This is a genomic window from Bordetella genomosp. 8 (genome assembly GCF_002119685.1).
Taxonomy (GTDB): Bacteria; Pseudomonadota; Gammaproteobacteria; order Burkholderiales; family Burkholderiaceae_B; genus Bordetella_C.
In genome coordinates, this window is sequence record NZ_CP021108.1 from 4613444 (window position 1) to 4727380 (window position 113937).

Sequence of the window (113937 nt, forward strand, 5' to 3'; positions counted from 1 at the left end):
TGCGCTGCTGCTTTTCGCGGATCTGGTAGGCCGCGACCAGGCCATCCTTGGCGGCGTCGGTGACGGCGGAGATCAGCGTTTCATTCTTCGGCTCGGGCTTCCAGTCCCAATCCGGCTTGCCGGCATCGCGCACCAGTTCATGGATGGCGTTGATCACGGCCTGCATCTGCTCATGGCCGAACACCACCGAACCCAGCATGACTTCTTCCGACAGCTGGTCGGCTTCGGATTCGACCATCAGCACGGCGGTTTCGGTACCGGCCACGACCAGGTCCAGCTTGGATTGCTTGAGCTGCGACGCGGTGGGGTTCAGCACGTACTGGCCGTCGACGTAGCCCACGCGGGCCGCGCCGATCGGGCCATTGAACGGGATACCCGAAATGGCCAGTGCGGCCGACGCGCCGATCATGGCGGCGATGTCGGGGTCGATTTCAGGATTGACCGACAGCGTGTGCAGGACAACCTGGACTTCGTTGTAGAAGCCTTCGGGGAACAGCGGACGCAGCGGACGATCGATCAGGCGCGACGTCAGCGTTTCCTTTTCCGAGGGCTTGCCTTCGCGCTTGAAGAAGCCGCCCGGGATACGGCCCGCGGCGTAGGCTTTCTCGATGTAGTCGACGGTCAGCGGGAAAAAGTCCTGGCCGGGCTTGGCCTTCTTGGCCGCGACGACAGTGGCCAGCACCACGGTGTCCTCGATGGACACCACGACGGCGCCGGACGCCTGGCGGGCGATTTCTCCGGTTTCCAGTACGACCGTGTGCTGGCCGTATTGGAACGTTTTTGTCACTTTATTGAACATGACGGTTATTCCTTACAAATGAAAAACCGTGGCCGCTGCGACAAAGTCGCACCGGCCACGGTTGCGTCATGGGGAACCGACCCCGTCGATCACTTGCGCAGACCGAGTTTTTCGATCAGAGCGCGATAAGCATCGGGGTTGCGACCCTTGAGGTAGTCGAGCAGTTTGCGGCGGCGGCTGACCATGCGCAGCAGGCCGCGGCGCGAATGGTGGTCCTTGCTATGTTCCTTGAAGTGACCAGTCAGCTCGTTGATACGAGCGGTAAGCAGCGCCACTTGAACTTCGGGGGAGCCGGTATCGCCTTGAGCGCGCTGGAATTGCGCGACGATATCGGACTTCTTGATGTCAGCTACGGACATTGTTATTGACCTCTTCGGACATGCGCCAGGGCCGAGGTGCCGTGGCGTGGGTTGAACAACGGTTGGAGATTACAAACGGTTTGACAGCAGAAACCGACGGATTATAGCTTATCGGGCAGAATTTTCAGGAAGCATTCACCAGGCCCGCCCAGGAGGCCGCATGGCTGAGCAAATGATCCCCTTCCCTGCCTGGCGCCGTGCCGCCCTGCTGCTGGCGCCCTTGCTGGCGGCGCTCGCGGGCTGCGCCGACATGGCCGCCAAGACGCCGCCGAACTCGCCCCTCAACCAGGTCGTCGCCCAGTACGGCAATCCCAACTTCATCTGCCCCCTGCCAAATGGGGGACAGCGTGTCATCTGGACCCAGCAGCCGCTGGGCCAGTTCGCCTGGGGCGGCAACGTCGGTCCCGACGGACGCATCGACCGCGTGGAACGCCTGTTGACGGACCGCCATTTCGCCGCGCTGTCGGAGGGCGACTGGCCCGCCAACCGGGTGCTGTGCGAATTCGGCCCGCCCGCCATCGTCGACGAAGTGGGCCTGCCCAGCGTGCGCCAGGTCGTATGGTCGTATCGCTACCGCGAGAACGACTCCTGGAACTCCCTGATGTACGTGTACATGGGGCGCAACGGCGACCGCGTCACCCGGCATCATCCGGGGCCGGATCCCATGTACGACCAGGAATGGGAGTTCGTGCGGTAATCGCACGGACGGGGGGCAGGCCGTGGAAGGGCCCGCCCGCGCGGCTATTCCGAACCGCCGCGCATCCGGTTGCGCTGCCAGCGGCGCGCGCGGTTCCAGCGCCAGGCCAGGATGAACCAGCCGGATATCCCGTAGACCACGAAAAGGCCGAACAGGACCACGGGTGGATCGCTGGACACGAATACGAAGGCCGCCACCACCAGCAGGATCACCCAGAACGGCACGCTGCGGCCCAGGGCGAAGCTCTTGCCGCTGTAGAACGGCGCGTTGGTGACCATCGCGATGCCGGCGTACATGGTGACGCAGAACGCCGTCCAGGCCATGAAGGAATCATGGATGGGCAGCTTGTTGTCCACCGCCAGCCAGACATAGCCGGCCACCAGGGCGGCCGCCGACGGACTGGGCAGGCCCTGGAAAAAACGCTTGTCGACCACGCCGATATTGGTGTTGAACCGCGCCAGCCGCAACGCGGCGCCGGCCACGTAGACGAAGGCGGCCAGCCAACCCCAGCGGCCCAGTTCATTGAGCATCCATTCGTACATCACCAGCGCGGGCGCCACGCCGAAGGACGTCATGTCGGACAGCGAGTCATACTGCTCGCCGAACGCCGATTGGGTATTGGTCAGACGCGCGACCCGGCCGTCCATGCCATCCAGCACCATGGCCGCGAAGATCGCGATCGCCGCGGCCTCGAACTGGTTGTTCATGGCCTGCACCACGGCGTAGAAGCCGGCGAACAGGGCCGCCGTGGTGAACGCGTTGGGCAACAGGTAAATGCTGCGGTGGCGGTTCTCGGAATCGCGCATCGACAATCTAGGCATGAGTGGTTCCGTCGGTTGCGGGCAAGTCCGCCAGCACGGAGCTGGTCGCGCTGACCTTATCCCCCAGCGCGACCCGCGGCCGGGCGGCCGGCGGCAGGTAAACGTCGACACGCGACCCGAAACGGATGAACCCGTAGCGCTGGCCGCGCACCAGCGTCTCGTTTTTCCTGGCGTAGCAAAGTATGCGCTTGGCCACCAGGCCGGCCACCTGGACGGCGGTGACGACGTGCCCGGCGGGCGTGCGCAGCACCATGGCGTTGCGTTCGTTTTCCAGCGACGCCTTGTCCAGCGCCGCGTTGAAGAATTTGCCGGGGAAGTACTGCACGTCCAGCACCTGGCCGTCGACCGGCACCCGGTTGGAATGGACGTTGAAGACGTTCATGAAGACGCTGATCTTCAGCGCGTCGCGGTCGGCATAGGGATCGCGCACCGTCTCCACGGCGACCACGCGGCCGTCGGCCGGCGACAGCACGGCGGAGGGCGAATCGGGCGCCATCCGCGGCGGATCGCGGAAGAACTGCAGGACGAACAGCGCGATGATCCAGAAAATGATGGATACCGCGGGCGACCATAGGGTGACGAGTATCGCCACGACCACCGATCCGGCGAGGAACGGCCAGCCCTCTCGGGCAATGATGGGATGGGGATAAGGGGGTTTATTCATCGTAGGCGAAGGTTAACCGATATGGCCCCGTTAGTGCCCGCGTGGCGGCGCCGATCGCTGCGAGTATGCGACAAAAAGGGCATTCCACACACCGCTCCCGGCGGCTTCGGCCGGCGCAACCGCGAACCATACGAAAAAGCGGCATGCCTGGGCATGCCGCTTGAGCAATCCGCATACCCGGGCGGGCCGGGCGGCGCGATCAGTTCTTGGACTTGTCCACCAGCTTGTTGGCGGCGATCCAGGGCATCATCGCGCGCAGTTTGCTGCCGACCTGTTCGATCTGCGATTCCGCGTTGATGCGGCGGCGCGAGGTCAGGGTCGGGGCGCCAGCGGCGTTTTCCAGGATGAAGCGCTTGGCGTATTCGCCGTTCTGGATGTCGGCCAGGGCCTGGCGCATGGCTTCGCGGGTCTGCGACGTGACGATCTTCGGCCCGGTCTCGTACTCGCCGAATTCGGCGTTGTTCGAGATCGAGTAGTTCATGTTGGCGATGCCGCCTTCATAGATCAGGTCGACGATCAGCTTGAGCTCGTGCAGGCATTCGAAGTACGCCATTTCGGGCGCGTAGCCGGCTTCCACCAGGGTATCGAAGCCCGCCTTGATCAGCTCGACGGTACCGCCGCACAGCACGGCCTGTTCGCCGAACAGGTCGGTTTCGGTTTCTTCGCGGAAGTTGGTTTCGATGATGCCGGCACGGCCGCCGCCGTTGGCGCTGGCATAGGACAGCGCGACGTCGCGCGCGGCGCCCGACTTGTCCTGGTACACGGCGACCAGGTGCGGCACGCCGCCGCCTTGGGTGTACGTGGAGCGCACGGTGTGGCCGGGGGCCTTGGGCGCCACCATGATGACGTCGATGTCTTCACGCGGCACGACCTGGCCGTAGTGGACGTTGAAGCCGTGGGCGAACGCCAGGGCGGCGCCAGCCTTGATGTTGGCGTGGACTTCGTCGCGGTAGACCTTGGCGATGTTCTCGTCGGGCAGCAACATCATGACGACGTCGGCGCCCTTCACGGCTTCGGCCACTTCCTGGACTTTCAGGCCGGCATTGGCGGCCTTGTTCCACGACGCGCCGCCCTTGCGCAGGCCGACCACGACCTTGACGCCGGATTCATGCAGGTTCAGCGCGTGCGCATGGCCTTGCGAGCCATAGCCGATGATGGCGACCGTACGGCCCTTGATCAGGGAAAGGTCGCAGTCCTTGTCGTAGAAAACTTTCATTTGGGTAGCTCCAGAATTCTTTCTTCAGTAATGAATAAACAGATGATGATCGATCGGCCGAGGCCGGTCATAGCTTCAGCACGCGTTCCCCGCGACCGATCCCCGAAACCCCGGTACGTACGGTTTCCAGGATCGCGCTGCGATCCAGCGCCTCGATAAAGGCCGAGATCTTCTCCTGCACACCGGTCAGTTCGATGGTGTACGACTTGTCGGTTACGTCGATGATGCGCCCGCGGAAGATATCCGCCATGCGCTTCATTTCCTCGCGCTCCTTCCCGACCGCGCGCACCTTCACGAGCATCAGCTCGCGTTCGATATGCGCCCCTTCGGTCAGGTCCACCACCTTGACCACGTCGACCAGACGGTTCAAGTGCTTGGTGATCTGCTCGATGACTTCGTCGGACCCGGTGGTGACGATGGTCATGCGCGACAGCGTGGCGTCTTCCGTAGGCGCCACGGTCAGCGTTTCAATGTTGTAGCCGCGGGCGGAAAACAGGCCCACCACGCGCGACAGCGCGCCCGGCTCGTTCTCCAGCAAAACCGAAATCACGTGTTTCATGTCGCCCCCTTACAGATCCTCGGAACCCAGCAGCATTTCGGTCAGGCCGCGGCCGGCCTTGACCATCGGCCACACGTTTTCCGCACGGTCCGTAATGAAGTCCAGGAACACCAGGCGGTCCTTGTGCTTGCGGAAGGCTTCGCGCAGCGCCGGCTCGACGTCGGCGGGGCTTTCGATGCGCAGGCCCACGTGCCCGTAGGCTTCGGCCACCTTGACGAAATCAGGCAGCGAATCCATGTAGGACTCGGAATAGCGCGAGCCGTAGTCGATCTGCTGCCACTGCCGCACCATGCCCAGGAAACGATTGTTCAGGCAAATGATCTTGGGCGTCAGATGGTATTGATGGCAGGTCGACAGCTCCTGGATATTCATCTGGATGGACGCCTCGCCGGTGATCACGGCCACGTCCTGCCCGGGGTTGGCCATCTGCACGCCCATGGCGTACGGCAAGCCCACGCCCATGGTGCCCAGGCCGCCGGAATTGATCCAGCGGCGCGGCTGGCCGAAGCGGTAGTACTGCGCGGCCCACATCTGGTGCTGGCCCACGTCGGAGGTGACGAAGGCGTTGCCGCCAGTCACTTCCCACAGCTTCTCGACCACGAACTGCGGCTTGATGACGCTGGTGGAATTGGCGAACTTCAGGCATTCCTTGCCGCGCCATTCCTGCACCTGCTGCCACCACTTTTCCAACGAAGGCGGCTTGGCCTCGGCCACGCGCAGCTGCGCCAGCATCTCGATCAGCACGTCCTTGACGTTGCCGACGATGGGCACGTCCACGCGCACGCGCTTGGAGATCGACGACGGATCGATATCGACGTGGATGATCTTGCGGGGATTCTGCGCGAAATGCTTCGGGTTGCCGATGACGCGGTCGTCGAAGCGCGCGCCGATGGCCAGCAGCACGTCGCAGTGCTGCATCGCCATATTGGCTTCGTAGGTGCCGTGCATGCCGGGCATGCCCAGGAAGGCCGGATGATCGGCGGGCAGCGAACCCAGGCCCATCAGGGTGTTGGTGCAGGGCGCGCCCAGCAGGTCCACCACCGCGCGCAGCTCGGCCGCGGCGTCCGACAGGATGACGCCCCCACCGGTGTAGATCATGGGGCGTTCGGCCGCCAGCAGCATCTGCACGGCTTTCTTGATCTGGCCCTGGTGCCCCTTGTTGACGGGGGCGTAGGAGCGCATCGTGATCTCGCCCTTGGGCGGCACGTACTTGCACGGCGCCAGCGTAATATCTTTCGGAATATCCACCAGCACGGGGCCGGGACGGCCGGTGCGCGCGATGTAGAAGGCGCGGCGCATCGTATCGGCCAGGTCCTTGACGTCGCGCACCAGGAAGTTGTGCTTGACGCAGGGCCGGGTGATGCCGACCGTGTCGCATTCCTGGAAGGCGTCCTCGCCGATGGCGGCGGTGGGCACCTGTCCACTGATGATGACCATCGGAATGGAGTCCATGTACGCGGTGGCGATACCGGTCACGGCATTGGTGACGCCGGGGCCGCTGGTGACGATGCACACGCCCACCTTGTTCGACGAACGCGAATAGGCATCGGCGGCATGCACGGCGGCCTGCTCGTGGCGTACCAGGATGTGCTGGAACTTGTCCTGCTTGAAGATTGCGTCGTAGATGTAGAGCACCGCGCCGCCAGGATAGCCAAAGACGTGTTCCACGCCCTCATCGGCCAGGCAGCGCACGACGATGTCGGCGCCATTGAGTTCCATATTGTCGTTCCTTTCAGTGTTCCGGCCCTGCGATCAGGAGTGCGGCGCCGTCATATCCGGGGATATTCGGCTGCTGAACCCGATACCGGCCCCGACAACACGACCCGGCGCTTCGCGATTCACGGAATCGCTCCACCCGGATGCCTTGCCGATCCGGCACGCGTCCATCCAGTACGCAGTGCATAGCGCCCCCATGGGCGCCGGAGATCGAAATGGAAGCCCTTGACTACGCGCTTGTGGCACGGCCAAACGGCAGGGTACTGCTGGCGCATCGAAACCGGTCGGTAGACCGGGAAACTGGCAAACCATTCCCCCCGGCCCTGGATGACGGGACGGCGGGAACCGGTGAATTTACCGTGTTTAAGGGTTTACTAGCAAATCAGACGGAGTTACGGAACGGGGATGTATTCCACGCGTCGGTTTCCCGCCACATCGGAACGGCCCTGGACCTGGCCCAGACCGGATGGGCTCCTGGCCGGCACGGGTGGCGGGCGGCAAATAATCGGGGACTCTCTATACTTGCCACCTAACCCTGTCCCCATTCGTCCCCAAGCCGCCATCCATGGACTTGCGCATCGCGAATCTCCGCCGCTTCATCTACAGCCATTATTTCTTTGGAGGCGTGCGTCAGGGGGTAGGCATGCTGCTGCCCGTCCTGATCCTGGGCGTGGTCTTCGGCGAATACACCCTGGGGCTGGTGGCCACCTTCGGCGCCCAGTGCGTGGCGATCATCGACCAGCCGGGCGGCCCGCAGCAGCACCGGACCAACGAGATGCTGGGCGGCGCCATACTGGCCACGCTGACGGTCTGCATCACCGGCTTCGCTTCCACCAACCGGCTGGCCCTGTGGCTGGTGGTCATCGCCCAGTGCTTCTTCTATTCGCTGTTCACGGTCTTCGGCAAGCGCGGCGGCCTGATCGGCTTCGCCGGCCTGCTCGTCATGGCCTTGACCATGCACTCCCCGCTGCCGCCGGACCAGGTGCTGCTGCACGCGGCCGGCACCCTGGGCGGCGCCCTCTTCTACCTGGCCTTCAGCCTGGGCTTCAGCCGCCTGTTCTGGCTGCGCGAAGAGCAGCAGGCCATGTCCGTGGCGCTATTCGCGACGGCGGACTACGTGGCCGCGCGCGCCTCGTTCTACGACGAAGCCGATGACCTGGAGGACTCCTACCGCACGCTGATCCAGCGCCAGTCCACCATGACGGAGAAACACCAGGCGGCGCGCGACGTGGTGCTGCGCGCCCTGCCGCGCGGCAAGGGCTGGGGCGACGCGCGGCGCGTGATGATCTTCAATATGTTCGTCGACATGCTGCAGCTGGTCGACACGCTGTTCGCCACCCATACCGACTATGCCACGCTGCGCCGCGCCCTGACGGGCAACGACGTGCTGCTGTTCATGCGCGATTCGCTGCTGAAGATGTCGCTGAACCTGGACCGCATCGCCCTGGGCATTTCGCAGGGACGCCCGGTGCGGCGGCGCACCAGCATCAAGGCCGAACTGCGCGCGATCGAGTACGAAATCGACCAGCTCAAGCAGCAGGGCCTGGCCGAGCGCGAGCCTGAAATCTACGCCCTGGTCATCCAGATCCAGCGCCGCCTGCGCAATGCCTCGCGCATCGTCGAACGCCTGGCCGACCATACGCTGGGCGGGCCGGACGCCAAGCCCACCAGCGCCCTGCGCATCGACAAATCCCTGACGCGCTTCATGACGCGGCAGGAATTCCGCTTCGGCATGATCACCAGCAATCTGCGCATGGATTCGCCGAATTTCCGCTATGCCCTGCGGGTCACGCTGGCCGCCGCCCTGGCGATGACGGTCAGCGAACTATGGGTATCGGAGACATTCTCCGCGCATAACTATTGGATCATGCTGACCATCGTGATCATCATGAAGCCGGGGTTCGCACTGACGCGCCAGCGCAATGGCTGGCGGCTGGGCGGCACGCTGATCGGCTGCGTGATGGCCCTGATCCTGCTCAATGTGACCAGCAGCCCGGAAATATTGTTCGCCGCCCTGCTGGCCGCCTGCATCATGGGCAACAGCCTGGTGCAGCTGAACTACATGGCCAGCGCGATTTTCAATACCCTGTTCGTGGTGCTGGTGTTCCACTTCGTGTCGCCGGGCACCGTATCCATGAACGTGATCGGCGAACGGGCGCTGGACACCTTGATCGGCTGCGCCCTGTCGCTGGCCTGCAGCTACGCCTTTCCCTGGTGGGAAGCGCGCTTCCTGCCGCCGCTGGCGCGCGCGGCGATCAAGGCCAACCGCGAATACCTGCGCACTGGGCTGCAGTACGCCGGCGTGATGCGGCAGAAGCAGGCCCGCCGCGAAACTCCCGACCAGGCCCAGGGCCCGGTGCCCGAGCCGCCCGCCACGCAGACCGAGATCGATGCCGATCTGAACTGGCGCCTGGCCCGCAAGAACGTGCACGTGGCCTTCAGCAACTTCGCCGAGGCCTTCTACCGCATGATGAGCGAGCCGCAATCGCGGCAGCAGTTCGTGCCGGAGATGAACAACCTGCTTATCCAGAACCACATCCTGGCCTCGCAAACCACGGCCGCCGTGCCGACGCTGGCCACGCTGAGCCAGGAACCGCCGCCTTCGGTGAATGACACGCTGGAAGCGGTCATCGTCATGCTGGATCCCGCCCACCCGCCCGTGCCGCCGCTGCCAGAGCAGGTGGACACCCAGGGCGAGCTGGCATCGCTGGCCTACCCGTTGAAGCTGATGGTGCGCGCCGGGCAGATGATCCGCCAGGAAAGCACGGCGTTGGATGGCTGAGGCCTATATCCTTCAGGCCAGCTTGCGGCGGAACACCAGCTTGTCCGGCGTCGATACCGAAGCGTCGTAGGCATAGCCTTCGGCATCGAAGCCCTGCAGGCGTTCCGGCGTGGCAGCCTTGTGCTGGATGGCATAGCGCGCCATCAGCCCGCGCGCGCGCTTGGCGTTGAAGCTGATGATCTTGTAGGCGCCGTTCTTCCAATCCTGGAACACGCACTGGACCACGCGGGCCTTCAAGGCTTTCAGGTCGACCGCCTTGAAATATTCCTCGGACGCCAGGTTGATGACGATGGGCTTCCTGCCGCCTTCCAGGCGTTCGTTCAGGTACTCGGCGATCTCGGAACCCCAGAACTCATACAGGTTCCTGCCGCGCGGCGTTTCCAGGCGCGTGCCCATTTCCAGCCGGTAGGGCTGCATCAGGTCCAGCGGCCGCAGCACGCCGTACAGGCCGCTGAGTATCGCGATATGTTCCTGGGCCCATTCAAGCTGCGTCGGACTGAGCGTGGGGGCCTGCAGGCCTTCATAGACATCGCCGTTGAAGGCCAGGATCGCCGGACGGGCGTTCTGCTGCGTGAAGGTCGGCTTCCACGCCGCGTAGCGCTTCGCGTTCAGCTCGGACAGCGCCGGGCTCAGATCCATCAGCTCGGCGATGTCTTCGGCGCTTTTTTTCTTCAGCACCTTGATGAGGGCGGCCGCCTGGTCGACGAAAAGCGGCTGGGTATGCAGATCCACGCCCAGGGGCGAGTCGTAGTCCAGCTTCTTGGCGGGAGACAGCAGAAACAGCATGTTCGAAGGTGTCCTTGATGTATGGGAAGTGTTCTTCAGCGCGCCGTCCAACCGCCATCGACCGAAATCGACGCGCCGGTGACCTGTTCGGCTGCCGGCGAGCACAGGTACACCGCCGTGCCGCCCAGTTGCTCCGGCGTCACGAACTGCAGCGACGGCTGCTTTTCGCCCAGCAGTTCGCGCGCGGCGGCTTCCTGGTCCACGCCGTCCTTGGCCGCGATGGCGGTGATCTGCTTTTCCACCAGGGCCGTGCGCACCCACCCCGGGCAGATCGCATTGGCGGTAACGCCCAGGCCGGCGGTCTCCAGCGCGGTGACCTTGGTCAGGCCGATCACCCCGTGCTTGGCGGCGACGTAGGCCGACTTGCTGGCCGAGCCGACCAGGCCATGCGCCGACGCGATATTGATGATGCGGCCCCATTTCTGCTTCTTCATATGGGGCAGCGCGGCCGCCGTGCCATGGAACACGGCCGACAGATTGAGGGCGATGATGGCATCCCACTTTTCCGGCGGGAAGTTTTCGATCAGGTCGGTATGCTGGATGCCGGCGTTGTTCACCAGGATGTCGATGCGGCCGTAGGCCGATACGGCGTTTTCCACCAGTTGGCGGACCGCGGCGCCCTTGCTCAGGTCGGCGCCGTCGTAGGTCGCCTTGACGCCATGCGCCAGCGCCAGGCCAGCCCGGGTCTTCTCGATTTCCGCCGGATCGCCGAAGCCATTCAGCACGATGTCCGCCCCCTGCGCCGCGAGCGCCGTGGCGATACCCAGGCCGATGCCGCTGGTGGATCCAGTGACGACGGCGACTTTACCTTTCAGCATGACGATGCTCCTTTGCGGCAGGAATCGAGGATGGACGGATGATGGCGCCCGGTCAGGGACGCCCCGGTCAGGGACGCCCGGTCAGGAAGGCCTGGTCAGGGCGCCCCGGAAGTGTAGCCTTCCACGCGCTTGGGCTGCATGCGTTCGAACAGCTTGATCAGGACCGGCACCACCGCCATGGAAACGGCCACCACCACGGAAATCAGGTCCCGGTGGGGCGCGGACAGCAGGCCGTTGTCCCAGGCTTCGTTGAACAAGGCGAAACCGAACTCGCCGCCCTGCGCCAGGGCGATGGCAAAGGGCATGCGGTGATAGGTCGGCAAGCCGGACATGCGGGCGATGCCGTACAGGATAGCCCCCTTGACCACCAGCAAGGCCGCCACGCTGAACAGGATGAAGCGCCAATGTTCACGCACGACGTCCAGGTTCACGGACATGCCGATACCCAGGAAGAACAGGCCCAGCAGCAGCCCCTTGAACGGCTCGATGGAGGCCTCCATCGACTCCCGGTACTTGGATTTCGCCAGCAACACCCCTACCAGGAAACCGCCCAGGCCGGCGGACAGGCCCGCATAATCGAATAGCTGCGCCGAACCGATCACCACCAGCAAGGTCGCGGCGGTGAACAGTTCCCGCAGTTGCGCCCGTTCGGCCCAGCTGATCACACGCAGGCGGTAGCCGGCCAGCACGACCGCCACCGCCACCAGCGCGGACAGGAAGGACGGCGCGCGGGTCCCCCCGCCCCCTATGATGCCCAGCGCGATCAGCATGGGAATGGCCGCCATGTCCTGCAACAGCAATACGCCCAGCGCAGTCCGGCCCATGGGGGTCCGGCTCAGTTGCCGTTCGTCCAGCAGCCGCATCGCGACCGCCGTGGACGACAGCGCCACCGCGCAGCCGCAGATGATGGCGCCGGTCCAGGACATATCGATCAGGTGGCGCAGGATCAGGCCCATCAGCAGGGAAAGGACGCCGGCGCAGGACACCATCTGGAAAATGCCCACGCCGAAGACTTCCCGCCGCATGCCCCAGAGGCGCGACGGCTCCAGCTCCAGGCCGATGACGAACAGCATCATCACCACGCCCCACTGGGAAATATCGACGATGGCGGGAACGTCGGTGACCAGCTTCAGCGCCGATGGGCCGATGATGATGCCGGCCAGCAGATACCCCGGAATGGTCCCCAGTCCCAGCACCTGGGTAAGCGGCACGCAGATGACCGCGGACAACAGCAGGACAACGATAAGTTCCATGGCCACCTTGCCGGACAGAACACATATTCTGACAAGAAATTACGATAGCTGGAGTATCGCCGCCGGAGGTGAACACGGGGAGGAAATTTGCTGGTAGAATAGTGGGCTTTGCTGCTCGCTGGACCTGTTTTCTTGCAGGATCAGGTTCCTAGAGCACTCACGGCGTCTGTTGACCACCCCGTGTCCTCGCCCCGGTCGTTGTCGATGCTTCCGCATCGGAACGCCCGCCAGGCAAGACCAGGGAGCCGCCGAGAGGAACGCACCAGGAGAGGTGGCAGAGTGGTCGAATGTACCTGACTCGAAATCAGGCGTACGGTTTCCCCGTACCGTGGGTTCGAATCCCACCCTCTCCGCCAATTTTTCGCCATATGGCGCCAAGCTCGGCCCGCAACCTCAAGAGCGCCGCAAGGCTTTTCCAGGTTTCGGTTGCCGGCGCCTGGCGGGCGCCGCTCAGCGCGCAATGGCGCCAACTGCCTAGCCTCGTTTAGTCCGTCAGTTCGCCCCCCAGATACGATCAACAACCTGACGCCCTCGCCTCCCTCGATGCGCGGCAGGACGGCGGACGCGCTTCATCCACTGACGCATCCACAACAGCGCAGCGCTGTCACTGCGACGACTTCGATACCAGATCCTGGAGCCCGGCGGTCCGTAGCTCACGGCTCCAAGCAGACCCGATGCCGCTCGCAGCGAGTCGGCAATACAGACGGCGGTTTCCCCGGTCGAGAGACCATCCCGGCCCCGGAATGATTGATAAAAAAAACTGGGAGCTCGATCGAAAACAACCGTTTGTGCTGCTGAATCAGCGTTCATACCATGACAACCTGATCAACGCATGAGCGGGGGAAGACTTGCAAACCTCGAACGCAGGCCCGGGTGTTTTGCGCGTGGCCGTAGACATCGGCGGTACATTCACCGACGGCATCGCCGCATTGATGCCGTCGGGCCGCATGTGGGCCGGCAAGACGCCGACAACCCCAGACGACCCCGGCAAGGCAGTTTCCGAGGTGATCGAAGATTTACTGTGCCAGGTGCACGCCAGCCTCGGGGTCCAGGCACCGCCCCTGTTCGACGTCGTCCATGGCACGACGCTGGTGACCAACACACTGATCGAGCGCAAGGGCGTGCCGACCGCCTTGGTCACGACAAGGGGGATGCGTGACGTCTTGACGCTCGCCCGCGAACAACGCTACGACATCTATGACCTGGATATCGTGCTGCCTGCACCGCTGGTGCCGAATCGGCATCGGATAGAAGTCGATGAACGGCTGGACGCCGATGGCAATGTACTGGCGCCCTTGAACGAGAACGCAAAGCAGGCCCTCCTGCAAGCGCTTCGATCCATGGACGTGCAATCCGTGGCGGTCTCCTTCCTGCATTCGTACGTGAACGATGCGCACGAACAGGAGGTCGCCAGATACCTGGAAAGCAGGCTGCCGGGCATGGCCGTTTCCATTTCCTCCGAACTCGCACGCGAGATCAATGAATTCGAACGCACCTCCACCGTGGCCGCGAATGCCTACGTGAAGCCGATCGTCGCACGATATCTGGAGGAACTCGAATCACGGATCGCAGCCATCAAGCCCAAGACCCCGCTGCGTATCATGGTGTCCAGCGGAGGATTCACGTCCGCGCAGGCCGGCGCGCGCGCCCCTATCCAGTTGCTCGAATCCGGCCCTGCCGCCGGCGTGTTGTCGGCCGTGAACCTGGCACGCCAGCACGGCATGTCAGAAGTGCTTGCCTTCGACATGGGAGGTACCACGGCCAAGGCATGCGTCGTGCTGGACAGCACCGCGCCGATCGCCCACAGCTTCGAATGCGCGCGCGTCGAACGCTTCAAGCGCGGATCTGGCCTCCCCATCCGCATTCCCAGCATCGAATTGATCGAGATCGGTGCCGGTGGCGGTTCCATCGCGCACGCCAACTCGATGGGCCTGCTGAACGTTGGTCCGGAATCGTCGGGCTCGGTGCCCGGACCTGCCTGCTACGACCGCGGCGGCCTTGAACCCACGGTAACCGATGCAGATCTGCTGCTGGGCTACCTGGACGCGGAACATTTCCTGGGCGGAACCATGAGACTCAGGCCCGAATTGGCTGCGGCTGCCATGACGAGTCTGAGTGAACGGCTGGGCGTCGACGCTGACGCCGTTGCACGCGGCATCTACGACATGGTCAACGAAAACATGGCCAGCGCGGCGCGCATCCATATCGCGGAACAGGGCCATGACCCCCGCGAGTTCGCAATGGTCGCAACCGGCGGCGCCGGCCCTGTCCATGCCGTGGAAGTGGCCCGCCGATTGCGCATTCCGCAAGTGCTGATTCCCGTGGGCGCCGGCGCCGGCTCCTGCCTTGGGATGCTAGCCGCGCCGGCTCGCGCGGATCGGTCCTGGTCGCATCCTCAGTTGCTTGCGAACGTTGACTGGACCGACGTGGCCCAAAGAGCCCATTCATTGCGCGAGGATGCGAGTCGCGAGCTGGCCGCCGTTGGCGTGTCAACCAGCGAAGTCACCTGGCAGCTTGGTGCCGAAATTCGGTACTACGGCCAGGGTTACGTGGTCTCGGTCCAGTGCCCCTATCGCAATGATGAAGATGTTGCATCCGCCCCCCTGTTAGCGGCTTTCGAGGACCAATACCGCAAGCTTTACGGTGCGCTGGTCGATGAGGCCGTGCCGGAAGTGCTGACGTGGCGTCTGACAGGTAGTGCGCATACTGCGCCTGTCCGGTTCGAATGGGGCGACAAGCGCACCGCACCCGCGGCGAAGAAACAAGCCCCACGCTGCAGCAGGTCCATCTACGCGCCCGGAAAGGGACACAACGTGGATGCGCCCGTGTATGAGCGCTACGCGCTGCCGCCAGGCACCACGCTGGCCGGGCCGCTGATTCTCGAGGAACGCGAGTCCACCATTGTCGTCGCGGTTCACGCCGACGTACTGATACTTGATGACCGTACGGTCAGCGTTTCGATCAAGGAGTTCCAATGAACGCGCCCGCCATTGCCAGAGCCACCAAGACGGAGTTCGACGCCATCGAACTCGAGATTCTCTGGAAGCGCCTGGTTGGTATCGTCGACGAGGCCGCCGCCGCGTTTGTGCGCACCTGCTTTTCCACCCTGGTGCGTGATGCGAACGACTTCGCCGTAGTCCTGACCGACGCCAAGGGACGTGCCCTGGCACAGTCCAGCATCAGCCTGCCGGGTTTCATCGCTTGCGCGCCGGCCGCCGTGCGCCATTTCCTGGAGAAGTTCCCGCCCGAAACGATGCATCCAGGCGACGTCTACATCACCAACGACCCCTGGAAGGCAACGGGTCACATCCATGACGTGACGACTGCCACCCCGATCTTTCACCGGAACAAACTGGTGGCGTTTGCCGCGGCGGTGTCGCATCTGCCCGATATCGGCGGGCGCCTGCGCAGCAACAGCTGCCGGGAGATCTACGAAGAGGGCCTGCAGATACCACTGATGAAACTGGTCAGTGCCGGACAGGTGAACCAGGGTCTGGTCGAAATCATTCGACAGAACATCCGCGTCCCTGAACAAGGGCTAGGGGACATCTGGGCACAGGTCGCCGCCGGCCGGATGATGGTGGCTCGCCTTCAGGGGCTGCTGGATGCGGTCGACCTGGAAAGCCTGGGCACTGCGATCCGAGCCCGTTCAGAGACCGCCATGCGGGAGGCGATAGCGCGGATTCCTGATGGCGTCTATCGATCCGTGGTAGAGCACGACGGGGTGGAGGACACCATACGGATCGCACTGACGCTGACCGTCGATGGCGATCGCATCGACGCAAACTATGAAGGTACCAGCCCGCAAATTGCCCGATCGCTGAATACACCGCAGATCTTCGTGCGTTCATATACCGCATTCGGTTTGAAAGCGCTGTTGTGCCCCGACGTACCCAATAATGACGGAAGCCTGGCACCGCTGACCACGCGCGCGCCCCTGGGCTGTCTGCTGAACCCTGTGTTTCCGGCCGCCACCGGAGGCCGTGCAGCCATAGGGCATCTGCTGCCCGGCGCAGTGTTCCAGGCGTTGGCAGAAGTACTTCCCGAGCGCGTCTGGGCGCCGGGCTCGCCAAACTCATCGATCACCATGGCTGGCGAGTATCGGGGCAAGCGTTACGCCGGGGTCAGCTTCATTACTGCCGGGCAAGGTGCGAATGCTCGACGCAACGGCTACTCGGCGCTTGCGTTCCCCGCCAACCCGGGCAACACCCCCGTCGAAGTGCTGGAATCGCAAATGCCGATACGCGTATTGCGGCGCGGCTTGCGAGCAGGAAGCGGCGGCACCGGGCGGCACGTCGGAGGGGATGGCATCACTTTCGAGTATGAGATCCTGCCCGATGCTCCCGATGTAATCGCATCATTCCTGATGACAAAAATGAAGTCCGCACCGCAGGGCGTAAAGGGCGGCGGGTCGGGCAAGCCGTGCCGATTGTTGGTCAATGACGAACCGATTGATCCCACAGAGCCACGCATTCTCAAGGCGGGAGACCGCGTACTCGTAGAAACCGCAGGGGGCGGAGCATATGGAAAAGCATAGATGGCACTTGCGCATCACCCGGATCGCGGTCGCAGCGTGGACGACAATGACGGCGGTGGCGTATGCCGCGGATGTTCCGTCGTCCAAAGACGCAAGCGACGATGGGGCACAGATAACGACGTATCCCAACCAGCCGATCCGCATTATCGTGCCATATGCCGCTGGCGGCCTGCCCGATATGATTGCCAGGCTTCTCGGGAGCGACCTGACCTCGCGGCTGGGGCAGCCCTTCATCATCGAGAACCGGCCCGGTGCGAACGGCACAATCGGCACAGGCCTGCTGGCCCGCTCCAAGCCTGACGGCTACACGCTGGGTGTCGTCGCCAGCTCGCATGTGTTCGGGCGCGCCTTGATGCCTCATTTGCCCTACGACCCGATCAAGGACTTCGCGCCCATTACCATGGCGGTCACCACGCCGATCGTATTGACAGCGTCCGGCACGCTTCCGGTGACGACGCTGGCTGACTTCATCCAATATGCGAAAGAACGACCTGGACAGCTGACTTTTGCCTCAGCGGGAACCGGCAGCAATACCCATGTGTACGGCCGCTGGTTCACCGACATGGCAAATATCCAGATGGTGCACATCCCTTACAAGGGAGCCGCGCCAGCGCATGTCGACCTGATTGCGGGCAGGGTCGCGCTCTCCTTCGACACACTCGCCGCCGCACAACCCTACATCGACAGCGGAAAGCTCAAGCTGCTGGCAGTCGGCGGTGATGCACGGCTACCGGAATATCCTCAGGTACCAACCGTCAAGGAGTCCGGTTACCCCAAGTTTGAGGCACAGTCATGGAGCGCCGTGCTTGCTCCGGCGGGCACGCCCCCCGCGATAGTGGAAAAACTCAATCGCGCCATCGTTGCCGCCCTGCAGACGCCCGAAATCAAAGAGAAGTTGACGTTGGCAGGCGCCCAGGTTGTCGCAGATTCGCCGGAACAGGCCAAGGAAACGTTGGTTCGGGACGAACAGCGCCTCGGAGCCTTGATAAAGTCGATGAACATCACGCTCGAGTGAATTTTTTCCGGGGCGGGGGCGGGTGGGGGTCACGTGTAGAATTTCGGTCATCATCGACACGTACTCATTGTGAGGTGCTGTCTTGAAGAACCTGTCCCTGCGCCATCTGCGGTGTTTCGTCGCGGTGGCGGAAACCGGCTCATTTACGCAGGCAGCGGCGCGGCTCTTCCAGACGCAGTCGGCCCTTACCGCGACCATCTCGCAGTTCGAGGAAGCGGTGGGCATGAAATTGTTCACGCGCAATACACGGCGGGTAGAGATGACTCCAGACGCCACTCGATTCAAGCCCATCGCCGAACGCTTATTGCGCGATTTCGAATCTGCCGTCGGTGACTTGCACGCAATTGCCACCGGGCAGAAAGGGCATATCTCGGTTGCCGCGGTGCCCTCCGTGATGGTGTTGTTCCTGATGCCGGCCCTTGCGGAGTTCCGTCGAGAGCATCCCGACATTACCGTCAGCGTGCGCGACGGCGGCTCGCGTCAGATCGAGCAGAACGTGCTCGGCGGCGAGGTCGACTTCGGGCTGTGCCGGCGAACGCACTCCTATCCCGAACTGGACTATGTGCCGATACTGCGCGACCGGTTTGGCGTCATCTACCTGGACGATCATCCGCTTGCCCGGATCAAACGCCCCTTGAAATGGACCGACCTTGCCGGCCAGGATTACGTCGCGTTGGAAAATGAAGTCACGGAAGACGTGGGCCCCGCGACCTATCCTGAGCTCGAACTGACCAACACGCTGAATCTGCGCGACCGGGCATCCAGTGTTACGTCACTGTATGCAATGCTGGGACTTGGCGGCCGCTTGTCGGTGCTTCCCTTGCTGACCGCCCGCGCAGGCCCGCTGGCTGATTACAACTTCCGCATCCTGAATGGCCCGTCCATCAGTCGCGAGCTCTGTCTCGTCACTCGGCACGTTCGATCATTTTCGCCCAACACGCGCCGCATCCTGGACGCCGTGATGCGTTCCATCCGCATCAAAGGCTGCATCGACGGGCTGGAAGTCATGGCCGCCGACCGAGCCGACGGTCCTTAGGACATCGCCATTGCTTGATCGGTGCATCCTTGGTCCCGTACTTCGGAAGGCTTCCTGCTGGGCTGCAGGCTACTCATTTTTTTGATCAATGCATCGAAATTAGTCACTGGCAGGAATTGCAAGGCGCGCTTAGCATCTGCCGCTCGATACCCGGAGCAGATCATTGGAACACCGTTCAAACCAAGCAACCGCGGTGCGGTTCATCCAGGCTATTCAAACCACTTTCCCGCCGCATCGGTTGCAAAGTGAATGTTGCGAACTCGATGGATGGTCATGGACGGAAGGCTTCCAGCGCAGGGTCAAGGCCGTCGCGTGCAGCACACTTGCCGGAATCTGCATCACGCTGACGCAACCCGCCTGGAGCGCGGGGAAGAACATTATCGAAATGCCCAAACTGTCTTGGCGCATGGCCTTGAGCATGGCGTCTGAGGCCGTAGCCGTCTGCCAGGACCGCGGCATCTCCGTGACCGCCACCGTCATCGACTCCGCAGGACTACGGCAAGCGGTCGTGAAAGGAGACAGTGTGGGTCCGCATTCGTTGTCGCTGTCTTATCGCAAGGCCTTCACCGCATTCGCCGTAGCGGACGCCCTTGAAGTTAACACTACCAGCGAGATATTGAAGACCGGCAAGATGAACGCCGGCAGTCCCGCGCTCAACACGGATCCCGACCTTATCTTCCTGGCGGGCGGCGTTGCCATCCACGGCCACGGAAAGACGCTGCTTGGGGCTATAGGGGTCTCTGGCGCGCCAAGCGGTTTGACCGACGAAGGCTGCGCCGCGGCCGCGTTGGCGAAGTACCAGTCGGAGATCGACTGAGCCGCTACGGCACCGCCCCGCACCGCGAGCGATCATCCTCTCAAGCCTGGATCAAGTTTGGTGGAAACCGCTCATGACGCCTGGTTTGCATGAACAAAGGTAGCCACCGACGGATGATATGCTTTGATATAGATGGGCAGTAAACATTGGCTGCCCACAAGGCGCAGCCCCCAAAAGGCCCTGCCCTTCTTTTCGAGGAACCGCCTGATGAAATTTATCGCCTTCGGGTTTTGGATTTTGCTTGCCGCTCCCTTTACGGTTCATGCGCAGTGCGCGCCCGGCATCCCGGGTGCCGGCAATCCGGGATGTATCCCGCCCACGATGCAGAACTCGCCCTACAACCAGGGCATGGATGCCCCGTCGCCTCCGCCGCCTGTCTGGCGCGAAACCTGGGGGGCCATCGCCATAGACATGAACGTCGGCCGGGCGGGCATGTCGGATACGGAAATGAGCAAGGACTCCGCTATCTCGGTCGCGCTGGCCCGATGCAAAAGCGCGGGCGGTAGCCAATGCGAGATCAAGACCACGTACCACAACCAGTGCGTCGCCCTCGCCCAGCAAAAAGGCGGCGGGGATGTCGTGACCTTTACCGGGCCGGACAAAAGCCGGGCCGAGTTGCAGTCCGTGGAGAGATGTGGGGGCAAGGCGCGCTGCGCCGTCGTCTACAGCGCCTGCAGCGATGCCGTCCGAGTGCAATGACTTCATCATGACCATGCGAAAGAAAATCCCATCCATCGCCTTCGGGCTTTGGCTGTTGCTCGCCGCTCCCTTGATGGCTCATGCACAGTGCGCACCGGGTATTCCTGGCGCGGGAAATCCTGGTTGTATTCCTCCCTCGGCCCCCAATTCTCCCTATAACCAGGGTGGCGGCGCCTCCGCTTCGTCGCCAACCCCGCCGCCCGTGTGGCGAGACAGTTGGGGAGCCATTGCCATGGACCCTAACACCGCGCAGTCTGGTACGGTGACTGGCCTGCCGGACAAGCAGGCGGCGACACGCGCAGCGCTCGATCAATGCCGTCGAAACGGAGGACGGGCGTGTCAGATCCTCGTGTCGTACTACAACCAATGCGCCGCCGTGGCCCAACGCCCGGGTGGAGGGCCGGTTTCCGTCGCCCACGCCGCCGAAGAAAAAGATGCCGGCGATTTGGCGGTGAACGCATGTGGCGGAAAGTCCGCATGCGTGGTCGTTTATAGTGCCTGCAGCGACGCCGTCCGAGTGCAATGACTTTCATCATGACCATACGAAAGAAAGCTCCATTTATCGTCTTCGCGTTTTGGATTTTGATTGCCGCTCCGTTGATGGTTCATGCGCAGTGCGCAGCCGGAATCCCAGGTGCCGGCAATGCGGGCTGCATTCCACCTTCGGCGCCGAATTCGCCGTACAACAATCACGCGGGGGATTACCCGATTCCGGGCAACGCGCCGGCACCCAAATGGAGGGATAGCTGGGGTGCCGTCGCGATGGACGACGGGACTGGCGCGGCCGGCGTAGCCGTCAATGAGGAAAGCAAGTCGTCGGCCAGTAAGATTGCCATGAACCAATGCAGCATGAATGGCAGCCCGCATTGCAAGGTCATCATTTCCTACTACAACCAGTGCGTGGCCGTGGCGCAGCAAGATGGCGGCGGCTTCATCATTGCAGCAGGCCGCGCGGAGCAGGCTGATGCCGACCAATACACCATGTCCCAATGTGCCAAACACGGCAAGTGCGCAATCGTGTACCACGCGTGCAGCTACGCCGTTCGAGTGCAATGATGTCCACCAACAAGTTTGAACGGATGCGGGCCCGGCTCACGTGGCGCATTCATCGCCTGAGCGCGCACCTTGGCACGAGCGCGGCGATCGTGCTGGCCGCGCTGTTGCCACCGGGCGTGGCTCACGCCGCGGGTTTCGACTGCAAGTTTGCCAAAACCCAGGTCGAGCACCTGATCTGCTCAGTTCCCAAGCTGTCCAAGCTCGACGATCAGATGAAAGTGCTGTTCGAGAAGATCGAAGACGAGACCGCCGGCCACGATGGCGAAACCGGCAAGCTGATCGATCCGGCTGGCGAAGAACAGGCCCGCTGGCGCACCACGGTACGGGACCGCTGTAAAGACGCGGCGTGCCTGGAGTCCGTCTACGTCGCACGTCTGGCGGCGATGCGAAAGAATTGGGCTCAGGCGCTGGACCCGGCGGATCGATAACGCCCGATTACACCCGCGCTCGCTGTCTTACTGCTCGCCTTCGCAGCGATTGTCGGTTGGCGTTCGCTTGCCCGCGATTCTCCGGTGCAGCGTCAGGTACTTCACGTTTTCCTTTCCTGACTGCCGATACCAATCCAACTGGTCGCCCCGCAGCACAAAATAATCGGCCTGCGTCGTATCGAAATTGGCGCAACGAGCGTCCGAGGCCATATCTTCGGTGCTGTCCGTGCAGAAATGCGCATACAGCTTGCCGTCGCGAATATCGCCCTGCAAGGATCCTTGCTCGCCGATACCGCGGCCGGAGCCGTCGCTCCAGTTGCCAGTCGCCTTCCCATCGCGGACCTTCAGGCTGACGCCGGCCGCATGCCGCCAACCGCATGTCTGCTGGTATACCCAATCCCCCTGAAAGCCTGCCGCCCCCATGGAAGGAGATGCATTGGAAGCAGCACGCTCAGCCTGCATGCTGATCGAAAAGGTCGCGTAGGGATTGTCGAATGCATTGGCGTTCATCGCGCCGATATCGATGCGCGCGCTTTCGGCATGGCCGTAGGATCTTAATGAAAAAAATCGCGTGACCTTCTTCCCGGCAAGCAAGTCATCGTTATAAAGCGCCGGGCTGAACATCACCTTGGAATGATGAAGTTCAACCGTGATGCCCACGATCGACCAATGGCATACCCCTTGTCCGAAATAGTCCTCGTCGAGGAAACGGTCAAGCACGACGTCAGCCTTATACGTGTTGTCGCCCACAGCGACGAAAGCCACCGGTACTCGTTTTTCAGGAACCACCGTTGCGCCGGACACGGGTGTCAATGGCACGCAGGCCGGCGTGTCGACGCGATAGTTCACGTGACCTTCGACCCGTTCGAACGGCCCCGGCGCCGCATGAACGACGGCGCTGACGCTGTAGCGGAGTTGGGGTGAGGGATTGAGGCGAGCTTCCCGACTCGCGACCGCACGTGCCTGGCTCTGGGCGTGGGCTGGTGCCTGGCATAAACACAGGCACGCGGCCAGCGTGATGCAGAAGAGTCTGCAAACTGTTGCGAACGGAGTCATTCTCATCGCCCTTGGCGCGGTGATTATCAGAAACCGTAGCCGCTGATGTATCGACCGCAGGAGTTGTAGTTGATCTTGCCGTTGGTGATCATCTTGTAGCGAAGGATGGTGCCTTCGTTATTCGTATAAAAGATGACCCAGCAGTCGGTCGATTCCGGAACGTATTCATCGTATCGCCCGTTCTGGATGATGCCCGGCGCGGTCATCACCTGATAACCCTTGTTCTCGTAGTGCGCTGCCTCGTAGCCGTAAATGTAGGTGTACGACTTCGTCTGGGCGTCGACTTGCTTGACGAACGGCGTTGCGCCATTCGGCTCCGGCCATTTGGGCAGCAGTTCCTTGATGTTCTTACCCACCTGAGCGTCGAGCTTGTTTCGGGTGGGCGACCACGGTGATAGTCCCATGCAAGCTGAGAGCATTACAGAAAGAACGATCGCGGGAGCGATCCGAAACATGCTTCCGAAGCGTTTCATGATTTCTCGACAGTGCAGAAGTAGTGGAGATCACGGTGGGGCCGCAATATATCACCTGGGTTCACCACTGGTAACTGTCGTTGAAACGATTCGTAAGATCAAAAATTCAAGACGAGGGTGGCTTGTCGTTCCATGCCGAGGCGGGAGGCGCCGCTGGCGACCGGGCCAGTAGCCCCGTGCCCGAAGGCAATGTTCCGCAACGATGTATCCGGATAATCGAGGGGACACCCATGACATCAGGCGCGCCCTCATATACCTGTGCGCTTGGTTACATCCCTAGGGCCGTCTTTAACCGATGTGCGATCGCGCTTTGATATGGTGACGCCAACGTCGTTACGGGAACGCAGTAACCGTATCGGACGTAGCGCACTTAGCCACGGCCCAGGCCGTGGCTTTTTTTTGGAGGGTGATACTGATACCAATGCGCATCCGCTCCGAACCGGATCAGGGTCGATGCGTTGCTGCGTAGCTGGTTCGCCAGTCTTCCAGCTCCTGGGCACGGATGGCCGTCCTTTCCATTCGGCAGGCCGATAAGGTACTCGGCCCGGATGTCGATCCAAATCGATCGGCTCTCACGGCGCAGTCCTTTTCATAAAAGGCAAGCCAAGCACGCTGTGCAGCCTGTATCTGCTGGATAGCCTCCTTGCCTGCCACGCTGGTGATGGTGGAAACCAGCGCTTTATAATCCTTGTTCAGACGCGCATCCTGATAGGTATATTCAGCGTCCGCACAATCTCCCTGGAGCCCCACCTGCCCTTGCGTAGCCTTGATGCACGCGTCATAGCTTGGCCTGATGCCGTAATAGCGTGGCGATACGTAGGAGAGGCGCTCCACCCCTGGCATGATGGCGACGCCGTTGATAACGTTACCGTCGTCGTCAGACTTGGTTTGGTGGTCTTGCGCGCCACCCGCTGTAGCTGCCGCCAATGGCGGAGATGCCAGCGCGCTGTCGAAAAGAGATAGGAACAACAGCCACACTGCCACGGCAGTCCTTGCCCGCTTCATCACTTCTTCCTCCAGAGAATAAAAGGATGATGACATCAGCGGTGACTGTATCAAACAAATCGCCGGCTATAGCCAGGGGCTTTCCTACGTGGGCATGACCGCGCTGCCCCACGAGCTTGCATATGGAAGCAATCCGGTCTCGGCGTGGCAATTGACGTACTCGAGGATCGGGGAACTTCCCAGGACGAAGACCTCGTGCCAGGTCACGACTGATCGGCGATCCCCGTACTTGCGGCGCATTGCCAAGGCATGCTTGAAGATATCGAGATGCTTTGCATGTCCAGCCGACCATTCCTCCAACTTGGCCAGGGAGAGAAAATAGCCATATTTCGATGTCTCGCGACGCTCGTTGCCGTCCGCGTCCAGGTTCACCAGGTCTCGCAAGACCAGGCAACCTGTTTCGTCCGGCGCGTCCTTCAGCGACTGCATGCCGGCTTCCAGCTTCGGTTGTAGATTCGTTTCGTAATCGGATAGTTGCTCGGCTTCAGCCATCGCCCAATATTGTCCCGAACGGATCGCCACTACGTTGATCGGCAGCGTCACCCTTATCCTTTTTTTCGGACCGCCGCGGTAATCACGCGCCGGCGCATGCGCACACGGCGAACGCAAAGGGTCGATGGCTGCCAGCGGGATGCGATCCCGCATTGCGCCGAAGTAGCCCGCTACATACATGGGCTGCAAACTCCCGCGGTCCGTACGGGCGATCCCCGCCGTATAGAAGCGCTCGGAGAATATCGTCTCGTGCCTGTCGTAAGGCACGACGAAGGTTTCTCGCCAATACCCCGAGTCCCCCCGCTCCCGCTCGGGCTCGGACAACCAGTGATTGAACCGATCTTCGCGCCGCCAGGCTTCATACTTCGTCGCATCGGTCCAGTAGGCGACCACGATGGAATTGACCCATCCGGCCTGATCCCGATGGCGCAGTTCCTCGAAGCTGTCCGGCCCGTTCGCGCGGCCCATGGCATCGCGAACACGCTGGAAAAACGCGACCGGCGTATCCCGGTCGTCGGCCGCATGCTGGACGGCGATGTAGTCGGAGACGATGCTGGCCACCGGCTTATCCCAGCGCACCGAGAATTTCGGCGCGCCCGGGCTGTGGGAATCGGGTCGCCGCAGGGGTTCGGTGCGCGGGTATTCGACGTGAAAGTTGATCGATGTAGCGGACATGACCTTGTGCTCCGGAAGCTCGGGCATTACGTGCGGCTCAATCGGGTCTCGGACACCGGCAAGGACGGCTCTTCATGAACTTTCTCGTGCAGCCATATGCCTCCCACGACCACCGATACGGCGGCGAAGACGATCGGATACCACACGCCGAAATAGATGTCTCCGGTCATCGTGACCATGGCAAAGGCCGCTGCAGGGAAAAAGCCGCCGAAAATCCCATTCCCGACGTGGTAGGGAAACGAAAGAGCGGTGTAGCGCACACGGGCGGGAAACATTTCAACCAATGCGGCCGCAAGTGGGGCGTACACCATGGCAAAGAAGCAGCACATGATGAACACCAGCAGGATCAGCATGGGAATATCCACCCGGGCGGGGTCGGCCTTCTGGGAATACCCCGCCTCCCGCAGCGCCGCCTGCATGGCGACGGGGTCGAATCCGATGATGGTTTTCGAACCCACGGAAATAACGGGGCGGTCCGCGCTATCGTCATGCTGATTTGTATACGGCACGCCAAGCTTGGCCAGGGATTCCTTGACCTTATCGCATTCCGTAATCGGAGGATTCGTTCCGAGCAGGTCGAACTGCACCCCGCACTGGGCGGGCGCGGCACGCAGCATGACCGGCGCCGTCGCGGCGGCCTGCTCCAAGCCGGGGTTGGCGTAATGGGTCACACCGTGGAACAGCGGCATGAACGTCACCGCGGCCAGGAAGCAGCCCGTCAGAATGACTTTTTTACGGCCGATATGGTCGGATACCGCACCTGCGATCCAGATCATCGGCAACGTCAGGACCAGTGCGGCACTGACGATGATGCTGGTCGTGCCTATGTCGACGTGCAGGGTTCGATTCAGGAAAAAGAACACATAAGTCTGGCCTGTGTAGAGGACCGTAGTCGTACCCATGACCAGGCCGAACAACGCGATCAGCATTGCCTTGATGTTGGTCCAGCTTCCGAAGGCCTCGCGCACCGGTGCTTTCGACGTTTTTCCTTCCGCTTTCATCGCCGCGAAGACAGGCGACTCGTGCAGCTTGGTCCGAATGTAGATCGAAATCGCAAGCATCAACCCGGACAACAGGAAAGGTATGCGCCAGGCCCAGTCGTCGAAGGCGGTCCCGAAGATTTCCCGGCACAGGAAGACGACTCCCAACGACAGGATCGCGCCACCCGCGCCCGTCATCTGGATCCAGCTTGTGTCTCGGCCACGTTTTCCGGCAGGAGCGTGCTCGGCCACGTAAATGGCCGCGCCACCGTATTCGCCGCCCAAGCCCAATCCCTGGAGTACGCGCATGGCCAGCAGCAGAATCGGCGCCCAGATCCCGATCTGGCTGTAGTTGGGCAGCAAGCCGACGCAGAACGTGGATGCACCCATCAATATGATCGTGATCAGGAAGGTGTATTTGCGTCCGATCCGATCTCCAAGCCGTCCGAAGATCAATGCCCCGATCGGACGGACGGCGAAGCCCACGCCAAACGCGATCAGCGCGAACAGGTACGCGCTTGCGCCCGACAATGCTCCGAAGAACTGGGCCGAGAACACTGAAGCAAGCGCCCCGTAGAGAAAAAAGTCGTACCACTCGAACAGGGTGCCTAGCGTCGATCCCACGATTACCCTGCGCGATTGCCTGGCGGCGTCGCCACTCTGTTGTCCCATGGCTGGGTTCATGATTTTCCCCTTGTAAACGGCTACATTGAGTTCCGTTGATGCGACGGACCATCACAGTGCAAGGACGGTGCGAGCGCTTTCGACTTCCGGTCAGGCGTATGCATCCACCACATCGTTGACCGTGACGACCGAACTTCGCGGCTGTTCGTTCACGATGAGCTTGAATAGATCGGGCCGCGAATAGTGGCCGTTGACGTCGTGATCGAACTGGGCGCGACGGATGTCGTCCATGTCGATTTCGGCCGTGAGTATCGTTTCACCGCTGAAATCCGGGCCAGCGATGACGTTGCCTAGCGGGCCGATGATGACGCTGCCGCCCCGCATCAGGACCTCATCCGGCGCATCGGTGATCGTGTTGCGGATATCTTCCGGATACTGGGAGCGGGTCAGGTACTGGCAGGCCGACAGGACGAAGCACCGCCCTTCCAGGGCCACATGCTGCATCGATGGCACCCAGGTGTCGCGGTCATCGGCGGTCGGCGTGCAGTAGAGCGTCAGCCCCTTGTTGTACATGGCCATGCGCAGGAGCGGGACGTAGTTTTCCCAGCATATGACCGCGCCCATGGGTCCCCAGGGCGTGTCGACGGCAGTCAACGTGGAGCCGTCGCCATGGCCCCAGACGAGGCGCTCCGCCGCCGTCGGGAGCGTCTTTCGATGCTTGCCCAGCAGCGTGCCGTCAGGCCCGAAGAACAGGACGCAGCAGTACAGCGTGCCCCCGGCCCGCTCGATGACGCCGATGGTCAGGTGCAGTCCGGCTTCCCTGGCCGCGGCGCCCAGCCGATCCGTTTCGGGACCGGGCACCACGATTGCGCGAGACGCATACGCAAGATATTCCTCGCGAGTGCCGGGCCGGCGCATGCCGACGCAAATATGGAAGTCGGCACCCTTCGGGTATCCCCCGATGAATGCTTCGGGAAAGACCGCGACCTGCACGCCTTTCCGCCCGCACTCCGCGATCAGCCTTTCCGCCTTTTGCAAGGTCGCTTCCGAGTCCGTACCTTCAGTACCGGCCTGCACGACCGCGACGGTCACTTTTGCCATGACTACACTCTCCAGAATTGAAATGGGCTGCGCCTTATCCCTGCGCGATGTTTCGATCTTTCGTCTCAGGCAACATGCGCCAGAGCACCAGGAAGCAGATGAAGGAAATGCCGGCCAGATACGAGGCGGGGATGTTCGGATCACCGGTGAACCGGATGAGCGCCGCCGCGATGAATGGCCCCGGCCCTGCCAGGACCGCCAGCGCAACGTTGTGTCCGATCGCGGCCCCGGTCGATCTGATGGACGCGGGAAACACCTCGACCAGCAGCACGACGTCCATCACCGCGGTGATCGCCACGAGCACGGCCAGTACCGCCAACGCGATCGAGATGGCGATGAAGTTTCCCGTGTTCATCAGCAGGAAGATGGGATACGCCAGCACGGTCAACGCGGCGGCGGAGAGCAGGACGAATCGGCGGCGTCCCAGGCGGTCGCTCAACAACCCGATGATGGGATGCGCAATGGAATAGACGACGAGGGCGGCGCTACATAGCCATAGCGAATCCGTCTTGCTCAATCCCACGGTCTGCGTCAGATGGTTGTTGGCGTAGGTAATGAAATAGTAGAGAGACACGCCAAACAGGGCCGAGAAAGCGAAACTGATGATGAAGGCCTTGCGCTTCTCCTGGCTCGAAACCGGCGGGATGCCTTGCTTGGCGCGACGTTCCTCCAGTTCCGCATACACAGGGGTGTCGCTCAACTTCCGTCGGATGTACATCGCGACGCCGGCCATGACGATGGAAGACAGGAATGGCAGCCTCCAGCCCCAGGCAGTCATTGCTTCGGCGGAAATGCTGGAGGTCAGTGCCGCGGCGATTGCCGTGCCGGCCAGGAATGCAATGCCCGCTGTTCCGGTGATGACGCTCGCGGCTGTCGCCCTGCGGTTGTGCGGGGCGCTCTCGATAATGTAGATACCCGAACTGGACCACTCGCCGCCCACCATCATGCCCTGGAGGAATCGCAGGATGACCAGCAATATCGGTGCGGCTATCCCGATCGTCGCATAGCCCGGCAGCAAGCCGATCAAGGTGGTGACCAGGCCCATGCCGAAGACCGTGACGATCAAGACCGCGCGCCTGCCCAGGCGGTCACCCAGCGGACCGAGGACGAAGGCGCCGATCGGCCGGGAAAGAAATCCCACTGCAAAGACCGCCAGCGAGGAAAGCAGGGATACCCCTGGCGCCGTGGATGGAAAGAAGATCTGCCCGATGGTGGCGGCGAAATAGCCATAAATGGCGAAGTCGAACCATTCCATGAAATTGCCGATGCCCACGGCGATCGCACGCTTGCGCAAATCAACGTCCCCATTTTTTCCGGAGACTTCCCCTTGTGTTGCCCTTGCGAGGCTGGCGCTTGTCATCGCCTTCTCCCTTCGACTTGATTAATGGCCGTGTTCGACCTGTGGAAGAAGGCTAAAGGTGGCGGCAAAATCAATCAAACGATTAATATAGATTGCCATGATTAACGTCGCTAATATTGGTCGTCTCGACCTGAACCTTCTCCTGGTCTTTCATTGCCTGATGACGGAACGCAGCGTGACGCGCGCGGCGGCCATGCTGCACATCACGCAAGGAGCGGTAAGCGCATCGCTGAAGCGATTGAGAGAGCACTTCGGCGACGAACTGTTCGTGAGGACGGGATCCGGCATGGTGCCGACGCGACGCGCATTGGACTTGGCGCCGAGAGTCGCGGAAGCCCTCACTGCGGTGTCCGCCATGACGGGCGATCAGATTCGCCCGCCGGTCAAGGTGTCCAACCGAATCTTCAACATCGCCCTGTCCGACGACCTGGAAACGTATCTCGCACCGGCCCTCGTCGGCGAGGCGGCCAGGTCGCTGGCAATTTCCTTTGCCTTCCATCAGACCAATAGCAGCCTTTGGAAGACCGCCCTCGCGGACCCCGACATGGACCTGGCGCTATGCGCCGAACCGAAGGAACTGACGTCCCAATTCTCCTCGCAGGTGTTGTTCTCTTCATCGTATTCCTGCCTTTACGATGGACGGCGACTCAATCTGAGCAATCCGATTTCCCGCGAGGAATACCTGTCGCGTACGCACGTACGCGTTTCCTACGACGGCAGGCGAGGCTTCGTCGACGACCTGTTCCAAACCGCGGGGGCTGTACGGCGGGTATCCGCCTCGTTCACCCACTTCGGCGGCGTTCTCTCGGTCCTTGCGCTGGGCGATGGGATCGCCACATTGCCGACCTTTGCGGCGTACGCCTATGCGCGGATCGCGCACCTGACGGTAAGCCCCGTGCCTATGCACGTGCCGGCGTTTCGGGTCTTCATGATCTGGAAGGTGCAAAGCACCGCCGACGATCAGAACCAGTGGCTGCGCGATTTCGTCGTTGAGAGGACGCGCGGTATCAATGTGGAGCAATGAGCTCGGACGTACCGATAACTTATTTCCGCAGCCCCGGGGCTGGGAGCGTTGGACCCGGTGCGCTTCCGACCGTACAATCGCTTCGTGGGCGGAAACCGTGGCCCATGTTTGTCCGCACTACCTATTCCATTACCGGGACGGACCGGCTTCATTCATGAGCCTAGCGCTCACTGGAGCTTCCGATGGTCGTCCTGGCACCTCGCGCGCGGCGCATTGTCTATGTCGCGCTCTTTGAAATCCTTGCGATCCTGTTGTCCGCGCCCATCCTGATGTTCCTGGGTGGCGGAAGTGCGGCCAACGCCATGGCCGTGGCCGCGGCGGTCACCGCGCTGGCTGTCGCATGGAACTACATCTTCAATACCCTGTTCGAAGCCTGGGAACGGCGCCACCGCGGGGGAGCGCGTACCGTGCGGCTTCGAGTCGTTCATGCGACCCTGTTCGAGGGGGGCCTCGCAGCGGCGGTATTGCCGTTGTATATGGTTTGGTACGACGTGAGCATATGGCAGGCGATCAGGATGGAGGCCGCGGTGCTCGCCTTCTTCCTGGTTTTCACCTTCTGCTTCACCTGGTGTTTCGATACGCTCTTTGCCGCCCCTTAGAACCTGTAGCTGGCCTGCAACTGGAATACCTGCGCGGACACGTTCCCCGTATCGAAGAGGCGATCGTAGCTGGCGGAGACGTCCACGGACTTTCCGACCGGCAGCGTCACGCCCAGCCCGGCCGACAGCATGCCGCGCGACGGCGCGACGCCCGGCAGCGAAAACCGCGTGCCGTCGCTGGCGGACGCGTTGACGTTGCGCCCGGCATCCAGCGTTTCGTAGGCATAGCCCACGCGCGCTTCCACCAGTGCGGGCTTATCCGCACTGGTGTGGAAAGGCAGTCCCACGGACAACTGCGCATAGGGTTGCAAGCTGCTGATGTCCTGTCCGCGCACATCCAGGTTCTGGCTGCCGGCGCCGGTCTCATCGAAGCTGTCGGCGTGGAAGTACTGATAGCGCAGGCCCATACGCGGCGTGACGATCACCGGCCCCGTGGCCATAGGCAGGCTGGCCTGCAGGCCAGCGGTGATTTCCTGCCCGTCGGTATTGCCGCGCGCGCTGTTCAGGCCGGGGAACGAGCGACGCGAGTTCAGGAAATCATAGGCCACGCCCACCGTGGCCGCGACGTCGACAGGACCGACTCGGCGGCTGCCGTAGCCCGCCAGCCGCACAGTGTCGATCTTGCCGGAAGCCTCGTCCTCGGAGACGTCGACGTGGCTGTAGCCGCCCGCCACGCCCACGGTCCATGCGCCGGCCTGGCGATCGACGCCCGCCAGGAAGCCGTAGTGGCTGTCCTTGTAGCTGGGCGCCTCGTCGTTGCCGCGCACGTGCGCGGTATTGGAGACGACCTGCGCCCAGGCTTGCTGTCCCGGACGCGCGCAATCCGCGGCAGCTGCCGCATCGGCGCAGGCCTGTCCCAGGCGCGAAAGCAGCGCCTCGTTCACGCGCTGGCCCTCGCGTATGGCGGCCGAGCCGATGGCGCCGAAGATGGTGGCATTGGTGGGCGCGACGACGACAGTGCCGCCCGTGACCTGCGGGGACAAGGCCAACGTGGCGCCGGCGGCCTGGGTCTGTACGTCCTGGACAAAGCCGGCCGGCGTATTGCCCGTGATGCTGGAGAACTGGCCGGATACGCTACCCGCGTCCAGGATGCGGTAGGACGCGGCGCTGTAGGTGCCAGGACCGTACAGGACGTTCAGCGTGCCGGCCAGCGACGCGTTACCGCCCACCTTCAATTGCGATGCGCTGCTGGGGCTCACGTCGATGAACAAGGTGCCCGACGGCGATTGGGTGTAGTTGCCGGTGACGGTCAGTGTCCCGATCGATCCGCCCGGACGCACGGTGCCGTTGCTGACGACATTGCCGGCGATGGTGCCGTGGCCGCGCAGCGTGCCCGCGCCGCCGATGGAAACGTCTCCCAGGATGCTGGCGCCAGGATGATCGGCATCGCCGACCTCGAACGTGCCGCCCATGACCGACGTGCCGCCGCCATAGGTGTTCACGGCATTCACGATCAGTGTCCCGGCACCGTCCTTGATCAGGCCGCCGGTACCGGAGATGACGCCGTCGAACACGGTGTCGTCGGCGCCGTTGACGGTCAAGGTATTGCCGCCCAGCGCGACGGTGCTGCCCGCCACGCCGGCCAAGGCGCCTATCGTCTGGTTGCCCCCCGCGGAGATGTCGAACGCGGCGGGACCGGCAAGATTCACCGCGCCGGTGGACGCCAGGCTGCCGCCCGCGGCTATCGCCAGGGTACCGGCATTGATGACGGTTCCGCCGGTATACGTATTGGCGCCACCCAGCGTCTGGGTGCCGTTGCCGTTCTTGACCAGGCCGCCCGTGCCGGCGATCACACCGTTGAAGCCACCGTTATTGGCGCTGGCTAGCGTCAGCGTATTGCCGCCGAGCGTAACGATGCTGCCAGTCGCGCCGTTCAGCGCGCCTATCGATTGGTTGCCGCCGCCCGAGATATCGAAACCGGTACCGCTCGCCATGAGGGAGACCGTTCCGCTGGGCGCAAGGCTGCCGCCCACGCCGATGGCGAGCGTACCCGCGTTGATGACCGTGCCGCCGGTATAGGTGTTGTTGCCCGTCAGCGTTTCCGTGCCGCTGCCGTTCTTGGTGAGTCCGCCGACGCCGCCGATCGAACCGCTGTAGATACCGTTGCTGGAGTCCCCCAACGTCACGTCATTGGCGCCCAGGACGATCGTACCGTCGCCGATCAGCGTGCCGAAGGTCTGCGTGCCGTTGCCCGCCGACAGGTCGAAGGTAGCGCCCGTGGCAAGGTTCACGAGGCCGGTAATGGACAGGCTCGCACCCGCGCCCAGCGCCAGTGTGCCCGCGTTGATGCTGGTATCGCCGGCGTAGGTATTGGTGCCGTTCAGCGTCAGCTTCGCATTGCCGTCCTTCGTCAACCCGCCCGCGCCGGAGAGGTTGCCGCTCAGCGTCATGTCATTCGAGCCGAGCACGGTCAGGTCGGCATTGAGCAAAACATCGTTCGTCAACACCACGGCGCTGCTGGCATCCAGCGTGGACGCGCCGCCCACGGTGAAGGTGCCCGTGCCCAGCGCGGTGTTGCTGCCGACGACCAACCCGCCGGCGTTCAGCTTCACGCCACCGCCGAAGGTGTTCGCGCCACTCAGCGTTTGAATACCGGCACCGTTCTTGACCAGCGCGCCGTTCGCGCCGCCACTGATGCTGCCGTTGAAGGTGGTATTGGCTACACCGTTCAGCGTCAATGTGTTGCCGCCCGTCGCGACCGTGCTGCCCGCCACGCCGCTGAGCGAGCCGATCGATTGATTGCCGCCGCCCGAAATGTCGAATGTCCCCGTACCCGCGAGATTCACATTGCCGGTGGAGGCCAGGCTGCCGCCGGTGTTGAGCGCCAGCGTACCGTTATTGATGGTGGTGCCGCCGGTATACGTATTGGCATTTGTGAGTGTCACCGTCGCCGCACCGTTCTTGACCAGGCCGCCATCGCCGGAAATCGCCCCGCCGAGCACCAGGTCGTTGCTGCCCATCAGGTCAAGGTTAACGCCCGCTGCCAGAACGACATCGTTGCTCACACTGATCGACACCTCCGCATCCAGCGAGGCGCTGCCGGCGACCGTCAGGTCGCCCGTGCCCAGCGCGCCGTTATCGCCCAGCACCAGACTGCCCGCGTTGAGCGTGGTCCCACCGGCAAAGGTATTGGGGCCGCCCAATATCTGCATGCCGCTTCCACTCTTGACCAGCGCGCCGGTGCCGATGATGCTTCCGTTGTATGACCCAGGGCCTGTGCCGCCCAGGGTGAGCGTATTGCCCCCGAGTTGGACCGTGCCAGCGGTACCATCCAGTGCGCCGATGGATTGGTTTCCACCATTCGAAATATCGAAACCGGCGCCGGCCTGCATGAGCGTGACCGTGCCGGTGGACGCGAGGCTGCCGCCCGGGCCGATGGCGAGTACGCCCGCGTCGATGGTCGTGCCGCCCGTATAGGTGTTGGTGCCGGTCAGCGTTTCCCTGCCGGTTCCTTGCTTGAACAGCATGCCGCCCGCGCCGACGATCGAAAGTGTGAAGATGTCGTCGAGGGGGCCTCCGACGGCCAGGGAGTTGGCGCCCACATTGACCGTGCCGCCGCCGGCCAGGGGACCAAAGACCGGCGGGACGGTGCCCGCGGAAATATCCAGCGTGGCGCCAGTGGCGACGAACACGGGGGCGGTGGCGGACAGGCTTGCGCCCGCGCCCAGCGCCAGCGTGCCGGCACTGATCAGCGTGCCGCCGGTGTAGCTGTTGATGCCATTCAACGTCAGCGTGGCGGCGCCGTCCTTGCTCAACTGGCCTACGCCCGATAGATTGCCGTTCAGCGTCAAGTCATGCGTGCCCGACACGATCAGGCCGGCATTCAGGACGACGTTGTTCGGCAGCGTGACGGCGGCGGTGGAATCGAGCGAGGCCGTGCCGCCCACGGTCAGCGTGCCCGCGCCCAGCGCGGCGCTGTTGCCGACGATCAGTCCGCCGGCGTTCAAGGTCACGCCGCCGGTAAAGGTATTCGCCCCGCTCAGCGTCTGGGCGCCGGCACCGTTCTTCACCAGGCCACCGAAGCCGGTGATGGTGCCTGCGAATGCGGCGTCGCCCACGCCGTTCAGGGTCAGGTTGCTGCCGCCCAACGAGACCGTGCTGCCCGCGACGCCGGCCAGCGAACCGATCGTCTGGTTGCCTGCCGCGGAGATGTCGAAAGCGCCCGTGCCAGTCAGGTTCACCGCGCCCGTGGACAAAAGGCTTCCGCCCGCGCCGATCGCCAGCGTGCCGGAATTGATGGTGGTGCCGCCGGCATAAGTATTGGCGTTGGTGAGCGTCACCGTGGCCGCGCCGTTCTTGACCAGGCCGCCATTGCCGGCGATGACGCCGCCGAGCGTCAGCGTGTTGCTTCCCAGCAGATTCAGGTCTGCGCCCGACGCCACATTGATATCGTTGGCCAGGTTGATCGCGGCGCTCGTTTCAAGCGTGGCCGCGCCGCCTATCGTGAGCGCACCCGTGCCCATTGCCGTGTCACTTCCCAACACGAGGCCGCCCGCGTTCAGCACGGTGCCGCCGGCATACGTATTGTCGCCATCCAGCATCTGCACGCCAGCGCCATTCTTGATCAGGCCGCCCGTGCCAGCCATGATGCCGCTGAAGATGGCATTGCCGACGCCATTGACCGTCAAGGTGCTGCCGCCCAGCGTGACGGTGCTGCCGGCTACGCCAGCCAACACACCAATGGATTGGTCGCCGGCGGAGATATCGAAGCCCGTGCCCGCACCCGTCAGGGTGACGGCCCCGGTAGAGGCCAGGCTGCCGCCCGCGCCGATGGCCAGCGTGCCGGCGTTGATCGTTGTGCCGCCGGTGTAGGTGTTGGTGCCGGTCATCGTTTCGGTACCGGAGCCTTCCTTGATAACCCCGCCCGTACCGCCGACCGATCCACTGAAGGTACCGTCGGTGGGGCCGCCGATCACGATGTGTTGTGCATATACCGCCGTGGGCAACATGCCGATCAATGTGACGGACGCCGACATATTGATCGCCCGTACGAGTATGGTGAGCCGGCTCCCGTGACCCCGTTTCCGGATCGAAACGCGGTCGACCAACGCTCTATCGAGAACCATGCCCCTTCCCTTACATTTTTTTGGAAATGCAGCGATTCTTATACAGAAACGTCAGGATGAGAAGGTTTTTTCGATGTCGGATTCATCGGTCTGCGGCGGGAACCGTGATGGGTCAGCAAGCGTTACAGAACCATACAACCCCAGCCCCCTTTCATGCTCCGGTTGAACTGAACTCCAACTTTTAGTCCGTTCCAGCTGGGGGGTTTCATTACACCCCGGCAGCCTTGCCATTAAAGCGCTCGGATGTGGCCTCTACTACGACAACCGAATCTTGAAGTTTGAAATGAGCAATCGTATAAAGCTGCGCACGCTGAGCGGAACGTTTTTTCGAGCTATATCAGCTGATAGGGTTGATGATGTGTTGTCACCGCCAGGAACGACCAGTGCAGGCCGCTATCATCGACCCGGTCAGACAACGCTCTATATAAGCCCGTTGCTCGAATGGGCAATCATTGCAGTGTCGGGGTATATGCGCGAAGACGGTTACCCCCGCGTTGTCGTTCCGCTAGAGGTCGGCCCATCGTGCGTCCTTGATCAGCATGACGAGGAAGCGTGCCGCCTCCTCGGCATCGATCCGAATCTATCAAATGCATCTTGGCGCTCGGCCTTATCGCAAGGTCGGGAACCTACTTCCTGGCTTAATGCCGATGCCGCACGCAACGCTGGGGCGGACGGCATAATCGACTGCTCCCGGATGATCCCTGGAGGTTGGCACGTTGGCCTATTCCGCTGGAACAAGCTGGGGGGACCCGCAGTGACAGTCGCCGGCGCCCCCATCCCGATCAGGTTATCGAAGAGCGGACCAAAATGGGGTCTTTAGGCTTTCAGCTTTGCCTTGATGGAGTAGCGACGCGAAGGTAGGGCCACTTCTCCAGCCAGCCCTTGTCGACGTACCGCTGATTGAAGATATGGGCCTTTCGGTTTTCAAAACTAGGAGTAGGCCTAATGATCCCTTGGAACAAGTCCCGCAGGCCGAATGGTGCCAGCACCTCGATTCGCCCGTTGTCTTTTAGACGGACTGCAACGGCGGTGGCAGTCTCGGGCCATCTTCTGACTGAGTCAAAACTGCTCGTGTAGGGCTTATCGCCGTTGCGCTCGTGCATGTAGCTTTGATTTTTTACTGACCAGTCCAGCCGAGGGAGATGTTTCGCAAGCCGTTTCTGTAACACTTGGTCACGAAGCGGACTCGCCCTTCGTCTGTCAAACCAGATGACGTCGACGTCCCCATCCCAAGCCACCGGACTATCAAGCAGGCAATTCCAGACTGCCGCACGTATAAAACCGGCCCCGATCCAGCAGTCAGGCAGCCGCAAATCTCTGACAGCTTCCAGTGCGAACCGGCGACAAGCGTCTGCATCGATGATAGCCCTCAGCCTGCTTTCATAAGTATCTGGCTCTTCGACCATATGTTGCTTCGCCTCAGATTGGCAATCGATGTACCGTCGTTACCCGTTGCGCAAAGCCCGCACGTTCGTAAACACCCCGCGCGGCCTTGGACATTAGTCCCTCAGCAATGCCATCGTGTAGCAGTCGCTGTGGATGCCATCAATCAGGAATGCGCGGCGCATGAATCCCTCCTCTTCGAAACCCAGGCGCTCATAGAGGGCCTTGGCGTTCTTGTTGTCTTCACGCACCGTAAGTTCGATGCGGGTGAACCCCAAGGACCAGGCCGCATCGATCGTTGCACGCATCAATCTCGCACCTATGCCGAGATGTCGTGCCGATGGAATCAAACCGATGCCGAGCGTCCCGACATGCGCTCTGGCCTGGCCGTGGGTCGGCAGCACATCGCACCAGCCAACGACCTGCCCATCGAGTACGGCAACGGACATGTATCCCATCCCGTCGACGATGGATTGATAGAAGATGAACGCCTCGTTTTCCGGAGGCGCCTGGGTGAAGGCCAGGAAGCGCTTTTCGCGTGCTACCGTATCCAGCGCGGAACGAACGCCTGCGAAGTGTGCGACACGGAGTGGTTCGATTACCAAGCTCATAAGCCTTTTCAAGCAAGGAAGTGGAGTCTCTGCGGAATAAGGTCGAAATATGCACGACTTAGCGAACCGTATCATCGATCATTACGAGCGTCACGCCAGCGCGTGGGATGCCGATCGCCGCGTCGCTGACTGGAACGAGAAACCGTGGCACGACCGTTTCATAGCCGCGCTGCCGAATGATGCAAGGATTCTCGATGTGGGCTGCGGCGCTGGCTCGCCTGTCGCCGGATATATGGTCGCGAACGGCTTGCGCGTCGTCGGCATCGACTCGTCGCCGACACTCATCTCGCTATGTCGCGACCGCATGCCTGACCAGGAATGGATGGTGCGGGATATGCGCTCGCTCCAGCTCGGTCGTCGATTTGACGGAGTCCTGGCGTGGGATAGCTTCTTTCACCTCACACCGGATGATCAGCGGCGAATGTTCACCGTCTTCGATCAACATGCCGCATCGTCGGCTGTACTGATGTTCAACAGCGGGCCGGCGGAAGGCGAAGCGGTAGGAGAGTATCGGGGTGACCCGCTCTATCATGCGAGCCTGAGCGCCGATGAATATAGAGCGCTGCTCCACGACATCGGATTTACGGTCGTGGCTCATGTGGCTGACGATTGGAGTACGGGCGGCGGCCGCACGGTTTGGCTCGCAAGGCGCGGTTAAGGACGGTCAAGGCTTCAAGGTGATCGAGCGCGTGCAGGACAGTGGCAGCGCCGAGAAGAGCAAATGAACACATTCCTGTTGTATGTCGCCACGGCGATAGCGGAGATCGTCGGCTGCTATCTGCCGTATCTTTGGCTCAGAGACGGCCGCAGTCCCCTGCTCCTGATCCCGGCCGGAATATCGCTGGCCCTGTTCGCCTGGTTGCTGACTTTGCACCCCACCGCCGCCGGGCGCGTCTACGCAGCGTACGGCGGCGTCTACATAGGTGTGGCGCTGGTCTGGCTGTGGCTGGTCGACGGCATACGCCCCAATGGATGGGACTGCGCGGGGGTCGCCTTGGCGCTTGCGGGGATGGCGATCATCGCCTTTCAGCCCCGCTGAACGGTCGCGCCGTTCACGGCCGCCCGGTCATAGCCGGGCACGGAAGAAGTCCACGACATCCCGGTCGATCTGCTGGTGAATTTCCGCCCGATCCACGCCCGGCGCATCCTTACAGATCATCGGCGCCTCGGCCGCCACCGACGTGGGGCAGGGATCGACGAAGACGAAGTGATTGCCGGGTACGACACGGACGACCGGAGGCGTGGCCAGGCCTGACACGACAGCGAGCGCATTTCCCGTCGAACCGAGATAGCTGTCATCCCGCGGGCGAAAAAGCATCGTCGGCACGCGCACAGCGGAAAGACCCTGCGCGTCGAACATCATGGCCAGCGGGTCCATCAGCACCAATGCTTTCAGGCGGGGATCGACAGGCGGTTGCCAGGTCGCCAATTCGGCGGGCACGGCCGCTTTACCTTGCCCACGAGGCGCACCATCATCGGCTGCCGGGCGAGGGCACGACCCGGGATCGGCATGCTCCGCGCAGTATCTGCCGGCATACGCAAAATCCGGCTTCGCTCCCGCCAGGATCAGGGCTGTGTAGCCGCCGGCCGAGTATCCGATCATGCCGATCCGGCCGGAATCGGCGCTCGCCGAAAAACGGGGATCCGCCAGAACGGCATTGAGCGCGGCCTCGGCCTGCCGGGGGCGCTCGATCAGGATCTGCGCCTGGGACGCAGCTCGGGGGTGGCCGGAAGCATCCCCCACGTGCGTCGGCAGGATCGCGATGAATCCCGCGCGAGCCAGCGCAGCAGCCAATTCACGGTGACTGAAGGGGCCGCCTCCCCTGCCGTGCGAAACCAGGACGACCGGAAAGCGAACATCGGGGGGAACAGGCGCATTGCGCGTCGCGTCGATGGTGAATGGACCGGCTTGCCATGAAACCTCGGGTGCGCGTGTCGGATAAAAGACGACCGTGTCGAACGAAGCGGCGTCATCCTTTACCGTCAGTCGGATCATGCCTGCGTTGAATCCGGGCGAAGATGCCGCCAGCGCGGGACACGTCCATATGAGTGTCACCGCCATCACCGCTATCCAACGCATATTCCTGCTCCTGACCGGCCAGAATGAGCGCGAGTTTACCAACGGTAATGTGGCATGGGCTGCTCATTGGGGGCGCGGGAGCGGGATCCGAGGCCGGCCCTACCCATAACAAAATCGCATGCTGAATCCGGAATTTCGATTGGAAATTATCAGCGCATGCGCTCACACTTCGCCTCCTGCATTCCCGCAGTAACACTATCCAGGAGGGCGAAATGCCGGACGTTATTGGAGACAACGTAGACCGCCTCGTCAGCGTTGAGATGCGCAATCGTGGCTTGAACTACAACATCGTGTCCGGCATTTATGGCGAGGCGCGCCGCGAAGGGGGCGGGCGTCCGCTGTCGACCCGGATCGCCGAGGCGCTCATTGAAAAAGTGAAGCCCGGCGATTCCGTGTTCATCGTGACCGGCGCGGGCTACGCGCCCGAATCGCCGAACGGCGAGATCGATGGGCCGCCCGGCGCCGCGGCGCTGGCCCGGGCCTTGTTCTGGGGATTGCAGGCGGTACCGGTATACGTCACGGAACGTTGCCACGCGCCGCCCGTAGTGGCATCCAGCCAGGCTTTGGGCATCATGGTTCGGGACTTCGAGCTGGCGAAGCAGCGCCGCATGGGTGCCTGCATGGAAAACGCCCCGGTCGAGCAATCGGCGGTGGCGTCCTGGGCCGCGGAGATATTCGACAAGCACAAACCCGCCGCGATTATCGCCATCGAGCGCCTGGGCCCCAATGAGCAAGGCTTGCTGCACTATTCGACCGGCGTGGTGCCGAAGAACTGGGTCGACGTGTCACCCCTGTTCGACGAAGCGCACAAGCGCGGCGTGCTTTCCATCGGCATCGGGGACAACGGCAATGAAATAGGATTCGGCCGTATCCACCCCTTCATGAAGAAATTCCACCCGTACGGCAGCCGTACGCAATATGAAGGAGGCACCGGCGTGCCGTCCGTGACGTCGACCGATATCCTGTTCGCGGCGTCGATCTCCAACTGGGCTGCCTACGGCGTCGTTGCGATGCTCGCCTATTTTCTTCAGAAGCTCGACCTGATACAGACCGCCGAACTCGAGAAACGCATGATCTGGGCGTGCCTGGATGCGGGCGGCTGGGAGATGCGATACCTGACCTCGCGCTTCATCGTCGATGGAACGGAAGGAGAAAGCTCGATGGCGATCATCCAGCTGCTTCGCGACATGGTCAGGATCAATATATCGACGCCGGATCGTGGCCTGGCGCACGGAAAGATAAACGGCTGAAAGCCCGCACCGTCATTTCTCGCGCAACCTGCCCTGCAAGTCGCCCAGCAGGCGATCCACGACTTCGCGCATGATTTCCGTAAGCGCCAGGGCAAACGGGCTGCGCCCTTCCCCTTCGCGATAGACGGCCGAGAATTGCAGCGAGATTTTCGGTGTGAACGGCCGGACCACGATGTCCCGGCTGGCCGGCTCCATCGCCGCGAAGGGGTCGATGATCGCCAGGCCCACACCCTGGCGCACATAGTCGGCGACCGTATGCGAATGCATCGTTTCGAGCCGGAGCTTCGGGCGGACATCCGACTTCTGCAAGGCGGCGTTGATCTGCGCCCGCAGGACACTCCTGGCTCCCAACGAGATGAAATCCTGCCCCTGCAGGTCGCGCACCGCAATGGTTTTCCTGGACGCGAGGGCATGGCCGCGCGGCATCGCGCATACCGCATGGCTGACCGGGAACAGCTCATGGTCGATATCCCCGCGGTCTTCCGGAACCATGGCGTAGGCGACATCCAGCTGCCGATGCGCGATCGCCTCTATGAGCCCGATGGACTGCTCGGGATGGACGGCCACGACCACGCCCGGGTGACGCTCCGCAAAGATGCCGAGAGCGACCGGCACCACGCTTTGCGACAGGTTGCTCATCGCACCCACGTGCAGGTAGCCAGCCCGGGCGTCCTTGATGGCCCTGGCGGCCTCCCGAATACGGTAGGCGCCCGCGAAGTGCCGCTCGACCTCGCGATAGAGCTGTCCGCCTTCCGCCGTAGGCACGATCTGCGCGCCATTGCGCCTGAACAGCTCCAGTCCCAGCTCGTATTCCAGGTCCTTGATCAGGCGCGTGACCGCGGGCTGGGAAACCGCCAGGGCCTGCCCTGCGCGGGTCATGCTCCCGTACTGCATCACCGCGCGGAAGGCTTCCAGCTGACGGAAGTTGATGGGTCGTTCCATAGGATTTTCATCATAACTTTCGCGCATGCTAGTGCCAATATTTTGATTGGACAATATAGCGTCGGCACGCGACGATGGCAGCGGGGTATGCAATGAAGCTGCATCCATCCCAGGGGAACCTCGCTATGCGAGAACAACTAGGTAGATACACCGATATGAAGACCGCCGATAAGAATTTGACGATGCTCGATCGACGCCGCGTGATCCTCGCGGGCGGGGCCGCCCTGGCGCTGATGCGCGTGCCCGGTGCCATGGCGCAGAGCGGCTATCCGAACAAACCTGTTCGAGTGATCGTTCCCTACCCGCCAGGTGGCGCGTCGGACATCACCGCGCGCGTGCTCGCCGAACAACTCGGCCCCCGGCTCGGCCAGCCGGTGATCGTCGAAAACCGGGCAGGTGCCAATGGCGCGATAGGCATCGGATTCGTCGCGAAATCTGCCGCCGACGGCTATACGCTGGCCGCGGTGGCAAGTTCGCACGCGTTCAGCCGCACCCTGTACCCCAAGCTTCCCTATGATCCCGTCGGCGATTTCATTGCCATTACGCAGACGACGCGCACGCCGGTGGTGCTCGTGTCATCGGCGACGCTGCCAGCCCGCAATCTGAACGAACTGGTCGAACTGATCAAGGCGAGTCCGGGTCGATACGCCTTTGCGTCGTCGGGCAACGGCAGCAATACGCACATCTTCGGTCAGTGGTTTTGCGCGATCGCGGGGCTGCGGATGATACACGCTCCATACAAAGGCAGCACGCCTGCCCAACTGGATCTGATCTCCGGACAGGTCGCGATCACCTTCGACACATTGCCGGCTGTCCGTCCGCATATCCTCAGCGACAAAATCCGCCTGATCGCCGCGGCTGGAAAGCAGCGCCTGCGCCAATTCCCCGAAGTCCCGACTATAGCGGAATCGGGTTATCCGTCCTTCGATGCGGAGTCCTGGTCCGCGCTGCTGGCGCCGAAGCACACTCCGCCTGAGATCGTCGCTCGCCTGAACAAGGACGTCGTCGACGCCCTGCATACCGAGGAAGTAAGCGCCCGGCTACGGGAAGCCGGCTCCGAAATCGTCGGGGACCCGTCGTCGCAGGCGCAGAAGATGATGGAAGAGGAAGAAAAGCGCTACAGCGCCTTGATCAAGGAATTGGATATCAAACTGGAGTAGCCGCGACGGCATATTGCTCATCGGACTCACCGGCCCTGATGTGCCCGGCATCGGGGCCAATCGCTTCAGCGCGGCTGCGCCTCGCCGCCGTAGCCCTGGCCTACCTTGCCCAGGCGTGCCACGACCAGATCGTATAGGGCCTCCGCGGCGATCGACAACGGGCTTTCCTGCTTGCGGACGATGTAAATCTGCCGTTCCAGCCCGGGCACGGTAATCGGGCGGATGACCAACCCGGGTTTCCTGAACTGGTACAGCGTAAGCGACGGCACGACACTGACGCCCAGGCCCGCTTCTATCATGCCGGTCACCGTGGCAAGTTGCTCGACCTCCATCAGCGTCTTCAATGTCTGCGGATACAGGACGGCTTCGATGCTCTGGCGCACGCTGCTGTTGCGCACCAGGTGGATGAAGGGCCAGGGCACCAGCTTCTTCAAAGTCAATCGCGGCTCTTTCGCCAACGGATGGTCTTCGCGGCACACCAGGTGGAAGGTGTCGCTGCACAGGGCCTGCGCATGCAGTTCCCCGGGATCGGTCGGGCGTGTGCCGCGCGACGCCAGGGCGAAGTCGGCCTGGCCGCCCCGCACCAGCTCTATGCAGGGGTCGGACAGCACGTCCGACAGCTGCAGCTCGACGTTGGGATGCCGCGCGTGAAACTCGCTCAGGATGGAAGGCAGCCAACCGGCGGCCAGCGAGGGCAGCGCCGCGATGTGGACGCGCCCGCTGCGCAGCTGGACGCGGTCGGACACGTGCGCCATGGCGTTGCCGATGTCCGCCAACAGCTGGCGCGCCAGCGGTTCGAATGCCTGGCCTTCCGGCGTCAACGTCACCCGGCGGGTGCTCCGGTCGAACAGGCGCGCGCCCATGGAGTCTTCCAGGGCACGGATCAGCGCGCTGAAGGCTGGCTGGGACAGGTGGCAAGCCTGCGCCGCCTTGGTGAAATGGCACAGGTCCGCCAGCATCAGGAAGGCCCGCAACTGGCGGGAAGACAGGTCGGGTGTGCGCATATTATTAATACGAATCGCAGATCAATCGATCCATAATTTCAATTTTGCTTATTGTAGACGGGTTCCTATACTGGTCCGGAGACCAGCTTGAGAACGTCGTGATGCCAGATCCTTCGCCCCTATTGGTTGGCTGCGCGGCCGGCTTTTCCGGCGACCGCACGGATGCCGCCGGGCCCGTTGTCGATACCCTTATCGCAAGGCTGGGTGGACGCCCCGCCGAGGGACGTGCGTTCCTGATTTTCGAGACGCTGGCGGAGCGCACGCTGGCGCTGGCCCAGTTGCGCAAGCGCGCGGACCCCGAAGCGGGCTACGAGCCGCTGCTGGATGACATGCTGCGGCCGGTGCTGGCGCGTTGCCTACGGTACGGCATACGCATCGTCAGCAACTTTGGCGCGGCCAATCCGCGCGGGGCGGCACGCCATATCGCGCGCATCGCGGCCGAGCTGGAGCTGCCGACACCACGCATCGCGGTGGTCCTGGGCGACGACGTGTCGGATGCCCGGCATGCCGCGCGGCTGGCCGAACGGCTGGGGCCAAGCTACGACGCTGGCCGGGTGGCAAGCGCGAATGCCTATCTGGGGGCCGAACAGATCCGCGCGGCGCTGGACGCCGGCGCGCAGGTGGTGGTGTGCGGCCGCGTCGCGGACCCATCGCTGACGGTGGGGCCGGCCATGTCGTATTTCGGCTGGCGGCCCGACGAGTGGGACAAGCTTGGCAAGGCGACCATGGCCGGGCATCTGTTGGAATGCGGCTCGCAGGTCAGCGGTGGGTATTACGCCGACCCCGGATACAAAGATGTTCCCGGCCTGGAAAACGTCGGCTTCCCGATCGCGGAGATCGACGCGGACGGCGACTGCATCATCGGCAAGGCGGATGATACGGGCGGCTACGTCGACGAGCATACCGTCAAGGAACAACTGCTGTATGAAGTCCACGATCCCGCGGGCTACCTGACGCCGGACGTGGTCGCCGACATCAGCGGGGCGGAAATCAGCGTGGTCGGCAAGGACCGGGTACGGCTGCGGGGCGTAAAGGGCCATCCCAGGCCGGCCGATTACAAGGTCAATGTCTGCCTGGAAGGCGGCTGGCTGGCTGAGGGAGAAATCTCCTACGCGGGCCCGCGCGCGGAGGCGCGAGCGCGGCTCGCCGCCGACGTACTGCGCAAGCGCCTGCCCGAGCTTCGGATACGCGTGGACCTGATAGGCCGCCTGAGCGTGTTCGGCGACGATGGCGGCGCGCTGCTCGCCGAGACCGGGCCAGGTTCGAGCGAAGACATACGCCTGCGCGTTGCGGCTCATGGGGCGACCTTGGCGGATGCGCAACGGCTGACGCGCGAAGTGACCGCCCTCTATTGTTGCGGGCCGGCTGGCGGCGGTGGCGTGCGAACCGCACTGACGCCCAGATTGAATACGGTGTCCTGCCTGCTGCCACGCGACGTCGTGCCGGCACGCTTCGAAATGGTGAGTGGCGATGAATGATGCGAACATCGTGACCGGCGATCGGCTGGTCGTGCCGCTGTACCGCGTGGCGCATGCACGGACGGGGGACAAGGGCGACCGTTCGAACATCAGCCTGATCGCGTGGGATCCGGCGTTCTACGAGCCGCTGGTCGCACAGGTAACACCGGAACGGGTGCGGACGCATTTCGCGCATCGCAAGCCCACCGCAGTGCAACGCTATCTGCTGCCGCGCCTGCATGCGATGAATTTCGTACTCGACGGCGTGCTCGATGGCGGCGTGAACGACGCGCTGAACCTGGATACGCACGGCAAGACGCTGTCCTACCTGCTGCTGGCGCTGGAAATCGAAATCCCCGCGCGTTACGCGGGGCTGCTGGCGGGACCGCGCTGACCTATCGCGCGAGAAAGCCGTTTTTCAGGGGATCACGCGGGTCCAGCACCCAGTTGGCGAATCCGTGGATGCTGGCGCGTCCCGATATTTCCGGCACCACGGCGTCATAGTCGCCGACCTTGGCGGCGGTCAGCGCACGGCCACGCATGATCGTGCCGATCACGGACTCGTTGACCATGGACACGCCCAGGCCCAGGTCTCCGCGCGCCACCAGCTGCGCAATACGTCCGGCCGTGCCCGAACCGGTGGGCGAGCGATCCACCTGCCGATCGGCGAAGATGCAGCAATTCGCCTGGGTGGACCCGGGGTGGCGCGGCGCGCCACTGATGATGGTGCCGTAGATGTGGTTCAGCTCTGGGATGTGCGGGTGCGCGACCGGGTATGCCTGGTTGGCCGCGATTTTCACCTCGGCGCCGAAACGTATCAGTTGCTCGATGCGCGACTCATTGATGGCGAGCCCGTGGGCAGCGCCGTCGGTATAAAAGTAGAACGCGCCACCGAACGCGATATCGCCGGTGACCCGACCGAAGCTGGCCGTGTCGACCGAGACGTCGCGCATCACCAGGAATGACGGCACGTTGAGGAAGCGGACGTCGCCGGCCTGCTCTCCATCCCATTGGACGTAGGCCTCGATGAAACCGCAGGGCGCGTCGATCCCGACCCGGGTCTCCGGCTCGGTGCGCACGACCCACCCCAGCTCCACGGCGGCGGTCGCCAGGGCGATCACGCCATGGCCGCAATGGTCGCTATAGCCTTCGTTGTGGACGAATATCACGCCGAAGTCCGCCTCGGGTGACACGGGGTCCGTGAGGTAACCAGCGTACATATCGGCATGACCGCGCGGCTCGAATATCAGGGCCGTACGCACGTCGTCCAGGTTTTCCTTGATCCAGGCCCTGCGCTCGACGATCGAGCGGCCTGGAAAGCGCGGCAAGCCGCTGGTGACGATGCGGAACGGCTCGCCGCCGGTATGGGTTTCGACTGTGCTGACCGCCCGTTCATAACGCATCGCTGGTTTCTCGTCTCGGCTAAACGTATATCGTATAATATTTTGACACAATGCAAAGATGGCCCACGCTCTACTGGCGGCCTGACCTACCCCGAAACTGAGGATCAGAATGAGCAAGCCGACCGGCGACAAGCGTCCTGGCAATGAAATCGTCGACCTGTCGGCCATCGAGCTGTCCGCCGCCATACACCGGCGCGCCGTATCCTGCATCGAGGTGATGGCGGCCTACCTGTCGCAGATCGATCGCATCAACCCGCGCGTCAATGCGATCGTGGGAAGGATGGACGCCGAACAGGCGTTGCGAGTCGCGGCGGACGCGGATGCCGAGCTCGCAAAAGGCCGCAGCCGTGGCTGGATGCACGGATTTCCCCAGGCCCCTAAAGACACCGCGTCGGTCGCGGGCATGGTGTCGACGCGTGGCTCGCGCATCTACCGCGATGCCGTGACGCAGGTCGACGGCCTTGCCATCAGCCGCATGCGCGCGGCGGGATCCATCTTCATCGGGCGCACGAACGCGCCGGAATTCGGATTGGGCTCGCATACGTACAACGCGGTTTACGGCGCCACGGGCAATGCCTACGACCCGTCGCGCTGCGCGGGCGGAAGCAGTGGCGGCGCCGCGGTTGCGCTCGCCACGCATATGCTGCCGGTGGCCGACGGTGGCGACATGATGGGATCCCTGCGCAATCCGGCGGGCTACAACAATGTGTTCGGCATGCGGCCGTCCTTCGGGCGTGTTCCCGGCGCGCCCGCCGATGACGTCTTTTTCGACCAGTTGAGCACTAGCGGCCCGATGGCGCGATCGGTTGCGGAGCTGTCCATGCTGCTTTCGATCCAGGCGGGCGCGGACCCCAGGGCGCCGTTCTCCATACGACAGGACCCGAGCGTATTCACCCAACCCCTGCACCGCGACTGCCAAGGACTGCGCATAGGCTGGCTGGGCGATTTCGATGGCTATCTGGCTACCGAGCCCGGCGTCCTGGACCTGTGCGAACGTGCGCTGGGCACCTTGCGCGACATCGGCTGCTCCGTGGAGGCGGCACGCGTCGATTTTGCAATGGACAGGCTGTGGAAGGCATGGACGACGCTGCGCAGCTACCAGATCGCCGGTGAGCGCCGCCAGGATTACGATCACGCCGCGCATCGTGATTTGCTCAAGCCCGAGATGATATGGGAGGTCGAATCCGGCCGGGCATTGTCGGCTGCCGACGTCTACGATGCCACGGTCGCGCGCAGCGCCTGGTTCCAGCAATTCACCCGCCTGTTCGATACCTATGATTTCCTGGTCCTGCCCACGGCGCAGGTCTTTCCGTTCGACATCGCCAGCGATTGGCCGCACAGCATCGATGGCAGGACCATGGACACCTACCACCGCTGGATGGAGGTCGTCATTCCGGTCTCCATGGCCGGCGTGCCTGCCTTGAATGTCCCTGCTGGATTTTCCGCCACCGGCCTGCCGATGGGCCTGCAATTGATCGGCCCGCCCCTGGGCGACATGGCGGTGCTCCAGTTGGGGCATGCGTACGAACAGGCTTGCCCGCACGTGCGCGTCGGGAGCCCGCTGCTGGATCAGTGATCGAGTACGCGATGCAGGAACTGCTGCGTACGGGCGTTTTGCGGATGCGTAAAGATCTGCTCAGGAACGCCCTGCTCCACAATCAATCCGCGGTCCATGAACACAACGCGGTCCGCGGTCTTGCGGGCAAATCCCATTTCGTGAGTGACGACCACCATCGTCATCCCATCCCGGGCTAGCGCTCGCATCACCTCGGTAACCTCGCCCACCAGTTCGGGATCCAGCGCGGATGTCGCTTCATCGAAGAACATGATGCCCGGCTCCATCGCGAGCGCTCGTGCTATCGCCACTCTTTGTTGCTGCCCGCCCGACAGTTGGCTTGGATAATGCAACGCACGGTCCGCCAGGCCCACGCGCGAAAGTACGTCCATGGCTCTCGTGCGCGCCTCATCCGGCCGCATCTTCCGGACCTTTATCAATGCCAGCGTGACGTTTCCCAAGGCGGTTTTGTGCGGGAACAGGTTGAACTGCTGAAACACCATACCTACCTGGCCGCGGATTTCCGCGGCGCGCCGGGACTCATGCATGGGTATCGAGTTGACCCAGACCTGGCCGGCATCCGCCCGTTCCAGGCCGCTCATGATGCGCAACACGGTACTCTTTCCGGAGCCCGACGCGCCTATCAGTACCAGCACCTCACCGGTATGGACATGCAGGTCGATGGATTTCAAGACCTGGGTAGCGCCGAAGGACTTGCTCACACCGCGGAGCTCAATCATCGACTCAGCGGTGCTCATGACAGCACGCTCCTTCTGGAATCGTGGCGGCGCACCCAGCGCGACAGTGGATAGCACACGGCAAAGTAGATCACGGCCACCATGGCGTAAATCCCGGCGGGGCGGCCGATCCGGTCGACAATCGCCTGCCCCTGGTGCATCAATTCACCCATGCCGATCATGCTCACGATGGAGGTATTCTTGATCAGGCCGATGTATTGCCCGACCAGCGGGGGCAAAACAATCTTGCCGGTCTGCGGCAGGATCACGGAGAAGAATGTCTGGAGCCGGCTCAAGCCCAATATCTGCGACGCTTCCCATTGGCCTTTCGGCACGGCTTCTATTCCAGCGCGGAACACCTCCGCTATAGAGGCGCCCTCGTAGATACTCAACCCGATCACCCCCGCGGCGAAAAGGTCGATGGCGTAGCCGAAGTAAGACACGCCAAAATAGATGAGCATCAGGGTGATCAGTGCCGGGCTGCCGCGGAACAGCTCTACATAGATCCTGGCGGCGACAGAAGTGCCCCAGGGCCCGAAAGTACGCAGCAGCGCGGCGAGCAGTCCGAGCAGCGTGCCGCCGACACCGGAAGCAAGCGCCAGAAGCAGCGTAATCATGAAGCCATGCAGCAGGACCGGCAGGCTGGCGGTCAGAATCTGGAGATTCAAGCTATCCTCTCCAGGAGTCGCGATGACCGCGGCGTCACGACCGGCGGTTGAAATACCTTGGTGCCGATATAGGCAGCCGCGAGCGATATCGCGTTGCTCATGATGAGGTATCCGAGCAGTGTCATTGCGAAGGTTTGCACATAGAGCAGTGTTCGGGAGTTGATTACGCTGGCCACTCCAGTCAACTCCGGCAAGGCTATCGCCGATAACAAGGACGTACCCAGCAGCACATGGATCAGGTTGTTGACGATGGCGGGATAGACGGCGCGGGCAGCCTGGGGCAGCACGACATGCAGAAAAACCTGCGCGCGCCCCAGGCCGAGAATCGAAGCAGCCTCCAACTGCCCACGCGGCACGGACGCCATGCCGGCCCGGAATATCTCGGCCAGGAACCCTCCCGCATTCAAGCCCAGGGCAATTACGCCTGCCGTGTATGCGTCGAGCTTTACGCCCAGCGACGGCAAGCCAAAAAACACGATGAAGATCTGCAGCAGCATGGGTGTGTTGCGCATCAGCTCTATATAGCCGGCGGCGATCGACGCGAGCAGCCTGGACCGGGAGCCGGCGGCGGCGGCCGCCAACAGGCCAAAACCCACACCCAGCCCAAAAGCCAGGACGGTGACCTGCAAGGTCAGCAGAATCGCGGCATAGAACTCGCCCGCGTAGCTCGCGAGCGCTATCCACTGGTAACTCATCGTTGGCTTCCCGTATGACGACCCTGGGAAATCAGTACTGCGGATTCAGTGCGAAGCGGGGAGGAACGCCAAACCACTTTTCATACAGTTTCGCGTTCACCTTCGACTGGCTGATTTCGAACAGGAACTCGTTCAGATAGTTGAGCCATACCTGGTCGCCCTGCCGGAGCCCGAAACCGTTGTATTGCAGCGGCACGGGCGCTTCGTCGGTGACGATCAGCTCCGGATTCAACTTCGCCTGATACACCAGGAAATTGGTATCTTCGAGCATCGCATCGGCCTGCCCTTGCTTGACCGCCAGGATCGCGCCCAGCGAATTGTCGTACTCCTGGATCTTCATCCCCATGTTCAGGGAACGCACCTCATCGCCATTGGTTGAACCTTTCACGGTAGCGATGCTGTGGCTGCGCATGTCTTGCAAGGACTTGATGCCGCTATCCTTTCTGACGATCAAGGATTGGCCCGCGACGACATAGGGGTCGGTGAAGGCGACTTCCTTGGCACGCTCCAGATTGCGCGTGAAGTTGCAGATCACCACATCGACTTTCCCGGTCTGGATATTCAGTATGCGGTCCGCGCCCTTGATGTTGATGACTTCCAGCTTCACGCCCATCCGCTTGGCCAACTCCTTCGCGAGGTCGACGTCGTAGCCATCGGCCGCTCCGCTCTGGTCGTAGAAGCCGAATGGCGCCGATGACAGGCACGAACCCACACGCAGAACACCGCGTTGCAACACTGCCTTCAGGGAGGATTCGGCTACCGAGGTTCTTTCGGCCGGGCTGGACGCATTCGGCGCGGTTCCGGGCACATCGACCTTGGTGCAGCCGGCCAGGATAAGAAAACCAAGCCCCGCGCACAGCCGCAGGCCTTTTACGATCATGAGAGTGTTCAAGATTGCTCGATTGTCAGTTGGCAAATTGAGACGATTGTCCGCCGGCGGGCTGTCGCCAACACGTCATTGCTGCGCGAACGAAACGCCTTTCAAATGGATAAGGCCGTCCGGATGGGGAACGAAGCCCTGGACTTTGCGTTGCAGCGCAAACGGCGACGGCGGGTAGTACAGGAATATGTCGACCACGTCCTTGTGCGTGATGGCCTGGATCTGCTCATACATGTCCTTGCGCTTCGCCTCGTCGGTGGTCTGGCGCGCGTCGTGCAGCAGCTTGTCGACTTCCGGGTTGCAGTATTCGCCATCGTTCACCTGCCCCTTGCATGAGATGAACGCAAAGACATTGCCATCCGGATCCGAGCGTCCCGACCAGTTGCGCATGCCCACTTCGAAATTGCCCGCGCGCATCTGATGCAGCATGGCCGCATAGTCTGTGGGGCGCAGGCTCAATTCGATGCCGGCCTCGCGCGCCATGGCCTGGATCATCTCGGCCATGGCGGCCGCCGTCGTATTGTTGCCGAACAGCAGTTCAGCCTTCACGGAGGTCTTGCCGGCTTCTTTCAGCAATGCCTTGGCCTTCGCGACGTCGCGTTTCTCGACGGGAAATTTGGCGCTGTGATACGGGCTGGCAGGCGGGAACGGCTGGCTGGCCGGCTCGAAGATTCCGCCGCCGACAACCTGGTTGATCGCGTCGCGGTCTATCGCCAGATCCAGCGCTTTCCTGACGCGAGGATCGACGAACGGATTCGTCTTGGCGCGGTCGCCGTTATTGATATTGAAGTAGAGCTCCTGGAATCCCAGGCCGGCGATATTGGCGAAGCGCAGATGGCTGTCTTTCTGCACGTCGGCGGCGTCGGATGGGCTGAGGCGCTCCAGCATGTCCAGGCTGCCCGCGCGCAGGTTCTGCAGCCTCACCGTGGTATCTGGAATCGGCAGATACACGACGCGCTTGAAGTGGTAGTCCTTCGCGTCGTAGTACTTGTCGAAGCGCTCCAGCACCACGCGATCGTTCTGCACGCGTTCGACGAACTTGAACGGGCCGGAACATATGGGCTTGCGCCCTACCTTTTCTTCGTCCTGAGGATCGAAGCTGGCGGGCGACATCATCATGCCCGCCCGGTCGCCGAGCTGGGTGAGCAAGGTGGCGTCGGGATACTTCAGCCTGATCACCAGCGTTTGCGGATCGGGGGCTTCGACCTTGTCGATCGATATCACCTCCCCCTTGCGGTAGCTTTCCTTGATGGTGCGCTCGCGGTCCAGGTTGGCCTTGGCGGCCGCGGCATCGAACTTCGTTTCGTCATGGAACAGCACGTCGGTGCGCAGCTTCATGGTCAGCACCGTGTTGTCGGCGCTCCAGCTCCACGACGTGGCCAGCTGCGGGACGATGTGCAATTGCGGGTCGATATCGACGAGCTTGTCGCACAGGGAGGCAAGAACGATCCGGCCGACGAAGGTACGCCCACGGTGGGGGTCCAGCACATCCGGGTCTTCTTGCAGGCCAATACGCATTTCCTGGGCGACCGCGGACGCCGCGGCCAGCGCCAATAGCGCCGCGGCGACGCTCCGAAACAGCTTATTCATGATCCGCCTTGTCGTATTTTTAGATATCGTATACGTATACGATTTATAGACTCTACTCAGCGGGTGGGTGCAGCGTCAAGAAAATCGGGGCTGGGAATTACCCGAGGGGGTGGCCTGGCGTTGCATGCGCTCAGGCGAAATTACGCAGCGGGACTGCGCTTGGGCAGGCTGCCAAGCAGCGACTGCGCGGCCTGCTGGATATGCGCCTTGATCAGTTCGGAGGCCAACTCGGCGTTCCGGTTGCGGCATGCCTGCAAAATTTCGCGATGCTCATGGTCCGCGAGGCCCTTGCCGCCCGACAGCGTGAGTTGCAGGCGTAGATAGCGTTCGATCCTGTCGTTCACCGATCGAATCAGGCTCAACAGGAAGGGAGACGCCGCATCGGTGTACAGGCAGGAATGAAACTCCCAGTTGAGCTCGGCCCACCGCGCAACGTCGAGTTCGTTCGCGAACTGGTCGCACAACTGCTCCGCCCGCTCGAACGTCTGCTCCGTCATGTGCGGGATCGACAGCTTGATGGCGTTGGATTCCAGGATCGCCCGAACCATGAAGATCTCGGCGATCTCGGGTTCGGACATGCTGGTCACCACGGCGCCGCGATGGCGCTGGAATTCCACCAGGCCCTCGGCTTCCAGGCGCTTGAGCGCCTCCCGGACGGGGATCTTGCTGACGTTGAACAGCTTGGCGACGTCGTCCTGTCGTATCGGTTCCCCTTCGTCCAACGTGCCACTGGTGATCGCTTCGCGCAGATGCTTGGCGATGATGTCGGAAGAATTCGGCGGGGCCCCGAGGTTGGGGAGATTGGATAGTTGGAGCGCCAAGAGATATTGTCCGTCGGGCAATGGGGCGGGGTGCGGCCGATTGTAGCCGGGGGTGCCGAAAGACTTGCCACGGGCGGGCAGGCGCCCTTATGATTCAAGAATAATTGAATTATTGAATAGTTATGCCTGAAGTTATGACTGAAGACAAGGCCGTATGCGCCCTCGCCGCCTTGGCCCATGCGCAACGCCTGCAGGTGTTCCGCCTGTTGGTCGTGGCAGGCCCGGAAGGGCTGACGCCCAGCGTCATGGCCGATCGGTTGGGGGTGGCGCGCAATGCCCTGTCATTTCACTTGAAAGAGCTTGCGCACGCCGGGCTGACCAGCGTCGAACAGCAGGGCCGCAACCTGATATACCGCGCCAATTACTTGCATATGAACGACCTGCTGGGCTACCTGACCGAGCATTGCTGCCAAGGCGTGGCGTGCGACGTTGACGCCAGTGGGGCTGCCTGCGCCGCCTGTTGAGGCGCGCCATGCGGCATCCATGCCGCAACGTCATCCACAGTCCACCGAGCCCGCCCCATGACCGCCACCTATAACGCGCTGTTTGTCTGCACTGGAAATTCCGCCCGCTCCATCCTCGCCGAAGGCCTGCTCAATGGATTGGGCGGGGATCGCTTCACCGCCTATTCGGCTGGCAGCCACCCCAGGGGCCAGGTCCATCCCCTGGCGCTGGCGACGCTGGAACGCCTGGGCATGCCCGCCAGCGGCTATCGCAGCAAGAGCTGGGATGAATTCGCTCGCCCGGATGCACCGCGCCTGGATTTCATCTTCACGGTGTGCGACAACGCCGCGGGAGAGGTCTGCCCCTTGTGGCCCGGCAGGCCGATGTCGGCGCATTGGGGCGTGCCCGATCCTGCCGCCGTGGAGGGCGACGACGCGCAACGAAAAGCCTTCCACACCGCGGCATTGACGCTGAAGCGCAGGATCGAGCTTTTTCTGGCGCTGCCGGTCGCGCAGCTGGACGCCATGTCATTGGGGCATGAATTGCGAAGCATAGGCAAGGCATGAAGACGAGAACCGCGACCGAAATGAATGCCCAGGTCGCCAGCGACAGGGAGTGGCGGATCGCAGTCCTTCAACGCCGTGAACCAGTTGCGGGTGCTGGGGCGATGGATGCGCATGCTGACCATCCCCAATCAGTCATCCGTGCCCAAGGCATTCCTGGAATTCGACGACGCGGGACGCATGAAAGCATCGAGCCATTACGACCGGGTGGTCGACGTCATGGAAGAACTGTTCAAGTTCACATTGCTAACGCGCGACGTCAGCGATTACCTTGTGGATCGCTATAGCGAAAGAAAGGAAAGCGCCGAGCAACTATCGCGGCGCGTCAGCCAGCAATCCATTTGGACATCATGCGCCTGACCCATCGCACCAGCGTCGTCGCGGCGCTCGGCACCACGCAAACCCTGGCCTGGGCCTCGTCGTACTACCTGCCGGCCATGCTCAGCGCGCCCATGGCTCGCGACCTGGGCGTCGAAGTGCCGACCATCTTCGCGGCGTTCTCCTTCGCGCTACTGATTTCGGCCCTGCTGGGGCCTTACTCCGGGCGGGCCATCGATCGCTGGGGTGGGCGGCCGGTGCTGATGGCGACCAATGTGATCTTCGCCCTGGGCCTGGCGTGGATGGGAAGCGTCGACAGCGCCGCGGGCCTGTTCGCGGCATGGGCGGTGATGGGCATAGGCATGGGCAGCGGCCTGTATGAAGCCGCGTTCTCTTCACTGGTCCGCCTGTATGGGCACGGGTCGCGGGGCGCGATCTCGGGCATCACGCTGATCGCCGGCTTCGCCAGCACGGTAGGTTGGCCACTGACCAGCTATCTGCAGGTCGAATTCGGTTGGCGCGAAGCCTGCTACGTGTGGGCGGCGCTGCATCTCGCGTTGGCCTTGCCGCTGAACTACCTGCTGCCGTCTCCCGACCCTGCCCCGGCTTCCGAGCCCAGCCACACCCGCGGCGATGACGCGACGGCGGGCAGGACGACCTGGGCGTCCATCGTGCTGGCCGCGGTGTTCGCCATTACCTGGTTCATCAGCACGGCGCTGGCCGCGCACCTGCCGCGCCTGCTCATGGCCGGGGGCGCCACGCTGGCCATCGCGGTCGCGGCCGGATCCTTGATGGGACCCGCCCAGGTCGGCGCCCGACTGTTGGAATTCGGCCTGTTGCGGCGCGTGCATCCCCTGCTATCCGCCCGACTGGCGACGACGGCTCACCCCATCGGTGCCCTGCTGATGCTGGTTTTCGGGGCGCCGCTGGCGTCGGTCTTCGTCGTGCTGCACGGCGCCGGCAACGGCATCCTGACCATCGCCAAGGGCACACTGCCCCTGGTGCTGTTCGGATCCCAGGGCTACGGCGCGCGGCAGGGTATGTTGATGGTGCCCGCGCGGATCACGCAGGCGCTGGCGCCCTGGCTGTTCGGCCTGTGCCTGGACCAGTGGGGCGCCGGCGCGCTATGGGTGTCCACCGCGCTGAGCCTGCTCGCCTTTGGCGCCCTGCTTTCCCTGCGTCCGGCCACCAGCCTCGATCCGGCGGCTGCGCCGGTTGACGCCGCCAGCTCCCGGCGCTAAAGCGTCGAAGGCACAGCCATCACAATCACCGCATCTGCAGCACGATCACATTGCTGCTGGCCGGGTTGGTGCGGTCGCGCAGGTCCTTGACCGCGTCCGGCTTGACCACCCCACCCTTGTTGCCCCAGGACGTACGCACGAAGGTCAGCACGTCGGCGATTTCCTGGTCGTTCAGCTGGTTGCGGAAGGGCGGCATGCGGTAGGCGTCCGGCACGCCGTTGGCGACGATGCGGCCCGACCCGTTCAAGGTGACGTTGATGCTCGAGGCATCTTCCTTGGCCATCGATGACGCCGACCCCGCCAGGGGCGGTATCCACTCTCCCTGGCCGCGCCCGTCCGCGCCATGGCAGGCGCTGCAACGGGCCATGAATGTCTGCGCACCCGGGATGCGCAGGCGTTCGCCCACGGCCAGCGCCTTGTTCGACGACGGATCGTACTGCCAGGGCGGGCCATCCTGTCCCGGCGCGGCGGGCAAGGACTTCAGATAGTGCGCCACCGCCTTCAAGTCGCCGTCGGTCATGAACTGGGTGGAGTTGTTGATCACATCCGTCATCGAACCGAACACGACCGCGTGCGTATTCCGGCCCTGCTTCAGGAAGCGGAAGACGTCGTCTTCGCTCCAGCGGCCCAGGCCGGTGTTGCCGTCGCCGCGCAGGCTGGGGGCATACCAACCATCCAGCAGCGCGCCGGCCAGGTAGGTGGAACCGCTCTCATCCAGGGACTTCTCGTTGAATGCGAAGCCGCGGGCCGTATGGCAGCTTCCGCAATGGCCCGCGCCCTGCACCAGGTAGGCGCCGCGGTTCCAGAGGGTGGCGTCGTCGGATGCGCCCGCCACGGGCTTGGGCTGGTAGGTGCCTGGTTTGGTGAAGACGGCATTCCACAAGGCCAGCGGCCACCGCATGTTCAGGGGGCTGGGAATCCCGCTGGGCTTGTTTTCCTGATGCGCCGGGTGGACGCCATGCATGAAGTAGGCATACAGCGCCCGCACGTCGTCGTCGCCCAGCTTCACGTAAGACGGATACGGCATGGCTGGATAGAGGCGATGTCCGTCCATGGCGACGCCATGGCGCAGCGCCCGGTCGAAATCCGCCAGGCTGTATGCTCCTATGCCCGTGTCCTTGTCGGGCGTGATGTTCGTCGCGAAGATCGAGCCCAGGGGCGTCGCCATTTCCAGCCCGCCGGCGAACGGCGCGCCATTGGCGGTGCTGTGGCAGGCCACGCAATCGCTGAGCCGGGCCACGTATTCGCCCCGCTGTATCAATTGCGGCGACGCGGTGTCCGCATCCGCCACGCCATCGAAGGCGGACGACGGCTTGCGTGTCACGAACCACGCAAGCGCCGCCGCCACGACCACACAGGCCAGCACGATGCCGGCCAGAACGCGCCCTACCCTGCTTCTTTTCATCTGTTGCACGATCCCGTGATCCGCCTGCTCAGGCTCAAACCTTGAAGGTGTACTTCGACAACGGCATGCTGCGCACGCGCTGGCCGGTCAGTGTGGATACCGCGTTGGCGACCGCCGGCGGGATCGCGGGCAACGGCGGCTCGCCGATGCCTCCCATTTTTTCTCCGCTTTCGACGATTCGCACATGCACGCGCGCCATGCGGCCCGGCGGCAGGATGGGATACAGGTCATAGTTGCGGGCGACCGGCTGGCCATGCTCGTACACGGCCTCCTCCAGCAGCACCTCGGACAGGCCCAGCGCCACCGCGCCGCTGACCTGCGCGTTGACGATGGCCGGGTTCACGATGTTGCCGGGGTCGATCGCTTCCCAGATATCGTGCACCACCACCTGGCCGTCCTTGATCGATACCTCGGCGATCGCGGCGGCCTGCGAGCCGAAAGGCGATGCCATCGCGATGCCACGGGCGCGCCGGGTACCGTCTTCGGCCGTGAACGGCCCCCGCTTCCAGCCGCCGGACAATTCGCCGACCGCCTGCAACAGCCTGGTCAGGCGCGCATTTCCCTGCAACAGATGCATGCGCAGCGCGTAGGGATCCTGCCCGCCCTTGTCGGCCAGTTCGTCCAGGAAGGTTTCGTAGAAGAAATCGTTCATGGAATTGCCCACCGAACGCCAATAACCCAGCGTCATGGGCGTCTTGACATACAGCTGCGCGATGCGGCGATTGGGAATGGCATAGGATTTCCCCGCCAGGCCCTCGACCGCGGCGGGATCGTGCTTGTCGGCACGCTTGTTGGCGATGCCCTCCGTGGGGCCTTCGGTGGCGGTGATCGCCTCGATGGCAACGGGCATGCCGTTCGCGTCCAACCCGCCACGGAAGCGTACGGCGGCCATCGGCCGCGCGACGTCGCGCAGGAATTCTTCCTCGCGGCTCCAGATCAGCTTGATAGGCCGTCCGGTTTCCTTCGCCAGCTGGATCGCCTGCGGATAGGGGCTCGCCGAGTTGTACAGGAAGTGGCGGCCGAAGAATCCGCCCAGCAAGGGCGAATGGATCGTGATCCGCTTGGGATCGAGGCCCGTCTGCTTGACCATGTCGGCCAGGAATATATCGGGCGCCTGATTGGGCAGCCAGACTTCCAGGGTGCCGTCGGAATTGAAACGCGCCAGGGCCGAAGGCGGCTCCAGCTGCGCATGGCGGACATACTGGCTGTGGTAGGTTGCGCTGACGACCGTCTTGGCGTTCTTCAAGGCATCGGCCACATTGCCCTGGGTCTCCGCATCGACGCCGTCACCCGGCTCGCTTGCGAGCCGCTGCTGGAAGGCCTGGGTGGAAAAGTCGGCGGGCATGACGCGCAGCGTCGAATCGGCCGCGGCTTCCCGCCAATCCACCTGCAGCGCCTCGGCCGCGCGCTTGGCGTTCCACCAGCGCTCGGCCACCACGGCCACCGCGCCGGGCAGGCGATGCACCGAGTGCACGCCCTTCATCGCCTTGACCTGGTCTTCGTTGCGCAGGGCGCCCACCGTCATGCCCAGCCGCGGCACGTGCTGGACCGCCGCGTGCAGCATGCCGTCCACCTGGGTGTCGATGGTGTAGATGGCCTTGCCAGTCGACTTGTCGCGGACGTCCAGCCGATCGACGGGCTTGCCTATCCAGCGGAAGCTGGCCGGGTCCCTGAGCTTGACGCTGCCCGGATCGGGCACGGGCAGGTCCATGGCATCGGCGGCAAGCTCGCCATAGGAAATCGACTTGCCCGAGGCCGGATGGACGACCCGGCCGGGCTGCGTGTCGAGCTCGCCCGGGGGAATGTCGAAACGATTGGCGGCGGCCTGGACCAGCATGGCGCGCGCCAGCGCGCCCAGGCGCCGCATGTTCGCATAGCCGAAGCGCACCGAAGAACTGCCGCCGGTGATGCGCCGGCCGCTATCCATGGCGATGTAGTCGCTGCCGGGCGGCGCGTTCTCCACGATGAAGGTCGCCGGATCGGCGTCGAGCTCTTCGCCGACGATCTGCGCCATGGCCGTGAATATGCCCTGCCCGCCTTCGATGAAGGGGCTTTGCAGGCGGATGGTATTGTCAGGCCGTATCTCAAGGAAGGCCGGAACCTTGGTCGCCCGTGCCGGTGTCGCGGCGGCCGCCTGCGCGCGCGCCTCGCCCATGGGCAAACCCATGCCCAGGACGAATGCGCCGGCCGCCGTGCCGGCGGAAGCCAGCAGGAAACGGCGACGCGAGATGTTCGCCGGTTGCGAGGTGGGGAAAACATCCCCCTCGGCGGTGGGATTGGACAGGTTATCCATCATGCCCCCTTCACGGCGCCGGCCGAGCCGCTGGCGAGTTCATGGACCGCGTCGTTGATGGCGTTGTAGGTGCCGCAGCGGCACAGATTGATCATCGCCGCGGCGATCTCGTCGTCGGTCGGATGCGGTACCTGCTTCAACAGGGCCGTCGCCGCCATCACCTGCCCCGACTGGCAGTAGCCGCATTGGGGGACCTGGTGCTTGATCCAGGCCGCGACCACGCGCTGGCCCATGCTGTCGTTCTCGATCGCCTCGATGGTGGTGATCTGCTTGCCCGCCATGCCGGCCACGGGCGTGACACAGGATCGCATGGCCACGCCGTCGACCATCACCGTACAGGCGCCGCATTGCGCCAGGCCGCAGCCATACTTGGTGCCCGTCATGCCCAGCTCGTCGCGTATGACCCAGAGCAAAGGGGTATCCGCATCGGACTCGACCTGATGGGTCTTGCCATTGATTTGAAGTTCCATGGTGTTCCTTGTCTTCAAGTCGATACTTATTGCCCGGCTAGGGACGTGCGACTCCATCAACAGTCGAATTTGACTCCCTGAAGCCTTCAAACTGCTGAACGCGCATGCCATGTCCCGCATGCCTTCCGCATGAGCCGCACAGTACCACCAGATTGATCCAGGTCACGACGCCCGTCCAGACCCACGCCTAAGATTCTTCCACCGATTACGCGACGCATACGCGCGCCGCACGCTGTCGAGGGAGATCATGGCTTTTACGCTGTCCGTCCTGAAGGAGTCGCAGCCCGGCGAGAAGCGCGTGGCGCTGACTCCCGCCGTCGCCACGCGCCTGAAGCGCCTGGGCGCCGACATACGCATAGAGGCCGGCGCCGGCCAGGCGGCGGCGTTTCCGGATGCGGCTTATATGGATGCGCGAGCCGAGACGGACCGTCAGCGCCTGCTGAGCGACGCCGACATCGTGCTGTCGGTGCAACCGCCGTCGCTGGCGAGCATCGCCGCGATGAAGCGCGGTGCCGTCCTCATGTCCTTCATCTATGGCGCCGCGTCCCCCGACGTCGTACGCGTCCTGCGAGACGGCCGCATCACAAGCCTTGCCATGGAACGCATTCCGCGCATCAGCCGGGCGCAGGCGATGGACGCCTTGTCCAGCCAGGCGGCGCTGGCCGGCTACTACGCCCCCTTGCTGGGCGCGGTGCATATGCCGCGCATCCTGCCCATGATGACCACCGCAGTGGGATCCCTGCGCGCCGCCAAGGTCCTGGTGATGGGCCTGGGCGTGGCGGGCCTGCAGGCGCTGGCCACCGCGCACCGGCTCGGCGCGATCACGGAAGGCTATGACGTCCGCCCGGAAACCCGGGAACAGGCAATGTCGCTAGGCGCGAAATTCGTCGACACCGGCGTGGATGCGCGCGGCGAGGGCGGCTACGCGCGCGAATTGACCGCCGACGAACAGACCAAGGTGCAAGCGGCGCTGGACAGGCATATCGCGGACGCGGACCTGATCGTCACCACCGCGTCGGTGCCCGGCAAACGCGCGCCCAGGCTCATCTCCGCCGCGCAGATCGCCGCCATGAAGCCCGGGGCGGTCATCGTCGACCTTGGCGCCGAAAGCGGCGGCAATTGCGAAGGCACGCGGCCGGGCGAAACCGTGGTCGTGGGCCCGGCCACGATACTGGCCCCCCTGAACGTGCCGTCGATGCTGGCGCAGCACGCCAGCGAGCTATATGCCAAGAACCTGCTGAACCTGGTCGAACTGATCGTCCAGGACGGCGTGATCCGGCTCGATTTCGATGACGAGATCGTCGCCGGCACCGTGCTGACCCATGACGGACAGGTGCGCGACGCCGCCGTCCAGGCCCTGCTGACCAAGGACGAGCCCAGGGAGATGACCGCATGACTTCCGCCACCACGCCTGGCGTGCTCATCGCGCTATATATCTTCATGCTGGCAGCCTTTACGGGCTACGAGGTGATCAGCCGGGTCCCCGCCATCCTCCACACACCGCTGATGTCGGGATCGAACTTCATACATGGCATCGTCGTGGTGGGCGCGCTGCACGCCCTGCTGACCGCGACGTCGGCCACGGCCCAGGCCGTCGGCTTCATCGGCGTCGTGCTGGGCGCGGCCAACGCCGCCGGCGGCTACGTCGTTACCGACCGGATGCTTGCAATGTTCCGCGCCAGCGGCCCGAAGAAGGACTGACCATGCCGCTTGCCTACCTGGAAGGACTGGGCGGACTGCTGGCCGCGGGCCTGTTCATCTTCGGACTGAAACGCATGTCCTCGCCGGTGACCGCGCTGTCCGGCATCAAGGCCGCCGGCGCCGGCATGTTGATCGCCGTGGCGTCGGCATTCCTGGTGCTGACGCGCCTGCCGCAGGTCGCCGAATCGCGCCTGCCGACGAATCTGGCCCTGGCGGTGATTGCCCTGGCCCTGGGCGGCGGCTGGGCGCTATGGAGCGGCCGCAAGGTCGCCATGACCGGCATGCCTCAGATGGTCGCCCTGTACAACGGCATGGGCGGGGGCGCCGCCGCCGCGATCGCCGCCGCCGAGATCTTCCGCGGCGCCATGCCCGACACGCTGCTGGCCGGCGCCACCCTGGCCGGCGCCTTGATCGGCTCGGTTTCGTTGACCGGTTCCGTGATCGCCTGGGCCAAGCTGGACGGCAAGATCGACAGGCCCTGGCGCTTTGCCGGGCAGCAGTACGTCAATGCGGCGGTGTTTGTCGCGGCCCTGGTGCTGGGCGGCGCCACGGCGCTTGCGTCGGACGGCGTCCAGGCGACCATGCTGGCCGGCGCGTTCTTCATCGTCGCGCTGGCCTTCGGCGTGCTGATGACCCTGCCGATCGGCGGGGCGGACATGCCCGTGGTCATCTCGCTGTACAACGCCTTCACGGGCCTGGCGGTAGCGCTGGAGGGCTATGCGCTCGCCAACCCGGCGCTGATGATCGCCGGCATGGTGGTCGGATCGGCCGGCACGCTGCTGACGGTCCTGATGGCCAAGGCCATGAACCGCTCGCTGACCAACGTGCTTTTCAGCAACTTCGGCGACGTCGCCGTGTCCACGGACAGCCAGATCGCAGGCCGGATCAAGTCCGTCGAGGCCAGCGACGCGGCTACCGCCATGCGCTACGCCGCCAGCGTCATCATCGTCCCCGGCTACGGGCTTGCCGTGGCCCAGGCGCAGCAGAAGCTCTACGAATTCGTCAAGCAGTTGCAGGCCGCCGGCGTGGATGTGAAGTTCGCCATGCACCCCGTTGCGGGCCGCATGCCCGGGCACATGAACGTGCTGCTGGCGGAGGCCGGCGTGCCCTACGACATCATCTTCGATATGGAAGACATCAATGACGCCTTCGCCTCCACCGATGTGGCGCTGGTGATAGGCGCGAACGACGTGGTCAATCCCGCCGCGCGCACGGACAAGTCGTCGCCCATCTACGGCATGCCCATCCTGGACGTCGACCGCGCACACCAGGTGTATGTCATCAAGCGCGGCCAGGGAAAAGGCTACGCGGGCGTCGAGAACCTGCTGTTTTACGCCGACAACTGCAACATGGTCTACGGGGATGCCCAGGCCGTGCTCACGCAGATGGTGCAGTCGGTGAAGGAGCTGGCGCCCGCCTGACCGGCAGCCGCCATTTTTTTTCGGGCAGTCCCCGCCGCGCCGGGACAGCACGCTCGATCACCGGCGCGGCCCGGCCCAGGCCGGTGTCATCGCTTACTGAGGAACACGGACATGACGTACGCCACCACCAATCCCTACACCGGAGAGGTATTGAAGACTTTCCCCTCCGCCACCAATGAACAGGTGGCGACCGCCATCGACAAGGCACATGCGGCCTTCCTGACGTGGCGTGAGACGCCTCACGGCGAACGCGCGGCTATCCTGCAAAAGGCTGCCGACATCCTGCGCAAGGAATGCAATGCCTACGCCAAGCTGCTGACGCTGGAGATGGGCAAGCTGTACGCCGAAGCCAAGGCGGAAGTCGAACTGTCGGCGAGAATCTTCGAATACTACGTCCACAACGCCGAACGGCTGCTGCAACCGGAAAAGCTGCCGGTGGCGGATCCGGCGGAAGGCGTCGCCATCCTGGTGCACGAACCGCTGGGCGTGCTGCTGGCCATCGAACCCTGGAACTTCCCCTACTACCAGATCGCGCGCATCATCGCGCCTCAATTGTCGGCGGGCAACACCATGCTGCTGAAGCACGCCTCCAACGTGCCGCAAAGCGCCGCGGCTTTCGAGACGCTGATGCGCGAGGCAGGCCTGCCCGATGGCGCATTCACCAATCTGTATGCGACGCGTGACCAGGTCGAAATGATCATCAACGACCCGCGCGTGCACGGCGTCGCGCTGACGGGTTCCGAGGACGCCGGCGCAATCGTCGCCGCCCAGGCCGGCAAGGCCTTGAAGAAGTCGACCATGGAACTGGGGGGTGCCGACGCCTTCGTCGTGCTGGCGGACGCCGACATGGAGAAGACCGTCAAGTGGGCGGTGTTCGGCCGGCACTGGAACGGGGGCCAGGTCTGCGTATCGTCCAAGCGCATGATCATCGTGGACCAGGTCTATGACGAATTCCTGCGCCGCTACCGCGAAGGCGTCGCCGCCTTGAAGGCGGGCGATCCTTTCGACGCCGCTACCACGCTGGCGCCGCTGTCCTCCCAGGCCGCCGCCGATGACCTCAAGGAAAAAATCCGCTTGGCCGTGGCGCACGGCGCCAAGGCGGAACAGGTGGGGCCACCCGTACCGGAACAAGGCGCTTTCGTGCAGCCCACCATCCTGACCGGAATCGGCCCGGAAAACCCGGCGCGCCATTGGGAGTTCTTCGGCCCGGTATCCATGCTGTTTCGCGCCAGGGACGAGGCCGACGCGGTGCGCATCGCCAACGACTCGCCTTTCGGCCTGGGCGGTTCGGTATTCACCGCCGACACCGGGCGCGGCGCCGAGGTCGCCCGGCAGATCTCCACCGGCATGGTGTTCGTCAATCATCCGACCAAGGTGGAAGCCGATCTGCCGTTCGGAGGCATCCGCCGCTCCGGCTACGGCCGTGAACTGCTTGGGCTGGGGCTCAAGGAGTTCGTCAACCACAAACTGATCGACGTCGTCGATATCGACGCACGTTTCTGACAGGAGATTTTCCATGACCAAGACCATGAAAGCCGCGGTTGTCCGCGAATTCGGCAAGCCGCTGGTGATCGAGGAAGTCGCGGTGCCCACGCCTGGCCCTGGGCAGATACTGGTCAAGATCGCCGCGACGGGGGTCTGCCATACCGACCTGCACGCCGCCGAGGGCGACTGGCCGGTCAAGCCCAATCCGCCCTTCATCCCCGGCCACGAAGGCGTCGGCCACGTCGTGGGCGTCGGCGCCGGCGTCACGCACATCAAGGAAGGCGATCGCGTCGGCGTACCCTGGCTGTACACCGCCTGCGGCCACTGCAAGCACTGCCTGGGCGGTTGGGAAACGCTGTGCCACGAACAGCAGAACACCGGCTATTCGGTGAACGGCAGCTTCGCCGAGTACGTCGTCGCCGATCCCAACTACGTCGGCCACCTGCCGGACAATGTGTCCTTCGTGGATATCGCGCCCATCCTGTGCGCCGGCGTCACGGTCTACAAGGGCTTGAAAGTCACCGACACCAAACCCGACGACTGGATGGTGATTTCGGGGATCGGCGGCCTGGGACACCTGGCCGTGCAATATGCCAAGGCCATGGGCCTGAACGTGCTGGCCGTCGACATCGACGACGACAAGCTGGAACTGGCGACGAAACTGGGTGCCGCGTTGACGGTGAACGCGCGCACCACGGACCCGGTGACGTTCGTGAAGCGCGAAATCGGCGGTGCGCAAGGCGTGCTGGTGACCGCCGTATCGCCGAAGGCCTTCGAGCAAAGCCTGGGCATGGTCGGCCGAGGCGGTACCGTATCGCTGAATGGCTTGCCCCCCGGCGACTTCCCTTTGTCCATCTTCGATACCGTGCTGAACGGGATCACGGTGCGAGGCTCCATCGTGGGCACCCGGCTGGACCTTCAGGAAGCCTTGAATTTCGCCGGCGAAGGCAAGGTCAAGGCCACCATCGCCACGGAATCGCTGGAAAATATCAACGATATTTTTTCGCGCATGCACCACGGCGATATACAGGGCCGCATCGTGATCGACTTCCAGAAGTAAATACTCGCCGGCGCAACCCTCGTCCGCCAGGAAATTCACGTTTTATTCACGGGGCCCCAGTCTAAGCTTGCGCACCTCGCGCAGGGATGGAACCTGACGGCCGCGGGGTGACGGACGAGAAATGGTAAAGATAGACACGGATGCGCCGGTCGCGCTGATCCTGTCGCCCTATCTGGGCGACGCATTATTCCTGATGGCCATCGCGAACAACCTGCGACGCGCGGGACGGCGCGTGGCCGTGTACGGCGATCATGGCGTCGCGCTGGCGGAATGGTTTCCCGGCTTCGACCTGCGCCCCCTGGCGGCGGCGAACGCACCGGGCGCGCTGGAGGCCTGCGCGGCCGTCGTACAGATGTCGCAGGACGCGCCCATCGCCGGCCTCGCGCAACGCCACGGCAACTTCCTGGCCATCAAGCAAGCCCTGCCCCGCCAACCGGCGGACGACGGTTCGCGCGGCCTGGGCGCACCCTGCAACGGCATCATGGCCACCTTCCGCCGCTTCACCCGCGAATTCTTCGGCGTGACGGACTGGACGCACGACAACGGCCTGCGGGCTCCGGCGCTGTTGCGACACGGGCTGCATCCGCGGCGCGTCATCGTGCACCCCACGTCCAGCGAGCCCGAGCGCTGCTGGCGGCCGGCGCAGTATGCGGCCTTGGCAAACGCGCTGCGCGCACGCGGGTTCGACCCGGTCTTCGTGCTGGCGCGGCACGAACGCCCGTCCTGGCGGGCCTTGCTGGACGCCCATGGACTGACCGTGCTGGAAGCGCCGGACCTGGCCCACGTCGCCGGCGCCATCTTCGAATCGGGCTGGTTCATCGGCACAGACTCGGGCATCGGCCATCTGGCGTCGGCATGCGGCATCCCGACGGTGACCATCGCGGATCGGCCACGGAACATGAACAGCTGGCGGCCTATGTGGGCGCCGGGTTCTATCGTGCGTCCGTGGTGGCTGCCCCTGCGCAGCCTGCGCCGCGCCTGCTGGCGCGAGGCCACCACCGTGGGCAAGGCGCTGCGTACCTTCGACGCGCTGCGCCGGCGTGTCGAAAGCCAGGCGCCCGCCGGCCCGCAAGCCGGGCATGCGGCGCCATCGACGCCGGCGGTCGACAAACCCGCCTGATCATGGCGGCGCGCATCAGTCGTTGTCTTCGTCGGGATCCACCCACATATCGGTGATACGTCCCGTGGCATCCATCAGGATGGTCACCCGTCCCGGTTCGCGGTCGACCGGCACCGGCCCCGCCGCCACCCGCAGCTTGCGGCCGATCAGGTCGCCCAGCAGGAAGGTCACCACCTGGGAATGTATGGATATCGGCAGGCTGCCCAGGTCCGTCCTGGATACCTGGCCGCTTTGGCTCGGCCATGGGAATTCGGCTTCTTCATGGTCGCCGTTGGTGCGGATTGCTGTCGATAGGCTCATTACGCGCTCCCTGGTGAAGGCCCGTCGCGCGGACGAGCCGGACAGGAAGAGTTTCCAGGCGGCCGCCCATCGAAGATAGAGCACCGCATGCCCTAGCCCGTAGGCGCGACGGCAACATGCGTTAGGACATCTGGCGCACGCCAAAGCGGTTAAGATCGATCGCCATGAGCCTATATGAACGTCCCGCCGCCGCCTTCCGCGTCGCCCTTGCCGCCGCCTGCCTGCTGGCCGCGCCGGTCGCCCACGCCGACCCGAGCTACGAGGGCTACCGCGAGGGAACCTACCTGCGCTTCCTGAATGCACCCGAAGCCGGCCAGCCGCGCGCCGTGCCGCCCACGCTGGGCCTGTCGTTCGGCGGCGTATCCGTGCAGGCGGTCATGGACACAGGGTCGACCGGGATCGTGGTGGCCGCGTCCACCATTCCCGATGTGGATAGGCTGCAGTCGCTGGGGCCCGGAACCTTGAGCTATTCCAGCTCGGGCCGCATCATGCGCGGGCGCTGGGTGGTGGCCACCGCCAGCATCCGCGGCGCCAACGGCGCCAGCGTGACGACGCGTCCCCTGCCCGTGCTGGCGATCGACCGGATCGACTGCTTCCGCGACGCGCGGGATTGCCAACCCGAGGACCATCCGCGCCATGTGGCGATGATAGGCATAGGCTACGCGCGCGAAGCCGACCACCAGTCGCAGAGCACGCCGGACAAGAATCCCTTCCTGAACCTGCCCGGCATGGGCGATGGCGCAGGTCCGGGCCGCGAGGAACCGCGCCGCGCGCGGCGCGGTTATGTGGTCACGAGAGAAGGCGTCCACGTCGGCCTGACGCCGGCCAATACACGCGGCGATTACCGCTACATCAAGCTGGCGAAGCGGCCCGATGGCCGCGACTGGATGCCGCTGGACGCCTGCATCGCGCTGGATAAGGGGACGCCGACCTGCGGGACGGCGCTGATCGATACCGGCGTATCGGCGATGTACCTGACCGTGCCGCCCGATCGCCAGGCGGGACACCTGGCCGAAAGCGGCCACGCCCTGTCGCCCGGGACCCGGGTGTCGGTACGATTCGGCACGGATGCCACCGCGCAGTCGCCGGGCTATGGCTTCAACGTCGGCGATGCGCGCGAACCGGCGGCGCCGTCACGCGTCATCCTGGTCGAAGGCGCAAACCGGCCAGTGTTCGTCAATACAAGCGTGCATGCGCTCAACGTATTCGACTACCTGTACGACGCCGATGGCGGCTACGTCGGCTTTCGCCGCGTCGCGCGTTGATCGCACGGCCAGTCGTTCAGGCCTTGTTTTCTTCGACTACGGCGGCGCCCTGCGCCTCGTCATCGGCCTGCTCGGCCGCACTGCCCTGCTCTGGCTTGCCGGGCTTGCCGGCGTGGCGCTTCGCCGCGGCCTGCTTGGCCTCCTGCGAGTCGAAGCGATGGGCCTTGCCCATGGCGTGGGCGGCACGGCCGCCCTGCGCCGCGATGCCCCGCAACATTTCGGGATCCATTGCGGCGAAACCGCGTGGTTTACGTGCTGGCTTGCGTTCTTCAGTCATCATGCGCCCCCTAGGTGAGTAGCACGATCAACGGCAACACGCGTGCCCGGGGCATTTTGGTCGACTCACCCCGCATCGGCGGGCCGTATGCCCTTGATTCTTCTTAAGGATCGGCACCGCTTACCGTCGTTGTAGCGCTTACGGGATGCGCCGGGCCCAAATGGGGCGTCCACACGATCGCGGGGGACAGGGCCAAGGAGCGTTCCTGCGCCAAGCGCGCATTTCTGCGCGGGATGGTTACTTAGTATGTATTTCAGTGCGCCGTCCCAACGCTTGTTTTCATCCATAAACATGCTGATTTCAGGACATAACGCAAAAAGCTGGACCGGAAATCATGGTAAGTACGTTACATATAGTTACGGTGATGAGTGTGCGCTGCAGCAGCTCGATGCTACTTTTTTGGTGGGTCGACGGGCTGTTTTCGAACAGCTGGTACGTCGTGGACCCGCACACGAGCTTTGAGGCCACAGCGAAAGCCGTGGCCTCTTTTTTATGGACGCCCCGCCTGAGCGCCGATCTCAGGCGGGGTGCCTGCTCCGGGCGCCGAGGCGTTGGCGTCAGTGGAGTTTCACGCGCGGATGCGTGCGCCGCGTCAGCAGCCGCGCCAGCGCCAGCGACACCGTGCGGGAGAACCCCAGCACGGTGCGATGGTGCATCAGATGCAGGCTGGCATACATCCATCGGGCGATCAGGCCGCTGACGAAGAAGCCCCGCCCCAGCAGCGCCCCCATCAGGCTGCCCACCCCGCGCTCGCGCCCCAGGGCCACCAGCGAGCCGCGGTCCTTGTAGACGAAGTCGCCGCCCGGTTCGGGCTTGCCGGCGATGCGGGCACTCAGCCGGCGGAGCAGGTAGCTGGCCTCCTGATGGGCTGCCTGCGCGCGCGCTGGCACCACCCTGCCGTCCGCGCGGAGCACGGCCGCGCAGTCCCCGAAGGCGAGTATGGCCGGATCTTCGGTCCGCAGGCGCGCATCGACTTCCAGTTGGCCCACCCGGTTGCGGGGCAGATCCAGGACGCCGAGCACGTCCGGCCCCTTGATCCCCGCGGCCCACATGCACAGATCGGCCGGGAAGGCGCGGCCATCCTTCGTATGGACCGTATCCGCGGTCACCTCGGAAACCAGGCAGGCGCTCTCGATCTCTATGCCCAGGCTCTCCAGGCGCTGCTGGGCGGCACGCGAGAGTTTCTCCGGCAGCGCGGCCAGGATGCGGGGCGCGCCTTCGATGATGCGGATGGCCAGATCCCTGCGCGGATCGAAATTCGACAGGCCGTACGCCGCGACCAGCCGGCTGGCCTCCTGCAGTTCGGCGGCCAGCTCCACGCCGGTAGCGCCGCCGCCCACGATGGCAATGTGCAGCCGGGCCTGGGGATCGCGCGCCTTGGCCTGGTCGACTTTCACCATGGCCTGCAGCATGGTCAGGCGGAATTGCTCGGCGGATTCGGGCGTATCCAGGGTGATCGCGTGTTCGCGGGCGCCTGGCGTACCGAAGAAATTCGAGGTGCTGCCCACCGCGATGACCAGGGTGTCATAGGGGATATCGCGCTGGGGCAGCAGGGTCTCGCCCGCCGGCCCCGGTATCGCCCCGACCTGGACGAGGCGGCGCGCGCGGTCCACGGCCAGCATCGGCCCCAACACGAAGTTGAATTGCGACAGGTTGGCCAACATCAGGTACGACAGCCCTTCCTGCTGCACGTCGATCGTCCCCGCCGCGGCTTCGTGCAGCGTGGGCTTCCAGATGTGCACCATGTGGCTGTCGATCAGGGTGACGTGCTCCCGGCCATGCTTGCGGCCCAGCTCCGTTGCCAGTTCCAGGCCGCCGGCGCCGCCGCCGACGATCACGACACGGTGCGGGGGCCGCGCGTTCTGCTCGCGCACGGGGGCTTCGGTATTGTCCGCTCCGGTTTGCTCGGACTGCGCGTTGCCGCGCAGCAGTATCGGGTTCTGGGGCATGAGGACACCTTGAAGCAACGTCCGCCCGGCCTGGGCGGCACGTATTACATGGCGGCTGGCCAGCCGCCAAACAAGGTCCATACATCAGCAAACCGTGTTCCGGAAACCCCGCCGGAGGGCAACCCCGCCCTACTTCGCCGGGGCCGCCGCGTCCGCCGTCTGCTCTGGCTTCCTGGTGGTTTCTTCCCAGCCGCCGCCGAGCGCCTTGTACAGCGCCACGCGGTTCAACAGCGCCCCCAATCCGGCCTGCACCAGCTGCAGCTGCGCGTTGTAGTAGGTGACCTGGGCGTTCTGCACCTGCAGATAATTGTCGACGCCGCCGTTGTAGCGCATCGTGGAGAGTTCGACCGAGCGCGCGGAGGAAGCTTCCAGCGCCCGCAGCGCCTGCACCTGCGTGCCGTAAGTCGCCACGCCCGCCAGGGCGTCGGAGACCTCCTGGAAAGCCTGCTGGATCGATTTCTCGTACTGCGCCACCGCGATGTTGTCGCGCGCCTTGGCCAGGTCCAGATTGGCCCGGATGGATCCCCCTGCGAAAATCGGCGTCGTAATGGACGGCGAGAAGCTCCAGAACCCGTGGCCGCCCTTGAAGAGGTCGTCCAGCGACGGGCTGGCGGAGCCCAGCAGGCCCGTCAGCGATATCGTCGGAAAGAAAGCCGCGCGGGCGGCGCCGATGTTCGCATTGGCCGAGCGCAGGTTGTTTTCCGCCGACAGGATGTCGGGACGGCGCTCCAGCAGGTCGGACGGCAGGCCCGCCGGAATGCTGGCCAGGACCTGGGCGTTGTCGAACGGGGCCGGTGCGGGCAGATCCGGCGGCAAGGGCGCGCCGGTCAGCAGGACCAGGGCATTCACCGCCTGCGCCTGGGCCCGCGCCAGCTCGGCCAGGTTGGCCGAGGCCGAGTCCAGCAGGGACTTGGACTGGTTCAGGTCCAGTTCCGACGAAACCCCGCCATCGAAGCGGCGCTTGACCAGGTCATACGAGGTCTGGCGCGAATCCAGTGTCTTGCGGGTCAGGTCCAGTTGCACCTCGGCCGCGCGCAGATTCAGGTACGCCTGTGCCACTTCGCCGACCAGCGAGATCTGCACGCTGCGGCGCGCCTGTTCGGTGGACAGGTACTGCTGGTACGCCGCTTCCGACAGGCTGCGCAGGCGCCCGAACAGATCGATTTCGAATGTGGTCAGGCCCAGGCCCGCCTGGTACTGGCTGCTGATCGACGGCGAATCCGGTCCGCCCGGACGCAGGCTGGGCGGCAGGTGCTGGCGCGTGCCCTGGACGCCGGCGCCGATGCTGGGATAGATCTGGCCCCGCTGCACGCCCCATTGGGCGCGCGCTTCCTCGACACGCTGCACGGCCACGCGCAGGTCGCGGTTGTTCTGCAGCGACAGCGCGATCAGCGCCTGCAGGCGCGGATCGCGGAAGAACTCGCGCCAGCCTAGATCGGCGGCCGCCACGTCGCCCGCGGGCGCCAGGGCCGAGGCGGGCTGGGTGCCGGCCGTCGTGGCCTTGTCGTAGCCGCTGTACACCAGCTTGGGCTGGTCGGGCCAATCCGCCTGGACCGGCGCGGCGGGCCGCTCGTACTTGGGCGCCAGCGAGCAGCCGCTGACGGCGGCCACGATCGCCATGGCCAGCGAGGTTCTCTTCAACATGAATGGCGCACGCATCATTCACCCTTTCCTTCGGTGGCGGGAGCGGGGGGCGTGCCGTCCTGCGCCCGCTTGACCGCCTGTTCTTCCTCGAAGCGGCGCGCTTCCGCGCCCAGCAGGCGCGGCTTGGTCTTGAACAGACCCAGCACGACGACGAAGAAGGTCGGCACGAAAATCACCGCGAACGGCGTGGCCGCCAGCATCCCGCCCAGCACGCCCAGGCCGACCGCGCGTTGGCTGGCCGCGCCCGCGCCGGTAGCAATGGCCAGCGGGATGACGCCCAGGATGAAGGCCAGCGACGTCATCAGGATAGGCCGGAACCGCAGCCGCGCGGCCTCGACCGCGGACTCGTACAGCCCGAAGCCGCGCGCGTACTGGTCCTTGGCGAATTCGACGATCAGGATGGCGTTCTTGGCCGCCAGGCCGATCACGGTCACCATCCCGACCTGGAAGTACACGTCGTTGGACATCCCCAGCAATCCCACCAGGCCGACCGCGCCGAGCATGCCCAGCGGCACCACCAGCATCACCGAGATCGGAATGGCCCAGCTTTCATACAGGGCCGCCAGCACCAGGAACACCACCAGCAGGGACAACCCCATCAGGATGGGCGCCTGGTTGCCGGCCTCCCGCTCCTGATAGGACAGGCCGTTCCACTCGTAGCCGAAGCCCTGCGGCAACTGGGTCATCAGGCTTTCCATTTCCTGCATGGCTTCGCCGCTGGTGTAGCCCGGCCCCGCGTCGCCGGAGATACGGATCGACTCGTAGCTGTTGTAGCGCACGATCTGCACCGGGCCCTGGCCCCATTTGGCGGTGACGAAGCTCGACAAGGGCACCATGCCGCCGCTCGCATTGCGGGCGTTCAGGTTCAGGATGTCCTCCACCTGCATGCGATACGGCGCATCGGCCTGCACCCACACGTTCTGCATGCGGCCGAAGTTGGGGAACTTGTTGATCAGCGCGCTGCCCACCGCGGTGGAAACCAGCGTGGCCGCCTCGTCGAAGTTGACCCCCAGCGCGGCCGCTTTCTGGCGGTCGATGGTCAGGCTCAATTGCGCGCTCGGCCCGAGCCCGGATATCCGCACCTGCGACAGCACGGGGCTCTTCATCGCCATCCCCATCAACTGGCCCGTGGCGGCCGCAAGCGCGTCGGTACCCGCGCCGGCGCGGTCCTGCAGGCGGAAATCGAAGCCGGTGGCGTTACCCAGCGTCGAGATGGCCGGCGGCACCACGGTGAAGACCATGGCGTCGTGTATGCCCATCAGCAGGTTGTTCAAGGCCCGGAAAGACACCGCCTGGGCGGAATTCGCGCGCCCCTTGCGCTCGTCGAAATCCTTCAGAGTGGTGAAGGCGATCGCCGCGTTCAGGCCGTTGCCGTTGAAGCTGAACCCCTGCACGGCAATGATGTTCTGCACCTGCGGCTGATCCATGAAGTACTTTTCGACCTGCTGCAGCACGTCCACCGCGCGGTTGGCGCTGGAGCCCGACGGCAGTTCGATGTTGCTGATCACGTAGCCCTGGTCTTCCTCGGGCAGGAAGGACGAGGGCATGCGCCAGTACAGCCAGCCCAGCAGCAGCACCAGCACCAGGTAGATCACCATCATCCGGCCACCCTTGTGCAGGATGCGCGACACCCAGTTCTGGTACGCGTGCGTGCCGCGGTCGAAACGGCGGTTGAACCAGCCGAAGAAACCGCGCTTTTCCTCGTGCCTGTCATGCGGCACGGGCTTGAGGATGGTGGCGCACAAGGCCGGCGTGAAGCTCAGCGCCAGGAAGGCGGAGAAGAAGATCGACACCGCCATGGCGACGGCGAACTGGCGATAGATCACGCCGACCGAACCGCCCATGAAAGCCAGCGGCAGGAACACGCTGACCAGCACCAGCGTGATGCCGGTGATGGCGCCGGTGATCTGCGGCATGGCGCGCGACGTCGCCTCCTTGGGCGACAGGCCTTCGCTGGCCATGATGCGCTCGACGTTTTCCACCACCACGATGGCATCGTCCACCAGGATCCCGATGGCAAGTACCATGGCGAACATGGTCAATACGTTGATCGAGAAGCCCAGCGCCAGCATCACCGCGAAAGCGCCGAGCATCGCGACCGGCACCACCAGGGCCGGGATGATGGTGTAGCGCACGTTCTGCAGGAACAGGAACATCACCAGGAACACCAGCACCATGGCCTCGAGCAGCGTCTTGACCACGTCTGAGATCGAGGTCTGCACGTAGGGCGCGGTGTCGTACGGGATGTCGTACTTGATGTTGGCCGGGAAGTACTTGGACAGCTGCTCCATCTGCTGGCGCACGCCCTTGGCGGTGGCCAGCGCGTTGGCATCGGGCGACAGGATGATGGCGAAGGCGGCCGTCGGCTTGCCGTTCAGGCGCGCGCCGAAGAAGTAGTTGTCGGCACCGATCTCGACGCGCGCGACGTCGCGGATGCGTACCACCGACCCGTCGGTATTGGCGCGCAGCACCAGGTTGCCGAAGCCTTCGACCGTGGACAACTGGCCATTGGCGATCACGGTTGCGGTCGTGCGCTGGTCCGCCGGATTGGGCGGGCCGCCCATATTGCCGCCGGAGATCAGCACGTTCTGCTGCGCGATCACCTGGTTGACGTCCGACATGCTCAGGTTGTAGCCGACCAGCTTCTGCGGATCGACCCAGATACGCATGGCGCGGGGCGCGGCGAACAGCTGGAACTGGCCCACGCCCGGCACGCGCGACACGGGGTTCTTCACATTGCGCGTGACGTAGTCGGCCAACGCGGTCTGGTCCATCGTGCCGTCGGTGGACGACACGGTCACGATCATCAGGAAGCCGGTACTGGTCTGCTGGAACTGCACGCCCTGCTGCGCGACCGCGGCGGGGAGCTGGGCCGTCACGTTGGCCACGCGGTTCTGCACGTCAACCTGGGCCAGGTCCGGATCACGGCCCGGCGCGAACGTGGCGGTAATGGTCGACTGGCCGTTCGAGTCGCTGACGGACTCGTAATACAGCAAGCCCTTGGCGCCGTTGAGCTGATCCTCGATCAGGCTGGTCACCGAGTCGGCCACTTCCTTGGCGGACGCGCCGGGATAGGTGGCGGTGATCTCGATGGCGGGCGGCGCGACGTTGGGATACTGCGAAACCGGCATATTGGGGATCGCCAGTATCCCCGCGAGCAGGATGAACAGCGCGACCACCCAGGCAAAGATAGGTCTATCGATAAAAAATTGCGGCATGAGGGTAGACCCCGAAGACAATGCTCATGGTGCGGGGAGGCGGCGCCCTGGCACGGCGCCGCGCCCGATTACGACTTCTGACCGGCAGGCGCGGCGGGAGCCGCCGGCTGCTGTGCCCCGGGCTGCTTGCCTGGCTGCGCGTTGGGGGCCGGTTGCTGACCGCCGCCCGGAGCCTGCTGCGCCCCAGGCTGCTGGCCCGGCGTCCATTGCGAAACCTTGACCGGCGCGCCAGGGCGGACTTTCTGGAAGCCTTCCACGACGACCACGTCGCCGGCCTTCAGGCCGCTCGTGATGACCCAGCGCCCGTTGAGCGCATTGCCGGTGGTCACGTTGACCTGGTCGATCTTGCCGTCCCGTACCAGCATCAGGCTCTGCAAGCCGTCAGGCGTGCGCTGCAGGGCCTGCTGCGGCACCAGTAGCGCCTTGTCGTCCACGCCCTGCGTCAGCCGCACACGCACGTACATGCCGGGCAGCAGCACGGTTTCCGGATTGGGGAATTCGGCGCGCAGGTTCACCTGCCCGGTGGACGGATCGACGGTGATGCCGGTGAACAGCAGCTTGCCTTTATGCCCGTAGATCGAGCCGTCCTCCAGCACGACCTCGGCCAGGGCGGCGTTCTCGCCCACCTTCTGCAGCTGGCCGGCCGCGAAGGCCTTGCGCAACGCCGCCAGATCGGTGGTGGACTGCGTGAAATCCACGTAGACGGGATCCAACTGCTGGACCAGCGCCATCTGCGTGGCCGAAGAGCCTTCCACCAGCGCGCCTTCGGTCACCAGCGGCTTGCCGATGCGGCCGGTGATCGGCGACGTCACGTTGGTATAGCCAAGGTTGATCGAGGCGTTCTGCAGATTGGCCTTGGCCGCCGCGACCGCCGCGTCGGCCTGCCGGTAGCTGGCCACCGCGTTGTCGTATTCCTGCTTGCTGACGGCATTCGCCTTGACCAGCGGCGCGTAGCGATCGGCCAGCGCCTTGGCGCTGAACAGATCGGCCTGGGACTGCTTCAACTGCGCGGCGGCCTGGTCGTAGGCCGCCTTGTAGGGCGCCGGATCGATCTTGAACAGCAGCTCGTTTTCCTTGACGTCGCCGCCCTGCTGGAAAACGATCTTCTGCACGATGCCGGTGACCCGAGCGCGGATTTGCGCGTCGCGCACGGCGTCGACGCGGCCAGGCAGGTCGGCTACGCTGGGCGCGCGCTCGGGCTGCACCGTGATGACGCTGACCTGGGGTGGACCGGGATTCAGTTGAGGACGTTCGCCGCATCCGGCGAGTAATGTCACCGCGGCGGCAATGGTGACCAGGGGTGCTGCTACGCGCTTTGGAACACGAGGCGCAAAATGCATGGAATCCTCTCGCCATCGGCATGCGAAACCATGCCGTCTTGAATGAAGCGGGCACGGAAGGCCGATTGGCGTCCGGCAGCGCTCATGGCGACGCGCGAACCATGCCCCCACCCCATCCGTCTCCCGCGGGCCGCGCTAATGTAACGCATTCAACGATTCGACACCAATATCATGCAATCTGTGTCGGATGAACGACAAAAGAGCCGGCAAGGCCGGCTCCTGGAATGGGGAAGGTGGCAGGCGCGCCGCTGTCGCACGGCGCGCCGGTCCAGGTTTCGATGCGGCCTCAGTCGCGCTGGAGCTCCAGCGAGCGATTGATGCGCAGGGCCAGCAGCGTGCAGGCCACCCCGGACAGCAGATAGACGCTGACCGCGCCCAGGCCGAAACGGGCCGACAGGCTCAGCGCCACGACAGGCGCGAATGCCGCGCCGAACAACCACGCGAAGTCGGCCGTGAAGGCCGCGCCGGTGTAGCGGAAACGGCGGGCGAAATTGGACGTCACGGTGCCCGACGCCTGCCCGTAGGACAAGCCCAGCAGCACGAAACCGATCAGGATGAAGGCGTCCTGCGCCACGGTGCCGCCGTCCAGCAGCCACGGGGTGCACAGGCTGAACACCCCGATCAGGCAGGCCAGCGTGCCCAGGGTATTGCGGCGGCCGATGTGGTCGGCCAGCCAGCCCGAGGCCATGGTGCCCAGGATGCCCAGCAAGGCCCCGATGACCTGCACGCTCAGGATGGCGTCGATGGACTGCGTGGACTGCAGCGCCAGCCAGGACAGCGGGAAGATGGTCACCAGGTGGAACAGGGCATAGCTGGCCAGGGCGGCGAAGGCGCCCAGGAAGATGTTGTAGCCCTGCTCGCGCATCAGGGTGTGGGCGGGGATGGGCTCCAGCTCGCCTTCCTCCAGCAGCCGCGTGTATTCATGCGTCACCACCAGGCGCAGCCGCGCGAACAGCGCCACCACGTTGATGGCGAAGGCGACGTAGAAGGGATAGCGCCAGCCCCATTCGGTGAAGTCGTCCGCGTTCAGGTTGGTGTGCAGGTACAGGAACAGGCCGCCCGCCAGCAGGAAGCCGATGGGCGCGCCCAGCTGGCCCAGCATCGCGTACCAGCCGCGCCGTTCCGGCGGGGCGTTCAGGGCCAGCAGGGACGGCAGGCCATCCCAGGCGCCCCCGGTGGCCAGGCCTTGCAGGCAGCGGAACACGGCAAGCAATATAATGGCGCGTTCGCCCAGGGTGGCAAAGTTGGGCAGGAACGCGATACCGGCGGTAGCCGTACCGAGCACGAAGAGTGCGATGGTCAGCTTCGTCGCACGGCCCCAACGCCTCTGCACGGCCATGAACAAGGCGGTGCCGAAGGGCCGGGCGATGAAGGCGAAGGAAAATACGACGAAGGCGGCAAGTATGCCTTCCAGCCGCGTCAGGAACGGGAAGAACACCTGCGGGAAGACGAGTACCGAGGCGATCCCGTATACGAAGAAGTCGAAATATTCGGAGGCCCGTCCTATGACGACGCCAATGGCGATTTCTCCGGGCGCGACCTTGGAATGGTCGGCGGTGGTCAATCTTGCGTCACGCTCGAGCGTAGTCGATGACGCGTCTGGGAATGCTGCAGTCGTGGACATCTTATCTCCTCGCGATCATTGCGACCGGTTGCCCGGCCGTAGCAGTCTTCGTACCCGAAGACGGCTCCCTACTGTCGCGCAGGCCTGCTGCTTACCGAAAATTGCCCTTCAACAGGCCCGGCGTGCCTTAGCATGGCACGACTTTCGGCTTGCCGCCATAGGTAGGACAAAATGTCCACTTTCCGCAGTGCGTCAAAAATTGTACATTTCGCGTGATTTTTTCTCGCAAGCTTACGCGGCGCTTACAGCTCCCCGTCAGCATTCCGCCCCAGTTCCTGTTTGAGCTTTCGTCGCCCGGCATGTCATCCTCCACGTTTCCCCGCCGACTTCTCCTGCTTCCGCTGCTCGCCCTGGTCGCCCTCCTGGGTGGCTGTAACGGGGTGGTGATGTCTCCGTCCGGCGATATCGCAGTGCAGCAACGCGATCTGATCGTCATCTCCACGGTGTTGATGCTGATCATCATCATCCCGGTCATCATCCTGACCCTGGTGTTCGCCTGGCGCTACCGCGCTTCCAACACCAACGCCACCTACGACCCCGAGTGGCACCATTCCACCGTGGTGGAACTGGTGGTGTGGTCGGCGCCGCTGCTGATCATCATCGCCCTGGGCGCCATCACCTGGGTGACGACCCACCGCCTGGACCCCTACCGTCCGCTGGACCGCATCGCGGAAGGCCACGAGCTGCCCACCAACGTCAAACCGCTGACGGTGGAAGTGGTGGCCCTGGACTGGAAATGGCTGTTCATCTACCCCGAGGAAGGCGTGGCCACGGTGAACGAGCTGGTGGCCCCGGTAAACCGGCCCATCACGTTCAAGATCACGTCGTCGACGATGATGAACTCCTTCTTCATCCCGGCGCTGGCCGGCCAGGTCTATGCCATGCCCGGCATGGAAACCAAGCTGCACGCCGTGATCAACAAGGCCGGCGTGTATGAAGGCTTCTCGGCCAACTACAGCGGCGCCGGTTTCTCGGACATGCGCTTCAAGTTCTACGGCATGACCAATGCCGACTTCGACAACTGGGTCCAGCAGACGCGCGACGGCGGGGGTGAACTGACCCGCCCGGTCTACCTGAAACTGGAACAGCCCAGCGAAAAGGACCCGGTACGCCGCTACGCCAAGGTGGCGCCCGATCTGTATGACGCCATCGTCAACCGCTGCGTCGAATCCAACCGCATGTGCATCAAGGACATGATGGCGATCGACGAGAAGGGCGGCCTCGGTACGTCCGGCACGTACAACGTCGCGAACAACGGCTCGACCCGCGTCCGTCTCGGCCTGGCCGACACGTCCGCGCGGAACTATGTCGGCGCCGTCTGCACGCCCGCCAACCCCACCGGCGCCGCCGTCCTGGACGATCGCGTACCGCTCTGATCCGAATCTGAGTAAGCCGCCCGCCCCTCTTTCCGCCTTGCGCCTCCCGTCACGGGAATCGAGATGTTTGAGAACCTAGACCTGCATAAGCTATTACTCGGCCGCCTATCCCTGGAGGCGATCCCCTACCATGAACCGATCCTGCTGGTGACGTTCATCTTCGTGGCCATCGGCGGCATCGCGCTGCTCGGCGCGTTGACCTACTTCCGCGTCTGGGGCTACCTGTGGCGCGAGTGGTTCACCAGCATCGACCACAAGAAGATCGGCATCATGTACATCGTGCTGGCGATCATCATGCTGCTGCGGGGCTTCGCCGACGCCATCATGATGCGGCTGCAGCAGGCGATTGCCTTCGGCGACGTCAGCGGCTATCTGCCACCGCACCACTACGACCAGATCTTCACGGCGCACGGCGTGATCATGATCTTCTTCGTGGCGATGCCGCTGGTCACGGGCCTGATGAACTACATCGTGCCGCTGCAGATCGGCGCGCGCGACGTGTCCTTTCCCTTCCTGAACAATTTCAGCTTCTGGATGACGGTGGGCGGCGCGGTGCTGGTGATGACCTCGCTGTTCGTCGGCGAATTCGCGCGCACCGGCTGGCTGGCCTATCCGCCGCTGTCGGGCATCGAGCAGAGTCCGGACGTGGGGGTGGATTACTACATCTGGGGCCTGCAGGTCGCGGGGCTGGGGACCTTGCTGTCAGGGATCAACCTGCTGGTGACCATCATCAAGATGCGCGCCCCGGGCATGACCATGATGAAGATGCCCATCTTCACGTGGACGTCTCTGTGCACCAACGTGCTGATCGTGGCTGCCTTCCCGATCCTGACCGCGGTGCTGGCGCTGCTGGCGCTGGACCGCTACGCCGGTACGAACTTCTTCACGAACGACTTCGGCGGCAATCCGATGATGTACATCAACCTCATCTGGATCTGGGGCCATCCGGAGGTGTACATCCTGATCCTGCCGGCCTTCGGCGTGTTCTCGGAAGTCGTGTCCACCTATAGCGGCAAGCGCCTGTTCGGCTATGCGTCCATGGTGTACGCCACCGTCGTGATCACGGTGCTGTCCTACCTGGTGTGGCTGCACCACTTCTTCACCATGGGATCGGGGGCGAGCGTCAACTCGTTCTTCGGCATCACCACGATGATCATCTCCATCCCGACCGGGGCGAAGATCTTCAACTGGCTGTTCACGATGTACCGCGGCCGCATCCGCCTCGACGTGCCGATGCTGTGGACGGTGGGCTTCATGGTGACCTTCGTCATCGGCGGCATGACCGGCGTCATGCTGGCCGTTCCCCCGGCCGACTTCGTGCTGCACAACAGCCTGTTCCTGATCGCTCACTTCCACAACGTAATCATCGGTGGCGTGCTGTTCGGCATGTTCGCGGCGATCAACTACTGGTTCCCCAAGGCCTTCGGCTTCAAGCTGGACGAATTCTGGGGCAAGTGCTCGTTCTGGTTCTGGCTGGTGGGCTTCTGGGTGGCCTTCACGCCGCTGTACGTGCTGGGCCTGATGGGCGTGACGCGCCGCATGAACCACTTCGACGATCCTTCGCTGCAGATCTGGTTCGTGATCGCCGCCATCGGCGCGGGCCTGATCGCGATCGGCATCGCCAGCTTCCTGATCCAGATCTACGTCAGCTTCCGCCGCCGCGAGCAACTGCGCGACGTGACGGGCGATCCCTGGAACGGCCGTACGCTGGAGTGGTCGACGTCGTCGCCCCCGCCCGCCTACAACTTCGCCTTCACCCCGCAGATCCATGAAGGCGATGCCTGGTGGCAGATGAAGCAGCGCGGCTCCGAGCGCCCCTTGCAAGGATTCATCCCGATCCACATGCCCAAGAACACGGCCGCCGGCGTAATCATCGCCGGACTGTGCACGGCATTCGGTTTCGGCATGATCTGGCACATGTGGCTGCTGGTGATCGTTTCCTTCCTCGGCGCCATCGCCGCCGCGATCATCCACAGCTTCAACTACAAGCGCGATTACTACATTCCCGCGGACGAAGTCGTTCGCACCGAGGCCGAGCGTACCCGTCTGCTAGCGAACCATGTCTAAAGCCACCGTCCTGACCCAACCTGGCGCCGCGGCTGCGCCGGAAAACCTCCGTTTCTATCTGACGGAGGAACACCATCCGAAGAACGGCACCCTGCTGGGCTTCTGGATTTACCTGATGAGCGATTGCCTCATCTTCGCGAGCCTGTTCGCGGTGTACGGCGTGCTGGGCCGCAGCTATGCGGCCGGCCCCTCGGGCGCGGACCTGTTCGACCTGCCGCTGGTGGCGCTGAACACGTCCATGCTGCTGCTGTCGTCCATCACCTATGGCTTCGCCATGCTGGAGATGAACCGCAACCGCGTGGGCGCCACGCAGATGTGGCTGCTGATCACCGGCCTGTTCGGCGCCGCCTTCATCGGGCTCGAACTGTACGAATTCGCGCACCTGATCCACGAAGGCGCCGGCCCCGGCCGCAGCGCTTTCCTGTCGTCGTTCTTCACCCTGGTGGGTACGCACGGGCTGCACGTCACCAGCGGCATCATCTGGCTGATCACCCTGATGGTGCAGGTCGGCCGCCACGGCCTGACGTCGGCCAACAAGCGCCGCCTGATGTGCCTGTCGATGTTCTGGCACTTCCTGGACGTCGTCTGGATCGGCGTGTTCACCTTTGTCTACCTGATGGGAGTGCTGCCATGAGCACGCATAACGGTACGCTGGCCCATGGCGATCACGACCATGGCCACGATCATCACGACGACCACGATGACGGCGCCGCGCACGGCACCTTCAAGGGCTACATGACGGGCTTCGTCCTGTCGGTCATCCTGACGGCGATCCCGTTCTGGATCGTCATGGGCAAGGTGTTCGACCAGTCCAGCACGACGGCCATGGTCATCCTGGGCCTGGCCGCGGTGCAGATCGTGGTTCACATGATCTACTTCCTGCACATGAATGCCCGCTCGGAAGGCGGCTGGACCATGCTGGCGCTGATCTTCACCGTGGTCATCGTCGTCATCACGCTGGCCGGCTCGCTGTGGGTCATGTATCACCTGAACGTGAACATGATGCCGTCCATGACCGACATGAAGAACATGCCGTAAGGATGACCGCCCCCCATGTGACCCTTCCGCCGGATGGCGAGCCCCCCCGCTCGCCGCATGGCCGGGGTCCGTCGCACACCGCCCTGCCCGACGCCGACACCGGCGGCGGGCGCCGCCCGGCAGTCCTGATCTGCATGGCGGTCGTGGCGGTGTTGCTTTTTGTGGGTTTCAGCGCGCTGGGTACCTGGCAGGTACAGCGGCGCGCCTGGAAGCTGGACCTGATCGCGCGCGTGGAGCAGCGCGTCCATGCCTCCGCGCAGCCGGCGCCGGGACCGCAACGCTGGCCCGCCATTACCGCCGACAGCGACGAATACCGCCATGTGTCCCTGACCGGACGCTACGACTACGGCAAGGAAACGCTTACCCAGGCCAGCACCGAACTGGGCAGCGGCTACTGGGTGATCACGCCCCTGATGCGGGACGACGGCACGACCGTGCTGATCAACCGCGGCTTCGTGCCGGGCGACCAGCGCGGCAACATCGCCCATCCAGAGGCGGCCGCGCGCGACGCCCTTACCGTCACCGGGCTGCTGCGCATCAGCGAGCCCGGCGGCGGATTCCTGCGCCATAACGACCCGGCCGGCAACCGCTGGTATTCGCGCGACGTGCAGGCCATCGCCGCGGCGCGCGGGCTGTCCGATACCGCGCCGTATTTCGTCGACGCGCAGGCGCCGGCGGCGGACGCGCCCGTGCCGGCCCCCGGCGGGCAGGCCGCGCGGGCCGTCGCACCCGACACCTGGCCACGCGCCGGCATGACCGTCATCGCCTTCCACAACAGCCACCTGGTGTACGCGATCACCTGGTACGCCCTGGCCCTGATGGTGGCCGGCGCAGCCTTCTACACCGTGCGCGAAGAACGCCGCCAGCAGCGGACCCGCCGCCCATGATCCCCAGCGGCCGGCGCCGGCACGACACCACCGGCCACAAGAACATGCAGCAGCTGATCACGCTGCGCTGGATCGCCGTGCTGGGCCAGATCGCCACCATCTACGTTGTCGTGATGGGTTTTGGCGTGCCGCTGCCGCTGAACTACATGGTGCCCGTCCTGGGCGGCCTGATCGCCTTCAACATCGTCGGCATGCTGCGCCTGCAGCTGGCTCCCGAAGTCAGCAATACCGAACTGCTGGTCGCGATGCTGGTGGACCTCGTCGCCCTGACCGCCCAGCTCTACCTCAGCGGCGGCGCCACCAATCCCTTCGTGTTCCTCTACCTGGTGCAGGTCACGCTCGGCGCCGTGCTCCTCAAGCCGTGGAGCACGTGGATGCTGGTCATCGTCACGACGCTGTGCTTCATGCTGCTGGCCGCCGCCGGCAGGCCATTGACGCTGCCGCTGGACCACGGCAACGGCCTGGCCAGCCTGTACGTGCAGGGCATGCTCATCTGCTTCGCGCTCAATGCATCGCTGCTGGTGGTGTTCATCACGCGCATCAACGGCAACCTGCGGGCGCGCGACGCCCACCTGGCCGACCTGCGCCAACGCGCGGCCGAGGAAGAACATATCGTCCGCATGGGACTGCTGGCTTCCGGCGCGGCGCATGAGCTGGGCACGCCGCTGGCGACCATGGCCGTCATCCTGGGAGATTGGCTCCACATGAGGCCGTTCAAGGACGATCCGCAACTGCTGCAGGAAATCGGCGACATGCAGGCGTCCGTGGCGCGCTGCAAATCCATCGTGGGCGGCATCCTGCTGTCCGCCGGCGAAGCGCGCGGCGACGCGCCGGCCGAAACCACCGTCCATACGTTCCTGGACGAGCTGGTGGCGGAATGGCGCGCGACGCGCGGCTTCGATGAACAACTGCGCTACGAAAACGGCTTCGGCCAGGACCTGCGCATCGTCTCGGACTCGGCGCTCAAGCAGATGATCTGCAACGTGCTGGACAATGCGCTGGAAGCGGCGCGCCGCGGGATCACCTTGCGCGTGGACCGCGAGGACGACGCGCTGGTGCTGGAAGTCACGGACGACGGGCCCGGATTCGCGCCGAGCATGCTGTCCAGCTTCGGCAAGCCCTACCAGTCCAGCAAGGGTCGGCCGGGTGGCGGGCTCGGGCTGTTCCTGGTGGTGAACGTGGCGCGTACCCTGGGGGGCGAGGTGTCCGCCGAAAACCGCGCCGAAGGCGGTGCGCGCGTCACGCTGCGGCTGCCGCTATCGGCGATTACCCTGGAAGAACAGGATGACACCACACCCGCTGCCTGAAGACGCCGACGACGGCGGGTCCGCGGCGCAGGCCACGGAGCGGCTGCTGGTCATCGTCGAGGACGACGAGACCTTTGCCCGTACCCTGGGCCGCTCGTTCGAACGGCGCGGCTACCGCGTGCTGCACGCCACCGGGCTGGAAAGCCTGCAGGCCTTGCTGCCGGACCATCAACCCGGCTATGCGGTGATCGACCTGAAGCTCAAGGGCGACGCATCGGGGCTGGCCTGCGTGCAGGCGCTGCATGCGCATCACCCACAGACCATCATCGTGGTGCTGACGGGTTATGCCAGCATTGCCACGGCGGTGGAGGCGATCAAGCTGGGCGCGCGCCACTACCTGGCCAAGCCGTCGAATACGGACGATATCGAACAGGCTTTCGGACGGGATGCCGGTGATATCGAAACCGAATTGAGCGATCGCCCCACGTCCATCAAGACGCTGGAATGGGAGCGGATACACGAAACCCTGGCGGAGACGGGCTTCAATATCTCGGAGACCGCGCGTCGCCTGGGCATGCACCGGCGCACCCTGGCGCGCAAGCTCGAAAAACAGCGGGTGAAGTGATCCGCGCGGCGTGTCCACGCGGCCGTATCCACGCGGCCGTATCCATGCAGCCACATCCGCGCGGATCAGTGCGTCAGGCCGTCTCCCAGCCAGCGCCGCTTGTCCCGCAGCGGGGCCGAGCCGAACAGGCGGCTGTACTCGCGGCTGAACTGCGACGGGCTTTCATACCCCACCTGGTGCGCGACCACCGCCACGTCGGCGTCGCTGGTGAACATCAACCGGCGGGCTTCCTGCAGGCGCAACTGCTTCTGGAACTGCAACGGGCTCATGGCCGTGACGGCCTTGAAATGATGATGGAAAGACGACGCGCTCATATGCGCATGGCGCGCGAGTTCCTCGACCCGCAACGGACGCACGTAATGCTCACGCAGCAAGCGTATGGCCCTCGCGATACGCTGCGTATGGCTGTCCTTCTGCACCAGCTGGCGCAACATCGCCCCCTGTCCGTTCATCAGCAGGCGATAGAATATCTCGCGCTTGATCATGGGCGCGAGCACCGGAATATCCACGGGCGCATCCAGCAGACGCAGCAGGCGCAGCAGGCCGTCCAGCAAGGTGTCGCCCAGGCGGTTGACGTACAGGCCCCGGCTGACCTCCGGCTGTGATTCGGGCGGCGGACCCACCTCACGGATCAAGGCGTCTATCACTTCGACGTCCAGGTCCAGCCGCAGGCCCAGATAGGGCTCGGTCGGGCTGCCCACGGTCACCTTGCCTATCACCGGCAGATCCACCGAGGACACCAGGTAATGCAGGGGGTCGTATTCATAGACCTCGTCGCCCACCAGCAGGCGCTTGGATCCTTGCGCGATCGCCGCGAAGATCGGCAGCTGCAGCGCGTGCTGGTGGCCCCGCGTGCTCGTCAGCCGGTGCAGATGCAGCCCAGGCACCGCCGTGACCATGGAGCCTTCCAGCGTACCGGTCAGGCGGATCAGCCGGTCCAGCAATTCGCGGCGCGGCGCGTCGAAGGCCGCGTCCGGATCGTCCAGCGCCGGCGCGGCTTGCAAAGAGGAATCGGGTATCTCGTTCAGGCCCATGGTTCACCGAATCGGAGGGCGGTCCCCGGGATATTGCCTCGCGGACGCGCGGAATTTTATGCAATGAAAGAATAGCGCCAGTTTCCTGTCAGAAGCGCAGCGTCCCCACTGGCGCCATGGATCACTGGAGGATTAGGCAGTAATCGAACAGGATCGAGCACATGACTCACGTACCGCGCGCGCATACTGCGCCGGTTTATCCGTGAGCGATCAACGATCAGGAGCATCCCATGCGCTACAACAAACTTGGCAATACCGGCTTATTCGTGTCTGAACTGTGCCTGGGCACCATGACGTTCGGCGGTGAAGACGGCACCCAGTGGGGACAAATCGGCAGCCTGGAGCAAAACGAGGTCGACAAGCTGGTCGGCGCCGCCCTGGACGCCGGGATCAACTTCATCGATACCGCCAACGTCTACTCGGGCGGGCGTTCCGAGACCCTGACGGGCCAGGCGCTGCGCAATCTGAATGTGCCGCGCGAAAACGTGGTGGTCGCCTCGAAGGTCATGGGCGAAACCGGCACCCGCGGCGTCAATTCGCGCGGCCTGTCGCGGTATCACATCATGGAGAGCGTCAAGGCCTCGCTCAAGCGCATGCAACTGGACCATCTGGACCTGTACCAGGTGCACGGCTTCGATCCGGCCACGCCGATCGAGGAAACGCTGCGCGCACTGGACACCCTGGTGCAACATGGCCATGTCCGCTATATCGGCGTGTCCAACTGGGCCGCCTGGCAGATCATGAAGGCGCTGGGCATTTCGGAACGGTTGGGACTGGCCCGCTTCGAATCGCTGCAGGCGTACTACACGATCGCCGGCCGCGACCTCGAGCGCGAAATCGTGCCCCTGCTGCGCGGCGAAGGCGTCGGCCTGATGGTCTGGAGTCCGTTGGCGGGCGGCCTGTTGAGCGGCAAGTATGCCCGCGACAAGCAAGGCGAGAAAGGCGACCGCCGCACCAATTTCGACTTTCCGCCCGTCAACCGCGACCGCGTCTTCGACTGCGTCGATGCGATGCGCGCCATCGCGGATGCGCACAAGGCATCGGTGGCGCAGATCGCGCTGGCCTGGCTGCTGCATCAGCCGGCGGTCACGACAGCGATCGTGGGCGCCAAACGTATCGAGCAGTTGCATGACAATATCGGCGCGGTCGACATCAGGCTGGATGACAAGGAGCTGGCCACGCTGGCCGAGGTCAGCGCCCTGCCGTCAGAGTATCCGGGCTGGATGCTCGAACGTCAGGGCGGTGTCCGCCGTCATCTGATGGAATATGGCACCCTGGGCTGAACGTGCGCAGGCCCGGAGACATCAGGGCATTGAGTAAAACGCGCCGCCCCTGGCGGCGGCGCGGCCAACCGGCGCGAATCAATACACGGCGACCGCCGGCGGCGTCACCACGGATATCCGCTGCTCCGTCTTGTACCGCTCGAGCGCCTGCATCCCGGCCGCCGCGGCCTCGGACGCAGATTCGCAGGCTTCGTCGCTGATCACCAGCGTGCCTTTGCCTTGCTCTTTCGATAGCGCGAGATAGATATACCAGCCATATCCCGACGCGGACTCGTCCACGTCCAGCGTCAGGCGGTATCCCTCACCTATCGTCATATACAGTTCCATGTTCTCCCCTTTTCGCAATGCATTTCTATAGCATGCGCGCGCCTTCGGCCGGAACCGCGAAACTCCCCTATTGACTTGCGGAACGACGTGTACTCGTATCCGATACGCGTGCGCTAGAGTCCGTCTCCGATGTCTTGTTGTCAAGCGATCACCAATTTGACGTCACCCCAGCCGATACTGATTTTTCGTTTTCTTTCGAAACAATCGCGTGCGCCCGGATGAGCGCAAGGATGGTAGCGTTGTTCGTCGTCGTGAATTATCGGCTTTGCCCCTGGTAAGGATCGGCGACCACACGTGCTTGTTTTCGCCACGGCTCCGGCCGTGGCTTTTTCATTTATGTTGCGCGTCATTTGCAACTAGTCGCAATAAGTAGCCGTTCTGCAACGACCGGCCAGTGGCCTGCGTGCCACGACCACCCCTCCCTACTTATACTTTGCCGCGCTCTACCCCAGGGCCGGCGCCGGCCGGCGCGCCCGCCGATTGCGCCGCGGCCGCGCGCGCTGGCGCAGCCCGGAATTACCGCGATCGAAGATGAGGTTCAAGTGCAAAGAGTAGGAAGCGTCGTGATCGTCGACGATCACCCCATGATCCGCTTCGCGGTCAGGACGATACTGGAGCAAAGCGGCTGGGACGTCGTGGCGGAAGTGGCCACGGGCGTGGATGCATTGACCGCCGCGCGCGAACACCGCCCGGACCTGATCGTGCTGGATATCGGCATACCCAAAATGGACGGGCTGATGGTGATCAGCCGCCTGCGCGCGGACGGCCGCGACCACAAACCTGGCATCGTGGTGCTGACGGCGCAGAATCCGGATCACCTGGCCGCGCGCTGCCTGCACGCGGGGGCCTCCGGTTTCGTATACAAGGGCAAGGAACTGCAGGAACTTGTCAGCGCCGCCAAGGCCGTGCTGCAGGGCAACACCTATTTCCCGACGGTGGCGCTGCACCCCAGCGGCGAACGCGGCACGGCGATGAGCGAAGCCGCGCTGATCGAACAGCTCTCCGATCGCGAACTGGTAGTGCTGCAGCACCTGGCGCGTGGCGCATTGAACAAGACCATAGCCGCCACGCTGATGCTCAGCGAGAAAACCGTCAGCACGTACAAGAGCCGGCTGCAGGAAAAACTGAACGCCGCCACGCTGCTCGAACTTACCGATATCGCCAGGCGCAACGGCCTGGTGTGACGCCATGAGCGGTGCCCTGCTCGGCCGGGCGGCATGGATTTCGGCATTCCTGCTGCTGGCCTGCAGCGCCGACGCAACGCACGCCCCCTACGACGACGATGGCTCGACCGCGTGGATCAGCGCGATGCTCGAAGAACAACTGGCATTGCTGGATCCGATGGTCGGCGCCAGCATGCTTGCCGGGACGATGCTGGTGGGCTGGAACGGACATCTGCGCAGGCAGATCGCCCGGCGCGTACGCCAGGAACACGAACTGCGCGCCGCCGCGCAATCGGCCGAATCGGCATCCCGCGCCAAGAGCGATTTCCTGGCGGTCGCCAGCCACGAGATCCGCACGCCGCTCAATGCGCTGGCGGGCATGCTGGAACTGGGCTTGAAGGAAGCCGCGGCGGGCCAGGACGTACAGCACCACCTGCGCGTCGCGCACGGCGCGGCACAGGGACTGCTGGATCTGATCCGCGACATCCTGGACCTGGAAAGAATGGATCGCGGCAAGCTGGAGCTTCTGCCGCAGCGAACCAACCTGCGCGCACTCGCCCAATCCGCGGCACAGGTCTTCCATGGCATGGCGCAAGACAAAGGCCTGCCGCTACGTGTCGAGGCCGGCGACGACGTCGACGTCGACGTGCTGGTCGACCCCATGCGGATCAGGCAGATACTTTTCAACCTGGTCAGCAACGCGGTGAAGTTCACCCACGCCGGACATGTCACGGTGCGGCTGCGTGCGCGGCGCACACAGGCCATGCGCCTGTCGGTCACCCTGCATGTGATCGATACGGGCATCGGCATCGGCGAGGCGGACCAGCGCAGACTGTTCGCGCCCTACGCCCAGGCGCCGGACGGCGCGCGCGTCGAGGGCAGCAGCGGACTGGGGCTGAACATCGCCAGGCGGCTGGCGGCCTTGATGAACGGCACCTTGCAGCTGGAGAGCACGCCCGGCCAGGGCTGCACCGCGCGCTTCGACTTCGAGGCGGACATCCTGCGGGCGCCGCCCGATGCTGGTGCCGCCACGCCGGCTTGCCGCGTGGAAAATTCGCCGTTGCAGATACTGGTGGCCGACGACAATGCGCCCAGCCGGCTGTTGCTGCGCAAACAACTGGAGTATCTGGGACATCATGTCGTGCAAGCCGGCGGCGGCCGCGCCGCATGGCGGCTATGGCGACCCGGTGCTTACCAGGTGGTCATCACCGATTGCAATATGGCGCAGGGCAGCGGCTACGAGCTGGTACGCCGGATACGCCAGGTGGAATCGACCCAGGACGTGGCGCCGTGCATCGTGTGGGCCTATACCGCCAGCGCCCGGCAGGATGAGATCGCGCGGTGTACGGAAGCCGGCATGGATGCCTGCCTGTTCAAACCCGTCACGCTGCCGGACCTGCAGCGGCGGCTGGCGGCGTTGCCGCTCAGGCGCGACGGCCTGCGCGCAGCCTGGCGGCAGGGCCTGCGCTTCGATCCAGGCGCGATCGAGGCCCTGGCCGCCGGCGACGGCGCCATCGCCGACCGCTTCCTGGCGGCGCTGCGCGATACCAGCGAAGAAGATGCCGCGACGCTGCGGCAGGCCTTGGACCGCCAGGATTGCGGGGCCGCCAGCGAAGTGCTGCATGCACTGCATGGCGTCGCGCGCATGATAGATGCCGCCGCCCTGTCGCACGCCTGCGTCACGGCGCAGCAGGATCTGCTGGACGGGGGCGTGGCGGCGGCCGCGGATGCGTGCCGGACCGCGCAGCAGGAACTGGCGCTGTTGACGCGCTCGGTGCGCGCCTGGATCCACGGCGCGCCGTTCGGCGCGGGAAGGCCATGCCCAGGTGTTGCTCAGGCCTGACCGTCCCAGGCGGAAGCCGGCACGTACACGCAGCCAGCCATCAGGCGCCGCGCGCTGCGGCTCAAGGTCACCTTGGTGACTTCCCAGCGACCTTCATGCTGCCGCGCTTCGGCGCCGACGCGCAGCCGGCCGGACGTGTGGCCGAAGCAAAGCGTATCGCGCGCGCCGCCCAGGATGCGGCTGAGGATGGTGCCCGGCACCGCCGCGGCCGCCGCGATGGCGACCGCGCCCGTCCCCGTCATCGCATGATGCAGCTGGCCCATCGACATGATGCGGGCCGCGACGTCGATCGTCGCCGCGTCGATCGGCGCACCGCTGGACGCGACATAGCTGGCGGGCGGGCCGAAGAAAGCCAGCTTGGGCGTATGCTGGCGCGTCGCGGTGGCTTCGGCCGCCGTCCGCGCCGCCCCCATCGCCACGGCGGCGTGCGCCCGCACCAGCTCCATGCGCGCCAGCAGCGCCGCATCGCCATTGATGCGAGCCTGCGTCTCTGTGCCGGTCAGGCCCAACGCCGCGGCGTCGACCAGCACCGCCGGATTGCCGGCATCGATCAGCGTGGCCTCTATCGTGCCGACGCCTGGAACGAATATCTCGTCGATGGCGCGTCCGGTGGGGAACATGCCGCCGCCCTGCGCATCGCCGCCAGCCCCGGGATCGAGGAAGGTCAAGGGGATTTCCGCCGCCGGAAAGGTCACGCCGTCCAGCTCGAAATCGCCCAGCTCCTGCACCTGGCCATCGCGCATCGGCACCTGCGCGATGATGCGCCGCTGGATGTTCGCCTGCCAGATGCGTATGGTGGCCACGCCATCGGACGGCGCCTGCACCAGGCCGCGATGTATCGCGAACGGCCCGACCGCGGAGGTCAGATTGCCGCAGTTGCCGCTCCAGTCGACCAGCGGCTGGCCGATGGCGACCTGGCCGAACCAATAGTCCACATCGCAGTCGGACCGCGTGCTCTTGCCCACGATCACCACCTTGCTGGTGCTGGACGTGGCCGCGCCCATGCCGTCGATCTGCTTGCCATAAGGATCGGGGCTGCCTGCCACACGCAGCAGCACCGCATCGCGCCGCGCGGGATCGGCAGGCAGGTCCTGGGGCAGGAAAAACACGCCCTTGCTGGTGCCGCCGCGCATATACAACGCGGGAATCTCTATCTGCTTGCCTGCCGTATTCATGCACATTTCCATCGAAGCTGCTGCCATGCCACTGGCTGGATAGGCGCGGTAACAGGGCTTGCCAGGACCGCGCGGCGGCGGCACGATGTTACCGCCACGCGCGCGATGCGTAAAAGCCCGCCGCGCGGCATATGCCTTGCTGCGCTGCGCGATTCTGGCCACGCCACGCCGCCGCGGCCCTGGATTTCACCCCGAACCCGTTCCGGCAGCACATTGACGTGCGACGGATGGTTTGCTTGCGCCGGGCGCGCGCCCGGCAAGGAGCCGGCACGATGACGCTCTCCCAACCCCCCGTGCAAGTCACGCAGGACCCGCCGCCAGGCGACGAGGAATTGCAGGCCATGCACGCGTACTGGCGCGCTTGCAACTACCTTGCGGCGGGCATGATCTACCTGCGGGCCAATCCGCTGCTGCGCGAACCCCTGCAGGCGGATCATTTCAAGCGCCGCCTGCTGGGGCACTGGGGGTCGGACCCCGGCCAATCCTTCACGCTGGTCCACCTGAACCGGCTCATCCGCCAGCGCGACCTGAACGTGATGTTCATATCGGGGCCCGGGCACGGCGCCCCCGCCACGCTGGCGCACGCCTACCTGGAAGGCCGCTATAGCGAGATCTATCCGGATCGCGGCCAGGACGAAGCGGGCATGCAGCGATTCTTCCGGCTGTTCTCCTTTCCTGGCGGCATCGGTTCGCATTGCACGCCCGAGACGCCGGGCAGCATCCACGAGGGCGGCGAGCTGGGCTACAGCCTGTCGCATGGCTACGGCGCGGTATTCGACAATCCGGACTTGGTCGCCGCCGTCATGGTCGGCGACGGCGAAGCCGAAACGGGGCCCCTGGCGACGTCCTGGCACTCCAACAAATTCCTGAATCCGGTGCGCGATGGCGCGGTGCTGCCCATCCTGCATTTGAACGGCTACAAGATCGCCAATCCCACCATCCTGGCGCGCATCCCGCGCGAGGAACTGGAAGCCCTGCTGACAGGCTACGGCCATCGCCCTTACTTCGTCGAAGGCGACGAACCGCAGGCCATGCATCGCGCGATGGCGGCCACGATGGATCGCTGCTTCGACGAGATCGCCGCCATCCAGCGCCGCGCGCGCGAAGAAGGCAATCTGGAACGCCCGCGCTGGCCGATGATCGTCCTGCGCAGTCCCAAGGGCTGGACCGGGCCGCGCATGGTCGACGGACACCGCGTCGAAGGCTACTGGCGCGCGCACCAGGTGCCCGTGGCCGATCCCGCCAGCAATCCGGCCAACCTGAAGGTGGTCGAAAACTGGCTGCGCAGCTATGGCCCCGAAGAGCTGTTCGACGAAAAAGGCGCGCCCATGCCTTTCCTGCGCGCGTTGGCGCCCGAAGGCGATCGCCGCATCAGCGCCAACCCGCATGCCAACGGCGGCCTGCTGTGCAAGGCGCTGGACATGCCCGATTTCCGCGACTACGCGGTCCAGGTCAAGGCGCCCGCCGCGACCTACGTGTCGCCGACCGCGGTGCTGGGCACGTTCCTGCGCGACGTCATGGCGCGCAATATGAACAACTTCCGCCTGTTCGGTCCCGACGAAACCGCCAGCAACAAGCTGACGGCCGTATACGAGGTATCGCCCAAGACCTGGATGGCGGAAACGCTGCCTGTGGACGAGGACGGCGGCGAGCTGGCGCATGACGGCCGCGTCATGGAGATGCTCAGCGAACACACCCTGGAAGGCTGGCTGGAAGGCTATGTCCTGACAGGACGCCACGGCTTCTTCGCGACCTATGAAGCCTTCGTGCACGTCATTGATTCCATGTTCAACCAGCATGCCAAATGGCTGGAGAAGGCCAAGCTGGAATTGAGCTGGCGCGCGCCGATCCCGTCGCTCAACCTGCTGATCACGTCGCTGGTCTGGCGCCAGGACCATAATGGATTCACCCATCAGGATCCCGGTTTCCTGGACGTGGTCTGCAACAAGAGCCCGGAGGTGGTGCGGGTCTATCTGCCGCCGGACGCCAACTGCCTCCTCAGCGTGGCCGATCACTGCCTGCGCACGCGCGACTACGTCAACGTGATCGTCGCCGACAAGCAGCCCCACCTGCAGTACCTGGACCTCGATTCGGCCATCAAGCATTGCACCAAGGGCATCGGCATCTGGGAATGGGCGTCCACCGACCATGGCAGCGAGCCCGACGTGGTGATCGCCTGCGCGGGCGACGTGGCGACCATGGAAGCGCTGGCCGCCGTCCAGATCCTGAAGGAAAGATGCGAAGGGCTGAAGATCCGCTTCGTGAACGTCGTCGACCTGTTCCGCCTCATGCCGGACACCGATCATCCGCATGGCCTGTCGGACCGCGACTTCGATTCGTTATTCACCACGGACAAACCCGTGATCTTCAACTTCCACTCCTACGCGACGCTGGTACACAAGCTGACCTACCGCCGGCGCAACCACGAGAACATCCACGTGCATGGCTACCAGGAAAAGGGAAGCATCAACACGCCCTTCGAGCTGGCCATGCTGAACCAGATAGACCGCTTCCACCTGGCCATCGACGCGATCGATCGCGTGCCGGCGCTGCAGAGCCGTGGCGCGCACGTCAAGGAATGGCTGCGCGATCAGATCATCGTCCACACGGATCACGCGCATGCCGAGGGCATAGACCGCGACGATATCCGCGACTGGACGTGGTCGACGTAAGCCAACCGGGAGACCGGCGCGGCCGACACCGCGCCGGTCTCCGCACCATCCAACGAGGTTGCCGAATGCCTGCCGACTTATCCCCCATCCTGGTGCTCAATAGCGGGTCGTCATCGCTGAAATTCGCGCTGTTTCGCCCAGACGGCAACGATGAAACCGCCGTGGCCGAAGGCGCGGCCGAACAAGTCGGGCGCGCCGACGGGCATCTGCGGGTACGCGACGCCGGGGGCAAGATACTGGTCGAACAGGATCACGACATGCCCACGCAGGCTCATGCGCTGGATATCCTGGCGCGCACGCTGGCGGAGGTCAGGCTGGGCCCGCCGGCGGCGGTCGGCCATCGCATCGTGCACGGGGGCCCGCACCTGCGCGATCACCAGGCGCTGACGCCCGATGTCATGGCGCAGTTGCGCCAGGCCGTACATTTCGCGCCGCTGCATATTCCCGTGGCCCTGGAGCTGGCCGAGCGCGCCCGCACGCTCTGGCCGCGGGCCGGGCAGTACGCCTGCTTCGACACGGCCTTCCATCAGACCATGCCGGCGCGCGCCACCCGCCTGCCCTTGCCCGCCCGCTATGCCGAAGCCGGCGTGGCGCGCTACGGTTTCCACGGGCTTTCCTACGAATCGCTGGTGCGCCGTCTGGGCGCCGACCTGCCCTCCAGGGCCGTGTTCGCGCACCTGGGCAATGGCGCCAGCCTGTGCGCCGTGCAGGATGGGAGGTCGATCGACACCACGATGGGCATGACGCCCGCCGGCGGCATCCCGATGGGGTCGCGCAGCGGCGACCTGGATCCAGGCGTGATCCTGTACCTCATGCGCACGGAGCAACTGGATGCCGACAGCCTCGAAACGCTGATCAATCGCGAAAGCGGGCTGGCCGGCATGGCCGAAGGCGAAAGCGACATGCAGGCGTTGCTGACTCGCCGTGCGGCCGGCGATGCGCACGCCGCGCTTGCGGTCGACGTTTTCACCACCGCGGTCGGCAAGCAGATAGGCGCCTATGCGGCCCTGATGGGCGGCATCGACCTGCTGGTCTTCACGGGCGGCATCGGCGAGCATAGCGCCGACATCCGCCGCCGCATCGTCGCGCCGCTGGGCTTCCTGGGTATCGGGCCGGCGGTGCCCGGCCCGGCCGTCATGGTGGTCGCCACCGAAGAAGAACGGCAGATGGCGCGCCATTGCCGCCAGCTGATGTCGCGGGCCTGATGTCCCGGCAGGATCGACCACCGGTGCGCGCGGCACGGCACGCCAACCGTCAACCGCGCCAACTGCGTCAACGGCGCCAACTGCACCGTATCCCGACAGGGGGTACTGAGCCTGTACCGCCGCCCGACGGCGGCGGTATGCTGGGCGCCACCACAACCGCGGGCCGGCACGCGTCCCGGAGGAAACAACCATGTTAGGCCTGGATGCCTTGACCCTGGCCCGGATACAGTTCGGGTTCACCATTTCCTTCCACATCATTTTTCCGGCGATCACGATAGGCCTTGCCAGTTATCTGGCCGTGCTGGAAGGGTTGTGGCTGGCCACGCGCAAGACGCTGTACCGCGACCTGTACCACTACTGGTTGAAGATCTTCGCCGTGAACTTCGGCATGGGCGTGGTGTCGGGCCTGGTGATGGCCTATCAGTTCGGCACCAACTGGAGCTACTTTTCGACCTTCGCGGGCGGCATCACCGGTCCCTTGCTGGCCTACGAGGTGTTGACGGCATTCTTCCTGGAAGCGGGCTTCCTGGGCGTCATGTTGTTCGGCTGGAATCGCGTGGGCCCGGGCCTGCACATGCTGTCGACTGTCATGGTCGCCATCGGAACGCTGATATCCGCCACCTGGATACTGGCATCCAACAGTTGGATGCAGACCCCGCAGGGCTACGAAATCATCGACGGCCGCGCCGTCCCGGTGGATTGGCTGCAGGTCATCTTCAATCCCTCCTTCCCCTATCGCCTGGCGCACATGGTGGTGGCCGCCTACCTGAGCACCGCGCTGCTGGTCGGCGCCAGCGCCGCCTGGCACCTGCTGCGCGGCCAGGGCACGCCGGCGGTGCGCAAGATGTTGTCCATGGCCTTGTGGATGGCATTGCTGGTGGCGCCCGTGCAGGCCCTGATCGGCGACATGCACGGCATCAACACGCTGGCGCACCAGCCCGCCAAGATCGCCGCGATCGAAGGCCACTGGGAACAGCCCGCGCCCGGCGCGGGCGCGCCGCTGCTGCTGTTCGGCATACCCGACATGGCCGAACAGGAAACCCGCTACAAGCTGGAAGTGCCGCGCCTCGGCAGCCTGATCCTGACGCACTCCTGGGACGGCAAGGTGCCCAGCCTGAACGAGTTCGCGCCCGCCGACCGCCCCAATGCCACCGTGGTGTTCTGGACGTTCCGCGCGATGGTGGGACTGGGCGTGCTGATGATACTGCTGGGCGTGTGGGGGCTGTGGCTGCGGCGCGGACAGCGGCTGTACACGCAGCGCGGCTTCCTGCGCTTCGCCTTGTGCATGGGGCCGGCGGGCCTGGCCGCCATCCTGGCCGGCTGGATGACCACGGAAATCGGGCGCCAGCCCTGGGTCGTCTACGGGGTGATGCGTACGGCCGACGCCGTATCGCCGCATGGCGCCGGCCAGTTGGGCTTCACGCTGGCACTGTTCGTCGTCGTGTACTTCGTGGTGTTCGGCGCGGGCGTGGCCTATATGCTGAAGCTGATCCGCAAGGGGCCGCAAGGCGACCACGGCGACGCGCCCCCCGATGGCGGGCCGGGCGAGGAGCACCACGCCATGCGGCCGCTGTCCGCGGCGTCAGACGACACGCGCCCGCCGGCCGCCGCATTGGCATCGGCATCGGGGAGCTGAACATGGGTATCGATCTTCCGCTGATCTGGGCCGTCATCATCCTGTTCGGCGTCATGATGTACGTGATCATGGACGGCTTCGACCTCGGCATAGGCATCCTGTTTCCCTTCTTCCCCGCCAAGGAAGACCGCGACACCATGATGAACACCGTGGCGCCGGTGTGGGACGGCAACGAAACCTGGCTGGTCCTGGGCGGCGCCGGGCTGCTCGCCGCCTTCCCGCTTGCCTACAGCGTGGTGTTGAGCGCGCTCTACCTGCCCATCATCCTGATGCTGATCGGCCTGGTGTTTCGCGGCGTCGCCTTTGAGTTCCGCTTCAAGGCCAGCGACGAGCACCGGCACTGGTGGGACAAGGCCTTCATCTGCGGTTCGGTGCTGGCGACGTTTTTCCAGGGCGTGACCCTGGGGGCGTACATCGGCGGCATCAAGGTGGCCAACGGCGCTTACGCCGGGGGTGCCTTCGATTGGCTGACGCCGTTCAGCGTATTCACCGGCATCGCGCTGCTGGCCGCCTACGCCCTGCTGGGCAGCACCTGGCTGGTGATGAAGACCGACGACACCCTGCTGGCGCGCGCCCGCGCCATGGCGACGGGCTCGGCCTGGGCCGTGCTGGCCGCCATCGTGGTGATCAGCGTCTGGACCCCGCTGCTGGATCCGGGCATCGCCCATCGCTGGTTCAGCCTGCCCAACCTGTTCTATTTCGCTCCGGTGCCGCTGCTGGTGCTGGCCTGCGTGTACCTGCTGGTCAGGACCGTGCGGCGCGACGCGCACGCGGCGCCTTTCGTCTGCGCGCTGGGATTGGTGTTCCTGGGCTATACAGGCCTGGGCATCAGCGTGTGGCCCAACGTCATCCCGCCGGGCGTGTCGATCTGGGATGCGGCGGCGCCGCCACAAAGCATGGGATTCGCACTGGTGGGCGCCCTGCTGATCGTGCCGGTCATCCTCATGTACACCGCCTGGGGGTACTACGTCTTCCGCGGCAAGGTGCGGCGCGGCGAAGGCTATCACTGAGGCGGCCCGACGGAATCCCATGCGTATCTGGAAACGACTTGCCTGGCTGATCGTCATCTGGGCCGCCAGCGTGGCGGTCCTGGGCGGCGTCGCGCTGATCGTGCGCTGGATGATGAGCGCCGCCGGCCTCACCCTGCACTAGGCCTTACCGGGCGGGGGCAGCGGCTCCATGGCCCTGGCGAAATCGCTCTGGACGTAGTGCTCCAGGATTTCACGGCCCGTGGCCAGCCATACGCCTTCATGGCCACAGATATATTCCAGTGCCGCGTCCAGCGCGCCTATGCGGTGCGGCAGCCCCGTCACGAAAGGATGCACCGCGATCGCCATGACCCGTCCCGATGTCTCGCCTTCGCGGTACAACACGTCGAACTGGCGCTTGATCATGGCTTCGAATTCCGGCACCGACACCTTCATGTCGTAGTAGGCCGGCACATCGTTGGTCTGGACGCTGTAGGGTATGGACACCATGCGCGGCGAGCCGACTTCCATGGTGTAGGGCTGGTCGTCGTTCACCCAGTCGCAGACATAGCGGATACCCGCTTCGGACAGGTATTCCAGCGATCGCCAGGTTTCCGACAGCGCGGGTCCCAGCCAGCCGACCGGGCGGGTGCCGGAGGCCTTTTCGATGCGGTCGACCATGTCGAAGATCGCCTGCCGCTCCTGCTCGGCGGGCATCTCGTCCAGGCGCACGGTATTGGTGATGCCGTGCCCCAGGAATTCCCAGCCGCGGCGCACGGCCTCGGCGATGATTTCCGGATGCTGGTCGCACACCTCGCTGTTCAAGGCCGCGCTGGCGCGGATGCCGTAGCGGCTCAGGGTATCCATCAGCCGCCAGATGCCGACGCGGTTGCCGTAGTCGCGCAACGACCAGTTGCGCACATTGGGGACGTGGGCGGTGTCGCGCGGGACGCGTTCGTTCTGCCGGCCGGGCATGACGTCGTCCAGGCCGAAGAACTCGACATTGGGGTTCACCCACAAGGCCACGCGGGCGCCATTGGGCAGCGCGAACCGGGGGCGGGATGGCATGGGGATATAGGGAAAAGGGCCGTAGCGGCGGGGCTGCATGAATATCCTTGACTTGTGCTGGGGTCGATCGGCTGGGGTCGATCGGCTGGGATCACTCGGCCTTGATGCCGGCCGACTCGATGACCTGGTGCCATTTGGCGGTCTCGGCCTTCAGCATGGCGTCGAACTCTTCCGGCGTGTCCTTGACGACGTCCTGCCCCATGGCGGCGAACGTCTTCTGCACGTCCGGGCGGTCGAGCACCCTTTGCAGCGCGGCATTCAACTGGTTGATGATGGGCGACGGGGTGCCGGCGGGCGCCACGATGCCGTTCCATGTGATGGCGGTATAGCCCTTGAGCCCCGCTTCCATCATCGTCGGCACGTCGGGCAAGGCCGGCGATCGCGTCGGGCCCGTCACCGCCAGTGCGCGCAGCTTGCCGGCCTTGACCTGCGGCACCGCCAGCGGCAGGACGTTGAACATCATTTGGACCTGCCCACTGATCAGGTCGGTGGTGGCGGCAGGCCCCCCGCGATACGGCACGTGGGTGAGCTTCACCCCGGCGTCGCGCTCGAACAGCGCGCCGGCCAGGTGCAGGGACGTGCCGATGCCCGAAGACGCATAGTTCAATTCGCCCGGATGGCGCTTGGCGTAATCGATGAGGTCCGCGACGCTATACACCGGCAGGGCCGGATTCACCACCAGCACGTTGGCCACGCTGCTGACCATCCCGACGGCCTTGAAGTCCGTGGCGGGATCGAAGGGCAGGTTCTCGTACAGGCTGGCGTTGGTGGCCAGGCCCGGGGCGGCCATCAGCAGCGTATAGCCATCGGGCGCCGCCTTCGCCACGATATCCATGCCCAGGTTGCCGCCCGCGCCCGGCCGGTTGTCCACGATGACGGGCTGGCCCAGGTCTTCCGCCAGTCCTGGCGTCACGGTGCGCAGCACGACATCCGCGCCGCCACCGGCGGGAAAGCCCAGCACGATCCTGATCGGGCGGTCCGGGTAGGCGTGGGCAATACTGCTGCATACCGCCAGGCACAGCAAGGCGATCAGGCGACGCGCTTTCATGACTTCTCCCTGTTCAGGTAGCGGAAGGTCCCGCGTCCGTACGCTGAGGCGGCTCCCAGAAAAACTCGGAGGTGTACTGGTACCGGTCTTCCCGGAAGAAATTGTCGGTCCAGCGGATGGGACGCCCATCCTGCAAGTACGTGGAAGCCTGGACGTGCATGACGGGATCGCCCAGGCCGATGTTCAGGAGGTCCGCCACATAGGTTTCGGCGCGCGACACGGAAATGGTGTGCACGCTTTTGGCGACCTTGAGGTCGAAGTCATTCCACATGATGTCGTGCAGGCTGCGCAGCGGGAACTGGTCCATCGCGCCTTGCATGATGGCCGGCAGATAGCTTTCCACCACGGACAGCGGCTCGCCGTCCAGGTAATGAACGCGGATCAGCCTGAGGATGGGCTCGCCTTCGTTCAAGCCCAGGAACGCGGCGATCGCCCCGCGCGCCGCCGCCATTTCCATGGAAACCACGCGCGGATCGCTGGCCAGGCTTGCATGCAATGGGTCCGACAGATTGCTGACATATTTGCTGCGCGACGGCTCGCCGACGCGGCGTGTGCCCACGCCGCGCTGGCTGCTCAACAGCCCTTCGCGCTTGAGCTGGCTGAGCGCATGGCGCACGGTGGTGCGGCTGACGCCGAATTCGCGACAGAGCGCCTGTTCCGTCGCCAGATGGTTGCCCTGACCCCATTCCCCAGCCTCGATCCTGCGGCGTAAAACCTGCGCGATCTGGTGATAGATCGGCACCCCGGCCGATAAAGTATGCGTCGACATTTGTATTGGCTTTATAACGATCGGTCCCACACAATGCCGCAAAAATACCCGACACGCTACTCAAAAGCCAAGCTCGATAATGCGATCGAAGAGAAATCTCGCGTTACCGCAGCCACATGCCTGGCGCCCCCGAGATTGTCGACATTTCGGTGTGTTGCGAAACGATGATCCGTCTCGCAAAGTCTACCCGCGCATCCCTGCCGATGTGCGCGGATGACAGAATTCAAAAGCACAACGCCAATGCGCATCCGATGAGGGCGCCGGGCGGACACCATCAGCTAAGGAAATCGAGCTTGCGTCATCTTGTACTGCACGGTACAGTACGTACCAATCGGTACAGACGATGCGCTATCGTTTGATCCAGATCAATTGAGGCATGCGCCGACGCATCCTCTTACGCCGTTTCGGCATACTCCTCGTCCAGGTGCGCCATGACCACTCGTCCTCCGCTTCCGCCCTTTTCCCATGAATCCGCCGTGCAGAAAGTCCGCCTCGCCGAAGACGGATGGAATAGCCGCGATCCGGCCAAGGTATCGCTGGCCTATACGGAAGACACCGTATGGCGCAACCGTGCCGAGTTCGTCAATGGGCGGGCGCAAGTCGTCGAGTTCCTGACCCGCAAATGGCGCAAGGAGCTCGATTACCGGCTCATCAAGGAACTGTGGGCGCACGACGGCAATCGGATCGCGGTGCGCTATGCCTACGAATGGCACGACGACTCGGGCAACTGGTATCGCTCCTACGGCAATGAGAACTGGGAATTCGACGACGCGGGCCTGATGCGTTTCCGTCATGCCTGCATCAACGACCTGCCGATCCAGGAATCGGACAGGAAATTCCATTGGCCGCTGGGCGCGCGCCCCGCCGACCATCCGGGATTGAGCGACCTGGGACTTTGACCACGACACGGAGGCGCCAAGGCCCGGCGCCCCGATTGCGAGCACCCATGCCAAGAACCTTTGCGGAACGCAAGGACGTCGTCTCCGTGCTGGCCGAAGTATTCCGCCATTATGGATACGAAGGGGCCAGCCTGGCCCGCATCACCGAGGGCACCGGCCTGGGCAAAGGCAGCCTGTATCACTTCTTTCCCGGCGGCAAGGAGGAAATGGCGGCCGCCGTCCTGGCGCATATCGACGATTGGTTCCAGCGCAATATTTACGCGCCGCTGCGCCAGGCGCCGTCCGCCGCCGACGGCGTGGCGGCGATGTTCGACGAAGTGTCGCGCTACTTTTTGTCGGGCAGGAAGGTTTGCCTGGTCGGCGTGTTCGCACTGGGCAATGAACGCGATCGTTTCGCGCAGGCCGTGTCATCGTATTTTCGCGATTGGACGAATGCGCTGGCCGCGGCGCTCGACAAGGGCGGACTGCGCGGCGCGGCGGCGCGCGACCTGGCCGAAGAGATGGTCGGCGGCATACAGGGTGGGCTGGTGCTGGCGCGCGCGTTGGACGATCCGCAGGTCTATGTCCGCATGGTGCGGGGCTTGAAGGAGCGCGCGCTGGGCGCACTGCCGGCGGCCAGCGCCAGGTCGACGCGGCGCTGACCGGGCGGCGCTCCTCGCTTCCGGGCGCCGCCCCCCAGTAGACGCGCCGGTGTGGCGGATGTCGCCGGCACGGCCGCCCTCCGGTTGCTATTCCCCGAACAGATTGCGCTGGATCTGGTCCAGGTGCTCGATCATCAAGGCAGTGGCCTGGCCCGCATCGCGGTCGCGCAAGGCGTCCACCATCGCGCGATGCTGCTGTTCGTATTGCGCGCGACGCGCCGGGGTCAGGGAATTGCGCTTGAGCCGCCCCCATTCGCCCTGCTCCCGCACCTTGTTCATCAACTCCAGGATCCGCATGAAAAAAGCATTGTGCGTGGCCACGGCGAAGGCCTTGTGCAAGGCTCCGTCCCAATATTCGAAGTCATCGATGCTCGACGCGGCTTCGGACTGCTCCAGGCATTCGGCCATCATGGCGAAGTCGGCCGCGGTGGCGTTGCGCGCGATCATGCCTGGCAACAGGGGCTCGATCAGGCGGCGCGCCTCCATCAGTTCGGCGGGGCTGACGTTGCCATCGAGATGCGGCAAGGCATGCTCGCGCGCCATGGCTTCCGCCTGTTCCGACACGAAAGTGCCGCTGCCGACTGATTGCGTGATCAGGCCGCGTTCGCGCAGGTCCGACAGCACGCGCCGCACCGAGCCCCGGGAAGCGCCAAAGCGCGTGCTGAGCTCGCGTTCCGGCGGCAGCTTCACACCGGCCCTGAGCCGTCCGCCCAGGATCTCGTCGCGCAGGTAGCGCGACAGCGCCTTGGCGCCCGGCGAACGCAGGGCCGCTTCTGCTTCCCCGTCCCCGGCCTGCGCGGTAGTCTTGATATCCATGCGCGGAGCATAAAGAAACAGGACCAATTGGTCAATATTTTTTGCTAATCGGTCTTGCGCTGGGCCCAAATTGGTTCTACATTACGGCCTGTTTTGACCAATTGGACTATGGAGTCGCCATGAAATTTGCCCAGCTTTCCCTTCAGGGGCAGCGTACTATCGCCGTTGTGGACACCGACAAGGGCCAGTTTTGGCCGGTTTCCGAACTCGTGCCCGGCTTTGCGGGCGACATGGTCCAATTGGTCCAACAGTACGAACAACTGAAGTCCAAGCTGGTGCCGACCGGCGCCGGCAAATCGCTGGACCAGGCCAAGGTGCTGGCCCCCATCGACCAGCCCCGCCGCAACATCTTCTGCGTGGGCAAGAACTACCACGAACACGCGGCCGAGTTCAGCAAATCCGGCTTCGACAGCAGCGCCAAGGAAGGCGAACACGCGCCGGAAGCGCCGGTCGTGTTCACCAAGCCGGCAAGCACGGTCATCGGCCCCAACGACAAGATCCCCCCGCACAAGGAAGTCACGCAGCAGCTGGACTACGAGGTGGAACTGGCCATCGTGATCGGCAAGCCCGGCCGCGGCATCAAGAAGGCCGATGCCTTCAAGCACATCTTCGGCTACACCATCGTCAACGATTTCACCGCGCGCGACCTGCAGAAATTGCATCGCCAATGGTTCCTCGGCAAGGCGCTGGACGGTTTCTGCCCGATGGGGCCGTACGTGGTGACCAACGACGAACTGGACGCCACCAACCTGGACGTCAAGTGCTGGGTCAACGGCGAGCTGCGCCAGAATTCCAATACTTCCCTGCTGATTTTCGACATCCCCACCCTGATCGAAACGATCTCGGCCGGCATCGAGCTGCAGCCGGGCGACGTCATCGCGACGGGCACCCCGGCGGGCGTGGGTATCGGCTTCAATCCGCCGAAGTTCGTCAAGTCGGGCGACGTGATGCGCATGGAGATCCAGGGTATCGGCGTGCTGGAAAACGCCGTCGCCTGATACTCGCGCGCAAGAACAAGAAACGAGAAACGGCATATCGCGGCGCCTTGCGATGAGGCGCCGCCCCTTGCCGGGCACACAAGCAAGCACGATGCATCCTTTCTGGAGACAAGAATGAAAACCTTCCTGCGCGGCCTGACGGTCGCGGGCCTGTTCGCCTGCGCTGCGCTGGGCGCGAACACCGCCTCCGCCGCGGGGCCCTACCCCAATCATCCGGTCACCATCATCGTGCCCTTCGGCGCGGGGGGATCGGCCGACGTCTACGCCCGCGTGCTCGCGCAGCACCTGGGCCAGGAAACCGGGCAATCGTTCGTCGTCGAGAATCGTCCTGGCGCGGGCGCGGTGATCGGCACGCAGTACGTGGCCAAATCCGCTCCGGACGGCTACACGCTCTTGATGATGTCGAACACGCAGACCGTCAACGAAACGCTGCTGAACAACCGCCCCTACGACCTGATGCGGGACTTCACGGCGGTGGCGCCGGTGAACGAAGCGCCGCTGGTGCTGGTCGTGCGGGAAGGCTTGCCGATCCAGAGCGTGCAGGACCTGATCAAGGCCGCGAAGGCCAAGCCGGGCCAGCTGAACTATGCATCCTCGGGCACGGGCACCCCGTACCATATGGCGGGCGAGCTGTTCAAGAGCCTGGCCGGCGTGAATATCGTGCACATCCCTTACAAGAGCAGCGGCGGTGCGCGTACCGACGTGCTCGGCGGGCAGGTCGACATGATGTTCGACGCCGTCAGCACGATGACCGACCTGATCCAGACCAAGAAGGTGCGCGCGCTGGCCACGACCGGCAACGAGCGTTCCAACGTGCTGCCCGACGTGCCGACCATGGCGGAAGCGGGCGTGCAGGGCTACACCGCCACCATCTGGCTGGGCCTGCTCGCGCCGAAGAACACGCCCAAGGACGTGGTGGACTTCCTGAACGCGAAGATCGCCAAGATCGTCAGCGATCCGCAGATCACATCGGTATGGGCGAAGAGCGGCGTCACGCCGATGAAGATGTCGCCCGAGCAATTCACCGACTTCCTGAAGGGCGATATCGACAAGTGGGGCAAGATCGTCAAGTCGGCGAACATCAAGGTGGATTGATCGCCATGCCGGAAGCAAGCGCCGATCATGCCGCCATCGCCTTCACGCTGAACGGCCGGGCCACGACGCTGCGCGTGGACGGCGACCGGCGGCTGCTGGATGTACTGCGCAACGATCTTGACCTGAAAGGCAGCCACTACGGCTGCGGGGTCGGCGAATGCGGCGCCTGCTTCGTCCTGCTGGACGAGCACGCTGTGCCGGCCTGCGACACCCCCATGTGGGCGGTCGCGGGCAAGCGCGTGGTGACCTCCGAAGGCCTGGGGACGCCACGGGACCCACACCCATTGCAGGCGGCCTTCATCGCGGAACAGGCGGCGCAATGCGGCTACTGTACGTCCGGGATGCTGGTCGCCGGCGCGGCCCTGCTGCATCGCTGTCCTCAGCCGTCCGACACGCAGATCCGCGAGGGCATGGAACGCAACCTGTGCCGCTGCGGCACGCAATTGCGCGTCATCAAGGCGATACACCGCGCGGCCGACGGCATGCCGCGCGCCCGACAGGACGACGGACAATGACGGCCCTGCCCCCCAGCCTGCAGGCGAACAGCCGCCTTTCGACCTGGCTGCGCGTCGATGCCGAAGGCTATGTCGAAGTGCGATCCGGCAAGGTGGAGATCGGCCAGGGCATATTGAGCGCCCTGGCGCAGATCGCCGCGGAAGAACTCGACGTGGCGTTCGAGCGCATCCGCATGGTAGCCGCCGACACGTCGCTCAGTCCCGACGAGGCCGTCACTTCCGGCAGCCTGTCCATACAACACTCGGGATCCGCCTTGCGGCATGCGTGCGCGCAGGCCCGGGCGCTGATGATCGACAAGGTCGCCCAACAGACGGGCCTGCCTGCCGCCGCGTTGACCGTGGCCGACGGCGTCATCCAGCACGACGGACGCAGCCTGGCCAGCTATTGGGACCTGGCCGGGGATGGCCTGCTGGATTGCGCGGCGCGGCCGGGCATCGCGCCCAAGAAGCGAGACAACTACCAGGTGGTGGGCACGTCGCGGGCGCGCGCGGATATCGCGCAGAAGGTCTTCGGCGAATTTCGTTTCATCCATGATCTGGTGCTCCCGGACATGGCGCACGGCCGCATGATCCGGCCGCCTTCGCCGGACGCCGAGTTCCTGGAGTGGGACGCGGACACGGTATCGCAATGGCCCGGGGTGATCGCCGTGGCGCGCGACGGCTCGCTGATGGGCGTGGTGGCGCGGACCGAAGCGCTCGCGGAACGCGCCGCCGGCGCGCTGGCCAGATCCGCGCGCTGGCGCGAACGCGCCACGCTGCCGGACGTGGATGACCTGCCCGCCTGGCTGAAGTCGCTGCGTTGCGTCGACTTGCAGCTCGGTGACGCGGCGGCCGCCCCGCCGCACGCCGGCGCCCCCCTGCGGACCTTGCGCGCCGCCTATACCAAGCCTTTCATCAAGCACGGCTCGATCGGCCCATCCTGCGCGCTGGCGCTGGCCGGCGACGGCAGTCTGGAAGTCTGGAGCCACACGCAGGGCATCTTCAACCTGCGCAAGGACCTCAGCCTGGCCTTCGGCTTGCCGGAGGACGCCATCGTCGTACGGCACGTGCAAGGCGCCGGCTGCTATGGACACAATGGCGCGGATGACGTCGCCTACGACGCCGCATGGCTGGCCCGGCGCTGCCCGGGGCGGCCCGTGCGCGTGCAATGGTCGCGCACGGACGAACTGAACTGGTCGCCGCATGGTCCCGCCATGGCGATCGAGTTGCGCGCGGACGTCGGCGAGGACGGCCGCATCTTCGCGTGGCGCCATGAACTGTGGAGCCCGGGCCATGGCCTGCGGCCGGGCCGTTCGGCGACGCCGACATTGCTGGGATCGTGGTATCTGGAACAGCCGTCCGAACGGCTGCATTCGGTCGATGCGCCGCGCGCCGCGGGCGGCGGCGCCGATCGCAACGCGGACCCGATCTATCGTTTCCCCAGCACCGACGTGCTGTGCCACCGCGTGCTGGATGTGCCGCTGCGCACCTCGTCGCTGCGCGCCCTGGGCGCCTACGGCAACGTTTTCGCCATCGAGTCATTCATGGACGAACTGGCGCGCGCCGCGCAGGCCGATCCGCTGGACTATCGGCTGGCCCACCTGGAAGATCCGCGTGGCGTGGCGGTGTTGCGCCGCGTGGCGCAGATGGCCGGATGGGAAAGCCGCGTGGACCCGCGCGGCGAAGGCAACGGCCGCGGCCTGGGCTTCGCCCGGTACAAGAACACCGGCGCGTATTGCGCCGTTATCGCCGACGTCGAGGTGCAGGAGCAGGTGCGCGTGCGGCGCCTGTGGATCGCCGTGGACGTCGGCCTGGTGATCAATCCCGACGGCGTACGGCAGCAGATCGAAGGCGGCGCCCTGCAGGCGGTCAGCTGGACCCTGATGGAAGCCGCGCGCTTCGACCGCACGCGCGTACTGGGCGAAAACTGGCAGGATTACCCCATGCTGCGTTTCTCGCAGGTGCCGGAGGTGGAAATCGCGATCGTCCAGCATCCGGGCGACGACTCCGTCGGCGCCGGCGAAGGCTCGCTGGGGCCCACCGCGGCGGCCATCGGCAATGCCGTGTTCGATGCGCTCGGCGTGCGGGTGCGCGACCTGCCGCTGACTTTCGACCGCATCGTCGCCGCCATGGAAGACGCGGCCTGACCCGATACGCCATCATCGCGTGAATACGCCCACTCGCTACAAAGGACATCGATGAAACTGAACCTCTTCAGCGGCGGCGCCGCGAAAGCCGTCGTCACCGGCCTGCAGGCCGAATTCGAACAACGCCATGGCGGCACCCTGGCCGCCAGCTTTGGCGCCGTCGGCACCATGCGCGACAAGCTGCTGGCGGGCGAGCCGTGCGACGTGATCATTCTTTCCGACGCGCTGATCAAGGAACTGGAAAAGCAGGGCCACGTCGTGGCCGGAAGCGCTCGCCCGCTGGGCCGCGTGGAAACGGGCGTGGCGGTGCGCACCGGCACGCCGCCGGTGGGCGTCGCCGACGGCGCGGCGCTGAAAGGCACGTTGGCCGCCGCGCGCGGCCTGTACGTTCCGCACCTGAAGCAATCCACCGCCGGCCAGCACATCGCCGACGTGCTGCGCAGGCTGGGCCTGGACCAGGTGCTGGCCGACCGCATCCACGAATATCCCAACGGCGCGGTCGCCATGGGCGAGCTCGCCAAGACCACGGGCGACAATATGGTGGGCTGCACCCAGGTCACGGAAATCCTCTACACGCCGGGCGTCACGCTGGTGGGGGAACTGCCGAAGGAATACGGTCTCAGCACCGTCTATACCGCCGCCTGCTGCAGCAAGGCCGGCGATCCGGCCCGGGCCAGGGAGTTCGTCGAAGCGCTGGGCGGCGGCGATACGCTGGCGCTGCGCAAACAGGCCGGATTCGTGGTGTAGCACCGCGGCGCCCGTCGCCTCGCAAGGAATCGGCGCGAGCCAGCCCCCTTGATGCGGCGGGCCTGCTGCTCGGCTTATTTGTGTAGCAGCCTGCGCATGGCCAGGGCGGCGGCCGCGCTGATCACCAGCGTGAACATGATGGTGGCGACGGCCAGCATGGGCGCCTGGTCGGCGAAATCGCTGGTGAGTGTGAAGAACAATACGGCGGCGCCGTTCACGACGGCGATGACCGCGCATCCAGCCAGGGTGTTGCCGATCCGACCGGCGCGGGCGCAGAAAGCGCCGCCCAAAATGGCAATGGCCACCACGGTGGCCATTCCCCAGAACAGGTTTTCATAACCCATCGCACCGCCGCCTTCGGTCGAAAAGCGGCAGTGTAGCGGGCAATTGCTCAGTTGCGCGAATACTCGGGCTCGCCGTTGTAGCGCACGCCGCGGATGCCTTGGAAAAGCTGGCGGCAGTTGCGCTCCGCTTCGTCCTGGGACGTGAAGATGGGGCCGCCGGCCATGGGCCAGCATTTCTCCGGTGCGTTCACGCCGACCTTGCGAGTCCACACCTGCACGCGGTATTTGCGATCTTCGTCCGCGGCCACCGCGCAACGCACCCGAAAGCCATTGACCATACGAGTTTCCATGTGAACTCCCTAGACTGTTTCGAGACGCCGGGATGGCATCCATTTGAGCGGCATTGTGCCGTGCGGAATAGGACGCCTTTATTGCGCCAAAGAAACCAAAAGCGATAAACATTTTCCGAGTACGAATGGCATTTGGCCTTGGGGAGGCGCCGCCCGCCCCAGGCGCTCGCCCCGGCTTTGTAAACAGGTGTTAAGGCCTCGGCGCTGCATATGTAGAGCACAGGTGTTTCATCCAATTTCGCGCGAGGCGCTATGCCCTTGCAGGCATTACACAAAATTCCCCAAGTACCTAAAAAAACATGAATCGGCGCCGGCGATGTAGCGGTTTGTCGCCTTTTCATAAGACTAAACGAAGGTGTCCAGCCGAGTTTTCCCTGAAAATAGAGTCGTCATTGATCCCGCTGCCACGGCAGCAAAGCGCAGGTACATCATGTTCAAACGTTGGATAGTTACCGGCCTCGGCGCCGCCGCACTGCTGGCCTCTGGCGTCGCGCTGGCTCGCGTGGACGTGGGTATTTCGATCGGCGTGCCGCCGGTGGTCATCGGTGCGCCGGTCTATGCGGCACCCGCGCCGGTCTACGCGCCCCCCGCGCCGGTGTACGTGGCGCCTCCCGCTCCGGTCTACGTCGCGCCGCCGCCGGTGGTGGTCGCGCCGCGTCCGGTGTACGTGGCGCCCCGTCCCTACTACTACCCCCGCCCGTACTATCACGGCGGCCCCCATTACTACCGTGAAGGCTGGCACGGCGGCCGCGGCCCCCACGGCGGCCCGGGACACCATCGCTGATCGGTCCTGAAAATAAAACCCGCCTAGGCGGGTTTTATTTTTGAGGGCGGCAACTACCGGGTCAGGGGCGCAGCTCCGATATGCCCCCCATATATGGCCGCAAGGCCTCCGGGACCACGACGCTGCCGTCGGCCTGCTGGTAGTTTTCCAGCACGGCGACCATCGCCCGGCCTACCGCGAGGCCGGACCCGTTCAAGGTATGCACGAACTCCGGCTTGCCCTGGGCATTGCGGAAGCGCCCCTGCATCCGGCGAGCCTGGAAGTTTTCGCAGTTCGACACGGACGAGATCTCGCGCCAGGTATTCTGCGCCGGCAGCCAGACTTCAAGATCGAAGGTCTTGGCCGAGTTGAAGCCCATATCGCCGGTGCACAGCAGCATGACGCGATAGGGCAGGCCCAGCAGCTGCAGGACGCGCTCGGCATGGCCGACCATCTCGTCCAACGCATCGTAGGATTTCTCCGGCTGCACGATCTGCACCATTTCGACCTTGTCGAACTGGTGCTGGCGGATCATGCCGCGGGTATCGCGGCCGCCGCTGCCGGCTTCCGATCGGAAACACGGCGTGTGCGCCGTCAGCTTCAGGGGCAGGTCGGCCTCCGCCAGGATGGCGTCGCGCGCCACGCTCGTGAGCGTGACTTCTGAAGTGGAAATCAGGAACTGGTCTTCGCGCACATAAGGCTTGCCGTGCTCGTCTTCGCGCGGACCATCGTCGGCGCCGCCCTTGGTCACCCAGAACATATCGTCCTTGAACTTGGGCAACTGGCCGACGCCGTACAGCGTCGAGCTGTTGACGATATAGGGCGTATAGCACTCGGTATAGCCGTGCTGGCCGGTGTGCAGGTCCAGCATGAACTGCGCCAGCGCCCGATGCAGGCGGGCGATCTGGCCGCGCATGAAGGAAAAGCGTGCGCCCGACAGCTTGGCGGCCGTATCGAAGTCCAGGCCCAGCGGCTCGCCGACGGCGACGTGGTCCTTGGGCTCGAAACCCAGCGGCGGGGGATTGCCGTCCGCCCCGGCGGCGCCGGGCAGCCAGCGGCGCACTTCGACGTTCTCGTCGCTGGACGCGCCCACCGGCACGCTGGGATGCGGCAGGTTGGGCACCACGCGCAGCAGCTCGGTCAGCTGTTCCTGGACCTGGGCCAGGTCTTCTTCCAGCTGCTTCAGGCGCGCCGGCAAGGCCTGCGATTCCGCCATCACGGCGCTGGCGTCTTCACCCTTGGCCTTGAGCTGGCCGATCTGCTTGGCCAGGGCATTGCGGCGTGCCTGCAGGGATTCCGTTTCGGTCTGCACGGACTTGCGGCGCGACTCCAGCGCATTGAAGCGCTCCATGTCGAATTGCACGCCACGGGTCTTGAGCCGGTCG

At 64.4% G+C, this 113937-nt stretch carries 103 protein-coding genes, 1 tRNA gene and 2 pseudogenes (2 of these 106 only partly in view); 56 read left to right on the top strand and 50 right to left on the bottom strand.

Annotated features, from left to right (window positions below):
• A protein-coding gene (gene pnp, locus CAL12_RS20910) for a polyribonucleotide nucleotidyltransferase (RefSeq protein ID WP_086066375.1) crosses the window boundary here: on the bottom strand, nt 1–799 show its 5' end (the start). 1367 nt of this gene lie to the left of the window's left edge; 799 of the gene's 2166 nt are visible here — the first part of the coding sequence; it begins with the start codon at nt 797–799; the stop codon falls past the left edge of the window.
• Nucleotides 800–888: 89 nt separating this feature from the next.
• Nucleotides 889–1158: a 30S ribosomal protein S15 gene (gene rpsO, locus CAL12_RS20915; protein WP_086066376.1), complete on the bottom strand. Its 270-nt coding sequence runs from the start codon at nt 1156–1158 to the stop codon at nt 889–891.
• 160 nt (nt 1159–1318) lie between these two features.
• Here rpsO and CAL12_RS20920 point away from each other — a divergent pair, with 160 nt between their 5' ends.
• The gene (locus CAL12_RS20920) at nt 1319–1855 is read left to right on the top strand and encodes a hypothetical protein (RefSeq protein WP_420042733.1); all 537 of its coding nucleotides are present in this window, start codon (nt 1319–1321) and stop codon (nt 1853–1855) included.
• 44 nt (nt 1856–1899) lie between these two features.
• Here CAL12_RS20920 and pssA read toward each other — a convergent pair whose 3' ends face one another.
• The 5 genes and pseudogenes from pssA to CAL12_RS20945 all read right to left on the bottom strand — a co-directional run.
• Nucleotides 1900–2787 carry a CDP-diacylglycerol--serine O-phosphatidyltransferase gene (gene pssA / locus CAL12_RS20925; protein WP_420042734.1) on the bottom strand — a complete coding sequence of 296 codons (888 nt, stop codon included), beginning with the start codon at nt 2785–2787 and terminating at the stop codon, nt 1900–1902.
• The gene (locus CAL12_RS20930) at nt 2669–3340 is read right to left on the bottom strand and encodes a phosphatidylserine decarboxylase (RefSeq protein ID WP_086066379.1); all 672 of its coding nucleotides are present in this window, start codon (nt 3338–3340) and stop codon (nt 2669–2671) included. The genes pssA and CAL12_RS20930 overlap by 119 nt, the downstream gene beginning before the upstream one ends.
• Before the next feature lie 199 nt (nt 3341–3539).
• Nucleotides 3540–4556 carry a ketol-acid reductoisomerase gene (gene ilvC / locus CAL12_RS20935; RefSeq protein ID WP_086066380.1) on the bottom strand — a complete coding sequence of 339 codons (1017 nt, stop codon included), beginning with the start codon at nt 4554–4556 and terminating at the stop codon, nt 3540–3542.
• A 67-nt stretch (nt 4557–4623) separates the two neighbouring features.
• Nucleotides 4624–5115 (bottom strand): acetolactate synthase small subunit, encoded by a 492-nt coding sequence (gene ilvN / locus CAL12_RS20940; protein WP_066353686.1) that lies wholly within the window; start codon nt 5113–5115, stop codon nt 4624–4626.
• Between the two features lie 9 nt (nt 5116–5124).
• Nucleotides 5125–6867 (bottom strand): annotated as a pseudogene (locus tag CAL12_RS20945) (acetolactate synthase 3 catalytic subunit); the annotation flags it as partial.
• A 529-nt stretch (nt 6868–7396) separates the two neighbouring features.
• Here CAL12_RS20945 and CAL12_RS20950 point away from each other — a divergent pair.
• Nucleotides 7397–9613: an FUSC family protein gene (locus tag CAL12_RS20950; RefSeq protein ID WP_086066382.1), complete on the top strand. Its 2217-nt coding sequence runs from the start codon at nt 7397–7399 to the stop codon at nt 9611–9613.
• A 12-nt stretch (nt 9614–9625) separates the two neighbouring features.
• On the opposite strand, the gene yaaA is transcribed toward CAL12_RS20950, so the two are convergent.
• From yaaA to CAL12_RS20965, 3 genes are all read right to left on the bottom strand, one after another.
• Nucleotides 9626–10399 (bottom strand): peroxide stress protein YaaA, encoded by a 774-nt coding sequence (gene yaaA / locus CAL12_RS20955; RefSeq protein ID WP_086066383.1) that lies wholly within the window; start codon nt 10397–10399, stop codon nt 9626–9628.
• Nucleotides 10400–10434: 35 nt separating this feature from the next.
• Entirely contained in the window at nt 10435–11217 is a 783-nt protein-coding gene (locus CAL12_RS20960) for a 3-hydroxybutyrate dehydrogenase (protein ID WP_086066384.1), read from the bottom strand.
• 95 nt (nt 11218–11312) lie between these two features.
• A complete protein-coding gene (locus CAL12_RS20965; RefSeq protein WP_086066385.1) occupies nt 11313–12470 on the bottom strand; it encodes a cation:proton antiporter domain-containing protein in 1158 nt (385 codons plus the stop codon).
• 265 nt (nt 12471–12735) lie between these two features.
• Between CAL12_RS20965 and CAL12_RS20970 the strand changes: the two genes are divergently transcribed.
• The 10 genes from CAL12_RS20970 (at nt 12736) to CAL12_RS21015 (ending at nt 22058) form a co-directional block, all read left to right on the top strand.
• Nucleotides 12736–12826, top strand: a tRNA-Ser gene (locus CAL12_RS20970).
• Between the two features lie 492 nt (nt 12827–13318).
• Nucleotides 13319–15448, top strand: coding sequence for a hydantoinase/oxoprolinase family protein (locus CAL12_RS20975; RefSeq protein WP_232464583.1), 2130 nt, complete (start codon nt 13319–13321; stop codon nt 15446–15448).
• Complete coding sequence (locus CAL12_RS20980) at nt 15445–17007, top strand: hydantoinase B/oxoprolinase family protein (protein WP_086066386.1); 1563 nt, start codon at nt 15445–15447, stop codon at nt 17005–17007. The genes CAL12_RS20975 and CAL12_RS20980 overlap by 4 nt, the downstream gene beginning before the upstream one ends.
• A complete protein-coding gene (locus tag CAL12_RS20985) occupies nt 16994–18022 on the top strand; it encodes a Bug family tripartite tricarboxylate transporter substrate binding protein (RefSeq protein WP_086066387.1) in 1029 nt (342 codons plus the stop codon). The genes CAL12_RS20980 and CAL12_RS20985 overlap by 14 nt, the downstream gene beginning before the upstream one ends.
• 82 nt (nt 18023–18104) lie before the next feature.
• Nucleotides 18105–19058: a LysR family transcriptional regulator gene (locus CAL12_RS20990; protein WP_086066388.1), complete on the top strand. Its 954-nt coding sequence runs from the start codon at nt 18105–18107 to the stop codon at nt 19056–19058.
• Between the two features lie 163 nt (nt 19059–19221).
• Complete coding sequence (locus tag CAL12_RS20995) at nt 19222–19875, top strand: GlcG/HbpS family heme-binding protein (protein WP_157793065.1); 654 nt, start codon at nt 19222–19224, stop codon at nt 19873–19875.
• Nucleotides 19876–20082: 207 nt separating this feature from the next.
• The gene (locus CAL12_RS21000; RefSeq protein ID WP_157793066.1) at nt 20083–20574 is read left to right on the top strand and encodes a DUF4189 domain-containing protein; all 492 of its coding nucleotides are present in this window, start codon (nt 20083–20085) and stop codon (nt 20572–20574) included.
• A gap of 73 nt (nt 20575–20647) precedes the next feature.
• Entirely contained in the window at nt 20648–21100 is a 453-nt protein-coding gene (locus CAL12_RS28775; protein WP_420042797.1) for a DUF4189 domain-containing protein, read from the top strand.
• Nucleotides 21097–21630, top strand: coding sequence for a DUF4189 domain-containing protein (locus CAL12_RS21010; protein WP_086066392.1), 534 nt, complete (start codon nt 21097–21099; stop codon nt 21628–21630). The genes CAL12_RS28775 and CAL12_RS21010 overlap by 4 nt, the downstream gene beginning before the upstream one ends.
• Nucleotides 21627–22058, top strand: a complete 432-nt coding sequence (locus tag CAL12_RS21015) for a lysozyme inhibitor LprI family protein (protein ID WP_157793068.1) — start codon at nt 21627–21629, stop codon at nt 22056–22058. The genes CAL12_RS21010 and CAL12_RS21015 overlap by 4 nt, the downstream gene beginning before the upstream one ends.
• A gap of 27 nt (nt 22059–22085) precedes the next feature.
• Here the strand turns inward: CAL12_RS21015 and CAL12_RS21020 are convergent, their stop codons facing one another.
• The 7 genes from CAL12_RS21020 to CAL12_RS21050 all read right to left on the bottom strand — a co-directional run bounded on the left by CAL12_RS21020 (nt 22086) and on the right by CAL12_RS21050 (nt 29824).
• The gene (locus tag CAL12_RS21020; protein WP_157793069.1) at nt 22086–23114 is read right to left on the bottom strand and encodes a hypothetical protein; all 1029 of its coding nucleotides are present in this window, start codon (nt 23112–23114) and stop codon (nt 22086–22088) included.
• Between the two features lie 26 nt (nt 23115–23140).
• Nucleotides 23141–23587, bottom strand: a complete 447-nt coding sequence (locus CAL12_RS21025) for a hypothetical protein (protein ID WP_232464584.1) — start codon at nt 23585–23587, stop codon at nt 23141–23143.
• Between the two features lie 444 nt (nt 23588–24031).
• Nucleotides 24032–24628, bottom strand: a complete 597-nt coding sequence (locus CAL12_RS21030; RefSeq protein WP_157793070.1) for a lysozyme inhibitor LprI family protein — start codon at nt 24626–24628, stop codon at nt 24032–24034.
• Between the two features lie 48 nt (nt 24629–24676).
• Complete coding sequence (locus CAL12_RS21035) at nt 24677–25759, bottom strand: phenylacetaldoxime dehydratase family protein (protein ID WP_232464585.1); 1083 nt, start codon at nt 25757–25759, stop codon at nt 24677–24679.
• A gap of 26 nt (nt 25760–25785) precedes the next feature.
• Nucleotides 25786–27423, bottom strand: a complete 1638-nt coding sequence (locus CAL12_RS21040) for an MFS transporter (RefSeq protein WP_086066397.1) — start codon at nt 27421–27423, stop codon at nt 25786–25788.
• Between the two features lie 90 nt (nt 27424–27513).
• On the bottom strand, nt 27514–28464 hold the full coding sequence (locus CAL12_RS21045) for a carbon-nitrogen hydrolase family protein (RefSeq protein WP_086066398.1): 951 nt from the start codon (nt 28462–28464) through the stop codon (nt 27514–27516).
• A 34-nt stretch (nt 28465–28498) separates the two neighbouring features.
• A complete protein-coding gene (locus CAL12_RS21050) occupies nt 28499–29824 on the bottom strand; it encodes an MFS transporter (protein ID WP_086066399.1) in 1326 nt (441 codons plus the stop codon).
• 97 nt (nt 29825–29921) lie between these two features.
• On the opposite strand from CAL12_RS21050, the gene CAL12_RS21055 reads away from it, so the two are divergent.
• Together CAL12_RS21055 and CAL12_RS21060 are read left to right on the top strand one after the other, a co-directional pair.
• Complete coding sequence (locus tag CAL12_RS21055; RefSeq protein WP_232464586.1) at nt 29922–30848, top strand: LysR family transcriptional regulator; 927 nt, start codon at nt 29922–29924, stop codon at nt 30846–30848.
• A gap of 182 nt (nt 30849–31030) precedes the next feature.
• A complete protein-coding gene (locus CAL12_RS21060) occupies nt 31031–31447 on the top strand; it encodes a PACE efflux transporter (protein WP_086066401.1) in 417 nt (138 codons plus the stop codon).
• Here the strand turns inward: CAL12_RS21060 and CAL12_RS21065 are convergent.
• Entirely contained in the window at nt 31444–36513 is a 5070-nt protein-coding gene (locus CAL12_RS21065) for an autotransporter-associated beta strand repeat-containing protein (protein ID WP_086066402.1), read from the bottom strand. The two genes, CAL12_RS21060 and CAL12_RS21065, sit on opposite strands and share 4 nt — an antisense overlap.
• A gap of 283 nt (nt 36514–36796) precedes the next feature.
• Here CAL12_RS21065 and CAL12_RS28780 point away from each other — a divergent pair, with 283 nt between their 5' ends.
• A complete protein-coding gene (locus tag CAL12_RS28780) occupies nt 36797–37333 on the top strand; it encodes an RES family NAD+ phosphorylase (RefSeq protein ID WP_086066403.1) in 537 nt (178 codons plus the stop codon).
• A 4-nt stretch (nt 37334–37337) separates the two neighbouring features.
• Here CAL12_RS28780 and CAL12_RS21075 read toward each other — a convergent pair whose 3' ends face one another.
• Both CAL12_RS21075 and CAL12_RS21080 read right to left on the bottom strand, forming a co-directional pair.
• Complete coding sequence (locus tag CAL12_RS21075; protein WP_086066404.1) at nt 37338–37919, bottom strand: nucleotidyltransferase family protein; 582 nt, start codon at nt 37917–37919, stop codon at nt 37338–37340.
• Nucleotides 37920–38012: 93 nt separating this feature from the next.
• Nucleotides 38013–38507, bottom strand: coding sequence for a GNAT family N-acetyltransferase (locus CAL12_RS21080; RefSeq protein WP_086066405.1), 495 nt, complete (start codon nt 38505–38507; stop codon nt 38013–38015).
• Between the two features lie 49 nt (nt 38508–38556).
• Between CAL12_RS21080 and CAL12_RS21085 the strand changes: the two genes are divergently transcribed.
• Nucleotides 38557–39165, top strand: a complete 609-nt coding sequence (locus CAL12_RS21085) for a class I SAM-dependent DNA methyltransferase (protein ID WP_086066406.1) — start codon at nt 38557–38559, stop codon at nt 39163–39165.
• Between the two features lie 63 nt (nt 39166–39228).
• Nucleotides 39229–39546 (top strand): YnfA family protein, encoded by a 318-nt coding sequence (locus CAL12_RS21090; protein WP_086066407.1) that lies wholly within the window; start codon nt 39229–39231, stop codon nt 39544–39546.
• Nucleotides 39547–39573: 27 nt separating this feature from the next.
• Here CAL12_RS21090 and CAL12_RS21095 read toward each other — a convergent pair whose 3' ends face one another.
• Nucleotides 39574–40503: an alpha/beta hydrolase family protein gene (locus tag CAL12_RS21095; RefSeq protein WP_232464587.1), complete on the bottom strand. Its 930-nt coding sequence runs from the start codon at nt 40501–40503 to the stop codon at nt 39574–39576.
• 296 nt (nt 40504–40799) lie between these two features.
• Between CAL12_RS21095 and CAL12_RS21100 the strand changes: the two genes are divergently transcribed.
• On the top strand, nt 40800–41837 hold the full coding sequence (locus CAL12_RS21100) for a glutamate cyclase domain-containing protein (protein ID WP_086066409.1): 1038 nt from the start codon (nt 40800–40802) through the stop codon (nt 41835–41837).
• 12 nt (nt 41838–41849) lie between these two features.
• On the opposite strand, the gene CAL12_RS21105 is transcribed toward CAL12_RS21100, so the two are convergent.
• A complete protein-coding gene (locus CAL12_RS21105; protein ID WP_198298285.1) occupies nt 41850–42779 on the bottom strand; it encodes a LysR family transcriptional regulator in 930 nt (309 codons plus the stop codon).
• 92 nt (nt 42780–42871) lie between these two features.
• Here CAL12_RS21105 and CAL12_RS21110 point away from each other — a divergent pair, with 92 nt between their 5' ends.
• Entirely contained in the window at nt 42872–43939 is a 1068-nt protein-coding gene (locus CAL12_RS21110; protein WP_198298286.1) for a Bug family tripartite tricarboxylate transporter substrate binding protein, read from the top strand.
• Between the two features lie 65 nt (nt 43940–44004).
• Here the strand turns inward: CAL12_RS21110 and CAL12_RS21115 are convergent, their stop codons facing one another.
• Nucleotides 44005–44943 carry a LysR family transcriptional regulator gene (locus tag CAL12_RS21115; protein ID WP_086066411.1) on the bottom strand — a complete coding sequence of 313 codons (939 nt, stop codon included), beginning with the start codon at nt 44941–44943 and terminating at the stop codon, nt 44005–44007.
• Between the two features lie 101 nt (nt 44944–45044).
• On the opposite strand from CAL12_RS21115, the gene CAL12_RS21120 reads away from it, so the two are divergent.
• Both CAL12_RS21120 and CAL12_RS21125 read left to right on the top strand, forming a co-directional pair.
• Nucleotides 45045–46421: an acyclic terpene utilization AtuA family protein gene (locus CAL12_RS21120; RefSeq protein WP_086066412.1), complete on the top strand. Its 1377-nt coding sequence runs from the start codon at nt 45045–45047 to the stop codon at nt 46419–46421.
• Complete coding sequence (locus CAL12_RS21125; protein ID WP_198298287.1) at nt 46414–46794, top strand: AtuA-related protein; 381 nt, start codon at nt 46414–46416, stop codon at nt 46792–46794. Before CAL12_RS21120 ends, CAL12_RS21125 begins: the two co-directional genes overlap by 8 nt.
• Before the next feature lies 1 nt (nt 46795).
• On the opposite strand, the gene lhpH is transcribed toward CAL12_RS21125, so the two are convergent.
• Nucleotides 46796–47803: a trans-3-hydroxy-L-proline dehydratase gene (lhpH, locus tag CAL12_RS21130; protein WP_086066413.1), complete on the bottom strand. Its 1008-nt coding sequence runs from the start codon at nt 47801–47803 to the stop codon at nt 46796–46798.
• Between the two features lie 109 nt (nt 47804–47912).
• Here lhpH and CAL12_RS21135 point away from each other — a divergent pair, with 109 nt between their 5' ends.
• Nucleotides 47913–49379 carry an amidase gene (locus tag CAL12_RS21135; RefSeq protein ID WP_086066414.1) on the top strand — a complete coding sequence of 489 codons (1467 nt, stop codon included), beginning with the start codon at nt 47913–47915 and terminating at the stop codon, nt 49377–49379.
• Here the strand turns inward: CAL12_RS21135 and CAL12_RS21140 are convergent.
• From CAL12_RS21140 to CAL12_RS21165, 6 genes are all read right to left on the bottom strand, one after another.
• Nucleotides 49373–50116, bottom strand: a complete 744-nt coding sequence (locus tag CAL12_RS21140) for an amino acid ABC transporter ATP-binding protein (RefSeq protein WP_086066415.1) — start codon at nt 50114–50116, stop codon at nt 49373–49375. The two genes, CAL12_RS21135 and CAL12_RS21140, sit on opposite strands and share 7 nt — an antisense overlap.
• A complete protein-coding gene (locus CAL12_RS21145) occupies nt 50113–50763 on the bottom strand; it encodes an amino acid ABC transporter permease (RefSeq protein WP_086066416.1) in 651 nt (216 codons plus the stop codon). The genes CAL12_RS21140 and CAL12_RS21145 overlap by 4 nt, the downstream gene beginning before the upstream one ends.
• Nucleotides 50760–51458, bottom strand: coding sequence for an amino acid ABC transporter permease (locus CAL12_RS21150; protein ID WP_086066417.1), 699 nt, complete (start codon nt 51456–51458; stop codon nt 50760–50762). Before CAL12_RS21150 ends, CAL12_RS21145 begins: the two co-directional genes overlap by 4 nt.
• 31 nt (nt 51459–51489) lie before the next feature.
• The gene (locus CAL12_RS21155; protein ID WP_086066418.1) at nt 51490–52338 is read right to left on the bottom strand and encodes a transporter substrate-binding domain-containing protein; all 849 of its coding nucleotides are present in this window, start codon (nt 52336–52338) and stop codon (nt 51490–51492) included.
• Between the two features lie 75 nt (nt 52339–52413).
• Entirely contained in the window at nt 52414–53928 is a 1515-nt protein-coding gene (locus tag CAL12_RS21160; protein ID WP_086066419.1) for an ABC transporter substrate-binding protein, read from the bottom strand.
• Between the two features lie 140 nt (nt 53929–54068).
• Entirely contained in the window at nt 54069–54749 is a 681-nt protein-coding gene (locus tag CAL12_RS21165) for a GntR family transcriptional regulator (protein ID WP_086066420.1), read from the bottom strand.
• A gap of 134 nt (nt 54750–54883) precedes the next feature.
• On the opposite strand from CAL12_RS21165, the gene CAL12_RS21170 reads away from it, so the two are divergent.
• The 4 genes and pseudogenes from CAL12_RS21170 to CAL12_RS21185 all read left to right on the top strand — a co-directional run bounded on the left by CAL12_RS21170 (nt 54884) and on the right by CAL12_RS21185 (nt 57315).
• Entirely contained in the window at nt 54884–55213 is a 330-nt protein-coding gene (locus CAL12_RS21170) for an ArsR/SmtB family transcription factor (RefSeq protein WP_086066421.1), read from the top strand.
• 57 nt (nt 55214–55270) lie between these two features.
• Complete coding sequence (locus CAL12_RS21175) at nt 55271–55759, top strand: arsenate reductase ArsC (protein ID WP_086066422.1); 489 nt, start codon at nt 55271–55273, stop codon at nt 55757–55759.
• Between the two features lie 48 nt (nt 55760–55807).
• A pseudogene (locus tag CAL12_RS21180) lies at nt 55808–56116 on the top strand (arsenical resistance protein ArsH); the annotation flags it as partial.
• Nucleotides 56107–57315: an MFS transporter gene (locus CAL12_RS21185; protein ID WP_086068028.1), complete on the top strand. Its 1209-nt coding sequence runs from the start codon at nt 56107–56109 to the stop codon at nt 57313–57315. The pseudogene CAL12_RS21180 and the gene CAL12_RS21185, both read left to right, overlap by 10 nt.
• A 25-nt stretch (nt 57316–57340) precedes the next feature.
• Here the strand turns inward: CAL12_RS21185 and CAL12_RS21190 are convergent, their stop codons facing one another.
• The 3 genes from CAL12_RS21190 to CAL12_RS21200 are packed head-to-tail and all read right to left on the bottom strand — an operon-like array spanning nt 57341 to nt 61483.
• Entirely contained in the window at nt 57341–58720 is a 1380-nt protein-coding gene (locus CAL12_RS21190) for a c-type cytochrome (protein WP_086066423.1), read from the bottom strand.
• A 34-nt stretch (nt 58721–58754) separates the two neighbouring features.
• Complete coding sequence (locus tag CAL12_RS21195; RefSeq protein ID WP_232464588.1) at nt 58755–61016, bottom strand: xanthine dehydrogenase family protein molybdopterin-binding subunit; 2262 nt, start codon at nt 61014–61016, stop codon at nt 58755–58757.
• Nucleotides 61013–61483 (bottom strand): (2Fe-2S)-binding protein, encoded by a 471-nt coding sequence (locus CAL12_RS21200; RefSeq protein WP_086066424.1) that lies wholly within the window; start codon nt 61481–61483, stop codon nt 61013–61015. Before CAL12_RS21200 ends, CAL12_RS21195 begins: the two co-directional genes overlap by 4 nt.
• 247 nt (nt 61484–61730) lie before the next feature.
• Here CAL12_RS21200 and CAL12_RS21205 point away from each other — a divergent pair, with 247 nt between their 5' ends.
• The 6 genes from CAL12_RS21205 (at nt 61731) to CAL12_RS21230 (ending at nt 68270) form a co-directional block, all read left to right on the top strand.
• Entirely contained in the window at nt 61731–62879 is a 1149-nt protein-coding gene (locus CAL12_RS21205) for an NAD(P) transhydrogenase subunit alpha (RefSeq protein ID WP_086066425.1), read from the top strand.
• Nucleotides 62876–63184, top strand: a complete 309-nt coding sequence (locus tag CAL12_RS21210) for an NAD(P) transhydrogenase subunit alpha (protein ID WP_086066426.1) — start codon at nt 62876–62878, stop codon at nt 63182–63184. Before CAL12_RS21205 ends, CAL12_RS21210 begins: the two co-directional genes overlap by 4 nt.
• A 2-nt stretch (nt 63185–63186) precedes the next feature.
• Nucleotides 63187–64605: an NAD(P)(+) transhydrogenase (Re/Si-specific) subunit beta gene (locus tag CAL12_RS21215; RefSeq protein WP_086066427.1), complete on the top strand. Its 1419-nt coding sequence runs from the start codon at nt 63187–63189 to the stop codon at nt 64603–64605.
• Nucleotides 64606–64716: 111 nt separating this feature from the next.
• Nucleotides 64717–66108: an NAD-dependent succinate-semialdehyde dehydrogenase gene (locus tag CAL12_RS21220; protein ID WP_086066428.1), complete on the top strand. Its 1392-nt coding sequence runs from the start codon at nt 64717–64719 to the stop codon at nt 66106–66108.
• A 13-nt stretch (nt 66109–66121) separates the two neighbouring features.
• Nucleotides 66122–67150 carry an alcohol dehydrogenase AdhP gene (adhP, locus tag CAL12_RS21225; protein WP_086066429.1) on the top strand — a complete coding sequence of 343 codons (1029 nt, stop codon included), beginning with the start codon at nt 66122–66124 and terminating at the stop codon, nt 67148–67150.
• A 121-nt stretch (nt 67151–67271) separates the two neighbouring features.
• Nucleotides 67272–68270, top strand: a complete 999-nt coding sequence (locus tag CAL12_RS21230; protein ID WP_086066430.1) for a glycosyltransferase family 9 protein — start codon at nt 67272–67274, stop codon at nt 68268–68270.
• A 15-nt stretch (nt 68271–68285) separates the two neighbouring features.
• Here CAL12_RS21230 and CAL12_RS21235 read toward each other — a convergent pair whose 3' ends face one another.
• Nucleotides 68286–68570 (bottom strand): hypothetical protein, encoded by a 285-nt coding sequence (locus CAL12_RS21235; protein ID WP_086066431.1) that lies wholly within the window; start codon nt 68568–68570, stop codon nt 68286–68288.
• A 164-nt stretch (nt 68571–68734) separates the two neighbouring features.
• Here CAL12_RS21235 and CAL12_RS28330 point away from each other — a divergent pair, with 164 nt between their 5' ends.
• A complete protein-coding gene (locus CAL12_RS28330; RefSeq protein ID WP_198298288.1) occupies nt 68735–69835 on the top strand; it encodes a hypothetical protein in 1101 nt (366 codons plus the stop codon).
• A 16-nt stretch (nt 69836–69851) separates the two neighbouring features.
• Here CAL12_RS28330 and CAL12_RS28705 read toward each other — a convergent pair whose 3' ends face one another.
• From CAL12_RS28705 to CAL12_RS21270, 6 genes are all read right to left on the bottom strand, one after another.
• Entirely contained in the window at nt 69852–70064 is a 213-nt protein-coding gene (locus tag CAL12_RS28705) for a hypothetical protein (protein WP_086066432.1), read from the bottom strand.
• 605 nt (nt 70065–70669) lie between these two features.
• On the bottom strand, nt 70670–72061 hold the full coding sequence (locus CAL12_RS21250; RefSeq protein WP_086066433.1) for an NAD(P)/FAD-dependent oxidoreductase: 1392 nt from the start codon (nt 72059–72061) through the stop codon (nt 70670–70672).
• Between the two features lie 129 nt (nt 72062–72190).
• Entirely contained in the window at nt 72191–73723 is a 1533-nt protein-coding gene (locus CAL12_RS21255; RefSeq protein ID WP_086066434.1) for an efflux transporter outer membrane subunit, read from the bottom strand.
• Nucleotides 73720–76923: an efflux RND transporter permease subunit gene (locus CAL12_RS21260; RefSeq protein WP_086066435.1), complete on the bottom strand. Its 3204-nt coding sequence runs from the start codon at nt 76921–76923 to the stop codon at nt 73720–73722. The genes CAL12_RS21255 and CAL12_RS21260 overlap by 4 nt, the downstream gene beginning before the upstream one ends.
• A gap of 68 nt (nt 76924–76991) precedes the next feature.
• Nucleotides 76992–78263 (bottom strand): efflux RND transporter periplasmic adaptor subunit, encoded by a 1272-nt coding sequence (locus CAL12_RS21265; protein WP_086066436.1) that lies wholly within the window; start codon nt 78261–78263, stop codon nt 76992–76994.
• Nucleotides 78264–78549: 286 nt separating this feature from the next.
• Nucleotides 78550–79887 (bottom strand): MFS transporter, encoded by a 1338-nt coding sequence (locus CAL12_RS21270; protein WP_086066437.1) that lies wholly within the window; start codon nt 79885–79887, stop codon nt 78550–78552.
• Between the two features lie 299 nt (nt 79888–80186).
• Here CAL12_RS21270 and cyoA point away from each other — a divergent pair, with 299 nt between their 5' ends.
• The 7 genes from cyoA to CAL12_RS21305 all read left to right on the top strand — a co-directional run bounded on the left by cyoA (nt 80187) and on the right by CAL12_RS21305 (nt 87127).
• On the top strand, nt 80187–81263 hold the full coding sequence (cyoA, locus tag CAL12_RS21275; protein WP_086066438.1) for a ubiquinol oxidase subunit II: 1077 nt from the start codon (nt 80187–80189) through the stop codon (nt 81261–81263).
• A 63-nt stretch (nt 81264–81326) separates the two neighbouring features.
• Nucleotides 81327–83330: a cytochrome o ubiquinol oxidase subunit I gene (cyoB, locus tag CAL12_RS21280; RefSeq protein ID WP_086066439.1), complete on the top strand. Its 2004-nt coding sequence runs from the start codon at nt 81327–81329 to the stop codon at nt 83328–83330.
• The gene (cyoC, locus tag CAL12_RS21285) at nt 83323–83964 is read left to right on the top strand and encodes a cytochrome o ubiquinol oxidase subunit III (protein ID WP_086066440.1); all 642 of its coding nucleotides are present in this window, start codon (nt 83323–83325) and stop codon (nt 83962–83964) included. The genes cyoB and cyoC overlap by 8 nt, the downstream gene beginning before the upstream one ends.
• Nucleotides 83961–84368, top strand: coding sequence for a cytochrome o ubiquinol oxidase subunit IV (gene cyoD / locus CAL12_RS21290; protein ID WP_086066441.1), 408 nt, complete (start codon nt 83961–83963; stop codon nt 84366–84368). Before cyoC ends, cyoD begins: the two co-directional genes overlap by 4 nt.
• Nucleotides 84369–84370: 2 nt before the next feature.
• A complete protein-coding gene (locus tag CAL12_RS21295; RefSeq protein WP_086066442.1) occupies nt 84371–85255 on the top strand; it encodes an SURF1 family protein in 885 nt (294 codons plus the stop codon).
• The gene (locus CAL12_RS21300; protein WP_086066443.1) at nt 85252–86562 is read left to right on the top strand and encodes an ATP-binding protein; all 1311 of its coding nucleotides are present in this window, start codon (nt 85252–85254) and stop codon (nt 86560–86562) included. Before CAL12_RS21295 ends, CAL12_RS21300 begins: the two co-directional genes overlap by 4 nt.
• Nucleotides 86540–87127, top strand: coding sequence for a response regulator transcription factor (locus CAL12_RS21305; RefSeq protein ID WP_086066444.1), 588 nt, complete (start codon nt 86540–86542; stop codon nt 87125–87127). Before CAL12_RS21300 ends, CAL12_RS21305 begins: the two co-directional genes overlap by 23 nt.
• Nucleotides 87128–87192: 65 nt before the next feature.
• Here the strand turns inward: CAL12_RS21305 and CAL12_RS21310 are convergent, their stop codons facing one another.
• Entirely contained in the window at nt 87193–88161 is a 969-nt protein-coding gene (locus CAL12_RS21310; protein WP_086066445.1) for an AraC family transcriptional regulator, read from the bottom strand.
• Nucleotides 88162–88391: 230 nt separating this feature from the next.
• Here CAL12_RS21310 and CAL12_RS21315 point away from each other — a divergent pair, with 230 nt between their 5' ends.
• Nucleotides 88392–89444: an aldo/keto reductase gene (locus CAL12_RS21315; RefSeq protein WP_086066446.1), complete on the top strand. Its 1053-nt coding sequence runs from the start codon at nt 88392–88394 to the stop codon at nt 89442–89444.
• 78 nt (nt 89445–89522) lie between these two features.
• Here CAL12_RS21315 and CAL12_RS21320 read toward each other — a convergent pair whose 3' ends face one another.
• On the bottom strand, nt 89523–89771 hold the full coding sequence (locus CAL12_RS21320; RefSeq protein ID WP_086066447.1) for a hypothetical protein: 249 nt from the start codon (nt 89769–89771) through the stop codon (nt 89523–89525).
• A 542-nt stretch (nt 89772–90313) separates the two neighbouring features.
• On the opposite strand from CAL12_RS21320, the gene CAL12_RS21325 reads away from it, so the two are divergent.
• On the top strand, nt 90314–90955 hold the full coding sequence (locus CAL12_RS21325; RefSeq protein WP_232464589.1) for a response regulator transcription factor: 642 nt from the start codon (nt 90314–90316) through the stop codon (nt 90953–90955).
• A 4-nt stretch (nt 90956–90959) separates the two neighbouring features.
• Complete coding sequence (locus tag CAL12_RS21330; RefSeq protein WP_086066448.1) at nt 90960–92777, top strand: ATP-binding protein; 1818 nt, start codon at nt 90960–90962, stop codon at nt 92775–92777.
• Here CAL12_RS21330 and prpF read toward each other — a convergent pair.
• Nucleotides 92768–93952 carry a 2-methylaconitate cis-trans isomerase PrpF gene (gene prpF / locus CAL12_RS21335; protein WP_086066449.1) on the bottom strand — a complete coding sequence of 395 codons (1185 nt, stop codon included), beginning with the start codon at nt 93950–93952 and terminating at the stop codon, nt 92768–92770. The two genes, CAL12_RS21330 and prpF, sit on opposite strands and share 10 nt — an antisense overlap.
• A gap of 272 nt (nt 93953–94224) precedes the next feature.
• On the opposite strand from prpF, the gene CAL12_RS21340 reads away from it, so the two are divergent.
• The 5 genes from CAL12_RS21340 to CAL12_RS21360 all read left to right on the top strand — a co-directional run bounded on the left by CAL12_RS21340 (nt 94225) and on the right by CAL12_RS21360 (nt 100617).
• Entirely contained in the window at nt 94225–96624 is a 2400-nt protein-coding gene (locus CAL12_RS21340; protein WP_086066450.1) for a phosphoketolase family protein, read from the top strand.
• A gap of 65 nt (nt 96625–96689) precedes the next feature.
• Nucleotides 96690–97829 (top strand): acetate/propionate family kinase, encoded by a 1140-nt coding sequence (locus CAL12_RS21345; RefSeq protein ID WP_086066451.1) that lies wholly within the window; start codon nt 96690–96692, stop codon nt 97827–97829.
• Between the two features lie 190 nt (nt 97830–98019).
• Nucleotides 98020–99465, top strand: coding sequence for a cytochrome ubiquinol oxidase subunit I (locus CAL12_RS21350; RefSeq protein WP_086066452.1), 1446 nt, complete (start codon nt 98020–98022; stop codon nt 99463–99465).
• A gap of 2 nt (nt 99466–99467) precedes the next feature.
• Nucleotides 99468–100475, top strand: a complete 1008-nt coding sequence (gene cydB, locus CAL12_RS21355) for a cytochrome d ubiquinol oxidase subunit II (protein ID WP_086066453.1) — start codon at nt 99468–99470, stop codon at nt 100473–100475.
• A 19-nt stretch (nt 100476–100494) separates the two neighbouring features.
• On the top strand, nt 100495–100617 hold the full coding sequence (locus CAL12_RS21360) for a DUF2474 domain-containing protein (RefSeq protein ID WP_086066454.1): 123 nt from the start codon (nt 100495–100497) through the stop codon (nt 100615–100617).
• Here the strand turns inward: CAL12_RS21360 and CAL12_RS21365 are convergent.
• Genes CAL12_RS21365 through CAL12_RS21375 form a run of 3 tightly spaced genes read right to left on the bottom strand, consistent with a single transcriptional unit; the run spans nt 100614 to nt 103318 of the window.
• Complete coding sequence (locus CAL12_RS21365; protein ID WP_198298289.1) at nt 100614–101540, bottom strand: polysaccharide deacetylase family protein; 927 nt, start codon at nt 101538–101540, stop codon at nt 100614–100616. The genes CAL12_RS21360 and CAL12_RS21365 overlap by 4 nt on opposite strands.
• Nucleotides 101541–101592: 52 nt before the next feature.
• Nucleotides 101593–102549 (bottom strand): tripartite tricarboxylate transporter substrate binding protein, encoded by a 957-nt coding sequence (locus CAL12_RS21370; protein WP_086066455.1) that lies wholly within the window; start codon nt 102547–102549, stop codon nt 101593–101595.
• 13 nt (nt 102550–102562) lie between these two features.
• Complete coding sequence (locus tag CAL12_RS21375) at nt 102563–103318, bottom strand: GntR family transcriptional regulator (protein WP_086066456.1); 756 nt, start codon at nt 103316–103318, stop codon at nt 102563–102565.
• Between the two features lie 431 nt (nt 103319–103749).
• Between CAL12_RS21375 and CAL12_RS21380 the strand changes: the two genes are divergently transcribed.
• A complete protein-coding gene (locus CAL12_RS21380; RefSeq protein ID WP_086066457.1) occupies nt 103750–104217 on the top strand; it encodes a nuclear transport factor 2 family protein in 468 nt (155 codons plus the stop codon).
• Nucleotides 104218–104264: 47 nt separating this feature from the next.
• Nucleotides 104265–104858: a TetR/AcrR family transcriptional regulator gene (locus CAL12_RS21385; protein WP_086066458.1), complete on the top strand. Its 594-nt coding sequence runs from the start codon at nt 104265–104267 to the stop codon at nt 104856–104858.
• An 87-nt stretch (nt 104859–104945) separates the two neighbouring features.
• Here CAL12_RS21385 and CAL12_RS21390 read toward each other — a convergent pair whose 3' ends face one another.
• Nucleotides 104946–105674: a FadR/GntR family transcriptional regulator gene (locus tag CAL12_RS21390; protein ID WP_086066459.1), complete on the bottom strand. Its 729-nt coding sequence runs from the start codon at nt 105672–105674 to the stop codon at nt 104946–104948.
• Nucleotides 105675–105793: 119 nt separating this feature from the next.
• Here CAL12_RS21390 and CAL12_RS21395 point away from each other — a divergent pair, with 119 nt between their 5' ends.
• The 5 genes from CAL12_RS21395 (at nt 105794) to CAL12_RS21415 (ending at nt 111155) form a co-directional block, all read left to right on the top strand.
• Nucleotides 105794–106672, top strand: coding sequence for a fumarylacetoacetate hydrolase family protein (locus CAL12_RS21395; RefSeq protein WP_086066460.1), 879 nt, complete (start codon nt 105794–105796; stop codon nt 106670–106672).
• 114 nt (nt 106673–106786) lie between these two features.
• Complete coding sequence (locus CAL12_RS21400) at nt 106787–107767, top strand: Bug family tripartite tricarboxylate transporter substrate binding protein (protein ID WP_086066461.1); 981 nt, start codon at nt 106787–106789, stop codon at nt 107765–107767.
• A gap of 5 nt (nt 107768–107772) precedes the next feature.
• Complete coding sequence (locus CAL12_RS21405) at nt 107773–108282, top strand: (2Fe-2S)-binding protein (RefSeq protein ID WP_086066462.1); 510 nt, start codon at nt 107773–107775, stop codon at nt 108280–108282.
• Nucleotides 108279–110408 (top strand): xanthine dehydrogenase family protein molybdopterin-binding subunit, encoded by a 2130-nt coding sequence (locus tag CAL12_RS21410; RefSeq protein WP_086066463.1) that lies wholly within the window; start codon nt 108279–108281, stop codon nt 110406–110408. The genes CAL12_RS21405 and CAL12_RS21410 overlap by 4 nt, the downstream gene beginning before the upstream one ends.
• Nucleotides 110409–110459: 51 nt before the next feature.
• The gene (locus tag CAL12_RS21415; protein WP_086066464.1) at nt 110460–111155 is read left to right on the top strand and encodes a molybdate ABC transporter substrate-binding protein; all 696 of its coding nucleotides are present in this window, start codon (nt 110460–110462) and stop codon (nt 111153–111155) included.
• 74 nt (nt 111156–111229) lie between these two features.
• Here the strand turns inward: CAL12_RS21415 and CAL12_RS21420 are convergent, their stop codons facing one another.
• Together CAL12_RS21420 and CAL12_RS21425 are read right to left on the bottom strand one after the other, a co-directional pair.
• Nucleotides 111230–111499 (bottom strand): hypothetical protein, encoded by a 270-nt coding sequence (locus tag CAL12_RS21420; protein WP_086066465.1) that lies wholly within the window; start codon nt 111497–111499, stop codon nt 111230–111232.
• A gap of 47 nt (nt 111500–111546) precedes the next feature.
• Nucleotides 111547–111789: a hypothetical protein gene (locus CAL12_RS21425; protein ID WP_086066466.1), complete on the bottom strand. Its 243-nt coding sequence runs from the start codon at nt 111787–111789 to the stop codon at nt 111547–111549.
• 430 nt (nt 111790–112219) lie between these two features.
• On the opposite strand from CAL12_RS21425, the gene CAL12_RS21430 reads away from it, so the two are divergent.
• A complete protein-coding gene (locus CAL12_RS21430) occupies nt 112220–112573 on the top strand; it encodes a hypothetical protein (RefSeq protein WP_086066467.1) in 354 nt (117 codons plus the stop codon).
• 61 nt (nt 112574–112634) lie between these two features.
• On the opposite strand, the gene serS is transcribed toward CAL12_RS21430, so the two are convergent.
• On the bottom strand, nt 112635–113937 hold the 3' portion of the coding sequence (gene serS, locus CAL12_RS21435) for a serine--tRNA ligase (protein ID WP_086066468.1). 44 nt of this gene lie beyond the right edge of the window; 1303 of the gene's 1347 nt are visible here — the last part of the coding sequence; the start codon falls outside the window, past its right edge — the gene reads right to left on this strand; it ends in the stop codon at nt 112635–112637.

Excerpts from the sequence above, each read along its gene's own strand:
- CAL12_RS21385 (WP_086066458.1), top strand. The coding sequence starts at position 104,265 with ATGCCAAGAACCTTTGCGGAACGCAAGGACGTCGTCTCCGTGCTGGCC.
- CAL12_RS21080 (WP_086066405.1), bottom strand. The coding sequence starts at position 38,507 with ATGAGCTTGGTAATCGAACCACTCCGTGTCGCACACTTCGCAGGCGTT.
- CAL12_RS21270 (WP_086066437.1), bottom strand. The coding sequence starts at position 79,887 with ATGTCCACGACTGCAGCATTCCCAGACGCGTCATCGACTACGCTCGAG.
- CAL12_RS21260 (WP_086066435.1), bottom strand. The coding sequence starts at position 76,923 with ATGCCGCAATTTTTTATCGATAGACCTATCTTTGCCTGGGTGGTCGCG.
- CAL12_RS21305 (WP_086066444.1), top strand. The coding sequence starts at position 86,540 with ATGACACCACACCCGCTGCCTGAAGACGCCGACGACGGCGGGTCCGCG.
- CAL12_RS28330 (WP_198298288.1), top strand. The coding sequence starts at position 68,735 with ATGAGCCTATATGAACGTCCCGCCGCCGCCTTCCGCGTCGCCCTTGCC.
- CAL12_RS21045 (WP_086066398.1), bottom strand. The coding sequence starts at position 28,464 with ATGGCAAAAGTGACCGTCGCGGTCGTGCAGGCCGGTACTGAAGGTACG.
- CAL12_RS21155 (WP_086066418.1), bottom strand. The coding sequence starts at position 52,338 with ATGATCGTAAAAGGCCTGCGGCTGTGCGCGGGGCTTGGTTTTCTTATC.
- CAL12_RS21190 (WP_086066423.1), bottom strand. The coding sequence starts at position 58,720 with ATGAAAAGAAGCAGGGTAGGGCGCGTTCTGGCCGGCATCGTGCTGGCC.
- CAL12_RS21235 (WP_086066431.1), bottom strand. The coding sequence starts at position 68,570 with ATGAGCCTATCGACAGCAATCCGCACCAACGGCGACCATGAAGAAGCC.
- CAL12_RS21050 (WP_086066399.1), bottom strand. The coding sequence starts at position 29,824 with ATGACAAGCGCCAGCCTCGCAAGGGCAACACAAGGGGAAGTCTCCGGA.
- CAL12_RS20920 (WP_420042733.1), top strand. The coding sequence starts at position 1,319 with ATGGCTGAGCAAATGATCCCCTTCCCTGCCTGGCGCCGTGCCGCCCTG.
- CAL12_RS28780 (WP_086066403.1), top strand. The coding sequence starts at position 36,797 with ATGAGCAATCGTATAAAGCTGCGCACGCTGAGCGGAACGTTTTTTCGA.
- cydB (WP_086066453.1), top strand. The coding sequence starts at position 99,468 with ATGGGTATCGATCTTCCGCTGATCTGGGCCGTCATCATCCTGTTCGGC.
- CAL12_RS28705 (WP_086066432.1), bottom strand. The coding sequence starts at position 70,064 with ATGGATCCCGAAATGTTGCGGGGCATCGCGGCGCAGGGCGGCCGTGCC.
- CAL12_RS21075 (WP_086066404.1), bottom strand. The coding sequence starts at position 37,919 with ATGGTCGAAGAGCCAGATACTTATGAAAGCAGGCTGAGGGCTATCATC.
- CAL12_RS21035 (WP_232464585.1), bottom strand. The coding sequence starts at position 25,759 with ATGTCCGCTACATCGATCAACTTTCACGTCGAATACCCGCGCACCGAA.
- cyoC (WP_086066440.1), top strand. The coding sequence starts at position 83,323 with ATGTCTAAAGCCACCGTCCTGACCCAACCTGGCGCCGCGGCTGCGCCG.
- CAL12_RS21430 (WP_086066467.1), top strand. The coding sequence starts at position 112,220 with ATGTTCAAACGTTGGATAGTTACCGGCCTCGGCGCCGCCGCACTGCTG.
- CAL12_RS21345 (WP_086066451.1), top strand. The coding sequence starts at position 96,690 with ATGCCTGCCGACTTATCCCCCATCCTGGTGCTCAATAGCGGGTCGTCA.
- CAL12_RS21255 (WP_086066434.1), bottom strand. The coding sequence starts at position 73,723 with ATGATGCGTGCGCCATTCATGTTGAAGAGAACCTCGCTGGCCATGGCG.
- rpsO (WP_086066376.1), bottom strand. The coding sequence starts at position 1,158 with ATGTCCGTAGCTGACATCAAGAAGTCCGATATCGTCGCGCAATTCCAG.
- CAL12_RS21125 (WP_198298287.1), top strand. The coding sequence starts at position 46,414 with ATGAATGATGCGAACATCGTGACCGGCGATCGGCTGGTCGTGCCGCTG.
- CAL12_RS20930 (WP_086066379.1), bottom strand. The coding sequence starts at position 3,340 with ATGAATAAACCCCCTTATCCCCATCCCATCATTGCCCGAGAGGGCTGG.
- CAL12_RS21300 (WP_086066443.1), top strand. The coding sequence starts at position 85,252 with ATGATCCCCAGCGGCCGGCGCCGGCACGACACCACCGGCCACAAGAAC.
- CAL12_RS21220 (WP_086066428.1), top strand. The coding sequence starts at position 64,717 with ATGACGTACGCCACCACCAATCCCTACACCGGAGAGGTATTGAAGACT.
- cyoD (WP_086066441.1), top strand. The coding sequence starts at position 83,961 with ATGAGCACGCATAACGGTACGCTGGCCCATGGCGATCACGACCATGGC.
- CAL12_RS20950 (WP_086066382.1), top strand. The coding sequence starts at position 7,397 with ATGGACTTGCGCATCGCGAATCTCCGCCGCTTCATCTACAGCCATTAT.
- cyoA (WP_086066438.1), top strand. The coding sequence starts at position 80,187 with ATGTCATCCTCCACGTTTCCCCGCCGACTTCTCCTGCTTCCGCTGCTC.
- ilvN (WP_066353686.1), bottom strand. The coding sequence starts at position 5,115 with ATGAAACACGTGATTTCGGTTTTGCTGGAGAACGAGCCGGGCGCGCTG.
- CAL12_RS21360 (WP_086066454.1), top strand. The coding sequence starts at position 100,495 with ATGCGTATCTGGAAACGACTTGCCTGGCTGATCGTCATCTGGGCCGCC.
- prpF (WP_086066449.1), bottom strand. The coding sequence starts at position 93,952 with ATGAATACGGCAGGCAAGCAGATAGAGATTCCCGCGTTGTATATGCGC.
- CAL12_RS21100 (WP_086066409.1), top strand. The coding sequence starts at position 40,800 with ATGCCGGACGTTATTGGAGACAACGTAGACCGCCTCGTCAGCGTTGAG.
- CAL12_RS21395 (WP_086066460.1), top strand. The coding sequence starts at position 105,794 with ATGAAATTTGCCCAGCTTTCCCTTCAGGGGCAGCGTACTATCGCCGTT.
- CAL12_RS21170 (WP_086066421.1), top strand. The coding sequence starts at position 54,884 with ATGACTGAAGACAAGGCCGTATGCGCCCTCGCCGCCTTGGCCCATGCG.
- CAL12_RS21055 (WP_232464586.1), top strand. The coding sequence starts at position 29,922 with ATGATTAACGTCGCTAATATTGGTCGTCTCGACCTGAACCTTCTCCTG.
- CAL12_RS21095 (WP_232464587.1), bottom strand. The coding sequence starts at position 40,503 with ATGATCCGACTGACGGTAAAGGATGACGCCGCTTCGTTCGACACGGTC.
- CAL12_RS21110 (WP_198298286.1), top strand. The coding sequence starts at position 42,872 with ATGAAGCTGCATCCATCCCAGGGGAACCTCGCTATGCGAGAACAACTA.
- CAL12_RS21115 (WP_086066411.1), bottom strand. The coding sequence starts at position 44,943 with ATGCGCACACCCGACCTGTCTTCCCGCCAGTTGCGGGCCTTCCTGATG.
- CAL12_RS21010 (WP_086066392.1), top strand. The coding sequence starts at position 21,097 with ATGACTTTCATCATGACCATACGAAAGAAAGCTCCATTTATCGTCTTC.
- CAL12_RS21140 (WP_086066415.1), bottom strand. The coding sequence starts at position 50,116 with ATGAGCACCGCTGAGTCGATGATTGAGCTCCGCGGTGTGAGCAAGTCC.
- CAL12_RS21030 (WP_157793070.1), bottom strand. The coding sequence starts at position 24,628 with ATGTCATCATCCTTTTATTCTCTGGAGGAAGAAGTGATGAAGCGGGCA.
- CAL12_RS21215 (WP_086066427.1), top strand. The coding sequence starts at position 63,187 with ATGCCGCTTGCCTACCTGGAAGGACTGGGCGGACTGCTGGCCGCGGGC.
- CAL12_RS21370 (WP_086066455.1), bottom strand. The coding sequence starts at position 102,549 with ATGAAAGCGCGTCGCCTGATCGCCTTGCTGTGCCTGGCGGTATGCAGC.
- CAL12_RS21135 (WP_086066414.1), top strand. The coding sequence starts at position 47,913 with ATGAGCAAGCCGACCGGCGACAAGCGTCCTGGCAATGAAATCGTCGAC.
- CAL12_RS21310 (WP_086066445.1), bottom strand. The coding sequence starts at position 88,161 with ATGGGCCTGAACGAGATACCCGATTCCTCTTTGCAAGCCGCGCCGGCG.
- CAL12_RS21420 (WP_086066465.1), bottom strand. The coding sequence starts at position 111,499 with ATGGGTTATGAAAACCTGTTCTGGGGAATGGCCACCGTGGTGGCCATT.
- CAL12_RS21315 (WP_086066446.1), top strand. The coding sequence starts at position 88,392 with ATGCGCTACAACAAACTTGGCAATACCGGCTTATTCGTGTCTGAACTG.
- CAL12_RS28775 (WP_420042797.1), top strand. The coding sequence starts at position 20,648 with ATGGCTCATGCACAGTGCGCACCGGGTATTCCTGGCGCGGGAAATCCT.
- CAL12_RS21340 (WP_086066450.1), top strand. The coding sequence starts at position 94,225 with ATGACGCTCTCCCAACCCCCCGTGCAAGTCACGCAGGACCCGCCGCCA.
- CAL12_RS21200 (WP_086066424.1), bottom strand. The coding sequence starts at position 61,483 with ATGGAACTTCAAATCAATGGCAAGACCCATCAGGTCGAGTCCGATGCG.
- CAL12_RS21265 (WP_086066436.1), bottom strand. The coding sequence starts at position 78,263 with ATGCATTTTGCGCCTCGTGTTCCAAAGCGCGTAGCAGCACCCCTGGTC.
- CAL12_RS21210 (WP_086066426.1), top strand. The coding sequence starts at position 62,876 with ATGACTTCCGCCACCACGCCTGGCGTGCTCATCGCGCTATATATCTTC.
- CAL12_RS21000 (WP_157793066.1), top strand. The coding sequence starts at position 20,083 with ATGAAATTTATCGCCTTCGGGTTTTGGATTTTGCTTGCCGCTCCCTTT.
- CAL12_RS21085 (WP_086066406.1), top strand. The coding sequence starts at position 38,557 with ATGCACGACTTAGCGAACCGTATCATCGATCATTACGAGCGTCACGCC.
- CAL12_RS21205 (WP_086066425.1), top strand. The coding sequence starts at position 61,731 with ATGGCTTTTACGCTGTCCGTCCTGAAGGAGTCGCAGCCCGGCGAGAAG.
- adhP (WP_086066429.1), top strand. The coding sequence starts at position 66,122 with ATGACCAAGACCATGAAAGCCGCGGTTGTCCGCGAATTCGGCAAGCCG.
- CAL12_RS21150 (WP_086066417.1), bottom strand. The coding sequence starts at position 51,458 with ATGAGTTACCAGTGGATAGCGCTCGCGAGCTACGCGGGCGAGTTCTAT.
- cyoB (WP_086066439.1), top strand. The coding sequence starts at position 81,327 with ATGTTTGAGAACCTAGACCTGCATAAGCTATTACTCGGCCGCCTATCC.
- CAL12_RS21160 (WP_086066419.1), bottom strand. The coding sequence starts at position 53,928 with ATGAATAAGCTGTTTCGGAGCGTCGCCGCGGCGCTATTGGCGCTGGCC.
- ilvC (WP_086066380.1), bottom strand. The coding sequence starts at position 4,556 with ATGAAAGTTTTCTACGACAAGGACTGCGACCTTTCCCTGATCAAGGGC.
- CAL12_RS21390 (WP_086066459.1), bottom strand. The coding sequence starts at position 105,674 with ATGGATATCAAGACTACCGCGCAGGCCGGGGACGGGGAAGCAGAAGCG.
- CAL12_RS21330 (WP_086066448.1), top strand. The coding sequence starts at position 90,960 with ATGAGCGGTGCCCTGCTCGGCCGGGCGGCATGGATTTCGGCATTCCTG.
- CAL12_RS21295 (WP_086066442.1), top strand. The coding sequence starts at position 84,371 with ATGACCGCCCCCCATGTGACCCTTCCGCCGGATGGCGAGCCCCCCCGC.
- CAL12_RS21040 (WP_086066397.1), bottom strand. The coding sequence starts at position 27,423 with ATGAACCCAGCCATGGGACAACAGAGTGGCGACGCCGCCAGGCAATCG.
- CAL12_RS21365 (WP_198298289.1), bottom strand. The coding sequence starts at position 101,540 with ATGCAGCCCCGCCGCTACGGCCCTTTTCCCTATATCCCCATGCCATCC.
- CAL12_RS20965 (WP_086066385.1), bottom strand. The coding sequence starts at position 12,470 with ATGGAACTTATCGTTGTCCTGCTGTTGTCCGCGGTCATCTGCGTGCCG.
- yaaA (WP_086066383.1), bottom strand. The coding sequence starts at position 10,399 with ATGCTGTTTCTGCTGTCTCCCGCCAAGAAGCTGGACTACGACTCGCCC.
- CAL12_RS20985 (WP_086066387.1), top strand. The coding sequence starts at position 16,994 with ATGGAAAAGCATAGATGGCACTTGCGCATCACCCGGATCGCGGTCGCA.
- CAL12_RS20960 (WP_086066384.1), bottom strand. The coding sequence starts at position 11,217 with ATGCTGAAAGGTAAAGTCGCCGTCGTCACTGGATCCACCAGCGGCATC.
- CAL12_RS21380 (WP_086066457.1), top strand. The coding sequence starts at position 103,750 with ATGACCACTCGTCCTCCGCTTCCGCCCTTTTCCCATGAATCCGCCGTG.
- CAL12_RS21020 (WP_157793069.1), bottom strand. The coding sequence starts at position 23,114 with ATGACTCCGTTCGCAACAGTTTGCAGACTCTTCTGCATCACGCTGGCC.
- CAL12_RS21410 (WP_086066463.1), top strand. The coding sequence starts at position 108,279 with ATGACGGCCCTGCCCCCCAGCCTGCAGGCGAACAGCCGCCTTTCGACC.
- CAL12_RS21025 (WP_232464584.1), bottom strand. The coding sequence starts at position 23,587 with ATGAAACGCTTCGGAAGCATGTTTCGGATCGCTCCCGCGATCGTTCTT.
- CAL12_RS21400 (WP_086066461.1), top strand. The coding sequence starts at position 106,787 with ATGAAAACCTTCCTGCGCGGCCTGACGGTCGCGGGCCTGTTCGCCTGC.
- CAL12_RS21090 (WP_086066407.1), top strand. The coding sequence starts at position 39,229 with ATGAACACATTCCTGTTGTATGTCGCCACGGCGATAGCGGAGATCGTC.
- CAL12_RS21320 (WP_086066447.1), bottom strand. The coding sequence starts at position 89,771 with ATGGAACTGTATATGACGATAGGTGAGGGATACCGCCTGACGCTGGAC.
- CAL12_RS21425 (WP_086066466.1), bottom strand. The coding sequence starts at position 111,789 with ATGGAAACTCGTATGGTCAATGGCTTTCGGGTGCGTTGCGCGGTGGCC.
- CAL12_RS21375 (WP_086066456.1), bottom strand. The coding sequence starts at position 103,318 with ATGTCGACGCATACTTTATCGGCCGGGGTGCCGATCTATCACCAGATC.
- CAL12_RS21120 (WP_086066412.1), top strand. The coding sequence starts at position 45,045 with ATGCCAGATCCTTCGCCCCTATTGGTTGGCTGCGCGGCCGGCTTTTCC.
- CAL12_RS21060 (WP_086066401.1), top strand. The coding sequence starts at position 31,031 with ATGGTCGTCCTGGCACCTCGCGCGCGGCGCATTGTCTATGTCGCGCTC.
- CAL12_RS21405 (WP_086066462.1), top strand. The coding sequence starts at position 107,773 with ATGCCGGAAGCAAGCGCCGATCATGCCGCCATCGCCTTCACGCTGAAC.
- CAL12_RS21175 (WP_086066422.1), top strand. The coding sequence starts at position 55,271 with ATGACCGCCACCTATAACGCGCTGTTTGTCTGCACTGGAAATTCCGCC.
- CAL12_RS21250 (WP_086066433.1), bottom strand. The coding sequence starts at position 72,061 with ATGCCCCAGAACCCGATACTGCTGCGCGGCAACGCGCAGTCCGAGCAA.
- CAL12_RS21185 (WP_086068028.1), top strand. The coding sequence starts at position 56,107 with ATGCGCCTGACCCATCGCACCAGCGTCGTCGCGGCGCTCGGCACCACG.
- CAL12_RS21105 (WP_198298285.1), bottom strand. The coding sequence starts at position 42,779 with ATGGAACGACCCATCAACTTCCGTCAGCTGGAAGCCTTCCGCGCGGTG.
- CAL12_RS21230 (WP_086066430.1), top strand. The coding sequence starts at position 67,272 with ATGGTAAAGATAGACACGGATGCGCCGGTCGCGCTGATCCTGTCGCCC.
- CAL12_RS21065 (WP_086066402.1), bottom strand. The coding sequence starts at position 36,513 with ATGGTTCTCGATAGAGCGTTGGTCGACCGCGTTTCGATCCGGAAACGG.
- CAL12_RS21195 (WP_232464588.1), bottom strand. The coding sequence starts at position 61,016 with ATGATGGATAACCTGTCCAATCCCACCGCCGAGGGGGATGTTTTCCCC.
- CAL12_RS20980 (WP_086066386.1), top strand. The coding sequence starts at position 15,445 with ATGAACGCGCCCGCCATTGCCAGAGCCACCAAGACGGAGTTCGACGCC.
- CAL12_RS21415 (WP_086066464.1), top strand. The coding sequence starts at position 110,460 with ATGAAACTGAACCTCTTCAGCGGCGGCGCCGCGAAAGCCGTCGTCACC.
- CAL12_RS21015 (WP_157793068.1), top strand. The coding sequence starts at position 21,627 with ATGATGTCCACCAACAAGTTTGAACGGATGCGGGCCCGGCTCACGTGG.
- CAL12_RS21350 (WP_086066452.1), top strand. The coding sequence starts at position 98,020 with ATGTTAGGCCTGGATGCCTTGACCCTGGCCCGGATACAGTTCGGGTTC.
- lhpH (WP_086066413.1), bottom strand. The coding sequence starts at position 47,803 with ATGCGTTATGAACGGGCGGTCAGCACAGTCGAAACCCATACCGGCGGC.